This is a genomic window from Gramella sp. AN32 (assembly GCF_023718305.1).
Lineage (GTDB): Bacteria > Bacteroidota > Bacteroidia > Flavobacteriales > Flavobacteriaceae > Christiangramia > Christiangramia antarctica.
Window position 1 is genome coordinate 1 of sequence record NZ_QEYO01000017.1, and the last position, 95,032, is coordinate 95,032.

Genomic DNA, 95,032 nt, shown 5'->3' on the forward strand with positions numbered 1-95,032 from the left:
AAGCCCGTTAGCGCCGATGGTACTGCACCTCGTGGGAGAGTAGGTCGCCGCCTTCTTTTTATAATCAAAACCCCTTCAGTCTAACTCAAGGGGTTTTTTTATGCCGTGAAATGAAGGGTGATCTATCGATAATTAGTTACCTAGATATCTTTCAGAGAAATTCTATTTGCTGAAAACGGGAAATAAAAAAAGCAGCCGATTAGCTGCTTTTTTTATTCAAATTTAGTATTCTAAGCTGAGGGAAGATCTCCTCGTCCTTTAGTGGGTAATTTAGAAGTCCCGCAGAGAAACTTATCTACATGAAAGGCAGCTTCCCTTCCTTCAGAAATCGCCCAAACAATCAACGACTGTCCTCTACGCATATCACCGGCTGTAAAAATGTTTTTTACATTCGTACGGTAATTAAAAGTTTCGGCCTTAATATTACTGCGATGATCTGTCTCCACACCCAATTTTTCACTTAAAGTCTTTTCAGGACCTGTGAAACCCAAAGAAAGTAAAGCCATGTCGCATGGCCAATCTTTTTCTGTACCTGGGATTTCATTCAATTTGGGACGTTGACCTTTAGTATACTCCCAATTAACTTCCGCGGTTCTTAAACCAGTTAAATTTCCATTTTCATCCTTTAGAAATTCTTTGGTAGTAATACTCCAATTTCTTTTTACACCTTCTTCGTGCGATGAAGTGGTTTTCAGTGTAAATGGCCAAAATGGCCATGGATTTTCATTAGTCCTATTTTCAGAAGGCATAGGTAAGATCTCAAAATTTGTAACCGATTTTGCTCCGTGTCGATTAGATGTTCCTACACAATCAGATCCTGTATCTCCTCCACCTATAACGATAATATCTTTTCCTTCTGCGCTTAAATCAGCAGTAAGTTCTTTAAGCCCGTCTACAACTTCATTGTTATTCTTTAAAAATTCCATAGCCGGCATAACTCCTTTTGCTTCAGCTCCAGGTATAGGTAGCATCCTACTTGCTGTTGCGCCACCACAAAGGACAACGGCGTCAAAATCTTTTAATTTTTCAACTTCATAATTAACCCCAACTTCGGTATTTGTTTTAAATATAATTCCCTCTGCTTCCATAATTTCAATACGGCGATCGATAATATATTTTTCCATTTTGAAATCTGGAATACCATAACGAAGCAATCCGCCAACTTTAGCCGCCCTTTCAAAAACGGTGACTTCATGACCTGCTCGATTGAGTTGTTGCGCAGCCGCAAGTCCTGCAGGCCCCGAACCTACTACAGCAACTTTTTTACCAGTCCTGTTTTCAGGTGGCTCCGGTTTAATCCAGCCTTCTTTAAATCCTCTTTCAACAATATATTTTTCAATGGTTTCAATAGCTACAGGACTTTCAATAATCCCCAAAACACAGGCAGATTCGCAGGGTGCGGGACATAATCTTCCCGTAAATTCCGGAAAGTTATTGGTGGCATGTAAAATTTTTAAGGCTTTTTGCCAGTCGTTCTTATAAACGGCATGGTTAAAATCCGGAATTAAATTGCCTAAGGGACAGCCACTGTGACAAAATGGAATTCCGCAATCCATACATCTTCCACCTTGCTTGTTTAACTCTTCAGTTGGAAGTTCCTTATGAAATTCATTATAATTTTTCTTTCTTTCTTCAACTTCGATCGTGCTTTCATCTACACGATCATATTCCATAAATCCTCTTAATTTCCCCATGCTTATGCAGTTTTTAATTCTACCTGTTCGTTTTTCTTTCTTTCCTCTTCCATTTTCTGAAGTGCCTTTTTATACTCAATTGGCATTATCTTAATAAACTGACCTCCTTTTTTAGACCAGTTTTCTAAAATTTCTTTGGCCACATCGCTTTGGGTATACTTATAATGATTTTTTATAAGTTGCTGAAGTTCTTCCAGATTTTCCTCGGTAGGTTGTTCCAGTTCGATCATTTCCATATTAAAATTATGATGGTCCAGATTATTTTCAGGATTATAGATATAGGCAATCCCGCCGCTCATACCTGCCGCAAAGTTTCTGCCAATCTCTCCTAAAATCACGGCGATACCACCAGTCATATACTCACAGCCATGATCCCCAATTCCTTCAATAACAGCCTTTGCTCCGGAATTTCTAACGCAAAAACGTTCACCTCCAATACCATTTATATAAGCTTCACCATTGGTCGCCCCGTATAAGGCAACATTTCCAATAATGATATTTTCATTCGATTTAAATGTAGCAGCTTTTGGTTTTTTTACGGAAAGTATCGCCCCAGAAAGTCCTTTTCCGAGGTAATCGTTAGAATTTCCTTCAATATTTAAAGTCAAGCCTTTGGTTGCAAAGGCTCCGAAACTTTGTCCGGCAGATCCTTTAAAATCAATAGTTAAAGTGTCATCTGGCAAGCCATTGGCACCGTGAATTTTTGAAATTTCGTTGCTTATAATTGCACCGGTTGTCCTATCTGTGTTACTAATAGGGAATTCCAGCTTCATGGGTTCTTTTCTATAGATCGCGGGATGCGCTTTACTAAGAATTTTGAAATCGAGCACTCCTTCAAGGTTATGCAATTGCTTTTCAGTATTAGAAAGAGGTACCTGATTTTCTAAGGTAGGCTTATGTAAAATTGCGGAAAAATCTAATCCGCGAGCTTTAAAGTGCGTAATAGCGCGGTTCATATCAAGTTTCTGACTTTGCCCCACCATTTCATCTATCTTCCTGTAACCAAGCTGTGCCATAATTTCCCTTAGTTCCTGGGCCACGAAGTACATGAAATTGATCACGTTTTCCGGAGTGCCTTTAAAATTTTTCCTGAGTTCAGGATCTTGGGTGGCAATTCCCACCGGACATGTATTTAAATGGCAGGCACGCATCATGATACAGCCTGTAGCAACCAAGGGCGCGGTTGAAAAACCAAATTCTTCAGCTCCCAATAAACAGGCTATAGCGACGTCGCGTCCGGTCTTTAACTGGCCATCACATTCCACCACAATCCTGCTTCGTAAGTTGTTCATTAATAAAGTCTGCTGGACTTCAGCAATTCCCAATTCCCAGGGAAGGCCTGCGTGCCTTAGAGAAGTTAATGGAGAAGCTCCAGTTCCTCCATCATATCCTGAAATGAGAACAACATCAGCTTTCGCTTTTGCAACTCCTGCAGCAATTGTTCCGACACCAACTTTAGACACCAACTTCACATTAATTCGTGCTTCTCTATTAGCGTTCTTAAGATCAAAGATCAACTGGGCTAAATCTTCAATAGAATAAATATCGTGATGTGGAGGAGGAGAGATAAGCCCAACATAAGGTGTGGAATTCCTGGTTCTCGCGATATCAGGATTTACCTTTGCCCCCGGTAATTGTCCGCCTTCTCCTGGCTTGGCACCCTGAGCCATTTTGATTTGAATCTCTTTGGCATTGGTTAAATAATCAATAGAAACCCCAAATCTTCCTGAAGCCACCTGTTTAATTGCTGAATTTCTCCAGTTGCCATCAATATCTTTTTGAAAACGGCCTGAGTCTTCACCACCTTCTCCCGAGTTGCTTTTACCTTTAATACGGTTCATCGCAACGGCAAGGTTTTCATGAGCTTCCTTGCTGATGGAACCAAATGACATGGCTCCCGTTTTAAACCGTTTTACAATTTCTGTCCAAGGTTCAACCTCTTCCAGAGGAATTGGATTCAAATCTTTGTATTTGAACATTCCGCGAATCGTCATTAAATTCTCGGTTTGTTCATTAATAATATTGGAATATTCTTTATAGGTTTCGTAACTATTCTGTTTAACAGATTGCTGAAGTTTGGCTATGCTGGCAGGATTGAACATATGCCGTTCGCCATTTCTTCGCCAGCGATAATCACCGCCCATTTCTAATTCCAAATCGGTATTGGTTTCTGGGGGGTTAAAAGCGTGATCATATCTATTTTGAACTTCTTTCTCAATTTCATACAATCCAATTCCTTCAATTCTGGTAGGAGTATTCGTAAAATATTTATTCACGAATTTTTTATTCAGACCTAAAATTTCAAAAATTTGGGCTCCACGATACGAATGCAATGTGGAAATACCAATCTTGTTCATGATCTTCACGATCCCTTTGCCTATAGCCACATTAAAGTTTTCAACGGCGGCTTCAGCACTTTCTACTTCAATTTCATTTTCTTCAGCTAAGTTGAAAATTATTTCATTGACCATATAAGGATTGATCGCACTTGCACCATAACCAAATAAGGCAGCAAAATGATGCGGTTCCCTAGGTTCCGCAGATTCTATCACAATCCCAAAAGAAGATCTTCTCTTAAAGTCCTTTACCCGGTGATGCACATAGGAACATGCAAGTAAACTTGGAATAGGAGCTTTTTCTGTATTTGTATTTCTGTCTGATAATAAGATCACATTACATCCATCATCTACGGCATCGTTAATTTCAAAAATGATCTCTTCGAGACGATCTTCCAGGCCATTCATACCTTTAGCTACATCATATAGAATAGGAATAGACTTCGTTTTAAAGCCAGGAACGTCGATATATTTTATCTTATCAAGGTCTTCATTGGAAATAACCGGGTTCTGAATTTTCAGTTTTCGGCATTGCTCCGGGACAATGTCAAAAATATTGATGTCTTCGCCAATCGCTAAGCTGATATCTGTAACAATTTCCTCCCGGATTCCATCCAACGGGGGGTTGGTAACCTGGGCAAAGAGTTGTTTGAAATAATTGAACAATAACTGAGGTTTATCTGATAAAACCGCCAGTGGAATATCGATACCCATAGAACCAATCGCCTCTTTTGCCTGAGTGGCCATAGGAGTTATAATCGTTGAAATATCCTCGTGTGTATAGCCAAATAACTTTAAGCGCGTTTTAAAATCGGTTTTTTCGACCGGGGTTTGATTGCCGGTATATTTAACTTTCGCTAATGGAAGTAAATTTTCATTCAACCATTCCCTATAAGGTAAGCGGTTAACCACACTATCTTTAACTTCTTTGTCTTCAATAATTCGGCCTTCATTCATGTCTACCAAAAACATTCTTCCGGGTTCAAGCCGCCCATGTTTTAGAACATTTTCAGGTTTGATCTCCAGAACACCCGTTTCCGAAGACATAATTACGTAACCATCTTTAGTAACAGTGTAACGCGAAGGTCTTAGGCCATTTCGATCCAGAAGTGCTCCAATATAATTACCATCGGTAAAAGGTATGGAGGCCGGGCCATCCCAGGGCTCCATGATACAGGAGTTGTATTCGTAAAACGCTTTTTTCTCATCGCTCATAGATGGGTGTTTCTCCCAGGCTTCCGGAACCATCATCATAATGGCCTCTGGTAAAGAACGCCCTGTTTGAAGTAATAATTCCAGCACCATATCCATCGATGCGGAATCTGATTTTCCTTGGAGCGTAATTGGTAATAATTTCTTTAGATCATCGCCAAACTTGTCGCTTTTAAAAAGTTCTTCCCTGGCCCTCATTCGGCTTAAATTGCCCCGCAACGTATTAATTTCGCCATTGTGGCACATATACCTAAAAGGCTGAGCCAGATCCCAGGTTGGAAATGTATTTGTGGAAAAACGCTGGTGAACCAGTGCTAAACGCGTGATCACTTCAGGATCGTTAAGATCTTTGTAATATTCGTTGATGTCCTGAGGCATCAATAGGCCCTTATATATTATGGTATTTGTCGATAAGCTGGCAAAATAGAAGAATTCGCTTTGTGATAATTCAGAATTGATCACTTTATGTTCGGCAGCTTTTCTTGCGGTGTATAATTTCGCATTGAAGGTTTCCGCATTCATTTCGTCGGGTTTCGCTACAAAAACCTGTTCCACATATGGCTCGGTTTGAGAGGCCATTTTCCCCAGGCATGAATGATTTACGGGAACTTTTCTCCACCCCAATAATGTAAGTTCCTGTGCAGCTACCTCCTTATTGAAAATTTCTTTACAAAGCTCACGCTGATTGTCGTTTTTTGGCAAAAATGTCATTCCTACCGCATAATCCCTATATTCCGGTAATTCAAATGAACAAACTTTCGTGAAGAATTGATGCGGGATTTCGATAAGGATACCTGCACCATCACCCGTTTTCCCATCAGCACTTACAGCACCGCGATGTTCCAGGCGAATTAAGATTTCAAGAGCCTTGTGAATTATCTCGTTAGAACGCTCTCCTTTTAGATTACAAATAAATCCTGCACCACAATTATCATGTTCAAATTCGGGAGAATATAGTCCCTGTTCCTTTAATTTCATAGTCGTTCGTTATTCTATATTCTCATAAAAATAAAGAAAACAAATCTAACTTCTAAAGGATTAAATTCCTTTAATTCAAGTTTTTAGGAGTTCTTAAAAAAAGTAAAAAATTTTGCTGAATTCTTATTTTATTGAAGTTATAATAAGAATTATGTATTGAAATTTTTGGGATTTTTGATTCCAAAAAAGAAAAAGCAACCATATTGGACTGCTTTTAATTAAGGTTATAGTTTTTTTAGTCTTTTAAAAGACTTCTTGAAATAACAATTTTTTGAATTTCTGAAGTTCCCTCGTAGATCTGAGTAATTTTCGCATCACGCATCAATCTTTCTACATGGTATTCTTTTACATAGCCATTTCCTCCATGAACCTGAACTGCTTCTATTGAAACATCCATCGCTGTTTTTGAAGCATATAATTTTGCCATTGCCCCAGAAAGGTCATAATTAAAATTATTATCCTTATCCCAAGCAGCTTTCATCACCATATGCCTAGAAGCTTCAATAGAAACATACATATCAGCTAGTTTGAAAGCGATAGCCTGATGGTTGCAAATTTCAGTTCCAAAAGCTTTACGTTGTTTAGAATAATCCCGGGCAAGTTCAAATGCTCCTGACGCGATTCCCAGGGCCTGGGCAGCAATTCCAATCCTTCCCCCCGCGAGGGTTTTCATGGCAAACTTAAAACCAAAACCATCTTCTCCAATCCTATTTTCCTTAGGTACTTTTACGTCATTAAAATTTAAGGAATGTGTATCACTTCCCCTGATGCCTAATTTTTGCTCTTTAGGGCCAATTTCAAAACCTTCGGAATCTTTTTCAACTATAAAAGCGTTGATGCCTTTATGTTTTTTCTCTTTATCGGTTTGTGCGATGACGATATAATAATCAGCAGAACTACCATTCGTAATCCAATTTTTAGTTCCATTGAGTACGTAATGATCGCCTTTGTCCATCGCCGTGGTCCTTTGAGAAGTGGCATCACTTCCTGCTTCAGGTTCAGAAAGGCAAAATGCACCCAATTTTTCTCCTGTGGTGAGTTGTGACAAATATTTCTTTTTTTGATCTTCGGAACCAAATGTATCCAAGCCCCAGCAAACCAATGAATTGTTAACTGACATGACTACAGAAGCAGAAGCATCGATCTTGGAAATTTCTTCCATCGCCAGTACATAGGAAATAGTGTCCATCCCGCCACCGCCATATTCCGGAGAGGCCATCATTCCAAGAAAACCCAACTCACCCATTTTTCTGATCTGCACAGCGGGAAACTCCTGTTTCTCATCTCTTTCGATAACCCCTGGTAAAAGTTCGGTGTTAGCGAAATCGCGAGCCGCATCACGAATCATCATATGTTCTTCTGTAAGTTTAAAATCCATTATTCAAAAAAGTTTGTGAAAATCTAAATTAAGAAGGCCAAAGATAGCTTTTTGATACTTATTTTTCAATTGATATTGAGTAATTTTACGAATATGGAAAAACAGGAATATTCAATTATTGGGGTAATGTCTGGTACGAGTCTCGATGGAATTGATCTCGTACATTGCACAATTTCAGCCGGTGAAAATTGGGATTTTAAACTACATGCTTCAGAAACTGTAGCTTACCCAAAAGAATGGCAGGAGAAACTCTCCCAGGCTGTAAATTTTCAGAAAGAGGATTTAAAAAGTCTGAATTTAGAATATACCGAATTTCTGGCCGGTGTAATCAATACTTTTATTACTCGTAATAGTATCGAAAATGTTGATGCGGTGTCCAGTCATGGCCATACGGTTAAACATGAACCGGATAAAGGATTTACACTCCAAATTGGAAATCTGGAGAAACTAGCTGCTCTTATTGATCAAACCCTGGTATGTGACTTTAGGGTTCAGGATGTGGCAATGGGAGGCGAAGGTGCGCCTTTAGTGCCTGTTGGTGACGCCCTGTTTTTTAATGGTTATAAATATTGCCTGAATTTAGGAGGTTTTGCCAATATATCCACGGAAGTAAATTCTGAAAGGGTTGCCTATGATATTTCCCCTGTAAATACGGTTTTAAATTACTTTAGTCAGAAGGAAGGGAAAGCCTATGACGAAAATGGAAATATGGCGCGGGATGGAGATATGAATCAGGAATTATTGGAAAAATTAAATGCGCTTGATTTTTACCATAAACAACCACCAAAATCATTGGGAATTGAATGGGTGAACCAAAAAGTAATTCCGCTTATCGAATCATTTGATCTGGAAACCCCAAGCATTCTTAAAACATTCTGTCTTCACATTGCTTTTCAAATTTCAGAAAGCCTGGATAATCAGCCGTCTTCAAAAGTCTTAATTACCGGCGGCGGAGCCTTTAATGATTTTCTTATCGAGACCCTGGAACAGCAGTCGAACTGCTCTTTTACTATTCCGGAGAGGGAAATTGTAGAATTTAAAGAGGCACTGATTTTTGCCCTTTTAGGAGTCCTTAAATTAAGGGGGGAAGTGAATGTATTAAAATCGGTTACCGGAGCTGAAAAAGATCATTCTTCCGGTATGGTTTTTAAGCCTTCTAAAAAATGATGCGATTCACATTCCTGCCTGCTTAGTTTTTTATATTTGCCACAAAATACTCCAAGAATGAAAGAATTACTCAAAGTATATGAAAATAAAGAGCCTGAAATAGTATTTAACTGGAAAGATTCAGAAACTGATGCAGAAGGCTGGACGGTTATAAACTCCCTTCGTGGCGGTGCTGCCGGTGGCGGAACCCGAATGCGAAAAGGGCTGGATCAAAACGAAGTTCTTTCCCTGGCTAAAACGATGGAGGTGAAATTTACCGTTTCCGGACCTGCGATTGGAGGGGCAAAATCCGGAATTAATTTCGATCCAACAGATCCTAGGAAAAAAGGAGTTCTGGAGCGCTGGTATAAAGCGGTGAGCCCGTTATTGAAAAGTTATTACGGTACCGGTGGGGATTTAAACGTTGATGAAATAAATGAAGTAATTCCTATTACTGAAGATTGCGGGGTTTGGCACCCTCAGGAAGGTGTTTTTAACGGCCACTTTAAACCCACCGAAGCTGATAAAATTAACCGAATTGGTCAACTGCGCCAGGGCGTTATCAAAGTTTTGGAAAACACGAATTTTTCCCCAGATGTATCTAGAAAATATACCGTTGCCGATATGATCACCGGCTACGGTGTGGCTGAAGCGGTGAAACATTACTACGAAATTTACGGAGGGACTGCTGCAGGAAAAAGGGCGATCGTTCAGGGATTTGGAAATGTAGGTTCTGCCGCTGCCTATTATCTTTCCCAAATGGGAGTGAAAATCGTTGGTATTATTGACCGGAAAGGAGGGCTAATAAATGAAAATGGTTTTAGTTTCGAAGAGATTAAAGATATGTTCCTGAACAAGGATGGTAATGCCCTGCTTAATAAAGGCCTCCTTCCTTTTGAGGAAGTGAATGATAAAATATGGAGCCTGGAAGCTGAAATTTTCGCTCCATGTGCCTCTTCCAGATTAATTTCCAAAGATCAAATCACTAAATTGATTGATACCAAACTGGAGGTGATCTCATGTGGCGCCAATGTTCCTTTTGCTGATACAGAAATTTTCTTTGGCCCAATTATGGAATATACCGATGAACGGGTAAGCCTTATTCCAGATTTTATTTCAAACTGCGGGATGGCACGGGTTTTCGCTTATTTTATGGAAAGAAGGGTGCAAATGACCGATGAAGCGATTTTCAACGATACCTCAATGACCATTCGAAATGCCATTCAAAATACTTTTGAAAATAACAGCAGCAAAACTAACATTAGTAAAAGTGCTTTTGAAGTTGCTTTAAAACAACTTGTTTAAAAGTTTGTGCAAATGTTATTCAGAAGATGTTCAAACAGGCATTTGGAATATTGTAAATTTGATTTACAATTAAAATCAACTTAGCACGTTACATTAACAAACCTAATCAAACATATGCTATACTTTTTACAGCAGGACGGCCTGGCCGATGCTGCAATCCAATCTGAACCTATAGTAGAGGAAAAAACAATTTCTCTTTGGGATTTAATGTTTAGTGGTGGTCTTGGTGGGACCATAATTATTGTGATACTTCTTATCCTGCTATTTATAGCCCTGTATATTTATTTTGAAAGACTTTTTGCGGTGAAAGCTGCGAGTAAAGTGGATAAAAATTTTATGCTTCAAATTAAAGACAGCGTACTAAATGGAAATATGGAATCTGCAAAGATACGATGCGCACAAAGTGATTCTCCGGTTGCCCGTTTAACCGAAAAGGGTATTTCAAGAATTGGGAGTCCGCTGGAAGATATCAACACAGCCATAGAAAATGCCGGTAGACTGGAAGTATATAAACTGGAAAAGAACGTAAGTATTCTGGCCACGATTGCCGGTGCTGCACCCATGATAGGTTTCCTTGGAACTGTAATTGGTATGGTGCTTGCTTTTCATGAGTTGGCGACAAGTAGCGGCCAGGCCCAAATGGGAGCTTTGGCTGAAGGAATTTACACGGCGATGACCACTACTGTTGCAGGTTTGATCGTTGGTATTATTGCTTATATTGGATACAATCATATTGTGGTAAAGACTGATAAAGTGATACATCAGATGGAAGCCACTGCGGTTGATTTCCTTGACCTGTTAAACGAGCCTGCTTAATATGAATTTAAGAGGAAGAAATAAAGTAAGTCCGGAATTCAGTATGAGTTCGATGACAGATGTGGTTTTCCTTCTGCTTATCTTTTTCATGCTTACTTCTCCGGCAATTACTCCTGAAGCTTTGGATCTTATCCTTCCAAAGGCAAAAGGAAAAACGACCAATAAGCAAACTTTATCGGTGAGTATCACCAAGGATCTTCAAATGTATATAAACAGTGAGCGCATAAGTAACAGCGCACTGGAAGGAGAATTGAAGACCCGTTTGACAGGAGAGGAAGATCCAACGATTATCCTTCGAGTTGAAGAAGGTGTGCCTATTGAAAAAGCCGTTACCGTAATGGATATTGCGAATAGAAATAGTTATAAAATAGTATTGGCGGTGAAACCCGAATAAAAATGGCAATTTTCGAAACAAAACATGAAAAGAAGTCTTTTACCATTACCGTGGTGATCTATACGGTATTGATCCTTCTTTTGATATTTTTCGGATTGACCTATTTAGATCCGCCACCAGAAAGTGGAATTGCTATTAATTTTGGTACTTCTGAAGTGGGTTCCGGTGATGTTCAACCCAAAGAACCGGTAAGATCTTCTCCTAAAAAAGTGGCTGCAACCCCGGTTAAATCTGAACCCGTTATTGAGAAAGAAGTAGTAACTCAGGAGGCGGAGGAAGCTCCGGTCATCGAAAAAAAGAAAAAACCAACACCTGTTGAAACCAAACAGCCCGAACCAAAAAAAACTCCGGAACCGGTAAAGAAACCTGAACCAAAACCCGATAAATCTACCAATGATGCTTTAAGTAGTATCCTAAACGGACCTGAAAGATCCGGAACTGCCAATGGCGGTGAAGGAAATGATACTCAGGCGGGAGATAAAGGTAGCCCGGATGGAGATCCCAATGCCAGTTCATATTACGGACAGGGTGCTGGCCTGGACGGTGACGGTAATTATAGGCTTGGTGGAAGGTCTGCTCTGAATAAAGCCAAGATCCCGCAGGATTGTAATGAATCTGGGATCGTGGTGGTGAAAATTGAAGTAGATCAGCAGGGAAGAGTGGTTAATGCAACCCCCGGAATGAAAGGAACTACCAATAATTCTGCCTGTTTAACAGATCCCGCAAAAAGAGCTGCTTTGGCAACGCGATTTAATTCAGATTCCAATGCACCTTCCAGGCAGGTAGGAACCATTATCTATAACTTTAAACTCAGCGAGTAATTGAAAAATTATTCTAAAACTGTTGAGTGGATGTTTCAGCAGTTGCCTATGTATCAACGCGTGGGTGCTTCGGCTTACAAAAAAGACCTTTCCAATACGCTTAAATTAGCTGCACATCTCCAAAATCCTCATAAAAATTTTAAAACGATTCATGTAGCAGGCACGAACGGAAAGGGTTCAGTGAGCCACATGCTGGCTTCAGTGTTACAGGAAGCCGGATACAAGACGGGATTATATACTTCCCCGCATTTAAAAGATTTTAGAGAGCGTATCCGGATAAATGGAAAGATGATTTCTGAAGATCATGTTGTTGAATTTATTCAGAATAATGAATCCTTCCTGAAAAACAATCAGCTAAGTTTTTTTGAAATGACCGTGGGCATGGCCTTTTGGTATTTTGATTTAGCTGAAGTTGATATTGCGGTTATTGAAGTAGGTTTAGGCGGAAGGCTTGACTCCACCAATATCATCACCCCTGAAGTTTCTATAATCACCAATATAGGGATGGATCATACAGCTCAATTAGGAAATACACTGGCGGAAATTGCCGGAGAAAAGGCAGGCATCATCAAGAAGTCTACGCCCGTAATCATTGGAAAAAAGCAATTGGAAACCACAAAGGTATTCAAAAGGATAGCTTCGGAAAAAGCAGCGAAAATTATCTTTGCTGAAGATATGGAGCCTCCAGGATTAGGTTCAGATTTAAAAGGAGCATATCAAAAAGAAAATATAGCGACAGTTTTAGCTGCAATTTCAGAATTAAATAAATTAGGTTGGAATATTTCCGCTGAAAGCATTCAGAGTGGAATTTCAAAGGTTAAAGATAATACCGGCCTTAGAGGCCGTTGGGAGATTTTACAGGAAAAACCTCTTGTAATTTGTGATACGGCGCATAATGCTGATGGTCTAAAAATTACCATGAAGCAGTTGATTGATTTGAATAAGGAAACTATTCATTTTGTTATTGGGGTTGTGAATGATAAGAACCTGGAGGAGATTTTTCCCATTTTACCGAAAAAAGCCATCTATTATGTTTCAAAACCAGAGGTTCCAAGAGGATTGGATGCAGGAATTTTAAGCCAGAGAATGTTGAAATTTGGTTTTGAGGTAGAAGCATTTAATTCGTTATCAAATGCTTATCAAACTGCACTCAAAAGGGCTTCGGAAAGCGATGTTATCTATGTTGGGGGCAGTACTTTTACGGTAGCAGAAATAATTTAATTTTTCCTGAAATTCCTTTGTGCAATTCAAAATCTAGTCTATATTTGCACCTGCTTGTCGCAAAGGCAGGTCTGCAATCATGTAGGGCAATTAGCTCAGTTGGTTCAGAGCACCTCGTTTACACCGAGGGGGTCGGGGGTTCGAATCCCTCATTGCCCACAAAAAAGGCTTCCTAAATGGAAGCCTTTTTTATTTTGAAAACTTTACTCTTTAATCTATAAAATTCCCCGACGGCTCAGCCTCGGGGTTTCCTCTTCACCTCTCCTTCGGGAGAGGTCAGAACTGCTTTTTCGCAGTTCTGGGTGAGGGGAAATACAAAATTTCGGTTTGACCCGGAGGCCAAAATGAAACCGGCAAAATACCCCTACGGCTTGCCTCGGGGGGATAGTCGGTTTCAAGAAATTTTTTATTAAGTACGGAAAACTTATATTTTCAAAAGTTTGGTGGTCATTGTAAAATTCACAAGTTCACCTACAGTATTTAGATCCAGTTTTTTCTTAATATTTTTTTTGTGTTGCTCTACGGTTCCGACTGAAATAGTAAGAATTTCTGCAATTTCACGGCTCATTTTACCCGTAGCTAACACCACCAGTATTTCTTTTTCTCTTTTTGTCAATAGGTCCAGTTTTGGATTTTCATTCAATGTTTCTTCCAGAAAAATTGAATCTTTCTTTGAATTAAGTATGGCAAGATCTATTGTAGCCTTTAGTTGTTGATTATTGTAAGGCTTGAGTATATAAGCAAATGGTAAGGTCTTCTGTGCTCTTTTAATTATTTCTGAATCAGAATAGGCGGTAAGGTAAACAACAGGAACAATTTTAAATTTTGCTAATTCTGAAATGATTTCAATTCCGTCTTTCTCATCGTTAAGATTAATATCTGCTATGATGATATCATAATCGTTCTCAGTAAAAAGGCGTATGGCATTTTTATAATTCTTAGCTGAATCAATATTTGCATAATTATTTTTTGATAATTGAGTTTCTAAGTCTTTGGTAATTATAAACTCATCTTCAATCAATAAAATATTTAACATTTATAGGTAGATATTTAGGTCTAGCAATATAGCCCTTAAATAGGAATTCTAATAATATTTTCAGTGCCATCAAATGAATTTACCAGTATATTCCCATCAAGTTGTTCGACCATTTCCCTTACCAATTCAACTCCCAGGGTATTATTTTTAGTGATATCATCCTGTTGATACCCCTTTCCATTATCCTTTATAATTAAAATTAAGTAGTTCCCTTCCACAGTTGAGCATATAAGTAGCTCATTAGTTTCCGAAGTTTTTTCGAATGCATATTTTGTGGTATTGGTTATCAATTCATTCAATATTAAACCGATCATGGTTGCATTAAAATTTAATGCGGACAGGTTAGAATTCAAACGAAATACCGTCTTGAATTTTAAATTTTCGTCATCAGAAAGGGACTCAATTATAACTTCACTAATATGTCTTATAAAGTGGTCAATTTCTAAAATTCCATTGTCATGGGGAGTTTTGTTTTCTATTTGCGAAATTGTTAGAATACGATTTTTAGCTACCCTCAAGGCGCTACTGGATTGCTCCTCCTCCATGTTGTTAGCCTGGATATTTAATAAACTTGAAATGATTTGAAGATTATTTTTTACGCGGTGAGTGAGTTCACGCATTAAAAATTCAATATTATTTCGCTGTTTTTCAACATCACTATAGGCCTTTTCCAAATCCTTATTCTTTTGTTTGATCTCTTTGGTCCTGGTATTCACTTGCATTTCAAGTTTAAGGTTGTCTTTTTTAATTTTTCTTGTTTTATAAAGATAAAAGACTCGAGTTGCCAATAAAAAAAGAAGTACAAGTAAGATTTTAAACCATAGGGTATTATACCAGGGCGGGACGATTTTGATAAATATCGTATCAATATTTTCATTCCATTTTCCTTCATCGTTGCTGGATTTTACTTTGAAAGTGTAATTACCGGGATTTAAATTAGTATAAGTAGTGCTCCTATTCTTTGTTGCGGGTCTCCAATTCGCATCGAATCCTTCCATTTTATAGGTGTAAAAGGATTTTTCCGGATTTAAGTAACTAATCCCCGTGAAATTTAAGGTGATTACATTTTCATCACTTCTAAATTCTAAGGTATCGGTATAAACAGCATTTATATCTATTGGCTTATTAAACAATTCAATAGATTCAATATGTGTTCTTGGTATATAAGGATTTTCAATTATCTCTTCAGGTTTAAAAATATTAATTCCTGAAATTCCTCCAAAATAAAAATTACCAAACTCATCCTGATATCCTGCCTTACCATTGAATTCATTATTTTGAAGTCCGTCACTACTTGTAAAATTTTTAAAAGTATTATTTTTTATATCCAATTCAGAAATTCCATAATTAGTGCTTACCCAAATATTATCATCTGGAGCAATTAATATCGAGTAGATAAAATCGTTTGGAAGTCCTTTTTGTTTGAAAAAATGTTCGCTTTCATGAGTTTTTGCATTAAGTTTTGTAAGTCCTGAATTGGTTCCTAACCATATATTACCTTTTCGATCCTCTTTGATAGCAAATATTCGGTTGCCTGAAAGTGGTCCATTTTCACTATCCTTTGAGAAAAATCTTTTAATTTCACTTTCCTTATTTACTTTATATACTCCTTCCTCGGTTCCCAGCCAGATGCTACCTTCGCTATCAATTAAAGAAGTCCTGGCTCTATTGATTCGTTTTTCGTCAATTAGAATTTCGTTGAACTCTTCCTTTTTTATGTTATATTCATAAATCCCACCGGTCCAGGTGCAAACCCATAGTTTCTCTTTTGAAACCGGAATAATATTTATTACATCATTATCCTTTAAATTCCCACTACTTATTTTTTTGAAACTATCTGTTTCAGAGTTATATTTCAATAGGCCAGTAGTAAAACCTCCACTCCAAATTTGACCATTTAGGTCTTTGGCAACAGTGTATATCAAGGCATTATAGGGAATGTTATATAATTTGAAATTGTCATTCTTATGAAAATATTTTACAATTCCCCATTTACTTCCAATCCATAAAGTTGAGTCTCTGCCTTTTAAGAATTGGAATGAGCTTATATTTTCTTTATTAGGATACTCGTCTAATTTTATTTTTATGGTATTAAATTTCTTTTGATAGCTATTATAATGTATCAAGCCGTCTCCTTCAGTACCTAACCATATATTCCCTTTATCATCCCCAATAATGTTGTTAATGTCAAAAGTTTTTAGTGTCCTATTGAATTGATTGGTAAAAACTACTGAAGTAAATTTTTCGGTTTTAAAATTGAATTTATAAAGCCCGATCTCTGTTCCTAGCATTAAAGTTTCAGGATTGAACATGTAAAAACATTTAACTGAAGCTGTTTCAAAAATAAGATCTGGTTTTTTATCCTTGTGAAGTTGAAATAATCCAGATTTTGTGCCCGCCATAATTAGGTCATTAGCTTCAAACAAATAAATATCTTCGGCCTCTTCAAGAATTTTTGTTTCTTCAATTTTATTATTATTTAAATTAAATTTCAAAATCCCCTGGGATGTGGTGCCAAACCAAACTTCATTATCTGATATAGGTAAAACACTGGTAACAGCAATATCCCTGTTATTTTTGGGTAAAGCTATTACGGTATAAGTTTTTTTTGCTCTTTCATATTTGACTATATAATTTTTCAAAGCAAACAATAATGTACTATCATCCAAAAAAAAGACGTCATAGCCTGTATTGAGGTTTGTATTTATTTTTTTTGAGTCAAGGTTAAAATACTCCATTTTTGAAGGTTCAAAACCAACAATACCTTTAGAGTTTGTTGCTATCCAAAGTGTATCGTTGGTGTAGAGTAGACCACGAATATGATCATCGGGAATAGAAGAATTATCTTCTGGATCATGGAGAAGTGCCTTAAATTCATAACTATTGAATTTATGAAGACCATCCTCAGTACCTGCCCATAAAAACCCCTCGTTATCTATAGCCAGATCCTTTACATTTAATTGCAATAATCCCTGATCCTGTCCAATATAATTAGCATAAAGTGTGTCTTGCTCAAAAACAGTTTGCCCAATTGTGGAGAAGCTAAAAAATAGAATTAAAAAACTGAGGAGAAACTTAGGCTTAGAAAAAAGATCATTTTGCGGTTTGATGAATACTAATATTGAAAATTACCAAAATTATTCTTGTTAAATATACCTAGTTATGGGTATTGGCGAAGAGTGTAAATTAAGATATTTTTAACAATACTTAAATATGTAATAGTAAAACAGAACCAAAGGGTATAATAGGATTATCTAAAATCAGCAAAAAATTACTTTTAATTTATTTCGCTTTTATTCCCATAATCAATTATTCCATTTAACTAAAAATCATGAAAAGATTACCTGCACTACTTTTACTAATCATTTTTATGGGATGTTCTAAAGACGATCCTTCTGATTCTATTATTGGAGGAGAAAATTAATATCATCAAAACGAGGAAGTGGTCGAAAATGTAGTCGTACTGCTGGAAGAAAACTCTACTCTTCTATGTTCTGAAACTGATTTATTGAATGGTATTTATATTATTAAAATTAAAATGCTGTTCTTCTTTCTATCAAAATGGTATGGAATTGTATAGGCTGTAACTACCGTTGCTAACACATTGGGATATTAGGCGCTAGAATTTAAAGGTAGTCATTTAATATTTTTTTCGAATTCAAATTAGCCGGTGAAGATGTTGCTTTACTCCTCCTGTAGCCTTAAATTTGAATTTGGTTTTGGGTGATTAGCTCAGTTGGTTCAGAGCACTACCTTGACAGGGTAGGGGTCACTGGTTCGAATCCAGTATCACTCACAATTTAGAATAAGTTAGGTTATTCAGTAATATAATCTTTATTGATGCTTTCTAAAACCCTTTCCAAAGCCATGGCTCTGGAACCTTTTATTAGGAAATAGCAATTTTTGAAATTGATCTCCTCCAGATGTTTTTTTAAATCTTGAATAGTCTTGAATTTGAAAATATAATTATTCGAAAACACTGTAGCATTAAAGTTTTCCCCCAATAAGTAAGTTTCTTTAATATTACCCTCGGAAATTAATTCAACAATCGCCTGGTGTTCTTCCGCCGAGGTTTCTCCCAACTCATACATATCTCCTAAAATGGCAATTTTTTGCTTTTTCGTTTTAAGGTTCTTAAAATTGTGAATAGCGGCAGTCATGCTGGTGGGATTGGCATTATAGGCATCCAGAATGATAGAATTGCTTTGATGATTAATTATCTGTGACCTGTTATTATCTGGGGAATAATTGGCAATAGCGCTTTGGATCTCAAAAAATTCCACTTTAAAGTACAATCCTATGCAAAGTGCTGCAGCAATATTTAAAGCGTTATAACTCCCGGTGAGCTTACTTTTAAAATGGGTTTGGTTGTAGAAAACTTCAGCATATTCACCGCTCTCGGTATATTCCACCTGAACATCGGCCTCGCGCGTTTCACCAAACGTAAAGGTATGGCTGTAGTTATGATGTCTTAACTGCACCTCATCATCCAGATTTAAAAAGATCATTTTTTTATGGTCCTGTAAATGCCGGTATAACTCAGTTTTAGATTTTATCACTCCATCCAGGCTTCCAAAGCCTTCCAGATGTGCTTTTCCAAAATTGGTAATGTAACCATAATCCGGATCTGCAATCCTGCAAAGAAATTCGATCTCGAAGGGATGATTTGCTCCCATTTCTACAATGCCAATTTCTGTGCTTTCATCCATAGACAAAAGGGTGAGTGGAACGCCAATATGGTTGTTTAAATTACCTTTTGTGGCAACAACTTTAAGTTTCCTTGAAAGAACAGCATTGATCAATTCCTTAGTAGTGGTTTTACCATTACTACCCGTTATCGCCAAAATTGGAAGTTTTAAGTACTTTCGATGGAATGTGGCAAGTTGTTGTAAAGTATCCAAAACATCTTTTACCAGAATATAACTTTCATTATCCTTGGCAAGATTTTTCTCATCGACTACAACATAGCGTGCGCCTTTTAAAAGAGCTTCTTCAGCAAATATATTTCCATTAAAGTTTTCACCTTTCAAGGCGAAAAACATGCTTCCTTTTTTAATATTTCGGGTATCTGTATCTACCTTTTTGCAAAGAAGGTAGCGCTGATGTATTCTGGCTATATTCATGAATTAAAACTATAAAAAAAGCCCTAAACATGTTAGGGCTTTAAGTTTAATTTATATAATAACTATTAGTTACGTGCAGTTTTGTTTTCAGACAATGATTTTGAACCTACCCGTGACATGGCATTTCTAAATCCAATATAATCTGTAGCCATATCCTGAGGGAAATATCGCCTTTGTGCAGGATCTAACCAGTAAGCCCGATCTCTCCAGCTACCACCTTTGTAAACACGCACTTCATTACTAATTAAAGTAGTCCTTTTTTCTTTATCATAACCTCTAGCTTCTACACTTTCAGTGCTATCGTCATAGGTGATATTATCATATTTTGGAGAATTATACATTCTTTTGCTGGGATCATCTTCAATTTCCTGAAATGGCTGAAAATACCTACTGGAGCTTTTATCCCCATCACGATAGTCTCTCTGATCACTATCAGTATAATTCGTTCTCATGTATGTATCTTCCTCTGTAACCGGGACCTGCGCAATTTCACCCGGTAGATTTCTTGCCACAACTTTCCCGTTGCTTAAAGTGTCAAATACAATATTGTCAGAAGTCACAACTTCTACAGTGCCATCCTCATTAATAGCGTTCTTGGTATACACGTTTCCACGGTAATAGTTAAAATCGTTAAATTCATCATCTACAATGGGTCTGTAAACATCGGCTACCCATTCAGCAACGTTTCCTGCCATATCATATAAGCCAAAATCATTTGGGTCATAAGATTTTATTTCAGCAGTTATATCAGCTCCATCATCACTCCATCCGGCAATTCCACCATAATCTCCGGCTCCTTGCTTAAAGTTGGCTAACTGGTCACCCATTTTTTTAGCATCGCCATTACGAGTATATTGCCCATCCCATGGGTATTTTTTTCTTCCGCGATAAATGTTATAATTTCTGATACCAACCAGGCCTAAAGCGGCATATTCCCATTCAGCTTCAGTAGGCAGGCGATATTCCGGATAAATTAAGCCGCTTTCCCTACCAGCATAAACTTTTTTGATTGGATTGCCTTCGGCATCAACATCCGCTAAACGATCGGTAACTTTCTTACCCTGGTTCAATTCTGTATTTCCGCCGTATGTCTTTGTAGGGGAGTTAATATAAGTTTCTGTATTAAAAGTGGTTCCGGGTTCAGAATTATATCTGGCATTATCTGCTAAGAAACCTTCCTTTTCCAGTCTTTTCTCATTTACACGATCTGTTCTCCATTTACTGAATTCAACAGCCTGGATCCAGCTAACTCCAACTACAGGATAGTCGGCATAACCCGGATGACGTAAATAATTGGTCACCATGGTTTCGTTATAGCCTAAACGGTTCCTCCAAACTAAAGTATCTGGTACAGCACCATAATATATGTTACGATAATTGTCTTGTGTGGGTGGGAAAACACTTTTCAACCAATCAAGATATTCTAAATACATCTTATTGGTAACCTCTGTCTCATCCATATAAAAGGACTGGACATGTTGTTGGGTTGGAGAGTTGTTCCAGTCGTGCATGGGATCATCCTGTACACGTCCCATTGTGTAGGTTCCTCCTTCAACAAATACAAGGCCTGGAGCAGCATCCTGCTCTTTAAAATCGGTATTATACTGGAAGCCTCCATCTTTGGAGTTTATATCCCAACCAGTGGCGCGGGAAGTATTTTTGTAGTTGTCAGATTTATTACAACTAAGTAAACTAACACCACAAATCACAGCAATAATGGCTTTTGAAGCTACATTGAATTTCATAGTATGTCCTTCTTTATGATAGAAATTTAGGCTTTGCAATATACTAATTAACGCAAAACCAGCAAGATTATTTTGTAAATACTAAATCATTAAAAATCAATCTAACTGTTTGATATGCTTAACAGTAGCTTAAATTTTCATCTTATTTTTTGAAATTACTCCTTCTGAATTTCATTTCAGGCAAATTTAAACGAAATATTGGATGATAAATTGTTGTATCCATGGAAATATTCTGAAAATTAACGCTCCTTCGCTGCCTAAACAATATTTTTCTATTTTTAAGGTTATAAATAAAACCCAAATTAATTTTTCTTTAAATTTTTTTAGAATAATTTGAATTAAGAAGGCATTTTCGCGTGGAGGTTCTTTCTTAACAGGAATATTACTATATATTTGTTTATCATTAACTACTATAATGAAAAAAATTACTTTCTTCTTTTTAGCGGCAGTTTTATTTGTCGATTTTTCAGTGATATCACAAGAGCAAAGGGATAGGGTTATTACCACCGCAGTGCCATTTTTACTAGTAGCTGCCGATGCACGAGCTGCTGGAATTGGTGATCAGGGTGTGGCGACTTCTCCAGATGTTTTTTCCCAACAATGGAATTCAGCAAAATATGCTTTTGCTACCCATGAAAATGGTGTAGCTGTTTCATATACCCCCTATTTAAGTGATATTGTTAATGATATTTTCTTAGGAAGTTTAAATTACTTTCATAAAATTAATGAAAAAAGTGCAGCTGCGGCCAGTCTTCGTTATTTTAGTTTAGGTTCCATTGAAACCCGATTGACCTTTGAAGAAACTCCAATTATTGTAAATCCTAATGAGTTAACCTTCGATATTTCCTACGCATTAAAGTTGAGCGAAACCTTTTCTACGGCGGTGGCCATGAGGTATTTAAGATCAGATCTTGGTCTTCAGGACAATGAAGATCTGGGTGCAGCATCAACTTTTGGAGTAGATGTGAGTGCTTTTTACCAAAGTGAACAGTTAACGCTGAGTAATTTTGACGGTGTATGGAGACTGGGGGCAAATATCCAGAATATTGGCCCAAAAATGAAGTATGATGATGCCGGTCAGGAAAATTTTATTCCAACGAACTTAAAAGCAGGGGCAGGATTTGACTTTATATTTGATGCAGATAATAAATTAGGTACTTACCTTGAAGTAAATAAACTTCTGGTTCCCACACCCCAGGATTTTGATGGGGATGGCGATATTGATGCTGAAGATGATGATGAATATAATAATATTGGTTCTATTTCGGGGATCTTTAAATCATTTGGAGATGCACCTGATGGTTTTTCTGAAGAAATAAAAGAATTTACTTTAGCCTTGGGTGCAGAATACTGGTACCGTGAGCAATTTGCCCTTCGTGCAGGTTATTTTAATGAAAGTGAAGAAAAAGGCTTCAGGAGATTTTTATCTGTTGGTGCTGGATTCGTGTATGAATCTATTATTATCGATGCTTCTTATTTGTTTTCGACTTCTGCCGTAAGTAGTCCCTTAGACGGTACGCTACGTTTTGGATTAAGCTTTAATTTTGGCGATCAATACTAGGTCTTTAAAGTTTAGCTTTTCCGGTTGCCCACAGGGAAACTTTCCCTTATCTTGTATTTCCAATAATTTAGGATGAAGCCATTTACCATTACTTCCAGATTGGAAGTTTACGATTCATTAGATGAACTTGATGCTCATGTTCAGGAGTTAATGCATAAAGCCATTGAAGTTAGAAATAATGCTTATGCCCCTTATTCTCAATTTAAAGTGGGGGCGGCGGTTCAATTGGCAAATGGCGAAATGATTTTAGGGAGTAACCAGGAAAATGCTTCTTATCCTTCGGGGCTCTGTGCCGAGCGAACTGCTGTTTATGCAGCCGGGGCCAATTACCCAAACGAAAAAGTCAAGGCTATAGCTATTTCAGCAAAGTCCATGAAACACCGTATAATTTCGCCGGTTCCGCCCTGTGGCGCATGTAGACAGGCCTTGGTCGAGTATGAAGTAAAGCAGGACGAAGCGATAGAATTATATTTTATGGGGGAAACAGGAAAGGTGATAAAGGCAGATTCAGTGAAGGATTTACTCCCTCTTGTATTCGATAATTCCTGTCTATAAGGTTTTCGTTATTTTTTTGGTATAAAACTGTTTTCGTTTCTTATTGAAAATAGTATTTTTGTTATCCGTTCGGAAAAATCAAAGTGTCCGGCCTTAAAAAACTCTAAATGAAGAAAATTACAAAAGCCACTTATTTGAAGTGGTACGAGGATATGCTTTTTTGGCGCAAATTTGAAGATAAGCTTGCGCAGGTGTACATTCAACAAAAAGTACGGGGATTTTTACATTTATATAATGGCCAGGAAGCCATCCTCGCCGGCGCATTGCACGCGATGGACCTTGAGAAAGATCGTATGATCACTGCTTATAGAAATCACGTGCAACCCATTGGAATGGGCGTGGATCCTAAAAGAGTAATGGCCGAGCTTTATGGGAAGAAAACGGGAACTTCAATGGGTCTGGGTGGCTCTATGCATATATTCGCCAAGGAACATAGATTTTACGGAGGTCATGGGATTGTTGGAGGACAAATTCCTTTAGGTGCCGGACTCGCCTTTGCAGATAAATATCATAAAAGGGATAATGTAACCCTTACATTTATGGGTGACGGTGCGGTTAGACAGGGGTCTCTTCATGAAACCCTAAACATGGCGGTGAATTGGAACCTTCCTGTGGTATTTTGTGTTGAGAATAATGGATATGCTATGGGAACCTCCGTAGCGAGAACTTCCAAAGGAACAGAGATCTGGAAACTGGGGAATGGGTACGAAATGCCCTGTGGACCGGTTGACGCGATGGATCCCGTTAAAGTTGCTGAAGCTTTAGACGAGGCAATTACCAGGGCAAGAAAAGGAGAAGGACCTACTTTCCTTGAGTTAAAAACCTATCGTTACAGAGGTCATTCCATGAGTGACGCTCAAAAGTACCGAACTAAAGATGAAGTTGCCGAGTATCAAAAACTCGATCCCATCACCAAGGTTTTGGATATTATAAAAGAGAAAAAATACGCTTCAGAAAAAGAGATCAAAGAGATCGATAAGCGCATAAAAGATAAAGTTGCTGAATGTGAGAAATTTGCAGACGAATCAGATTTTCCTGATAAATCTGTAATGTATGATGTGGTATATGAACAGGATGATTATCCTTTTTTAGCACATAAATTAGATTAAAAATATGGCAGAAGTAATTAAAATGCCACGTTTGAGCGATACCATGGAAGAAGGTACCGTTGCAAAGTGGCTTAAGCAAAAAGGGGATAAAGTAGAGGAAGGCGATATTTTAGCTGAAATTGAAACCGATAAGGCCACTATGGAATTTGAATCATTCTATGACGGAGTTTTGCTCCATATTGGAATAGAAGAAGGCGGTACTGCGCCGGTAGATCAACTGCTTGCCATAATTGGTGAAGAAGGTGAAGATATTTCTGATCTTATTAGCGGAGGATCTTCAGAAAAGGAAGAGAAAAAGGAAAGTTCAGAAAAAGAGGAAAAATCTGATAAAAAATCTTCTGATGATAATAATAATTCTGAAGATGATTCAGAAGAAAAAGAGTCTTCCGAAGAGGAAGAGTCAGAGGATGAAGATAGTGATGATGAAGGCGGGATTCCCGAAGGTGTTGAGGTAATCAATATGCCACGGCTTAGCGATACTATGGAAGAAGGGACCGTTGCTTCATGGTTAAAGCAGGAGGGGGATAAAGTTGAAGAAGGCGATATTTTAGCTGAAATCGAAACCGATAAGGCTACCATGGAATTTGAATCATTCTATTCCGGGACGCTTTTGAAAATTGGAATTCAGGAAGGGGAATCTGCGAAAGTAGATACGCTTTTGGCAATTATTGGACCGGAGGGAACCGATGTTTCCAAAATTGGTAAATCTGGCGGTGCTAAAAAAGCAAAAAAATCAACATCTTCTGATTCAGATAAGAAAGAGGAAAGTTCCTCTAAAGAATCTTCAAAAGAGAAAGAAGAAACTTCAAAATCAAGTTCTTCAACTTCAGACAAAAGGATTTTTGCTTCTCCTTTGGCCAGGAAAATGGCTGAGGATAAAGGAATTGACCTGGGAAGTGTAGATGGTTCTGGAGAAAATGGACGAATTGTTAAAAAAGATATTGAGAATTATAAAGGTTCCGCAAAATCAGAAGAAAAATCTGCTGCAAGTGAAACTGAAGCCAAGAAAACAACGGTAGCTGCTGCACCTTATACTCCGGCGGGAAAAGAAGAATTCGAAGAGATCAAGAATTCGCAAATGCGTAAAACCATTTCAAAACGTCTGGGGGAATCTAAATTTACCGCACCTCATTATTATCTTACTATTGAAGTAGATATGGCCAACGCCATGGTTTCTAGAAAAAATATCAACGAGATCCCAGATACCAAGGTTTCTTTTAATGATATGGTGATTAAAGCTACGGCTATGGCGCTTAGAAAACATCCAAGAGTGAACAGCCAATGGACAGGTGATCTTACCAGAATTGCCAAGCATATCCATATGGGCGTTGCTGTTGCTGTAGATGAAGGCCTTGTGGTTCCTGTTTTGAAATATGCTGACCAGATGTCGTTAACGCAAATTGGCGCAAATGTGAAGGATCTGGCAGGAAAGGCGAGAAGCAAAAAAATTCAGCCTTCAGATATGGAAGGAAGTACTTTCACGGTTTCTAACTTGGGAATGTTTGGAATCGTTGAGTTTACCAGCATTATCAATCAGCCAAATTCTGCAATTCTTTCCGTGGGAACTATTGTAGAAAAACCAGTGGTGAGAGATGGACAGATCGTGGTTGGGAATACCATGAAGCTTACGCTGGCCTGTGACCATAGAACGGTAGATGGAGCAACGGGGGCAGCCTTTTTACAAACCTTAAAAATATATATGGAGAATCCGGTTACAATGTTAGCTTAATCGATTCTTTAAATAGTTTTAAATCCCGCTTCTCGCGGGATTTTTTATCTTTATAGCTATGAGAAATTATCAAAAATCACTAAAGACATTTATCCTTTTTTCTTTTTTATCTTTATTGATTTCCTGTTCTGCACAGGAACCTATTCCGGTGAAAGCCATCACCGCTCATGAAATTGAAAAAGATCTCACCTTTTTATCTTCTGATGATTTAAATGGGAGAAAAACAGGAACTGAAGGGATTGAAAAAGCTGCTGAATTTATCGAGGAAAGGTTTAAAAAATTAGATTTACCAGCTTATTTTGAAAATTATCGTGATGATTTTAAGATCGATGAGATCGATGGTTTTAACATGGTAGCGGTTTTGGAAGGAAATGATGAAAACCTCAAAAATGAGTTTATTTTGATTGGCGCGCACTATGATCATATTGGAAGCAGTAAACCGGTAGAAGGTGATTCTATTGCAAATGGTGCCAATGATAATGCCGCAGGAACCGTTGGGGTTTTACAATTGGCGGAAGTTCTGGCCAACTCTCAATCCAATAAACGCAGTATTATTTTCGCATTGTTTTCAGGAGAGGAAATGGGATTGAGAGGCTCCCAACATTTAGCGGCAAGGCTTAAGTCTGAAAATTTAGATCTTTATACCATGCTTAATCTGGAAATGATTGGTGTTCCCATGAAAGCGAAAGATTACGAAGCCTATGTTACGGGATTTGAAAATTCAAACCTGGCTGAAAAGTTCAATGAATATTCTAACGATAAAAAGATTTTGGGATTTTTACCCCAGGCAAAACAGTTAAACCTGTTTAAAAGAAGCGATAATTATCCTTTCTATGAGCAGTTGAACATTCCGGCGCAAACTATTTCTACCTTCGATTTTTCAAACTATAATTACTATCATCATGTAGATGATGAAATCCAGTTTATGGATCCTGAACATATGGCCAAACTTTTAAATGATCTGGTTCCCGGAATTCAAAAAATGGCAAATACTTCAGCCAAAGAAATCACATTGAATGAGTAAGAAAAATATCATAATTACCGGAACCAGTAGGGGGATTGGCTATGAAATGGTTTCAATACTAGCTGAAATGGGACATAATATTCTGGCCCTTTCCCGGAATGAGAATCCGGTTTCTGCTCTTAAATTGAAGAATGTCACCAGCTTTCCTTTCGATATCAGTAAAAAAGATCATATTGACAAAGTTGTAGATTTTGTATCTACGGAATGGGAACATGTAGATGTGCTGATCAATAATGCCGGGGCGCTTTTAAATAAACCTTTTTCTGAAAGTACTGTTGAAGATTTCAGAAAAGTGTACGAGGTAAATGTTTTTGGAGTGGCTGAGGTTACCAGAGTATTACTTTCATTCATGGACAAAAATTCTCATGTCCTTAATATTAGTAGTATGGGTGGCATTCAGGGAAGCATGAAATTTCCCGGGCTTGCCGCTTATAGTTCCAGTAAAGGTGCGTTAATCACACTTACGGAATTACTTGCTGAAGAATTTAAAGATAATGGCCCATCGTTTAATGTGTTGGCGTTAGGCGCTGTGCAAACCGAAATGTTAGAAGAAGCTTTTCCGGGATATGAGGCGCCGGTTTCAGCGAAACAAATGGCCGGATATATTGCAGATTTTAGTCTTCACGGTCACAATTTATATAATGGGAAAGTCCTGCAGGTTTCAAACAGTACACCTTAAATGAAAGAAATTCTTGCCAGATATCTTCCTTCAAATGCGGTTCATCCTATAACTGAATTGATTAAATTGAATGGGGTACATTTAAAGATTGTAAACGAAAGAGTGACCCGTCATGGCGATTATCGAAGAATGCCAGATGGTTCCCAACAAATCACCATTAATTCCAATCTTAATCCATACAGATTTTTGATTACAACGGTACACGAAATTGCACATTTAATTGCGTTTGAAAAGTACGGCAGAGGTATTAAACCTCATGGGCAGGAATGGAAATTTTGTTTCAGGAATTTAATGTTACCTTTCATTAGACCGGAAATTTTTCCGGAATCATTGCTGCCGGTGATTGCAAATCATTTTAGAAATCCAAAAGCGAGTAGCGATACCGATGCAAAACTTTCTATAGCGCTAAAAAGTTTTGACCAGGAGAATGATAAAAACTATATTTTTGAAATTCCAACGGGAAGTCTTTTCAGAATATATAATGGTAAAAAATTTAAAAAAGGGCAACGCAGAGTTAAGCGATACGAATGCCTGGAAATAGAATCCGGAAAAATTTATTTATTTCAGCCTAATGCTGAGGTAGAACTTTTAAAAACATAATATGACTGGCACTAAAAGGGATAATTATTTCGCAATAATCATGGCTGGTGGTGTGGGTTCCAGATTTTGGCCGGCCAGTAAGGCATCGCATCCGAAACAATTCCTTGATATTTTGGGAAATGGAGAAACCTTGTTTCAAACAACTTTTAAGCGGCTAAAAAAAATCATTCCTGCAGAAAATATTTATGTACTCACCAATGCTGCATATGTTGAGATGATCAAGGAACAAATGCCCAATATTAAAGATGAGCAAATAGTTCCGGAGCCTGCCATGAGAAATACGGCACCAAGTATCTTGCTGGGTACCTTGAAAATTCATAAAAAAAATCCCCATGCGATTACCCTTGTTGCTCCAAGTGATCATCACATTAAAGACGAAGAAAAATTTACTGTTGCCGTACAACAGGCTTTTGATAATGTTGAAGAGAAAGATCGATTGATTACCCTTGGTATAACACCAAATAGTCCAAATACCGGCTATGGCTATATTAATTTTGATACTACAGATGGAACCTCAATAAAAAAAGTAAAAAAATTCACGGAAAAACCTACACTTAAAAGGGCTGAAAAATTCCTGGAAGATGGCGATTATCTCTGGAATGCCGGAATTTTTGTTTGGTCCACAAAATTTATCCTGAAATGTTTTAGGGAATTCCTGCCTGAAATGGAGAGCTTAATGGCAAAAGGAGAAAAATTTTTCAATGAAAAAAATGAGCAGGAATTTCTCGAGGAGTATTATCCTCAAGCTGAAAACCTTTCCATAGATTTTGGGATCATGGAAAAAGCTCATGAAGTATTCGTGATCCCGGTCGACTTTGGCTGGAGTGATTTGGGTACCTGGACCTCTTTAGATGCCCAATTGCCAAAAGATGAATCGGGGAATTTATTGGTGCATTGTCGTGTCCTTGCCGAGGATTCAGAGAATAATATTATCTCTAGTAAGAATAAAAAAATAATCGTGCTCAAAGGCCTTTCAGATTATATCATCGTGGAAGATGATGAGGTGATTTTGATCGTTCCAAAATCTGAAGAACAATATATCAAAAATCTTAGGGGCAAAGTTATAGACGAATACGGTAAAGAACTTGGTTAGAAATGACAGAATCTGAAAATTTAGAAAATTCACAGGTCAAACCGAAGGAAAAAGAACTTTCTGAAGACGCCAAAAGGATCACCCGGGATACCAGGAATTTTTTACGCCGTCTTTTGGATATTCGTGATGACACTGATAGAGAATCTACGATTGAAGCCGTAAAAAAGGATATTTCCTTTAAAGGACACAATGCCTGGATCCTAATTTTCTCTATTTTCGTCGCTTCTATTGGACTAAATGTTAGTAGTACCGCTGTAGTGATTGGTGCTATGCTTATTTCTCCATTAATGGGTCCTATTGTGGGTATTGGAATGGGGATTGCCATTAATGACGTGGAAACTTTGAGACGATCTTTTTCCAATCTGGGAATCATGGTAATTCTTAGTGTACTCACCGCTACCGTTTATTTTTTCATATCCCCCGTTAAACTCGAAACTCCTGAAATTATTGCCAGGACATACCCTACGATCCTGGATGTTTTGGTAGCTATTTTTGGTGGCCTTGCATTAATTGTGGGGAAAACTAAAAAAGGTACAATTGTGAGTGTAATCTTGGGGGTTGCCATTGCAACAGCCCTGATGCCTCCATTATGTACGGTAGGTTATGGAATAGCCAATGCTAATTGGGAGTACGCAATTGGTGCGCTTTATTTATTTTCCATCAATGCGGTTTTTATCGCGCTTTCCACCTTTGTCGTATCAAAGTTACTGGGATTTCCCTTGGTGCGCTATGCAAATAGCAAGAGAAGAAAAAGGATTGCACAAATAGCTTCCCTGATTGCTTTTATTGTAATGATTCCCAGTATTTTTCTTTTTATAAATCTCCTCAACAAACAAATTTTTGAAACTAAAGCCAGCCAGTTTTTATCCTCTACGGTTAAATTTGCTGGCACAACAACTATTAAATCTGATTTAAATTACGAAGGAAAGCAGCTGGATGTCTATTTATTGGGGAATCGCGTAACTGATGAAACGATTCAAACTTGGGAACAAAGCATGAATGAGATTGAAGCGCTTAAGGAAACCAAATTAATTATCCATCAGGGTGAACATTCAGCGGGCCAGGATATCAATCAAATTTCTTCGGAAGTCCGTAGTGGCATTCTGGAAGATCTTTACATTAAGAATCAGGAGGTTCTGCAAAATAAAGATAAACGCATTGAATTACTTGAAAATGAACTTTCTAAATATAGAGGGGACCAGTTCTCCTTTGTAGAACTGAGCAAGGAAGCTAAGATCAATTATGAAAATATAGAAGAGATAGGGTATTCAAACCTTATTTCAACGAATTTTCAGAAAACCGATACGATACCAACATTTACGGTAACTTGGGACAAGAAGTTGAACAATGTACAGGTGCGAGAGCAGGAGGCTAAGTTTAGAGAATGGATGAAAATAAGACTTAAATTAGATACGCTCGCTATTAAGAACGTAAGGTAATTAGTAACCTTTCAGCTGTGCTTCCCTTACCTTTTTAAATAAATCTGAAGAATAAACAAAATCGGTCACGGTTTCATCGTCTGTTTGAAAGATCTCATCTTTGGTTCCTTTCCAGGCAAGTAAACCTTCTTTTAGAAAAGCAATACGTTCACCAATTTCCAAAACCGAGTTCATATCGTGGGTGATGATTACCGTGGTAATTTGATTTTCGTGAGTAATTTTCTGAATAAGTTTATCGATGACAGTTGCGGTAGTTGGATCCAGCCCGGAGTTGGGTTCATCGCAGAATAGATATTTCGGTTCGTTAACAATGGCACGTGCAATGGCCACCCTTTTTTGCATTCCACCACTAATTTCCGAAGGCATTTTATCTTCTGCACCTTCAAGGTTCACTCGATCCAAAACCTCCCGCACCCTCGCCATGGATTCTTTCTTTTTCTGTTTGGTGAACATTTTAAGCGGAAACATAACATTTTCAGCTACGGTCATAGAATCAAAAAGTGCTCCTCCCTGGAAAAGCATGCCAATATCCTTCCGAAGTTCTCTTTGTTCTTCATCAGAAAAATTAGAATATGGCTTCCCGTCATATTTAATAGTGCCTTCTTCAGGTTTAAAGAGGCCTAACATACATTTCAAGAAAACACTTTTTCCAGATCCTGACTGGCCAATGATCAGGTTTGTTTTTCCTCTTTCAAAAGTATAGTTGATACCTTTTAATATCTGTTCTCCTTTGAACCCTTTTTTTAAATTTTCAACTTCTATCATAATCCTAGCTCAATAATAATTGGGTTACAAAATAATTGGTAACGATTAATACAACACTGGTCCAAACAAAAGAGGTGGTGGCTGCCTGTCCCACTTCCAATGCCCCACCTTTCATATAATATCCATGATAGGCAGGAACTGTAGATAAAATAAAAGCGAACAATAAGGTTTTTACAAAAGCATAGACCAGATGAAAAGGAATAAAATCATCTTGCAGACCAAGAATAAACTGGTCTGACGATACAAATCCACCGAAAACAGCTGCAGAATATGCCCCGGCTATGCCTAAAAACATAGATATTGCGATCACAAATGGATAGGTGAACATGGCAACAATCTTTGGAAAGATGAGGTAGTTTTTTGAATTGATCCCCATTACTTCCAAAGCATCGATTTGCTCGGTAACTCTCATGGACCCGATACTGGATGTAATAAAGGATCCAACTTTTCCAGCCATAATAATGGAAATAAAAGTTGGGGCAAATTCAAGGATTACAGATTGCCTGGCCGCATAGGCTACAAGCGTTTTTGGTATTAGAGGATTGTTTAGGTTTAGTGCAGTTTGAATGGCGACAACCGCACCTATAAAAAAGGAGAGAAAAGCAACAATTCCCATGGATCCTAAAATGAGGTCATTTATTTCTTTAAAAATTAAACTCCTAAGGACTGATCCTTTCGTCATACGTCCAAAAACTCCCTTAAGCATTAAAAAATATTCCCCAATGGAGTATAAATAGGTCATCAATTCATTTTTGAGAAGCTAAAATACTAAAATTTCTTTCTAAAGTATTTAACGACGAATTAAAGTTTGGCCTTTATAGTTTTGTATTTTTGGAGGACTTTAAAATTATTTTTGAGCATGAAAAAGTACATTTTCACTATTCTATTCTTACTTTCTGTAGTTAATATAAAAGCACAATCTAATGAAGAAAGGCCAAAATTGGTAATTGGTATCGTGGTAGACCAAATGCGTTATGATTATTTGACCAGATTTTGGGATCAATATGGCGAGGGAGGTTTTAAAAGAATTGTAAATGATGGATTTAATTTTAAAAACAATCATTTTAATTATGTGCCAACTTACACAGGACCAGGTCATGCATCCGTATTCAGTGGGACGACACCTGCAGGTCATGGGATAATTAGTAATTCATGGTTCGATAAGTTTGAAGGGCAGTATGTGTATTGTGCTTCAGATGATTCGGTCACTCCGGTGGGGACAAAGAGTAATGCCGGAAAAATGTCCCCACACAGAATGCTAACTACCAGTTTTGCTGATGAAAACAGGTTATTTACGCAGCTGAAAGGAAAAACAATTGGAATTGCACTAAAAGACAGGGGGGCGATTTTACCTGCCGGGCATACAGCGAATGCTGCTTACTGGTTTCATGGAAGTGATGAAGCGCGCTGGATCACCAGTAGTTTTTATATGACTGAACTTCCTCAATGGGTACAGGATTTTAATAATTCTGGAAAAGCGAAAGAGTATTTAAAAGTTTGGAATCCCATAAAAGACATAAAATCCTATTCTCAAAGCGGAATTGACGAAAATACTTTTGAAGGTGGTTTTGCCGGTCAGGATAAAGCGGTTTTTCCTTATGATCTCAAAAACCTGGCTAAAGGAAACGGAAATTATGAACTTATAAAAGCCACGCCTTTTGGAAATGATCTTACCGCTGAATTTGCTAAAGCGGCAATTTTAGGCGAACAATTAGGGAAAGACAATATTACCGATGTTCTCACGCTAAGTTTTTCAAGCACCGATTATGTGGGGCATAATTTCGGGGTCAATTCAAAGGAAATTGAGGATACCTATATCCGCTTGGATATGGCTCTGGCAGATTTTCTTTCTTTCCTGGATGAAAATGTGGGAAAAGGAGAGTATACGTTATTTCTCACTGCAGATCATGGTGGAGTGGATGTTCCGGGATATTTAAAGTCTAATAAAATTCCGGCAGGATATTATAACGAAGCAGTTTTGCGCGATTCTTTATATCCTTTTGTAGAAAAGAATTTGGGTAAAGATCTAATTAAGAATATCTCGAACGGACAGATTTTCTTCGATTACGATAAAATGAGCGAGTCAAAAGTTGAGTTGGTTGAAGCTCAAAACAAAATCGCACATTTTCTCCTTCAACAGGACAATATCTATAAGGTTTTCACCCGGGAGCAAATGCAGAATACTGAATTTACCGAAGGTATTGCCAGTAAAATTCAAAATGGTTTTAATCAAAAACGGAGCGGGGATGTGATCTATCTCTTAGATCCCGGGTATATCGTGTATTCCGAAACAGGATCAACCCATGGTAGCGGCTACTCTTATGATACGCATGTGCCTTTGCTTTTCTTTGGAAAAGGGATCAAAAAAGGGAGCAGCACAGAACTTTCTGAAATCCCCGACATCGCACCAACCATATCTGCATTGTTAGGGATCGAATTTCCTAATGGAACAACCGGCCATCCTTTAAAGGCATTATTGGATTAACCTTTAAGTTTATTCTTGATATTTTTCCAGCGGAAATCTCTAATGAATTCTCCTTCTTCTTCGGAAACAAGGAAATTGTCGTTTCTTTTTTTCGCATTAAAATACCCAATGCTATAATGCAAAAAAGCAAACGGATTCATTTTTTTCGCGGCAAGTTTCGCGGAAGCGATTAGACTCAATCCCGTTCCGTAACGAAGTTTATAGAAAGCTTCTCCCTGTTTATGGGCAGCATTCTGGTGATAATTTAAACCGGTAGGGCGAAGATGTTTTACGATGAGGGATTCATCGGTTAGGATTTTCCAGCCATGAAATCTGGCCACCAGTTCATCGGCCGTATCCCAACCCATGGAAGGTTTTAGTTTTCCAATCTGGATAAAACAATTCTTGCGATAGGCTTTTAAAGCACCACGAATATGATCTTTGCCGGTGAGGTTCTCAATTTCCCATACTTTTCCTTTTAAGACGGAGCAAAAACCACCTACCATTCCAATACTTTCATCGCTTTTAAAATGCTGCAGCATTTTCTCCAGATAATTTTCAGGGAAAATGAGATCGGCATCAAATTTACAAATGATGTCATAATCTTCAGGAAGTTCGTAATATCCTTTATAGAAAGCGTCTATAACTTTACTTCCCGGCGCATGTTCCGCAGAACTGCTATTTTCTACCAATTCGATAAAGGGATATTTAGCGGCAAAATCTATGGCAATTTGGGAGGTGTTGTCTATAGAATTATCGTCCACCACAACAACCCTATCTGGCTGTACAGTCTGGTCTACAAGTGATTGAAGGGTTTTAGCAATATATTTTCCTTCGTTATGGGCAGGTATGACGATATAAATTTTCAAGAAATTGAAATTTGTGAAAGACTAATATAGGAATATCCTGAAAATAAAAGCTGCTTAAATCCTTTCGGCGTACACTGCGTAATATCGAGGCGTGAATTTTCTTAAAATGGGACGGATACCTATTTTGTTGACTGGATTGTTCCATTTTATACTTTCCTTAATGTGCCAGCCGCTTTTTTCAAGTAACCAGTCAAACTGCCAGTCTTCAAATTCATGATAATGCCTATCCCACTTATCGGTTTTACTTTGATACGCTGGCGAAAACCATAATTTTAAAGGAACAGTGGTGACCAGCTTCGTAGCCTGAATATCTTTTAAAACGTTGAGAGGGGCCAGTAAATGTTCGAAAATTTCAAAAGCAGTTACAACCTCATATTTTGAAGTTTTTACGGCATCAGTTACCAAATCGAGATCTTCGCCGGTAGTATTTGAAACATGATATCCATTTTTTCGCATAATTTCTGAAAATGGATTTTCTACACCAAGATCCAGAATTTTGGCAGGTGGTTGCACATTGGATAGTAAAAACTGAAGGGTTTTGGAATAACGCTTTTCAGGATAAGTATTCTCGTACATTTCTATACCTGGTAAGTAATGGCATTTACATTCATTCCGGCTCCAACACTGGCGAATAAAATAACATCCCCTTTTTTCAACTCCTGATTTTTAATCTTTCCATTAAGCACAAGATCCAATAAAGTGGGTACGGTGGCCACACTACTATTTCCCAGTTCATGTACAGTCATAGGCATGACATTTTCCGGAGGGGTTTCGTTATGCAATTTATAGAAACGTTTAATGATGGCATCATCCATTTTTTCATTGGCCTGATGTATAAATACTTTTTTAAGATCGCTAATGTCTTTCCCACTGGCTTCAAGACAGGTTTTCATTGCCTTCGGAACATTTACCAGGGCAAATTCATACACTTTTCTTCCCTGCATCTTTATATACCTGATTTCTTCCGGAGCCACGGTATGATTAGATTTTCCGAAGTAGATGTATTCAGATTCCTGATAGGAAAAAGTAGCAGAATTAAAAGACAAAATCCCGCCTTCTTCCTCTGTAGCTTCTAAAATTGCAGCACCCGCACCATCAGAGAAGATCATGGAATCCCGATCATGTTTATCTACCACCCGGGAAAGCGCTTCTGCACCAATAACTAAACACTTTTTAGCCATTCCGCTTTTTATAAAAGCATGCGCCTGGATCATTCCCTGAATCCATCCGGGACAACCAAAAAGAACATCATAGCCCACACATTGTGGATTTTTTATCCTTAATCGTGCTTTTACCCTTGTGGCAAGACTGGGAACCGTATCGCTTTGGTTGGAATTATTCTTTACGTCACCGTAATTATGGGCTACAATGATTGAATCTAAAGTTTCTGGATCTATACCGGAACTTTCAATCGCTTTGATCGCAGCAATCACTGCGATATCCGATGTGGTGAGCTCCTTATCGATATATCTTCTTTCTTCAATCCCCGTAATTGCCTTGAATTTTTTAATCGTAGTTTCGTTATCCCCTGGAAAAACTGAACCATCTAAATTCAAAAATTTGTGCTGGTGAAAATCAGCATTTCTGGTGATCACATTTGGGATGTAACTGCCGGTTCCGGTAATTTTAGAATTCATGATACCTTTTTATTTAGGGTTTTCACAATTTATATAATTCAGACCAAAAAATCCTTCTTCGAAGAATAAATATGTAGAATTTTGACTATTATATGGTTATGCCTCCATATATTCTTCAATAGGAGGGCAGGTACACATTAAATTTCTGTCTCCATACGCTTCATCAACCCTTCGAACACTGGCAAAGAATTTATTTTCATGAAGATAAGCAAGAGGGTATGCTGCTTTTTCTCTGGAATACGGAAAATCCCACGCATCTGCGGTCAACATATGAATGGTATGAGGTGAATTTTTAAGAACGTTATTCGGCTCTTCTGCTGTAACCTCTTCTATTTCTTCTCTAATTGAAATTAGAGCATCACAGAACCGGTCTAATTCCGGTTTGCTTTCGCTTTCTGTAGGTTCAATCATGAGTGTTCCGGCGACCGGAAAAGAAACAGTAGGCGCATGGAAGCCGTAATCTATAAGCCTCTTGGCGATATCTGTAACCTCAATTCCCTTTTCTTTGAAAGGTCTGCAATCCACGATCATTTCATGGGCTGCTCTTCCCCTTTCCCCAGAATATAATGTTTTGTAATGATTTTTCAGTCTTTCCTTAATGTAATTAGCATTTAAGATAGCGTATTCGGTGGCTTTTTGAAGTCCGCCAGTCCCCAGCATTTTTATGTATCCATAAGAGATCAGGCAAACTAAGGCAGATCCCCAGGGCGCTGAAGAAATTGCGCCAATGGCGTTTTCACCTCCGGTTTTTATAACCGGGTTGCCGGGTAAAAAAGGTTTTAATTGTTTAGCAACACAAATAGGCCCAACTCCCGGGCCACCACCCCCATGGGGGATCGAGAAGGTTTTATGAAGGTTGAGGTGACACACATCAGCCCCAATTCTACCAGGATTGGTCAAGCCAACCTGGGCATTCATGTTTGCACCATCCATATACACCTGGCCGCCATTATCATGAATGATCCTGGTGATCTCCCGAATAGCCGATTCAAAAACACCATGCGTGGAGGGATAGGTAACCATCAATGCAGCAAGATGATCTTTATGCTTAAGTGCTTTTTCGCGAAGATCATCGATGTCTATATTGCCATTTTCACTGGCCTTGGTCACAATAACTTTCATTCCTGCCATTGCTGCTGAAGCGGGATTCGTCCCGTGGGCAGATGATGGAATTAAGCAAACATCACGATGGCCTTCACCATTCGCTTCATGGAAGGCTCGAATCACCATTAAGCCTGCATATTCACCCTGTGCGCCTGAATTGGGTTGAAGTGAAGTAGCTGAAAATCCTGTAATTTCGGTAAGATTTGCTTCTAATTCTTTTAGGACTTCCTGGTATCCTGAAGCTTGATCAATGGGCACGAATGGATGTAAATTTCCCCATTGCGGATTACTTAACGGTAACATTTCTGAAGCCGCATTCAATTTCATGGTACAAGAACCAAGAGAAATCATGGAATGATTTAAGGAAAGATCCTTTCGTTCCAGTTTCTTTATGTAACGCATTAATTCAGTTTCAGAATGGAATGAATTAAAGATTTCGTGCGTTAGAAATTTAGTTTTACGTTCCAGTTCTACAGGAATTTTACTTTCTAAACTCAATTCAGAAACTTTGTCGAAATCATTTTTGGAATGTTCAGCAAAAACTGAAATTATCGCGTTCAGATCTGCTTTATTGGTAGTTTCATTTATAGAAATGCAAACGCTATTTTCATTTGGATAATAGAAGTTGATCTCCTTTTTCTCTGCGATCTGCTTAATTTCACTAGCATTGGCTTTAACATGCAACGTCTCAAAATATGCTGGGTTCAGTTGTTTAAAACCGAGATCCTTAAGGCTATTTTCCAGGCTAACCGCAGTTTTGTGAACAGTATCGGCAATATATTCCAGGCCTTTTGGTCCGTGATACACGGCATACATCCCGGCCATCACGGCTAACAGCACCTGGGCGGTACAAATATTAGACGTGGCCTTATCCCTCTTTATATGCTGTTCGCGGGTTTGAAGCGCCATCCTCAGAGCTCTATTACCATCGGTATCTTTGGTGAGGCCGATAATCCTTCCCGGTAATGTCCTTTTATATTCTTCTTTGGTAGCAAAGAAAGCGGCGTGCGGACCTCCATAGCCCAAAGGAATCCCGAAACGTTGTGATGTTCCAACCACAACATCAGCTCCCAGCTCTCCCGGTGCCTGTAATTTTACCAGGCTCAAAATATCTGCAGCAAAAGCGGTTTTTATGCCTGAATTTTTACATTTTTCGACAAATTCAGCATAATTGAAAACCTGTCCGAATTTCCCGGGATATTGCAATAAAACTCCAAAATAATCTTCGGAGAATTCGAATTCTTCATGATCTCCTATGATCAATTCAATGCCTAAAAACCCTGCCCGGGTTTCAATTAAAGAAATGGTTTGAGGCAATACTTGTTGAGATACAAAAAATTTATTAATACCATCTTTTTTCTGTCTACGATCCCTAACCGCAAAAAGTAAAGCCATGGCTTCGGCTGCCGCAGTAGATTCGTCTAATAAACTGGCATTGGCGATCTCCATTCCCGTAAGATCGGTAATCATGGTTTGGAAATTCAGCAGGGCTTCCAATCTTCCCTGGGCAATTTCAGCCTGGTAAGGCGTATAGGCAGTATACCATCCCGGGTTCTCCAAAATATTCCGCTGGATAACTGCAGGTAAGATTGCCTGGTGGTAACCTAGACCAATATAAGTTTTGAAAATTTTATTTTTTTCCGAAAGTTTTTTAATGTGTTCGGCATATTCATTTTCGCTCATGGCAACCGGAAGGTCCAGAGGTTTATCTAACCTAATATCATCTGGAATAGTTTCATAGATCAATGTATCGATAGAATCAACACCAATCACCTCTAACATCTCCTGTACATCGTTTTCTCTGGGACCAATATGGCGCAAAGCAAATGAATCTGTTCTCATCAAAAATAAAGTTGTGTTTTGTGCTGCGAAAATACATAATTTCGATTTAAATTTTCAGGCATAATCAGGATACAGTTGTTAAGATTTTAGATAGGAATATCGGAACTGAAAAATCGTAATTTTAATGAATGAAGTTTATCAAAAATGTATTTGATCTTTATATCACCTGCAGTATCCATGTATCCATTGCGATCATTGCTTTCACTTTTATTACCTATCTACAATTTTCACTTCCTTTAAATAAAAACTTAATCCTATTTATATTTTTTGCATCCATTACAGGTTATAATTTTGTGAAATATGCCGGGGTAGCGAAACTTCATCATATGAGACTGACTAAGAACCTGCGACTTATCCAGCTCTTTTCACTTGGATGCTTTTTAGCAATGTGTTATTTAGCCTTTCAGCTAAATAAGGAAGTGCTAATTTCGACCGCTATCCTGGGTCTTTTTACGCTTTTATATGCCGTCCCATTTTTAGGGAGATCTGGGAATTTGCGTAGTTTGCCCACCATTAAAGTTTTTATAATTGCATTGGTTTGGGCAGGCACAACCTTTCTACTGCCACTTATAGATGCTGGGAACATTTTAGGCACTGAAATTTTAATAGATTTCTTTCAGCGATTCTTATTCGTTCTGGTTTTGATCCTGCCTTTTGAAATAAGGGACCTTCAGTTTGATAAAGAAGATCTGGCAACAATTCCGCAGCTATTAGGCGTTTTACAAACCAAAATTTTTGGGACCTTCCTATTATTTATAATATTTTTTATTGAACTGTTTCAGCGAAGTATTGAAAACCGGGAATTTATAGTGTTGAGTATGGTTCTTTTAATTGCCGGAATTTTTCTCTGGAATGCGAAAAGAGAGCAATCGATTTATTATACTTCTTTTTGGGTTGAAGCGATTCCAATTTTCTATTTAATCCTGGAATTGATATTTAGGGATTTTCTGTAGTATTTTTGGTTTGAATTTGTTCTTTCCAAACTTTTTTCTGATCCTCTGGACAGGATTGTAATTTCGATTCCTTTATTAATTTAGTGAGTTTGGAGTTGCGAAAAGTTCTCTTCCGGCAAATCTTACAATAAATGAGGTGAATTAAGAGTTTAGCTTTTTCAGAAAAACTGGCGTCTTTATATTGCGCCTTATCACAACAAATACCTGCTTCAGAACAATCGATTAAAAAATTCTTTTTCTTAACTCCCATTTTAAAACCAGTTTTTTTCCAAACATGCCGCCAGTGCTGTTCGGGCCCGGTGTATAATAACCCAAAGATTAGACGGCGTGATATCGAATTCATTACAAATCTCTTCAGTATCCAAACCATCAATGGTTTTTCTTTTGAAGATCGCAGCGTGTTTTTCGTTGATTGAATCCAGGCAGTCCAGAATTGCCAGTCCCAACTCATTATTTTCCATAACGTCCTCCGCTGTCATATCTGAACTATCGGCAACCTGTTCTTCCAGCCAGTCGCCCTCATTAGAATCTGTATTATAATTTATGCGGACTTCAGCTTTGCCTTTTCTACTATTGATTTTTCGATAATAATCAATGATCTTGCGTTTAAGGATAGAGATAAGCCAGGTTCTCTCACTGGCTTCACCCTTAAAGTTTTTTGCAGATTTTAACGCAGCCAAAAAAGTTTCAGATATAATATCATTGGCGATCTCACGATCATTTACCCTCACAATTGTATAATTGAAAAGGTAATCGGAATATTTATCTACCCAATTATTTGGATTTAAGCTATTCGCTGCCATTGAAGGAGTAAGTTATCTCATATCAAAAATAGGAAAACAAAATTGTTATGTACGAATTTTAGCTTTACTTATTTGGGAATTAAACCTGCCCGTTTTAAAAGCGCATCTGGTTTTGGAGCAGCACCGCGAAATCTCTTATATAATGTCATTGGATGTTCGGTTCCTCCTTTTGAAAGAATATGCTCCCTAAACTTATTCGCAACCTCTTTGCTGAAAATTCCATTTTCTGTAAAAAACTCGAAAGCATCAGCATCCAAGACCTCTGCCCATTTATATGAATAATACCCTGCAGAATAACCTCCCTGAAAAATATGGGAAAAAGCCGTGCTCATACAATTCGACTCAACTTCAGGATATAATTTTGTCCCCTCAAAAGCTTCCTTCTCATGTTGCTTCACATTCGAGATTTCTGAAGGGTCAATTCCATGCCAACTAAAATCTAATTTTCCAAAACTAAGTTGTCTAAGCGTGGCCATACCTTCCAGGAAGTTAGAAGATTCCTTGATTTTCTCAATGTATTTCTGCGGAATAGGTTCTCCGGTTTCGTAGTGTTTGGCGAATAATTGAAGCGATTCCTTTTCATAACACCAGTTCTCCAGAACCTGACTGGGAAGTTCAACAAAATCCCAATACACATTCGCTCCGGAAAGGCTTGGATATTTAGTGTTGGCAAGCATTCCGTGTAAGGCATGACCAAATTCATGGAATAGTGTGGTCACTTCATTAAAAGTTAATAGGGAAGGTTGCTTGATTGTTGGTTTGGTGAAATTGCAAACGATAGAAATATGAGGCCGCTCATTTTTATCGTTTTGAACATATTGATCTTTATAAATGGTCATCCACGCACCATCTCTTTTTCCTGGACGAGGATGGAAATCGGCGTAAAAAATGGCAATATCATCTCCATTTTCATTCGTCACGGCGTAGGTTTTTACATCAGGATGATAGGTATCAATATTTTGAATTTCCTTAAACTTAAGTCCGTATAATTTTTCTGAAACGGTGAACACGCCTTGGATGACATTTTCAAGTTTAAAAAAAGGTTTTAGGGTTTCATCATCAAGATTAAATAATTTTTGTTTCAGCTTTTCGCTATAAAAAGATGCATCCCATTTTTCTAAATGATCGATGTGGTCAAGACTTTTTGCGAAATTCTCCAGTTCTTTAAATTCCCTTTTTGCGGCCGGTTTCGCTTTTTCCAGTAATTCATCTAAAAATTCCTGAACTTTTTCAGGGGTTTCTGCCATGCGTTCTTCCAAAACAAAATGTGCATGTGTTTTATAACCTAATAACCGCGCCCTTTGAAACCTTAATTTTGAAATTTCAAGAACATTTTCCTGATTGTCCAATGCATCATTATGAAAACCTCTGGACCCAAAGGCTAAAGCCATCTCTTTACGCAATGTGCGATCCTCGGCATATTTCATAAAAGGAATATAACTTGGGTATTCCAGGGTAAAGATCCAACCCTCTTTATCTTTCGATTTGGCAACTTCCCTGGCTTCATCTTTAAAACTTTCAGGCAAACCTTTTAATTTTGATTCATCTAAAACCTGAAGCTCAAATTTATTTCCTTCAGCAAGGATGTTTTCACCAAATTTTAATTTTAAGGCGGACAGTTTTTTATCGATTTCCCTTAATTCCGCTTGCTTGTTGTCTGGTAGATTTGCGCCATTACGGGTAAAAGCTTTGTATTTTTTATCTAATAGAGTTTTTGCTTCCGTATCAAGGTCAAAATTCTCTTTATGATCATACACCGATTTAATTCTGCTGAACAATTCTTTATTCAGAATAATATCATTTTTAAATTCAGATAAAATCGGGGAGATTTCCTGAGCGGTTTTCTGTATTTCATCATTTGTTTCTGCAGAATTGATATTAAAAAAGATGCTGGTAATTCTATCCAGTTTTTGACCGGAAAACTCTAAAGCCTCTATGGTATTTTTAAAGGTAGGCTCATTAGAATTTGCAGTTATTGCATGAATTTCTTGCCGTGCAATCTCCATCGACTTTAATATTGCAGGTTTGTAATCTTCGGTTTTTATTTTTGAAAATGGAGCAAACTTGAAGTTTGTTAAAAGAATATTTTGGGAAGTCATTAGTAATAGTGTCTTGACGTTAATAATTAATTTTTATAACGCTAAACCATGGTATTAAGATAAATTTAATTAAATTGCACCGATAAAAAGTATAAGTTAACCGATATATAGCAAAGTAGTTTTAAGTTCTGGTTTATATTTAGAATGGTTAATAAATAATAATTACAGTACAACTACTCGAAAGGCCGCAATAGCGGCCTTTTACTTTTTAACAGATTTAGCCGCGTCTATAACTTTTTGCTTTAAACCTTCTTTATAGATTAAAATCTTATCTAACATACATTTATCTGACGCTCCAATGATTTGAGCTGCTAATATTCCTGCATTTTTGGCACCATCTAAGGCAACCGTGGCCACAGGAACTCCACTGGGCATTTGTAAAATTGATAGTACAGAATCCCAACCATCTATGGAATTTCGGGATTTCACAGGTACTCCAATAACCGGAAGCGGTGACATTGAAGCCACCATTCCTGGTAAATGTGCTGCGCCACCAGCACCGGCAATAATTACCTGAATATCATTATGATGGGCATTCTTGCTAAATTCGAAAAGTTTTTCCGGAGTACGATGGGCAGAAACAATATCTACTTCTACCTCAATATCAAAACCTTTTAGAATATCTATCGCTTCCTGCATGACCGGCATATCGCTGGTGCTACCCATAATAACTGCTACTTTACCCATTATTTGGAAATTACCTTTATACTTTTCTTTACTTTTTCAGCGATTATTCTGGCTTCATCCAGATTCTCATTTACGATGGTCACATGTCCCATTTTTCGAAACGGCCTAGTGATCTTTTTGCCATAAATATGGGGTGTCACCCCTTTCATTTGCATGATCTGGTCGATGTTTTCATATACCACTTCACCTTCATGACCTTTTTCTCCAACTAAATTAACCATAATTCCGCCAACTTTGCTGGAAGTATCCCCTAAAGGTAAATCTAAAATTGCTCTTATATGTTGTTCAAATTGATTGGTGTAAGAAGCTTCAATACTATAATGTCCGCTATTATGAGGCCTTGGGGCTACTTCATTTACTAAAATTTCGTCGTCCTCCGTCTGAAACATTTCTACGGCCAGCAGGCCTACATGTTTAAAAGAATTAGAAACTTTTTCAGCAATATTTCTGGCATTTTCGGCCACTCTTTTATCAATTCTTGCAGGACAGATCACATATTCCACCTGATTTGCGGTTGGATGAAATTCCATTTCCACAACGGGATATGTTTTTACTTCACCTGATGCACTTCTGGCAACAATAACTGCCAGTTCATTTTTAAAAGCTATCAAATCTTCCGCAATACATTCTCCCATTGATAATTCGTTTAAATCATCAGCCTCCCTGATCACCGAAACACCTTTCCCATCATAACCACCAACGGCACTTTTCCATACAAAAGGGAGTGGGGTATCACCGTTGTTTATTGACGATTTCAATTCCTCAAGATTTTGAAAAACTGCGAATGGTGAAGTAGGAATATTTTCAGACTTATAAAATTCTTTTTGTACCGCTTTATTCTGAATTTTCTCCAGAGTTTCCGCGGTAGGATAGGTTTTAATTCCTTCTGAAGCCAATTGTTTTAAAGCTTCAATATTAACCCCTTCAATTTCAAAGGTCAATACATCTGCTTTTCTTCCAAAGTTAAGAACAGTTTCATAATCCATGAGATCTCCCCGTTCAAAATAATTACATGAAATTTTACACGGAGCCTCTTCGCTGGGATCTAGAACAAGGGTTTGGATGTCATATTTTCGCGTTTCATAAAGCATCATTTTTCCTAACTGTCCGCCTCCCAAAATTCCCAGCTTAAAATCTGAAGAAAAGTAATCAATCATAAATATTTCAGGCTTTTTGCAAAAATAATGTTTTCCAGATTCCTGCACATCATAATCCTATAGAAATCGGGAGGATAAGCAAATTGAGATTCCTTATCTTTGCCACCTAAAATTAAAAAAGGCTTTGATCAAACTGAACGATTTAGAATTCGAACCCTACATTTCAGAGAAGGAGATTATTGCTGCTATCGATAAGATTGGAGAAGATTTAAATCGCGATTATGCGGGTAAAAAACCTGTTTTTCTTGGAGTTTTAAATGGTTCGTTCATGTTCGCTTCAGAAGTGATCAAAAAATTTCAGGGAGATTGTGAAATTAGTTTCGTGAAACTTGAGTCTTATAAAGGGACCGAAAGCACGGGTGACGTAAAAACTTTACTGGGCTTAAATCAGGATCTAAAAGGGAGAACGGTGATTCTTTTGGAAGATATTGTAGATACCGGAACTACCCTGGAAATGGTTGATAAAATTTTAGCTGAGACACAGGTTGCTGAATATAAAGTGGCAACCCTGTTTTTCAAACCAAAAGCATATAAGAAATCGATCCCTGTAAATTATATAGGGATCACTATTCCAAATAAATTTATTGTGGGTTATGGTTTGGATTATAACGGACTAGGCCGCAATCTTACAGCTGTTTATAAACGCAAAGAAAAGAAAATGACAAATTTAGTGCTCTTTGGCCCTCCGGGCGCAGGGAAAGGAACTCAGGCAAGTATTTTAAAGGAAAAGTACAATTTGGTACATATTTCTACCGGTGATATTTTTCGCTTTAATATAAAAAATCAAACCGAACTTGGCTTGCATGCAAAGTCTTTTATGGATCAGGGACAATTGGTCCCTGATGAGGTAACCATAAAAATGTTAAAGGCTGAAGTGGAAAAAAATGAAGGAGTAAACGGTTTTATTTTTGACGGTTTCCCCAGAACTGAAGCTCAGGCAGAAGCATTAGCTTCTTACTTAGAAACAATAGAAACCGAAATAAGTGCCATGATCGCATTAGAAGTGGATGATGAAATTTTGGTGGAAAGACTATTGGAAAGAGGAAAAACTTCAGGTAGGGCAGATGATGCCGATGTGGAAGTTATTCGAAACCGAATTAAGGTCTATTATAATGAAACTGCCATTTTGAAAAATTTCTATCAGAAGCAGGGCAAATATTATGGTGTTGATGGTGTGGGAAGTATTAATGAAATTACGGAGCGATTAAGTTCTGTGATTGATAATTTAATGAAATAGAGAATGACTGAAGGGAATTTTGTTGATTATGTAAAAATTCACATTTTCTCCGGAAAAGGAGGAAAGGGCTCTGCGCATTTACACCGGGAAAAATATATTACCAAAGGTGGGCCTGATGGAGGTGATGGAGGTAGAGGTGGCCATGTGATCATACGGGCAGACAAAAATCTCTGGACCTTGTTCCATTTGAAATTTAAGCGACATGTTAAAGCAGAACATGGAGGCAACGGTAGTAAGTCGCGTAGTAGTGGTGCAGATGGAAGTGATGAATACATAGACGTGCCGTTAGGAACGGTAATACGCGATACGGATACCAATGAAATTATAAAAGAAATTACCGAACACGGCGAAGAATTTATCATTGCTGAAGGTGGTATGGGAGGTCGTGGAAACTGGCATTTTAGATCTTCGACCAATCAAACTCCACGTTATTCCCAACCCGGAATTGACGGGCAGGCTATAGATATTACCTTAGAACTTAAAGTTCTTGCCGATGTTGGGCTGGTTGGTTTTCCAAATGCCGGGAAGTCTACCTTGCTTTCCGTAATAACCGCGGCGAAGCCAAAAATTGCCGATTATGAATTTACCACGCTGAAGCCAAATCTTGGAATTGTAAAATATCGTGATCATCAAACTTTTGTAATTGCCGATATTCCCGGAATTATTGAAGGCGCTGCAGAGGGCAAAGGTTTAGGACATCGTTTCCTGAGACATATAGAAAGGAACTCAACTTTGCTTTTTTTAATTCCGGCTGATGCAAAAGATATTAATGAGCAGTATGAGGTGCTTTTAGATGAGCTTAGGCGATATAATCCAGAATTGATGGATAAGGACCGTCTTATTGCTATCTCTAAAAGCGACCTTCTGGATGCCGAGCTAAAGAAGGAACTTACAGCTGAATTGGACAGGAAACTGGAACTTCCCTATTTATTTATTTCATCGGTTGCCCAAACCGGTTTAACCGAACTTAAGGATAAACTTTGGGAAATGCTCAATAAGGAAGCTGTTTAATTCCTGTTAAACAGCGATTTTCTGGTATTGATTTTGTTTAAATTTAGAAGTTAGCGATATCGTTATTTTGATAGGGCTAAGATTTTAATCTAAATAGAACAACATGAAAATATTTAAATTCCTGGCTGCAGCTGCACTTGTCGCATCCTGTAATTCCCCCAAGGCAGTTTTCGATTACGATGAAACTGTGAATTTCAGTCAATATAAAACGTATCAGATTTTTCCGGATTTTCAATCTGGCTTAAGTCAGTTAGACGAAGCTCGATTACTGGAAAGTTTGAAAGAAAAGATGGGGGAGGAAGGATTCACTCAGGGCGAAAATGCCAATGTATATGTTAATGTTTATACGGAAGAGTATGAGCAGGATAACCGGAGCAGGCTGGGAATTGGTCTTGGAGGCGGCGGCGGAAATGTTGGAGTGGGGGTTTCAGGAGGGGTTCCTGTGGGAACCATGGACAACTATTACAAACTTACTTTTGATTTTATTGATGTGGAAAAGGATGCCCTGGTATGGCAGGCAGTGGTAGAAAGTCCTTTCAATTTAAATGCAACGCCGGAAAAGAGAAAGGCCCAATTTGATGCGATTGTGGAAAAAGCTTTGGCAGGTTATCCCCCGAAAAAATAAACATCCTAAAAATAATTAAATTAAAAAGCCCCGGGAATTCCGGGGCTTTTCTTTGGTTGGTTAGTTAGTATCTGAATAGGAAAACCTAGTTTTCGTTTTCGTCATCTGTGTCACCATCCATATCTTCAGTGTCATCATTCGTATCCTGCATATCAGAAGATGATGCATTATTTCTGGATACTACGAACACACTTCGTCTATTTTTAGCATACTCTGCGGCTGTACAACCAGTTGGTTCAGTACAATCGTTAACAGGTCTACTTTCTCCATAACCCTGAGAAATCAACCTTCCTTTGCTAATTCCTTTCGAAACAAGGTAATCTACAGTAGAAGCAGCCCTTCTTTCAGAAAGTGCCATGTTGTAACTATCAGTTCCTCGGGCATCAGCATGAGATTCAACTTTCACTTTAATATCCGGGTACTGGTTCATATACATTACAACAGAATCAAGAATTGGTTTAGAAACTTCTTTAATTGTTGCTTTATCGAAGTCGAAGTAGATTTTGCTACCATCAACCGGGATCATTCTTTGGCCAGAAGTATTGTCGGTTATCGTTGGAGCTGGAATTCTTTCGTTTTCTTCTCTAATAAATTGATAAATATTATCAGTCCCTCTTCGGTTGGAAGCGAAATAACCTTTTTCTTCACCTTCTTTAATTACAAAGGCAAAATCATCAAATCCACTGTTGATAGTGTTTCCAAGGTTTTCAACTGCTGAAAAATTTCCTTCAGACTTATAAATATCCAGGTTACCAAATCCCTGTTGTCCATCAGAAGAAAAATATAAAATATTTTCATCACTGATGAATGGGAACTGATCTCTATACGGAGTATTAACTCCAGGTCCTAAATTACTAGGAGTTCCATAAGTACCATCTTCATTCACATCTACCACATAAATGTCGAAAGAACCACTACCTCCTGGCATATCACTTGAAAAGTAAAGTTTAGAACCATCAGCGCTTAGGCTTGGGTGCTCAGTTGAATACTCTTCGCTTGTAAACGGAAGAGCTTCAATATTTGTCCAATCCTCACCTTCTTTAACAGCTTTATAAATTCTAATGTGGGCAACACGCTCATCATTTTCATTTTTAAAACGCTTGTCATTGGTTCTGGAAAAGTACATTACTGTTCCATCTGTATTGAAAGTAGCAGAAGCTTCATGACTATCGGTATTTATTTCATCTGAAAATAAAACTACGTTAGAAAGCTCTCCTTCATCATCAACATTGGCACTATAAAGGTCCAAAGTAGGAAGCTTGTTCCATGGATAGATTGGGCGCTCCTGGTTTCTGGTTGAAGCGAAAGCAACCTGGTCTCCATAAAAACCAATTCCGAAGTCTGCTGAAGCAGCATTGTTCATGATTTGATCATACTTAAACTGATGTGCAGCGGAAGTATCTAACTCACTGGAGAACTCTTCATAGTTCCAGTTTTCACCGGTAGCCTTGTTCATGTATTCGTCAGCTTTCACATAATTGCCATTAGCCATCAAAGCATGCCCGTATCTAAAATGATATTCAGGAGCTACGTCACCTTCGTTTCTAAGAAAGAGTAATTCGTAAATTTCGGCTGCATTCTTCATTTGATTCGTATAGAAATAAGAATCACCTAAATTCTGAAGCACTTCCTTAGTCTTATTGTTTACTTTCTCATAAGAATCGGCTGCATCCACATATGCCTTTTGGGCAAAGAAGCGGTCACCTTCACGCACATCAGAACGTTGTCCAAATGCGGTGATACTTATAAGGATTATTAAAAGTGTACTATATATATTTTTCATGTTAGTCTGGTTTTAGAAGAATCTCGGTGATTTATCGTATCCTTTTTTAAGTCCTAGAAGATCAAGATCGAATAATAACATTATTTCGTGAGATCCCGCATTACTAAGCTCATAGGTTGGGTAATCGTAAGCATAACCGATCCTTAAAGATGGGGTTACTCTAAAATTCACCAAACCGGTAATAGTTTCATCGAATCTGTAACCAACACCAGCTTCCAGCCTGTCATAAAGCAAAACATTGGCGTTTACATCTACTGAAAGTGGGGCTCCCTCTACACCTCTAACCATTGTTGAAGGTTTCAGCTTAAAGTTATCGCTAATATTGAAAACATAACCACCGGTAAGGTAGTAATGAACTGCTTCGCCACCACGATTTCGTAAAAGCTGACTGTTATCCAAATGATCTGAGGTTAACAGGTTCGGGGCTGAAACTCCTAAATAGAATTTCTCTCCAAACCAGAATGCCCCCACACCAAAAACAGGGAATATTTCACTTACATTTTCAAATGCCGGATCATTAGGATCATTCACCACCAAACCATTAAGGTTAGCATCGAATGTAGTAAGACCACCTTTTGCGCCAAAGGAAAGATTTGTCGTCTCTCCGGTTGGGATTACATAAGCAAAATCTGCCGTAATATTATTGGACTTTTCAACATTTCCAATTTCATCATGAACTACAGTTAAACCAAGTTCCACCCTCTCACTAACCGGAGTGTGGGCAAAGAAGTTGAGGGTGCGAGGTGCACCGTCAACATCTGTCCATTGCATTCTATAGATAGCTCCTAAATTAAGCATACCTGGATCGTCTGTCGCATAAGCGGGATTTACCATACTCATGTTATACATATACTGAGTAAATAGCGGATCCTGTTGGGACATACCTTTTATTGAGAAAAGGATAATGCCTGCGAATATTAAATATTTTGTGATAAGTTTTTTCATTTCTATCTCTTGTTTATCCTTTATTATCTACTTAAGTATACTGTTCCTCTTCTTGGAGGGGTTGAACCGTCATTGAAGTATATTATATAGAAATATGCTCCAACCGGTAAAAGGTCGTTCCCAAAACCTGACTGGTCTGAATAACCGTCCCAATCTGGTGTATCGTCGTTTCCTTTATATACCATGTCTCCCCAACGATTGTGGATTTCCATAGAGTAATTAGGATATTCTCTTTCAATGTTTTTTATGGTGAATGTGTCGTTCAATCCATCACCATTAGGAGAAAACCCTTCTGGGAAAATTAAAGGACAAGTTTCAACTGTAACGTTTATAGCCAGTCTTGAAGAACTTTCACATCCTGAAGCTGCATCAGTTAAAGAAGCGTAATAGGTTACCCCATTTTGAAGTGCGGTAGCAGGACTTATTGTTGCTCCGCCAGTTGCAGCATCATAGAAAGTAACTCCAGTCTCGTTGATAAGATCGGCAAGTGTTTGAACCGTTGCATCGTCAAATTCGCAGAAAGTCTGACTTGTTGAATCGATAGTTGGAGTTGCTGCGTCATTAACGGTTACATTAATAATCGCTGACATACTCTCACAAGTTCCATCATCAGCTCTTTGCGTTACATAAAATGCGCCTGTTGTAAGAGCAGTAGTTGCATCAACCATAGTCTCTAATGTTTCATCGCTATAGAAAGTTAGGTTTGAACCATCAGCTACTAATTGAGCTCCTGTTGGACCATCAATTGCACAGAAAGTTTGATCTGTAACGGTTGGTGCTTCAGGAGTTTCCTGTACAATTACCGTAAACTCAGAAGTATCATCTCCACAATCGTTAATTGCAGCAACGGTATAGAGAATAGTATAAGTTCCTGCTTCAAAATCAGCCGGATCCATCATCCCATCTGTAACTTCAGTATCATCTAAGCTGAAAGTTCCGTCCATATCAGCATCTACGGATACAAAATCGAACAGGTTCTGTACATCATCGCTCATACAAACTTCAATATCCATGTCCTCACCAGCATTTGCAGCTTTCTGAACACTAAGAGTGATCACCGCAATATCTGAACAATCATTATTCAATAGAATATATCCAATCGTGTAATCACCCGGTTCAAAATCTCCCGGATTGATAATTCCATTTGCTACGGTATTTCCATCGTATTCAAAGGAACCTCCTTCAGTCACATCGTCATCTAATAAAGTGTTTAGATCTAAGCTATCAACATTTGTACAAACGGTATAGGCGAAATCTTCACCTGCATCTGGAGCTTCGTTAACTGTGACTGTAAAAGTCGCAGAATCATTTCCGCAATCATTTTCCGCAGTAACTGTATACATTACAGTATAAGTGCCTGCATCAAAATCTGCCGGGTTCATCATACCGTTTGCAATTTCATCTCCATCAAGTATAAAAGTTCCGTCGGTATCAGTGAAATCCCCTGTAAGTGAATCGAATAAATTCTGAACATCTGAGCTTTGACAAACTGTTAACTCCACATCCTCACCTGCATTTGCAGAATCAAGTACGCTTATGGTAAAAGTGACAGATGCTGAACCAGTCACACAATCAGCTGAATCTTCGCTAAGGGTGTAAGTGATTTCATAATCACCTGCAGCCATCATTGCCGGATTAAAAGTCCCATCATCATAACCTTCAAATACACCTCTGTCTGGATTATCTCCTATGAAATCAGTTAATTGTTGGATTCCTGCATTCTGACAAATTGGATCCGGATCATCAACATCAGTCAAATCTGCTTCAATATTCTCAAGAACACTGATGGTAAGACTTACTGAATCCTTGCAATCATCAGTTCCAATAGTATAGGTAGTTGTGAAATCACCTGTGGTCATTCCATCATTAAAATCATCTACTAAATCACTTATTGCCGGGCTAAAAATTCCGTTAGGAGCATCATCTGGCAATAGGTCAGTAAATTCAGCGGTTAAATTTTCTAAGGTGAAGTAATCATCTTCCAGGTCTGAAGTACATACGGTTGTAGTAACGTCATCTCCAAGTTCGAAAGCAGGCGTTACCACTACAGTAATAATAGCAGCATCTGTACCATCAACACAAGGATTTGTAGTTCCATCTACAGTATAATTTACAGTATAAGTACCTGCACCGGCAGCTGTAGCATCGAAATTTGAACCACCTGTGATCGTTAAATCATCACTGGTAAAAGTTCCTGCGCCAATTTCATCGGCAAGGTCTACCACACCACTTGTGGTACAATAGGAAACCGTACGATCATCACCTGCATCTGCCTCTTCATTTGGATTAATCGTTATAGAATAACTTGCTGAATCTGTACAATCGTCATTACTTACGGTATAAGTAGTAGTGAACGTAGCAGGGAAAGATGTTGTTGCGGAATATTGCGCCAACAACTGAGTAAGTGTGCTATTTGTAAAATCTCCGCCAGGAGTAATTGTTGGGTCGATTTCGTTTAATAATTCGATACCCTCTCCGGCCGGATTAGCGGCAACCAGTGCAGCTAAAGCTTCAAACTCGGACTGGCAGAAACTAAAGTCTCCTCCCGGCCCTGCATTGGGTCCCTGATTCACTGTTATAGTGATCGTTGAAGTACTTGTGCCAGTGACACAAGGATTGGAAGTGCCATCTACTGTATAAGTCACCGTAAATGTACCAGCGCCAGCTGCTGCCGCATCAAACATAGAACCGTCAGTGATTGTTAAATCATCGCTGGTAAAGATTCCGCCAGTTGTGGCTTCTGAATCGATGGAACCTGATAAATCTACAATTCCATCTGAAGTACAGAAAGTATCTGTTTGATCGTCACCTGCATCAGCATCTTCATTTGGATTGATCGTTACTGAATAATCAGCTGAATCTGTACAATCATCATTACTTACTGTATAAGTAGTAGTGAAGGTCGCAGGGAAAGATGTTGTTGCCGAATATTGCGCCAGTAACTGACTCAAAGTGCTGTTAGTAAAATCTCCACCAGGAGTAATGGTAGGATCAAATTCGTTTAATAATTCGATGCCCTCTCCGGCAGGATTAGCAGCAACCTGAGCAGCTAATGCTTCAAACTCTGACTGGCAGAAACTAAAGTCTCCTCCCGGCCCTGCATTGGGTCCCTGATTCACTGTTATAGTGATCGTTGAAGTACTTGTGCCAGTGACACAAGGATTGGAAGTGCCATCTACTGTATAAGTCACCGTAAATGTACCAGCGCCAGCTGCTGCCGCATCAAACATAGAACCGTCAGTGATTGTTAAATCATCGCTGGTAAAGATTCCGCCAGTTGTGGCTTCTGAATCGATGGAACCTGATAAATCTACAATTCCATCTGAAGTACAGAACGTATCTGTTTGGTTATCTCCGGCATCTGCCTCTTCATTTGGATTTATAGTAATCGAATAACTTGCTGAATCTGTACAATCGTTATCATCACTTCCAACAGTATAGGTAGTAGTGAATGTAGCAGGAAAAGTAGTAGTTGCAGCATATTGCGCCAGCAATTGAGCGAGTGTGCTATTTGTAAAATCTCCGCCAGCAGTAATGGTTGGGTCGATTTCGTTTAATAATTCAATACCCTCTCCGGCCGGATTAGCGGCAACCTGTGCAGCTAAAGTTTCAAATTCAGACTGGCAGAAACTAAAGCTTCCACCAGGACCAGCATTAGGAGCCTGATCTACCATAATGGTAAAATCGGCAAAAGATGAACCAGTCACACATGCATCATCTTCACTTATCGTATAAGTAATAGTGAATGTTCCAACACCAGCAGTTGAAGGGTCAAAAGTTCCATCGGCTACATCTACGTCATCACTGGAGAACCTTCCCCCCATAACCGTGGCAGGATCGGTTAAATAATCTGAAAGTGTGATCACCGGATCATTAGAACAAATATCTTCAACATTATCTATTGTTCCGGCCTCGGCAAGAACTGCTTCGTTAATCGTGATACTTGCAGTTGCAGTTGATTCATCACAAACTGCGGTTCCAGCGATCGTATAAGTTGTGGAGAAATCTTCAGCTCCATCTATACCATTATCATAATTGGTAATTAATGTTGATAACAAAGGATCGAAATCGCCTCCGTCATCATCTGTGCCTAAAAAGTCTAATAAGTATGCCTTTAAAGCATCTTCATCAGCAAAAGCAGTCATTACCTCAGCATCAGTTTCACAGAATTCTACTGTGGCACTTGAACCGGCATCTGGTGCATCTTCAACCGTAATCGTAAAGTTAGCAGTAGCTGTATTAGTCACACAGGCAGTCTCCGGCGATACCGTATAAATAATTGAATAGGATCCTTCGCCAACTGATGGGTTAAATGTTCCATCTGCTACATTAGCATCATCGCTACTAAATACTCCATCTGGATTTGCTCCTGTGAGTAAAGTTGCAAGATTAACGACCGGATCATTAGAACAGTATGTCATACTAGTTCCCGTTCCGGCTTCCGCAGGAATTGCGGCAGTAACCGTTAAGGTAGCTGTAGCCATAACTGGTGCACATGCCCCGTTGTCTATGGTATAGGTAGTAGTAAAATCTTCTGATGGTTGCGTAATACCATTATTATAATTGGTAATTAAGTCAGTTAATGATAAGGAATCAAAACTACCGCTATCATCGCTGGTTCCTAAAAGATCGAGTAAATAGGCTTGCAAGCTGGCTTCGTTGGCAAAAATACCAAGTTCAATAACTTCATTTTCGCATAAGGTAGCAGAGCTATCTTCTCCCGCATCGGGATCTGGAAGAATATTTAAAGTTAGTTTTGCCGAGTCGGTACAATCACCTACTGTTACGGTATAGGTAGTTTCAAAAGTTGCAGGGAAGCTATTGTTTTCAACAGCGATGGCAAACTGTGCGGCAAGCTGCTCCAATGTAATAGAGAAAGTCCCCCCCAAATCTACATCAGGGCCTAAGAGATCTGCAAAAGTATCTTCTGCGGTGCTGGGATCTATAGCAATTTGAGAGATAAGGGCCTCTGCATCACTTTGGCAATAAGTAAGAGCTGTATCTACCCCTGGATTTGGGTCTTCTTCTACAGTTACTCCCAGAATTACAGAATCTTCACAGCCATTACCAAAATCGACCGTATAGGTAGTTTGATAGGTACCAACTTTAGTTCCACTATAATTAGTAACAATAGTGGCTAAAATATCCGCAGAAAATGATCCGTTAGTTGGAACATCATTATCAGGGTCACTATCGAAATTATTGCTTAGCAAAGTGAGAAAGAAATCCCTAGCGTTAGCTGTGGTATCGAAAATTCCATCTGCCTGAGATACACATAAAACATTATCGGTATTATCCGGTCCTGCATCAGATGCTAATAGATTTACGGTAATTTTTGCTCTAGCTGTGCTCTCGCATGGAGGCTCAGTAGAATTGGTCCTGTTCACAATCTGGCTCACATAATAATCTTCACCGTCTACAAGTGGTGTTGAAGGATCTAATGGTGGTTGTGATGTACTTGTGCTATAAAATCTAAAAGCCTGAAAATTTGGATTTGATGAGCTCGCCGTTAAGTCTGCAACGGTAGGATCATCGCTTTCGCAAAATTCCTGAATTGGTTCTGCTGTTGGGGCAAATGCTTCAACAGGATTATACTCAATAGCAATCCTACTTGAATAGCGGCAATCTGCATCGGCAGGATCGTCCTGACCTACAAAATAATTTTCACCATCTACCAATACATAGGTATCTAGTAGCTCGTCATTCATATCTCCAAACTCTTCCGCATAAACATTCAGGTCATAATTTGGATTTGAAGGGGTGATAAGGTCTTTTAAATCCCCAACCGTGGTAACATCATCATCTTCATAAACACAAGGCTCATAAAAATTTCCGAAGTTAGAAGTGGGAGCTCCAAGATCATCTACGGTAACATTGATCACCTGTGATTCCGGTCTGGTCCCACCATTAGAAGTTCTACATGAATTATCCTGATTTCCTGCATAATAAGGGCCAGTTTCTAAAAGCTCATCATTTGGAATAGGATTTGTAGAGGTTTGGGTACGATAAAATCGTAAAGTTTTACCGGAAGCAGGTGTTACCAGTGAATTAAGGTCTGAAACAGTAGAAAGATAGCAGAAGGTTTCTTCCGAATCATTTACTGTGGGGCACTGCCCATAAGAGGACATGCTAACCATAAATAAGGCCAAGGCAAAAAGGTAAAATATCTTACCTTTAAACCTTAAAGTAAAATTTTGCATAGGCTAGGTGTTAAATTCAAAATTTGTTTTGGTTAAAAAACTGAGTAAAAGTTGCACAAATATTAAAATAATTTTTAATATGCCGAATTAATGGAGGCACTTCTTTACAATAATCTAAAAAATAGTTGCTTTAAAACTAGTTTCCGGACAAATTGTCGGTGCTAAATTTATAAAAAAAATGTTTATGAAAGTGAAAATTAAGTTATTCATCGGGATTTTTCTGCATTTCACGTGTCTTTTGAATGCGCAGGAGTATTTAAAAGATGGTGAAAATTTGCTACGTCAGGGAAAAATTTCCGAAGCTGAGAAGATATTTTTAGAACACCCTAATAATGAGAAGTCAAGGGAGTTCTTAGGTGATATTGCCAGTTTTAACAAAGAATGGGACAAGGCGATTGAATACTATGAAGAATTGCTTGAGGAACATCCAAATAATGCTACATACAATTTTAAAACCGGTGGTTCCATGGGAATGAAAGCCTATTATGGTTCAAAGTTTCAAGCCATGTTATTAATTGGAGATATTAAAACTTACCTGCGCAGAGCAGCAGAGTTGGATAAGAACCATACCGAAGTGAGGAGGGCGCTGGTTGAACTTTACGTTCAGCTTCCTGGTTTTATTGGAGGGAGCGATGTGCTTGCCGAGAGTTATGCTTCAGATCTTGATAGATTAAATCAAATAGATGCACTTTTAGCAGATGGATATATTTACCGTAAAAAGGATTATCGGGATCTAGCGAAATCAAAATTTCAGGAGGCTTTACAAGTATCCAGAAGAAAGCCGGAATTACTTACCCGCAATTATATGAAGTATGAGTTGGGGGAATTTTCGGCATTATTCGAAGTAGAATTAGACCAGGGAGAGAAAATGCTTAAAGAATATATTGCCGATTATGGCTATAAAGATCTAAAAATTCCGTCCTGGGCTTACCTACGGCTTGCTCAAATTGAACGAGCCAGAAACAATCAGGAAAAAGCAGTTGCATATATCGACAAATCTTTAAATATAGATCCTAAGTTCGATAAAGCACTTGAGGAAAAGACTAAGATTAGTAGAATGTAATTTTTATTTAAGTCGATATTTTTCTCAATTTTACCAAAAAAATTATATGAAACTTCACTTTATCGCGATTGGTGGTAGTGCCATGCATAGTTTAGCTATTGCCCTAAAACAGAAAGGATATGAAATTACAGGAAGTGATGATATTATTTTTGAGCCTTCCAAATCGCGATTAAAAAATAATGGATTATTGCCTGATGAAATTGGTTGGGATGAAACGAACATCCATCAAAATATCGATGCGATAATTTTAGGAATGCATGCGAAGGCAGATAATCCAGAACTTCTTAAAGCCGAAGAATTAGGTCTAAAAATTTTCTCTTATCCGGAATTCATCTTTGAACAGTCTAAGAACAAAACCCGTGTGGTCATTGGCGGTTCCCATGGTAAAACAACGATAACCTCAATGATTTTGCATGTGATGAATTATCACCATAAAAATATAGATTATATGGTGGGTGCCTTGCTGGAGGGTTTAGATAATCCCGTACACCTTACTACGGAAAATGATTTTATAGTGATTGAAGGGGATGAATATCTTTCCTCACCCATCGATCGTCGTCCAAAATTCCATCTATACCAACCAAATATTGCCCTTTTAAGCGGAATAGCCTGGGACCATATTAATGTATTTCCAACTTTTGAAAATTATGTAGAGCAGTTTAAAATTTTTATTGATTCGATCGTAAATGGGGGTATTCTGGTATATAATGAAGAAGATCCCGAGGTAAAAAATCTAGCCGAAAATACTGAAAATCCCATTAGAAAACACCCCTATAAAACCCCGGATTATTTTGTGGATGCAAATCATACGATCCTGGAAACTGAAGAAGGTGATTTGCCTTTAGAGGTCTTCGGGAAGCATAATTTAAATAATCTGGCCGGGGCAAAATGGATTTGCCAGCATATGGGGGTTGATGAAGCCGACTTTTATGAAGCAATTGCAAGTTTTAAAGGTGCCTCTAAAAGAATGGAGAAAATAGCAGAAAATAATGCCACGGTTATTTTTAAAGATTTTGCGCACAGCCCTTCAAAAGTAAAGGCAAGTACTGCTGCCGCCAAGGAACAATATCCTAATAGAAAAGTGATCGCCTGTCTAGAATTGCATACCTATAGCAGTTTGAATACGGAATTTTTAAAGGAGTATAAAGGTACTTTAGATAAAGCTGATGAAGCCCTGGTTTTTTATTCTCCGGAAGCGGTCGAAATTAAAAAACTGGAAGAAGTAAGGGTGGATCAAATTCAAAATGCTTTCGGAAAACCAAACCTTCAGGTGTATAATAAACCCAAAGATTTTAAAAATGCACTATTTCAAAAGGACTTAAATAATTCAGTGTTATTGATGATGAGTAGTGGGAATTATGGGGGATTGGATCTTGAAGAGTTAAAAGGTTTAATTTAAATAAGCGTATTTCAGAATATTAGCTTTCAATGTGTATATTTATTTTACAATGAGCATTGAAAAAGAAAATCTTAGTATTAAGAATTGGGCTGAAGATGACCGGCCCAGAGAAAAACTACTTCAGAAAGGTAAACTTAGTCTTAGCGATTCAGAATTAATTGCCATCCTTATTGGCTCTGGCAGTAAAAATGAAACTGCAGTTGAATTATCTAAAAGAATCCTCGCTTCCACACAAAATAACCTGAATGCGCTTGGTAAATTGTCTACCTCCCAGCTTTGTAACTTTAAAGGCATTGGCCCTGCAAAAGCTGTAGCGATTGTGGCGGCTTTAGAATTGGGAAGGCGCAGAAGGCTGGAGGAAGCAAAAGAACAAAAGAAAATTTCTTCCAGCAGTTCAATTTTTGAATTGATGCAACCCATTCTCGGTGAATTGCCGCATGAGGAGTTTTGGATCATTTATTTAAATAACAGCAATAAGGTTATTGAGCAGTATCAGGTTAGCAAAGGAGGGATCACCGGTACGTTGGTTGATGTTAGGATTACCCTGAAAAAAGCCCTGGAAATTGGTGCAGTTTCATTGATTTTGGTGCACAATCATCCTTCCGGAAATCTATCAGCAAGCGAGGCAGATAAACAACTTACCAAGAAATTGAAAAATGCCGCGGAAAGTCTGGACATCAAAGTGCTGGATCATGTGATTGTAACTGAAAAATCTTACCTTAGCTTTGCCGATGAAGGTATGCTGTAAGCCAGATTTTGAATGCTTTTAATATATACCCAAAAAGTAACTCCAAGGATCACCTATGTTTTTAAACATATTTGTACGCATATCCTGGAGATTCCCATAAAATTCACTTCTAAAATTGAAGAATTTATCGCTCATGAAGGCGCCAAATTATCTTATGGAAAACAGGCCCTGGGACAGGAATTTTTTATTCAGAAAGTAGAATTGCTCATGGAGCAGGGATTTTCAGAATTAGAAATTAAAGTCCAGCCCTGGGAAGAAACTATTTGCTTTTTTCCGGTTGCAGAATCTAGCGACCTTCCATTTGATATTTTTGCAGCTTCTTTTTATTTATTAAGCCGCTACGAAGAATACCTGCCTCATGTAAAAGATGGAGGAGGCAGATTCCCGGCCAGCGAAAGTCTGGGAATTCAGGAGAGTTTTTTACATAAACCTGTGGTAGATATCTGGGCACTTAAATTTAGGGATGTGCTCCGCGAGCGTTTTCCCAAGTTAAAGAAGTCCAGCAGAAAATATAAAGTGGGCACAATTATAACGGTTGAGCATACATTTATTTATAAAAACAAGGGGGTCTTAAGATCTTTTATTGGCTTTAACCTAGATGTTTTAAAGCTGAATTTTACGAAAGCGGCCGATAGGCTGAAGGTTTGGACCAGAATGAAGAAAGATCCACATGATGTCTTTGAAATGCTCATTGAATTAATCAAACAACATAAGCTATATATGTTGTTTATGTTTCAACTCAGTGATTTCTCCATACACGATCGTAATATTAGCCATAATCGTATTCCGCACCGGGCGATTATAAAATCGGTGGCAGATTATGCGCAGGTGGGGCTTTTAATGGGATATTATTCTATGGAAGACATTAAAATGCTGCGCAAGGAAAAGTTGCGGATGGAAGAAATTGTGCATAGTTCCCTGGAAAACTCCATGAATTCGAAATATGATCAAAGATTGCCAGATCATTTTAATAATTTGATAGAATTGGAGATTTTGAACGATTATTCCATGGGATATCAAGACGTTATCGGTTTCAGGGCTGGGACATGCACGCCATTTTTGTTTTATGATATTAATATGGAAGTTACCACCCCATTGAAATTGCATCCCTATGGTTTTAATTCTGAAGTTTTGAAAAACACTTCCAAGACGAAAGTTAAAGAAGATCTTCATCGTATTATCTCTGAAGTAAAAGAGGTAAAGGGTGTTTTAAAAGCCGTTTTTAAAAATCAGGATTTTTCAGTTTACGGCGATCACCAAACCTATTATTCACTTTTAAAGGATTTGAATGAAATTGCATAATATTAAGCATGTATACTTTGACCTTGATCATACTTTATGGGACTTTGAACGTAATTCTGAACTCGCCTTTGCTGAAGTTTTTAAAAAGCAAAATTTAGGATTGCAATTAGCCGATTTTTTAAAAGTGTACCAGCCAATTAATTTCAAATACTGGGAATTATATCGAAACAATGAAGTTTCCTCAGAAGATTTGCGTTATGGGAGATTAAAAGAAAGTTTTGAGTCCCTTGAATTCACTGTTGAAGACGCATTAGTCACTATGATGGCTGAGGATTATATTGAATTTCTCCCAAAGAACAATCATTTGCTCCAGGATACCATAATTGTCCTGGATATTTTGAAAGAGAAATACGATTTGCACATTATTACCAATGGTTTTGAAGAAGTTCAGCATAAAAAAATGAAAGGTGCCGGTATTTCTCATTATTTCAAAACCATTACCACTTCAGAAGAAGCTGGGGTAAAAAAACCGCATTCAGGAATCTTTGAAAAAGCATTAGGAAAAACGACCGCAATTGCTGAAAATTCTGTGATGATAGGAGATAATCTGGAAGCAGATGTTTTGGGAGCGGTAGATTTTGGGATGTTTGCCGTCTATCTTGATCCGGTAATTCAAAAGACTCAAAATCAATACATTCAAATTCAAAAGTTAAAAGAACTTCTAAATTATTTATAATACTAAAGATTAGGTATTTTCGTTTATTAAGTAAGCCTCACACTTTGAAATTGAAAACGCTCCAGATATTCCTTACATTGATAGTGTTTTGCACGCTGTTTTCTTCCTGTTTCAAGGATGTGGATTTCAGTGAAGCAGAAAATATTCAACTCACTCCAGACCTTAAAGTGAGTATTATTGAATATCAATTAAACGAAATTGATTTCACCGATTCTGAAACAGGAATTTTCACGCCTGTAATTCACGACACCATTAGGTTGGAATATCTTGATGACAGTTATGTTCAGGATGGTTTAATGTATGCTGAATTTAGATTTAAGCATGAAAATACCTTCAGTTTTCCCATCGGCAGCAAGATTATTTTTTTGAGTGAAGAAAATAATTCTCAATTCCAGGTAAATTATACAATCCCGGCAGGTAGCGATGTCAATCCCGGAATTATAGATACTTTGCATATTATGGAGGGTGAAGAAATAAAGAAAGTGAGAAGATCTATTAATATGGCGATTGAATTACAAATACTGGAGGAACCAAAGAGTCTCGAAGGAGAATTGGATTTTTCTTCCAGAGGTTTGTACAGGTTTGAATTTTAATATGCGGCGAACTCATCTGCTTCTATTCTTCTTTTTGGGGTTGTTTTGCCATAGTCAAAATAAACCTTTGCTTTATAATGTAGATGATCTATCCCAAAGTTTACTTCAAAATCCAGGAACCAATATTGACTTTGTAAAGCATTTTGGAATTCCTTTCTTTTCCCAAATACATGTTGGAGTAGGATCCACGGGAGTGACCGCATATGATATTTTTAGTGATGATGGCAGGAATATAAATAACAAGGTGAGGGAGGTTATGAATAGCATCACCGCCAATGATTTCGTAGCCGTCAATGAGCAACTGGAAATTTTGACCCTCGGCTGGAAAGTGGGGCAAAGAGGTTATTTTTCCGGAGGGATTTATCAGGAATTTGATGCTTTTGCCTATTTCCCTAAAGATCCGGCTGTTCTTGCATTTGAAGGGAATAACGATTATATAGGCCAGAATTTCGATTTTTCTGATGTTAGTTTTACCGGGGAAATGCTTACCGTTTATCATATTGGGTTTAATTACAAATTTAATGATGAGCTTACGTTAGGAGCCAGACTTAAAGGCTATAGTGGAATTTTTAATGTGGAAAGTATCGATAACACCGGTGTTTTTAGAACAGATCGTACTCCCAACGGGGATAATTTTTTTAGGCATAGCCTGGAAGATTTAAACGTGACGGTGAATACCTCCGGCTATGCTTCGTTGAATGATGATGGCGGAATGACGGTAGATCAGGCAGCAAAGGAACTTTTAAGCAGGTCTTTTTTCGGGCAGAATGTTGGGGTGGGAATAGATTTTGGGTTTAATTATAAAATGACAGATCAATTTTCTGTAAATGGTTCTTTTCAGGATCTTGGTGTTGTTTACCATGTAAAGGACGTAGAGAATTACAGTTATTTTGGAAGTTATGCAACCGACGGACTTGAACCGCTCTTCCCGGAGCTTGATGATGATGAAGAAACAATACCCTATTGGGATGTTTTTGAAGAACAATTAGATGCCAATTTACGGGATGAAACCTATGCTAATAATTATAAATACTGGCGTCCTTTAAAATTCAATGCCGGGTTTGAATTTGGTACCGGAATGGCATTATTGCCCTGTGATCCTCTGGTAGATGTTAAACCCCGTTTTTTGAATTTGTTCGGAATGTTGGTTTCTGGAGTGAAAAGACCGCGCGGATTCACCTATGGAGTTACCGCGTATTGGGATCGTAAATTAAATGATAATTTTCGTTTTCGGCTCGCCTATGGCGCCGATAATTTTACGCAAACAAAAATTGGGGTCATGGGCTCGGTAAGAATGAGCAATTTCAATATTTATATGGCGGCAAATGATCTTATAGGATTTACAAATCTGGCAAAGGCAAACAGTGCATCGCTGCAATTAGGCCTTCAGTTTATATTTAAAGAGCTTTAATTTCACTAAATTCAATATCTATTCAAATTTTTTAGTCCATGAAAAAGATCCTTTTCTTCTTAATTTTATTAAACGCACCTTTTGTATTTGCCCAACAACTAAATGATTATAAATACATCATTATTCCGGAAACTTTCGATTTTACTGATGGGGTTGATCAATATCGTTTGAACTCTATTTCGAAATATATGTTTGAGGAGGCTGGTTTTCAAACTTTAATGAAGGATTCGGTAAAACCGAAAGATTACCAGATGGATAATTGTTTGGGATTGGAATTGAAACCACAGAATAATTCTGGAATGTTCAGTACCAAATTAGTTTTTCAACTAATAGATTGTAATAATAAAGTGGTTTATGAAACCATAGAAGGGAAAAGTAAAGCAAAAGACTACCAGGTTGCATACCAGGAAGCTTTACGAACTTCATTAAGTGAGCTTAAGGATCTGGATTATAAGTATTCCGAAAAAACTGAAATTAGTGATATCGCAGTTAAAACATACGAAGAAAAGTCAGCTTCAGTTGCTATAAAAGATGACGCAGATCAAGAGGAATTGCCGCAGCAGGTGGTAGTATCAAGCTTTCCAAAAGTGGTTTCGGAAGAAGTGAGCAATGAAAATGAAAAATCTGTTGCATCAATTTCTAAAAATTCAACCGGGAAATATTTTCTGGAGGAGATTGAAAATGGAAAGGGATTATTTCAGCAAAACCTTACTGAGCCTTTAGCTATATTATACCCTACAGAAAAAGCAGGCGTATTTATTTATTTTTCGCTGGTACGACAAGGTGTTGCCTATAAACAGGACAGTAATTTAATTATGGAATATTTTGACCGGCAAACGGGTACAGTTAAAAAGTCAGTTTTCGCTTTGCAGGATCAATAGCCGTATTTAGTTTTCCAACGTTTTCGAAGGAATTCACGTTGTGCATTTTCCCTTTGATTATTTCCGGGATTGTATAAGGTTGTGTTCTTGATCTCTTCCGGCATAAATTCTGCTGCCACAAAATTATTTTCATAATTGTGGGCATAACGGTAATTATCACCATAGCCCAGATCTTTCATTAGCTTAGTGGGTGCATTTCTAATGGGAAGTGGAACAGATAGATCCCCGGTTTTTTTTACCAGATCCATAGCCTGATTAATTGCCTGGTAAGCCGCATTGCTTTTTGGCGAGGTGGCAAGGTACGTGACACACTGGCTTAGAATTATTCTCGCTTCGGGATAACCAATAGTAGTAACCGCCTGGAAGCTATTATTGGCAATAACCAGCGCTGTTGGATTCGCATTCCCTATGTCTTCACTCGCTAGAATGAGCAATCTTCGCGCGATGAATTTTATGTCTTCTCCACCTTCAATCATTCGCGCCAGCCAATAGACCGCGGCATTAGGATCGCTCCCTCTTATCGATTTAATAAAAGCCGAAACAATATCGTAGTGCTGTTCGCCAGTTTTGTCATACAAAACTGTGTTTTGCTGAACTTTCGAAAAAACCAGATCGTTGGTGATTTTGGTATTTTTCTTTTCAGAAGTGACCACGAGTTCAAAAATATTCAGGAGTTTACGCGCATCACCACCGCTTAACCTAAGAAGGGCTTCAGTTTCTACTAATTTTACCTCTTTTTCAGCAATGATCCGGTCTTCTTTCATGGCCCTTTTCAGGAGATCAATCAAATCATCTTTACGGAATGGTTTTAAAACATAAACCTGACACCTTGATAGCAAAGCTGAAATTACTTCAAAACTTGGATTTTCAGTAGTAGCGCCAATCAAAGTAATCCAACCCTTTTCCACCGCTCCTAATAGAGAATCCTGCTGACTCTTACTAAACCGATGAATTTCGTCAATAAAAAGGATAGGGTTTTTTGTGGTAAAAAGACCTTCGCTTTTCTTGGCTTTTTCGATGACTTCCCGTACATCTTTTACACCGCTGCTAATGGCGCTCAAAGTAAAGAAGGGTCTGTCAGATTCATTGGCAATAATATTTGCCAGAGTGGTCTTTCCAACGCCTGGAGGGCCCCAAAAGATCATCGACGGAATAATTCCCTGTTTAATTTGATTTCTTAATGCTCCATTCTCACCCACTAAGTGCTGCTGACTTAAATAGTCATCCAGTGTTTTGGGTCTCAATCTTTCCGCGAGGGGTTGGTTCATAATAATAGCTGCCAGTTTTACACCAAATTTAGTTTGGGCGTTTTTTTGTAATATTAGTTAAAATTGAAGAAAATTTGAAAGCTTCCACACCTTTTGTTTTTACCAGCAGCACCATTGGGTTTCCTTTGCTGTTTATATTGCTTATTTGGATCGTTTTCTGGGCGGAAGTGAAATTTGGAATTCGGTTGAGTTCATACGGAGTCCGGCCGGGTGAAATTGTGGGTTTAAGAGGCATCTTATTTTCCCCTTTTATACATTCAGATATCAAACATTTATTTAATAATACCATCCCGCTTTTTATCTTATCACTCGCGCTCTTCTATTTTTATAGACAAATTAGTTGGAAAGTCTTATTAATTGGGATGTTCACCACCGGTTTGCTAACCTGGCTAATTGGGAGGGAGGCAAACCATATTGGGGCCAGTGGAATTATTTATTTACTTGCTTCATTTTTATTCTTTAAAGGCATCTTTTCCAAATACTATCGTCTGGTAGCGCTTTCTTTAATCGTAGTTTTTTTATATGGAGGATTAATCTGGTATGTCACGCCAATGGATCCTGACATTTCCTGGGAAGGCCATCTTTCCGGATTATTAAGTGGTCTGGGATTGGCGTTAGTGTACAGAAATAAATTTTATGTAGCCCCAAAATTTGAATGGGAACAACCGGAATATAATGCGGAAGATGACCTATTTATGAAACACTTTGACGAAAATGGTAATTTTATTGAATCCCCCCAGCCCCCAAAGGGGGAGAAGGAAGCTCTCCTGCCCACTAAGGGCGAGAAGTTGCCCGAACCTGAAGAACGTAGCGATGAGATTGGCTATAACTATATTTATAAGGAGGATAAGGAAAAGTAGAAGGGCTTCTTAGTGGGGGGTGGTCTTAGTTTACAGTTAACAATTCCCAGCAAAGATTGCCTATTATGCTTACTCTTACTGAAATCAGATCCCCGCTTCGGGGGCTAGGGGGACGATTCTCTGCCTCACTACCTCATATAAAAAGGCTCCGCAGGCTACAGAAACATTTAAAGATTCAATACTGCCAAGCAGAGGTAATTTTGCGGTAAAATCTGAAGCTTTTAAAACCGATTTACTTACACCCACTCCTTCATTTCCCATAATAATTCCCAAAGGCTGATCTAATTTTACGTCGTATATAACAGTATCGGTCTTCTCGGTAGCGGCCAGTAATTTTACGCCATAGCTTTGCAGGTAAAAAACCGCATCCTTTATATGGCTTACTTTACAGATTGGAATTTTAAATACAGCTCCTGCTGAAGTTTTTACCGCATCAGCATTGATGGGAGCGGAACCTTTTTCAGGAATAATGATACCGTTTACCCCGCAGCATTCTGCTGTTCTAATGATAGCTCCAAAATTGCGAACATCGGTAAGGCCGTCGAGAAGTAGGAAAAGGGGAGTGCTTTCAGAATTTTCCATAGAATTCATCAAATCTTCCAGACTTACAAATTGTATTGGAGAAATATTTGCGACAACACCCTGATGGTTACCGTTGGCCAGTTTGTTCAACTTTTCAATGGGAACATAGGAAATACTAAAATTTCCTTCCTTAATTTTTCGATTTAGCTCCTGAAACAAAGGACCTGATATTCCTTTTTGCACATAAATTTTCTCAATGGACTCATTACTGTCAATCGCCTCGATTACCGTTCTTATTCCAAAAATTCTGGTTTGCTCATTCATAATGCAAATATAGAATTTGTTCAAAGAGGTTTATAAAATTAGCTGGAATAAAAAAGCCACCTGGAGTGGTGGCTTATGTATCTGGAAATATTCTTTATATACTGTGATAGTAGTCAACAACTTTTGAAAGATCTTCGGCTGTATCAATATCAATATTATTTGAAACCATATATGAAGAAAGTTTAGATTTTTTATCTTTAAAAACTTTAAGGACGCTATTGTTCTTAAGTTTTACTTCTTCATATTTTCCATCTTTGTTCATAACATAATACTCGATATCCATTTTATATTCGGCATTCAGTGTATTATCCTTGCTAGACATCCAACCGCTGGCATTAGGATCATCCAGTTTCTTTTCATACTGGATAATGACGTTCCTGGAAGGAGCTTTTACAATTTGATAGTATTTTTCATCATCTTTTTCTTTATCGAAAGCATTTCCATCAATTTTGGCAAAAAGCATTTCTTCATCACCATTTTTCAAAATAAAACCCTGGAAGGAATTATCCATCAATTTCATCACATTGTCGTTTCCGGCAGTTTTATACACCAGGTTATTTCCATGAATATCATAATTCATTTGTTGTGGTCTGGAAGTAGTCCCATCCTTAAAAATTCCGTAACCAATATACCAGTCTTCACTTAGATATGGAGTTCCTTCAGCACCGCTCCGCATTATTTTGAAACCCTCTGCGAGATTCCCTGAATTAGTGGGGTTTTGTGCGGAAAGCGATGTGATTCCCACAATTGCACAGATTAAGGTGAATAATTTTTTCATAATTTGAATTTAAGTATTAATGAGAACAAGGTAAAAAAAAACCTGCTCTTTACAGAACAGGTTTTCGCAATTATTGTGCCTTAGTCATTTATTCAAACAACCAGATCTTGGTATTCAGTTCATCTGGACCCTGTGCGCTTATAGCTGCATTGTAGCTGGCTTCATTTAAAGAAGAAGCAGTTGCGGCATATGCCTGTCTATCTGGAACATCAGTTGCGTTGCTTAAAAGATCTTCAGGAGCAACCAGCGCTTTTTCATAACCCATTGCTTCCAATCTTCTCCACTCAGCCCAGGCTTCATAACCCTGGAAGTAAAGAGCGACCCATTTTTCGTAACCAATAGAATCAGTTCCGTTATATGCATTCTTAGAAATATAAGAGGTAGCAGCCTCAGAAGATTGTCCCCATTGATCGAAAGAAGCCATAATAGCTTGTTTGTAGAGGTCTTCAGCGTTTTCACTAGTCCATCCCAGCTCAGCAGCTTCCGCTCTGGCGAAAAGAACTTCTGCATAAGTAAACATATAAAGAGGAGCTTCCTGGTTGAAAATGATATCTCCTGTAATAAAAGAATAATCATCTGTTGCAGAATTAACCTGTCCATAAGGAGCACCTACAAAAGTACCAGAAGTAGTTGCCGGTTGAGCCATACCATAAAGTCTGGTATCCTCAGGAGCATCAGCAGATCCTGAACCGATAAGCGCATCAACAAATACATCACTTACTAAATAATCCCTTCTAAAACTAGGTGCTAAGAAACGATCTTCCCATGGGTTGTCATTGTTTTCATCAGCTAAGTAAGGATAGAAGAAATTTTCAGAATTGCTCATGATTTCATTTCCAAGAGCTTCGTTAAATTTTTGCTGACCTAAAGTTGGGTTTGCATTAGACAATCTTAGGCCCATAATAAGCTTCAGCGTTTGTCCAAAAGATTCCCATTTTGTAATGTCCCCACCAAAAATATAATCTCCGGCAACGGCATTCCCACCAGCATCAATCATTCCAAGAGCTGCGTCTAACTCGGCGAAAAGTCCATTATAGATATCTTCCTGAGCATCAAATGCCGGGAATTGATTATCCAATCCCTTAAGAGCCTCAGTATAAGGAAGTTGTCCCCAACGGGTAGTCATTCCCTCAAATAAGTATACTCTAAGAATGGTTCCTGCGGCAATTTGATTTGGATTTTCACTCACTTCGATCATTCTGTCAAGATCAGTCAATACACCGTACCAGTAAGAAGTATCCCAGTTTAAAGTCTGGTATCTGGATTCTTCATCATACTGGCCATTTGAGAGATACTGCACATAAAGATTTGGTGTAGTTGCACCTACGTAATTGTGAACTGCACCTTCGGCACTTGCCAATAAACTTCCTGCAGAGGGTTGGGTTGGTTCGTTGGGATTATCGTTAATCCCACCGAAGTCTACTTTTTCACACCCGGTAAAAACAAGCATCACCGTTGCAAAAAAGAGTGTTAGTTTAATAAAATTTATTTTCATTTTTTATAGCTTTTAATTAGAATGTAATATTCACGTTAAGACCAATAGTTCTTGTGTTAGGAGATTGTCCCCCTTCAGTCCAACCATACCCAGTGATTTGGCTATCTTCTAATTCTGAGATATCAATATCGTCGATAGAACTGTAGATCAACCAAAGGTTACTGGCAAATACACCAACATTTAACTTCTTAATAGGAGTGTTGTTGATTAGATTTCCCTGGACCTCGTAATCCAAACGGGCCTGTCTTAATTTAACGTAAGAGGCATCATATAACCACTCTTCGTGAAGAGCAAATAGTCTGCCATAATAAGTTTGTGCTTCCACATAATAAGAAGCAGGATCTCCAGTAGTTTCATCAACACCTTCAATTAAAATACCCCCGGTATCTGCACCAGCTGCAGAGACTGCAACAGCAGAACCACCTCCAGTAACAGGATCACGTAAAGGGTTTCCAGCAGCATTGTTCCCAACTGTTTGATCTCCTAAACCAGAATAAGCATTAAACATTTTGGTTACAGAGAAGATTTTACCCCCTTTTTGAAAGTCAAAATCCAATCCTAAGCTCATATTTTTATACTGCATAAAAGAGGAAGCACCACCCGTATAATCAGGAAGTACATTTCCTAAATACTGGTTAGAATCGTATCGTGGAGCTCCAGTTGCAGATAATACAATATTTCCGGCGTCATCCCTTCTGTAGGCTCTACCATAGATAGCTCCCCATTCTTCACCAACTCTTTCCTGAAGTTGAATACCTCTCCAGGTAGTTGATAGTACATTTACATCAGTACCAGGTGCAATAGCATCTACAGTTCGTTCCAACGTAGCAAAGTTAGCAGTAAGATCCCAAACGAAATCTTCTGTTCTTACTGGAATAACATTCAGTGCAAATTCCCATCCTTTATAAGTCTGTTTTCCTGAGTTGGTAGAAAAACTGGTAAAACCGGTTGATGGATCCAAAGATACATCTGCAGGAAGCTGATCATCTTGTTTATTGTAATAGGTAACGTCCAAACCAAAACGGCTATCTAAGAACCTAAGTTCCGTACCAATTTCATACTCTCTACGTACACCACCGGTTAAAGTTGGGTTGTTTAAACCGTCCTTAACAGAAAGTTTTCCATAAGAACCATAAGGTGTTCCAATGTTATAGGTTTCTGAAATCTGGAAAGCATCAGGAAATCTTGGAGCTTCAGCAATACTGGCTCTTAACTTACCAAATGTTAGTACCTCGTTTTGAGGAAGTAATTTACTAAAGATCATACTTACAGATCCTCCATAAGTTTCAACCCGGTTATCATTATCGTTTGCTGTTGACTGCCAGTCAAGACGGGCAGAACCATCAAGATAAATGATATTTTTAAAACCTAAAGATGCTTTAGTAAAAGCTGATTGTCTTCCAATTTCCCTATAGTAACTAGATAAATTAGGTCTATCTCTTGACGTATTCAAGCTATAAAATCCTTCTGCGGTTAAACCACCGGCAGTAGAAGCATTGATACTTTTGTAGTTGTTGTCAAAAAATTCGAAACCAACACTTGCGCTAAGATCGAAGTCATCAGAAAGATCTTCCTCGAAGTTTAAAATACCAAACAATTCATCAGTAGTTTCTGTGCTTTCATTTTCAGAATAGAATGGTTGATTAAGACCACCAAATCCAGCTCGGTTAGAACTTTCATAAGTGTTAAGAGTCTTTCTTACCTCCACGCTTGCGTTTAAATTATCATTGAATTCGTAGGTAGCCCCTAATTTTCCGTAAAGCGCATTCTTGTCCTGTGGATTTACATTTTCGTTGGTGACAAAATAAGGCATATCCCAGTATAATGGCTGAGGGTTAGTAGGACTATTAATGTTCCAGGAAACTACCTCTCCATTTCTACGGTAGTCTCTAAGACGATCCATATCCAATTGTCTTTGCCACCACTGGTTAAAGTTGGAAGCAATGTTTCCATATCCATTGGTAGGATAGTTAGAAGTCCTTCTGTCCTGATAATTTAAACTTGCAAAACCCTGTAGCTTTTCAGTAATATCTAAACTTGCACTAAGGGAACCCTGAACCGTACTTCTTTCTGAATTTGGAATAACTCCAGATCTGTCGATTTTCGCTAAACTGGCACGAATAGAATAATCTTCACCCCCTTTAGAGAACGTAAGATTGGTGTTTTGGGTAACCCCTGTTTCGAAGAAGTCTCTAATATTATCAGGATTAGGGGAGAATGGTCTAAGTTGGCCAAATTCAGGAGTATCCTGGATCCAGGAGTCCCAATGTCTAACTAACTGACCGTCCATTTTTGGTCCCCAGCTTTCATCAGCATAGTACTCTACCATTGATTGTCCATCAAAAGAAGCCCAATCTGCAGGGTGAAGAGCAGGATCAAAAGTGAAAACGTTGAATTCCTGAGAATAACCGCCACCATACTCATTTTGGTAGGCAGGTAATTTGTAAACACTTTCAAAAGCCGAACTATGGTTGATCGAAATACTGCTTTGGCCTGCAGCGGCACTTTTAGTAGTAATGATGATTACACCATTAATCCCTTGTGGGCCGTATAGGGCAGTTGCCGCAGCACCTTTAAGTACAGACATGTCTGCAATATCATCAGTAATGATATCAGATGCACCCTGAACTTTAATGTTATCAACAATGTAAAGTACCCCTGTGTTACCTCTAAGACGGATATTGGAATTACCAAAACCAGAACTTGGAGCACCAGTAAACTGTACCCCGGCAACTTTACCGGCAAGTGCATTGTTAATGTTTGTTTCCCTTGATTTCACAAGAGCATCACCTTCTACGGTTTGCTGGGCATACCCAAGACTTTGTTTTTCCCTCTTAATACCAAGGGCGGTTACCACAACTTCTTCCAATTGAGCGGAATCATTTTGAAGGGTAACATTTACCTGTCTGGTATTTCCAACTGTTATTTCAGTAGTTTGAAGTCCCACAAAAGAAAATACCAAAACATCGCCGTTAGCTGCATCGATTGAATAATTTCCATCGAAATCAGTTTGGGTTCCTTCTGAAGTTCCTTTCAGTAAAACGTTTACTCCGGGCAGAGGAAGACCGTCTTCATCTGATACTGTACCCGTAATAGTTTGTTGCTGGGCAAAGCTTATTTGCACAACAAACGCCAGTAATAGCGTTAAAATACTACTTAACTTTGTTTTCATTTTAAAATTTGTTTGAATTAGCCGAGCCAAAAGTGCTAATAAAAGGTTAATAAAACAAGCTTTTATTTTTAAAGTTTATCGTTTTGATGGTGATTTGTTAATTATATTAGGATTTCGGCTAATAAATTATGATAACATAAATTTTAACCGATTTTTTTACAAAAATTAAAGACTGATTAATATCCTCCCCTCATAAAGCTTTTATAATATATAATAAGTATCTAGCTTCTCTTGAAAGTAAACCTTTATATAGTATTATTGAATTTGAGGAATTATAATAATGTATATCCGTTTATTGTTATAGATATTTATCGAGTCACCCTAAAATAAGTTACCATTGACATCTTTTATCCCTTTATGGCATTTTACGGACAATCAATTATAATATTCTGCAGAGATTCATTTTCAAAACTTTTCCTCTTTCTTACTTTTAATTAAAACTAAAATTATAGAGCTACTATGAAATTTAGATGAAAAATTATTTGAATAACATTTTTTTATTTCTACCTTTGCAGACCCTAAAAAAGAGGGGATTTAATATTATTAATAAAGTGTATAGGAAATTATGCCAACAATTTCACAATTAGTACGAAAAGGAAGAAGCAAAATAACCAAGAAGAGTAAATCGGCTGCTTTGGATTCGTGCCCTCAAAGGAGAGGTGTTTGTACACGTGTGTACACTACAACTCCTAAGAAACCAAACTCTGCTATGAGAAAAGTAGCAAGGGTAAGGTTGACTAACGGAAAAGAGGTGAATGCCTACATTCCGGGAGAAGGACACAATTTACAAGAGCACTCGATAGTATTGGTTAGAGGCGGAAGGGTGAAAGATTTGCCAGGTGTTAGATATCACATTGTACGTGGTGCGCTGGATACTGCCGGAGTAGAAGGTAGGACTCAGCGTCGTTCTAAATATGGTGCAAAACGCCCTAAGAAGTAAAATCAGTTAAAAGGTTGAAAGTGAAAAGTTCTAAGGACTCTCCAGGATCAATCTATAACAATTAACTCAAAAAGAAGTAATGAGAAAAAGACAGGCCAAAAAAAGACCTCTTTTACCAGATCCTAAATTTAACGATCAGTTAGTAACACGTTTTGTGAACATGATGATGTGGGACGGTAAAAAATCGGTAGCCTTTAAAATTTTCTATGATGCTATTGATATCGTAGAGCAAAAGAAGCAAGACGAGGAAAAATCTGGATTAGAAATTTGGAAAGATGCCCTTTCTAACGTTATGCCTCACGTTGAAGTGAGAAGTAGACGAGTAGGTGGAGCGACCTTTCAAATTCCTATGCAAATTAGACCAGATCGTAAAGTTTCAACTGCGATGAAATGGTTAATTAGTTTTGCCCGTAAGAGAAACGAAAAATCAATGGCGGGAAAATTATCTGCTGAGATTCTTGCTGCAGCAAAAGAAGAAGGTGCTGCTGTAAAAAGAAGGGTAGATACTCATAAAATGGCAGAAGCTAATAAAGCATTCTCTCACTTTAGATTCTAAGAAAATGGCACAAAGAGATTTAAAATTTACTAGAAATATTGGAATTGCTGCTCATATTGATGCTGGTAAAACTACCACTACAGAGCGTATCCTTTATTATACAGGTATAAGTCATAAAATTGGTGAAGTTCATGATGGTGCCGCCACTATGGACTGGATGGAGCAGGAGCAGGAGCGTGGTATTACTATTACCTCCGCAGCTACTCACTGTAAATGGATGTACCGCGATCAGGAATACACCGTAAACATTATTGATACTCCGGGCCACGTAGATTTTACCGTAGAGGTAGAACGTTCTTTACGTGTTCTTGATGGAGTTGTAGCTTTGTTTTCAGCAGTAGACGGGGTTGAACCTCAGTCTGAAACTGTTTGGAGACAGGCAGATAAATATAAAGTTCCACGTCTTGGGTTCGTGAATAAAATGGACCGCCAGGGATCAGATTTCTTTAATGTGTGTAAGCAGGTTAGGGAAATGTTAGGTGGTAACCCGGTGCCTTTACAGGTTCCAATTGGAGATGAATTGGATTTTAGAGGTGTTGTGGATCTTATTTCCAAGACAGCAATTATCTGGAATGATGATGACATGGGGATGACCTATGATACTATCGATATTCCGGAAGAATTGATGGAAGACGTAAATAGATATCGTGCAGAGTTAGTTGAAGCAGTAGCAGAATATGATGAAGCTTTGATGGAGAAATTCTTCGAAGATGAAAATTCTATTACTGAAGACGAAATTATCGCTGCGCTTAGAGCTGCTACCATAGATATGTCTATCATACCTATGATGTGTGGTTCCGCTTTTAAAAATAAAGGGGTTCAGGCGATGTTAGATGCAGTAATGCGTTATTTGCCTTCTCCTGTAGATGTTGAAGCTATTGATGGAACGAATCCTGATACTGGCGAAGAGGAACATAGAAAGCCAAATGTGGATTCTCCTTTTGCAGCTTTAGCATTTAAAATCGCTACAGATCCTTTCGTGGGTCGTTTAGCATTCTTTAGAGTTTATTCAGGTACGCTGAATGCTGGTTCTTATGTATTGAATGTACGTTCCGGGAAGAAAGAGCGTATCTCAAGAATTTACCAAATGCACTCCAACAAGCAGGAACCTATAGATAGTATTGAAGCTGGGGATATTGGGGCAGCTGTTGGTTTTAAAGATATTAGGACCGGAGACAGTTTAACCGATCTTAACCACCCAATCGCACTGGAATCTATGACTTTTCCTGCACCGGTAATCGGTATTGCAGTAGAGCCTAAGACTAAAGTAGATGTGGAGAAAATGGGGATGGCCCTTGGTAAGTTAGCAGAAGAAGATCCAACATTTACTGTTAGGACTGATGAAGCTTCAGGTCAAACAATTATTTCCGGGATGGGTGAACTTCACCTGGAGATCATTATTGATCGTATGAAACGTGAATTCAAAGTTGAAGTAAACGTAGGTCAGCCTCAGGTTGAGTATAAAGAAACCGTAACCCGTTCCGCAGATCACAGAGAAGTTTATAAAAAGCAATCTGGTGGACGTGGTAAGTTTGCTGATATTGTTTTCAATTTAGGTCCTGTAGATGCAGATTTTGAAGGTGAAGGCCTTCAGTTTGTAGATTCAATCAAAGGTGGTCGTATTCCAAAAGAATTTGTGCCTTCAGTTGAAAAAGGATTTAAGGAAGCCATGAAAAGTGGGCCTCTTGCAGGATTTACCATGGATACCTTAAGAGTTGAATTAAAAGATGGATCTTTCCACCCGGTGGATTCAGATCAACTTTCTTTTGAACTGGCTGCAAAAATGGGATACAAAGATTCTGCTAAAAAAGCAGGAGCGGTAATCCTTGAGCCAATCATGAAAGTAGAAGTAGTTACTCCGGAAGAAAATATGGGTGATATTGTTGGTGACTTGAACCGAAGAAGGGGACAGGTAAATAACATGTCAGACAGATCTGGAGCGAAAGTCATCAAAGCTGAGGTGCCACTTTCTGAAATGTTCGGCTATGTAACGACATTAAGAACACTATCTTCAGGTAGAGCGACTTCAACAATGGAATTTGATCATTATGCTGAAACTCCTTCTAATATTTCTGAAGAAGTTATAAAAGCAGCAAAAGGGGCAGCAAACGAATAATCTTATAGGTAATGAGTCAAAAAATCAGAATAAAATTAAAGTCTTACGATCATAACTTAGTAGATAAGTCTGCTGAAAAAATCGTAAAAACCGTAAAAACTACGGGAGCTGTTGTTACCGGACCAATTCCGTTACCAACAAATAAAAAGATCTTTACAGTTCTTCGTTCTCCACACGTGAACAAGAAATCCAGAGAGCAATTTCAATTAAGTTCTTACAAAAGACTGCTTGATATTTACAGCTCTTCTTCAAAAACGATTGATGCGTTGATGAAGCTTGAATTGCCAAGTGGTGTTGAAGTAGAGATCAAGGTGTGATAAAATAATTCAAAATTTTAAATTCGAAATTTTGAATTATTAAAAACATGTCCTAAGCTGCGTGCGAGGGAAAAACGGTGAAAAATACAATTCAGGGCTGAATTCTATTTTTCAGCCCTAAGTTTTTTAAAAAAGTAAATAATCAATAATTAATAAATATGTCTGGGTTAATAGGTAAAAAGATAGGTATGACCAGCATCTTCGACGAGAACGGGAAAAATGTTCCCTGTACAGTTATCGAAGCTGGGCCATGCGTAGTTACCCAAGTCAGAACCAAAGAGGTTGACGGGTATGAAGCACTTCAACTTGGTTTCGATGACAGAAAGACTGTAAATAAGGCTGCTGAAGGGCATGCGAAAAAAGCAGGAAGCGCTGCAAAGCGTAAAGTCGTTGAATTCCAGGGCTACAATGAAGATTTTAAATTAGGTGACTCTGTTACTGTGGAGCATTTCAAAGAAGGAGAATTTGTGGATATCGCAGGTACTTCTAAAGGAAAAGGTTTCCAGGGTGTTGTGAAGAGACACGGTTTTGGAGGTGTTGGGCAGGCCACTCACGGTCAGCACAACCGTTTAAGAGCTCCTGGTTCTATTGGTGCCGCATCGTATCCTGCAAGAGTTTTTAAAGGAATGAAGATGGCCGGTAGAATGGGTGGCGAAAAAGTTAAAGTTGAAAACCTTAGAGTTTTAAAAGTTGTCGCAGATAAGAATCTTTTAGTAGTAAAAGGTTGTGTTCCTGGGCACAAAAACTCTTACGTAATCATTAGCAAGTAATGGAAGTAGCAATTTTAGATATTAAAGGAAAGGAAACCGGAAGAAAAGCTAAGCTTTCTGACAAGGTTTTCGCTATAGAGCCGAATGAGCATGCAGTTTATCTTGATGTGAAGCAATATTTAGCTAATCAGCGTCAGGGAACTCATAAAGCAAAAGAAAGAGCTGAGATCAAAGGATCTACGCGTAAGATCAAGAAACAAAAAGGTACAGGTACGGCGAGAGCAGGTAGTATCAAGTCTCCAATTTTTAAGGGTGGTGGACGTGTTTTTGGACCAAGACCAAGGAATTATGGTTTTAAACTGAATAAAAACCTTAAGCGTCTTGCCAGAAGATCTGCGCTTTCTATGAAGGCTACTGATAATGCTATTATGGTCATTGAAGATTTCAATTTCGATGCGCCAAGAACAAAAAATATGATTGATGTATTGAAAGCCATTGGTATTCAGGACAAAAAATCATTGATAGTGTTGGGTGACTCAAATAAAAATGTATATTTGTCGTCGCGCAATTTGAAGACCACAGAAGTTATAAGTAGCTCAGAATTAAGTACTTATAAAATATTACATGCGAATAATATCGTATTTATTGAAGGGTCTTTAGAAGGAATTGAATCGAATTTAAGTTAATAATCGTTATGAGCATCTTAATAAAACCTGTTATTACAGAAAAAGCTACTGCTGATAGTGAGCTGAATAACCGCTTCACTTTTGTAGTAAGTAACAAGGCTAATAAGATTCAGATTAGACAAGCAGTCGAGTCTGCTTATGGCGTGAATGTTACTAGCGTTCGAACTATAAACGTCCGTCCAGATCGCAATACCAAATTCACAAAATCTGGTATGATCACTGGTAAAACAAAAGGTTTTAAGAAAGCCATTGTACAGGTGACGGAAGGTGAAACTATTGATTTGTATAGTAATCTTTAAGATTAAAAAATGTCAGTTAGAAAATTAAAACCAATCACTCCTGGTCAGCGTTTTAGAGTAGTAAACGGGTATGACGCCGTAACTACTGATAAGCCGGAAAAAAGCCTTTTGGCTCCGATCAAAAAATCGGGAGGAAGAAACAGTCAGGGAAAAATGACCATCCGCTATAAGGGTGGTGGTCATAAAAGAAGATATCGTGTGATCGATTTCAAACGTAATAAGTTCGGGATTCCTGCAACTGTCGCGTCTATTGAATATGATCCAAACAGAACAGCTTTTATCGCTTTACTGAATTATCAGGATGGTGAGAAAAGGTATATCATAGCTCAAAATGGACTGCAAGTAGATCAGAACCTTGTTTCTGGTGAAGATGCTGTAGCTCCTGAAATTGGAAATGCAATGCCCTTGGCAAATATTCCCTTGGGGACCATTATTTCCTGTATCGAACTAAGACCTGGACAAGGCGCGGTTATGGCACGTAGTGCCGGAGCTTTCGCTCAGTTATTGGCCAGAGAAGGAAAATATGCAACGGTTAAATTACCTTCCGGAGAGATAAGAAGAATTCTTTCTCTTTGTATGGCAACGATCGGGGCAGTATCGAATAGTGACCATCAGTTATTGGTGTCTGGTAAAGCAGGTAGAAGCCGTTGGTTAGGTATTCGTCCAAGAACAAGGCCAGTAGCGATGAACCCTGTAGATCACCCGATGGGTGGTGGTGAAGGTAGAGCTTCCGGAGGTCACCCACGTTCAAGAAAAGGTCTTCCTGCTAAAGGATTTAAGACCCGATCTAAAACGAAATCGAGTAATAAGTATATTGTAGAACGTAGAAAGACTAGAAAGAAATAAGATATGGCACGTTCATTAAAAAAAGGACCTTTCGTTCATTACAAACTGGAACTAAAAGTGGCTCAAAATGTTGAGTCAGGAAAGAAAGCCGTGATCAAAACCTGGTCTAGGGCATCTATGATAACTCCAGATTTCGTAGGACAAACCATCGCTGTTCATAATGGGAAACAATTTGTTCCTGTATATGTTACTGAAAATATGGTAGGTCATAAATTAGGAGAATTTTCACCAACCCGTTCTTTTAGAGGACATGCTGGTGCAAAAAATAAAGGTAAACGATAATTGAAGCTATGGGAGTTCGTAAAAGAGAAAGAGCAGAGCAAATAAAAGAAGCCAAAAAACAGGTAGCTTTTGCAAAGTTAAATAACTGCCCTACTTCGCCTAGAAAAATGCGTCTTATGGCGGATCTAGTAAGAGGTGAAAAAGTAGAGAATGCGCTTCATATTCTAAGATTCAGCAAAAAAGAATCTTCTAACCGTCTGGAGAAGTTATTGCTTTCAGCAATTGCTAACTGGCAGGCTAAGAATGAAGATGCAAATCTTGAAGAAGCTGAGTTATTTGTAAGAGAGATTCGTGTAGATGGAGGAAGTATGTTGAAAAGACTTCGTCCTGCTCCACAGGGTCGTGCACACCGAATTAGAAAGAGATCCAATCACGTTACATTAGTGCTTGGAGAAAACAATAATACACAAAGCTAAGAAGATAGTATGGGACAAAAAACAAATCCAATCGGGAATCGCCTTGGTATCATTAGAGGTTGGGAATCCAACTGGTACGGAGGTAATGACTACGGTGATAAATTAGCCGAAGACGATAAGATTAGAAAGTATATCCATGCTCGTCTTTCTAAAGCGAGTGTATCGAGGGTAATCATTGAGCGTACGCTTAAACTTGTAACCGTTACTATCACTACTGCCAGACCTGGTATCATTATCGGTAAAGGTGGACAAGAGGTAGACAAGTTAAAAGAAGAGCTTAAGAAGATTACAGACAAGGAAGTTCAAATTAACATCTTTGAAATTAAAAGACCAGAACTGGACGCTCACTTAGTTGCATCGAGTGTTGCAAGACAAATTGAGAATCGTATCTCTTACCGTCGTGCAATCAAGATGGCTATCGCAGCTGCCATGAGGATGAATGCTGAAGGTATCAAAATTCAAATCTCTGGTAGATTGAATGGTGCTGAGATGGCTCGTTCTGAAGGTTACAAAGATGGTAGGATTCCATTGTCTACTTTTAGAGCCGACATTGACTATGCTTTAGTTGAGGCACACACTACGTATGGTAGATTGGGTGTTAAAGTATGGATCATGAAAGGTGAGGTTTACGGTAAAAGAGAACTTTCGCCGCTAGTTGGTCTTGCAAAAAACCAAGGTAAAAAATCCGGTGCCGCAGGAGGACGTGGAGGAAACAAATCACGTCGCAGAAAGTAATTTTTTAAAGTAAATAGAAAATGTTACAACCTAAAAGAACAAAATATCGCAAGCAGCAAAAAGGCCGTATGAAAGGTGTATCTCAAAGAGGACATCGTCTTTCAAATGGAACTTTTGGTATAAAATCTACAGATTCCAGCTTCGTTACCGCACGCCAAATTGAAGCAGCGCGTATTGCTGCTACCCGTTTTATGAAAAGAGAAGGATCTATCTGGATCAAAATTTTCCCGGATAAGCCTATCACAAAGAAACCTCTTGAAGTACGTATGGGTAAAGGTAAAGGTGCCGTTGAATATTGGGCAGCTGTAGTAAAACCAGGAAGGATTATGTTTGAAATTGGTGGTGTACCAATGGATGTTGCAAAAGAGGCATTGCGTCTTGCAGCACAGAAACTTCCGGTAAGGACCAAATTTGTTGTAGCGAGAGATTATCAAGAATAATTTTTGAAATTATGAAACAATCAGAAGTAAAAGAATTGTCTGTTGCAGAATTGCAGGAAGAGCTTGGTAAATCTCGAAAAGCTTATTCAGATTTAAAAATGGCTCACGCTGTTTCGCCTTTGGAAAATCCAATCCAATTAAGGGGAGAAAGAAGAAAGATCGCGAGATTAGCGACAGAGTTAACTAAAAGAGAACAACAATAATTGTTATTCTGCTGAAAGATGGAAAAAAGAAACTTAAGAAAAGAACGTGTAGGAGTTGTTACAAGTAATAAAATGCAGAAATCCATTGTGGTTTCTGAGGTTAAGAAAGTAAAACACCCCATGTATGGAAAATTCGTTTTAAAAACGAAAAAGTACGTAGCACACGACGAAAATAACGACTGCAACGAAGGTGATACTGTAAAGATCATGGAAACTAGACCTTTAAGTAAATCTAAATGTTGGAGATTAGTAGAAATCATAGAAAGAGCTAAATAATCATGGTACAACAAGAATCTAGATTAAGAGTAGCAGATAACACCGGGGCAAAAGAAGTTTTGACGATTCGTGTGTTAGGAGGTACAAAGAAAAGGTACGCATCTGTTGGAGATAAAATCGTTGTAAGTGTAAAAGAATCTACTCCTAATGGTAGCATTAAAAAAGGAGCAGTTTCAACAGCGGTTGTTGTACGCACGAAAAAAGAAGTTCGCAGACCTGATGGATCTTATATTCGTTTCGACGATAATGCATGTGTATTGCTAGGACCTCAAGGTGAAATGCGTGGAACCCGTGTTTTTGGGCCCGTTGCGAGAGAACTTCGTGATAAGCAATTCATGAAAATTGTATCATTGGCACCTGAAGTGCTTTAATACATTAAAAAAATGACAAAGCTTAAAATTAAATCAGGAGACCAGGTAAGAGTGAATTCCGGAGACCATAAAGGTCAGGAAGGTAAAGTTCAGAAGGTACTTCGTGATAAGAATAAAGCCATCGTGGAAGGGGTTAATATGATCTCTAAACATGAGAAGCCAAGTGCTTCCAATCCACAAGGTGGAATTAAAGAGAAAGAAGCTCCTATCCATATTTCAAATTTATCTTTGATCGACAAAAATGGTAACACTACCAGAGTTGGACATAGAGAAGAGGATGGGAAGAAAGTAAGATTTTCTAAAAAATCTAATGAAGTAATATAGTTATGGCATACGTACCTAGACTTAAAACAGAATATAACGAAAGAGTGAAAAATGCCCTTTCGGAAGAATTTAGCTACTCCAATATTATGGAAGTGCCTAAACTTGAGAAAATAGTAATTAGCCGTGGAGTTGGTGGAGCAGTAGCCGATAAGAAACTTATCGATCATGCTGTAGATGAACTTACCGCTATTAGTGGTCAAAAGGCTATATCTACTATTTCTAAGAAGGATGTGGCAACATTCAAACTTCGTAAAGGAATGCCAATTGGCGCAAAAGTTACTTTACGCGGATTTAGAATGTATGAATTCTTAGATAGACTTATTACTAGCGCGTTACCGCGAGTAAGAGATTTTAGCGGTATCAAAGCTAATGGATTTGATGGAAGGGGTAATTATAACCTGGGTGTTACCGAGCAAATTATTTTTCCTGAAATCGACATTGATGCAGTGAATAGAATTTCCGGTATGGACATCACTTTTGTGACTTCAGCTCCAACCGATAAAGAGGCTAAAGCTTTATTAACTGAACTGGGTTTACCTTTTAAAAAGAATTAATTATGGCTAAAGAATCAATGAAAGCCCGTGAGGTGAAAAGACAAAAAATGGTGAAAAAGTATGCTGAAAAGCGTGCAGCTCTTAAAGAAGCTGGCGACTATGAAGGTCTACAAAAATTACCAAAAAACTCTTCTCCAGTACGCTTACATAATAGATGTAAACTTACCGGAAGGCCTAAGGGATATATGAGACAATTTGGTCTTTCTCGAGTTATGTTTAGAGAAATGGCTAACCAGGGCCTTATCCCGGGAGTTAGAAAAGCCAGTTGGTAAAATTATAAATTGGATAAAGGTTCTCCCGATGCCATCGGGTTGAAAACCATTTCCGCAAATTAATATAAATGAATACAGATCCTATTGCAGATTACCTTACCAGGATTAGAAATGCGAATGCTGCCAACCATAGAGTTGTAGAGATTCCTGCTTCTAACCTGAAGAAAGAGATGACCAAGATTTTGTTTGATCAGGGGTATATTCTTAGTTACAAATTCGAAGATGATACCGCTCAGGGAACCATCAAAATCGCTCTTAAGTATGATAAACTTACTAAAGACCCGGTAATTAAGAAAATTCAAAGAATTAGTAAACCTGGTTTGCGTAAGTATGCCGGAGCAAATGAATTACCTAGAATCCTTAACGGTTTAGGTATTGCTATTGTTTCTACATCACATGGAGTAATGACAGGAAAGCAAGCTCAGGCCGATAAAGTTGGTGGTGAGGTATTGTGTTACGTATATTAATACTTAAAAAGACTTAAGAAATGTCAAGAATAGGTAAGAATCCAGTAACAATTCCAGAAGGTGTAAATGTAGATTACAAAGAAGGTGTTGTCACGGTAAAAGGAAAATTAGGAGAGCTTAAACAGGAGATCAAAGATATCGACGTGAAAATCGAAGATAATCAGGTTGTTTTTGAAAGATCTTCAGATAAAAGTGCAGATAAAGCAAAACATGGTTTATATCGTGCTTTGGTAAATAATATGGTTGAAGGAGTAACCACTGGTTTTACGAAAGAACTGGAATTGGTTGGTGTTGGTTACCGTGCAAGCAACCAGGGAAATAAGCTGGAGATTGCTGTGGGGTATTCTCATAATATTGTTTTGAACCTTGCTCCTGAAGTAAAAGTAGAAACTGTTTCAGAAAAAGGTAAGAATCCAATCATCAAGCTTTCTTCCCACGACAAGCAACTTGTTGGACAGGTAGCTGCGAAGATTCGTTCTTTCAGAAGTCCGGAACCTTACAAAGGAAAAGGGATCAAGTTTGTTGGTGAGCAATTAAGAAGAAAAGCAGGTAAATCAGCATAATAAAATTTAGTTATGGCAGTGTCAAAACAAGATAGAAGAAATAAAATCAGAAGACGAATCCGCAGGGATATCGTTGGGACTGTAAGTCGCCCTAGATTGTCTGTTTTCAGAAGCAATAAAGAAATTTATGCGCAGATTATCGATGATGTAGAGGGTAAAACCTTAGCATCGGCTTCTTCAAGAGATAAAGGTATTGCAGATGGTGCTGCAGACCGCAAAGAGCAGGCCGCCAAAGTTGGTAAAGCACTAGCTGAAAAGGCAAAAAAGGCCGGGATTGAAACTATTTCCTTTGATAGGGGAGGTTATTTGTATCACGGAAGAGTTAAATCATTAGCAGATGGTGCTCGCGAAGGAGGACTAAAATTCTAAAAATATGTATCAAGATTATAAAAACGTAGAACATGTAAAGCCAAGTGGTCTTGAATTGAAAGATCGTTTAGTAGGTGTACAACGTGTTACTAAAGTTACAAAAGGTGGTAGAGCATTTGGATTCTCTGCAATCGTAGTGGTTGGGGATGAAAATGGTGTTGTAGGTCATGGGCTTGGGAAATCCAAGGAAGTGGCAGATGCAATCTCTAAGGCTGTTGAAGATTCTAAGAAGAATCTGGTACGTATTCCTTTACACAAAGGTACATTACCTCACGAGCAAAAAGGAAAATATGGTGGAGCAAGGGTTTTATTACTACCTGCCGCCACAGGTACCGGGATTATCGCTGGTGGAGCAATTCGTGCCGTATTGGAATCTGTCGGGGTACATGATGTACTTTCAAAGAACCAGGGATCTTCGAATCCACATAACGTGGTAAAGGCTACATTTGATGCCCTATTACAATTAAGAAGTGCTGATACGGTTGCGAAACAGAGAGGTATTTCTTTAGAAAAGGTATTTAAAGGATAAATCAAGGAAAAGATGGGAAAGATAAAAGTAACCAAAGTAAAGAGTGCTATTAATCGTACCAAAAACCAAAAGAGAATTCTTGAGTCTTTAGGACTTAGGAAGATTGGTCAAACGATTGAGCATGATGACACGCCAAACATCCTTGGTATGGTAAATAAAGTTAAACACTTAGTTTCTGTAGAAGAAACCAAATAATAATCTCTCATGGATTTAAGTAATTTAAAACCTGCAGAAGGTTCAGTAAGAAAAAATTGTAAGCGTATTGGGCGTGGAGAAGGTTCCGGAAAAGGAGGAACTTCTACTCGTGGTCACAAAGGTGCCAAGTCACGTTCAGGATACTCTAAAAAGATAGGTTTTGAAGGTGGGCAAATGCCACTTCAAAGACGTGTTCCTAAATTTGGATTCAATAATATAAACCGAAAAGATTATCAGGGGATTAACCTTGATATCCTTCAGGCCAGAGTTGATGAAGGAAGAATTACGGATACGGTAGATATTGACGTGTTGGTTGAAAACGGTCTTGCCGGAAGAAACGAACTGGTTAAGATCTTAGGTAGAGGTGAATTAAAAGCTAAATTGAAAATATCTGCTCATAAATTTACAGCGTCAGCAAAAGAAGCTATTGAGGCTGCTGGTGGTGAAGTTGTTAATTTATAATAGATACACTCATGAAATTCATCAATACGATTCAAAATATCTGGAAAATCGAGGAGCTAAAAAACCGAATTTTAGTTACCCTCGGTTTACTTTTAGTGTACAGGTTTGGTGCGCAGGTAGTGCTTCCGGGAATTGATGCGGCCCAACTTTCTAATTTGGCCAATCAAACCGATAGCGGTCTACTTGGGCTCTTAAATGCCTTTACCGGTGGTGCTTTTTCAAATGCTTCAGTATTCGCATTGGGAATTATGCCATATATTTCTGCTTCTATTGTAGTTCAGTTGATGGGAATTGCGATTCCTTATCTTCAAAAACTTCAAAAAGAAGGTGAAAGTGGAAGAAAGAAAATTAATCAAATTACGCGTTGGTTAACCATCGCAATCACCCTGGTGCAGGGTCCCGGTTATATTTATAACCTTTTTAATACCTTACCAAGTGAGGCATTCCTACTAGGAGACAACCTTACTTTTGTCATTTCATCAGTTATTATCCTTACCACGGGAACTATTTTTGCCATGTGGTTAGGGGAAAAGATTACGGATAAAGGTATTGGGAACGGAATCTCGCTTTTAATTATGGTAGGTATTATTGCCACGTTACCTCAGGCATTTATTCAGGAATTTGCTTCCAGAGTATTTGAATCTAATGGTGGATTGGTAATGATCCTTATCGAACTTGTAATCTGGTTTGCGATAATCCTGGGTTCTGTAATGCTGGTGATGGCAGTTCGCCAAATACCCGTACAGTATGCCCGGAGAACAGCTTCAGGAGGATACGAGAAGAATGTATTTGGATCAAGGCAATATATTCCTTTAAAGTTAAATGCTTCAGGAGTAATGCCAATCATCTTTGCGCAGGCAATTATGTTTATTCCGGTTGCTGTAGCAGGACTTTCGGAGTCTGATGCTGCACAAGGGGTAACGGCAGCCTTTCAGAATATATTTGGGTTCTGGTATAATCTTGTTTTCGCTTTATTGATCATTGTATTTACCTATTTCTATACGGCAATTACGGTACCTACTAATAAGATGGCAGATGACCTGAAGAGAAGTGGTGGTTTTATTCCCGGAATTCGTCCAGGAACTGAAACTTCCGAATATCTGGATAAGATTATGTCACAAATTACGCTACCAGGATCTGTTTTCCTTGCTTTAATTGCGGTGTTTCCAGCATTCGTGGTTAATCTTTTAGGGGTGCAACAAAACTGGGCGCTGTTTTTCGGAGGAACCTCCCTGCTAATTATGGTTGGGGTTGCCATTGATACAATGCAGCAGGTAAATTCATATTTGTTGAACAGGCATTACGATGGCCTGATGAAAACTGGTAAAAACAGAAAAGCAGTAGCGTAATAGATAGTAGTTGTTGCTAAACATGACAGAAATGCATCTCTGTGCACTTGGTATAATAAATGCATCATCTTGACTGCTAATAGTAATAACAAAAACTAAATATTTTAAATGGCAAAACAAGCAGCAATAGAACAGGACGGAACAATCATCGAAGCGTTATCGAACGCGATGTTTCGTGTTGAACTTGAAAATGGTCATGTTGTGACCGCACACATCTCTGGAAAAATGCGTATGCATTACATTAAATTACTTCCTGGGGATAAAGTAAAATTAGAAATGAGTCCTTACGATTTAACGAAGGCAAGAATAACTTATAGATATTAGAAAGTAATTTTCAACCTTTTATAAATTTTTTATACTTTTGCACTCTGAAAAATTTATGAAGACTGAAAAACACAATTTGAGTTAACAGGCTCATAACGTGATTTAAAAAAAATAAGATGAAAGTTAGAGCATCCATAAAAAAGAGAAGTGCCGACTGCAAAATTGTACGCAGAAAAGGGCGCCTTTACGTAATTAACAAAAAGAATCCTAGATTTAAACAAAGACAAGGCTAATTATGGCAAGAATTGCAGGGGTAGATATACCCAAACAAAAGCGAGGAGTTATAGCATTGACCTATATCTTCGGAATTGGTAAAAGCAGATCTCAAAAGATCCTTGCTGAAGCTAAAGTAGACGAAAGCAAAAAAGTTTCTGAATGGGACGATGATGAAATTGGTCGTATTCGTGAGGCTGTTGGTCAGTTTACAATTGAAGGAGAATTACGTACTGAGGTTCAGATAAGCATTAAACGTCTTATGGACATTGGATGTTACAGGGGTATTCGTCATAGAGCTGGTTTGCCACTAAGGGGGCAACGTACTAAGAATAACTCCAGAACCAGAAAAGGAAGAAGAAAAACTGTTGCCAACAAGAAGAAAGCAACTAAATAGTAAGTAGTATGGCAAAGAAAACAGGTCAAAAAGCTCAAAAGACTACAAAGAAACGTAAAGTTATCGTTGAAGCAAATGGAGAAGCACATGTAACAGCTTCTTTCAACAACATCATTATTTCACTTACCAATAAAAAAGGTGATGTGGTTTCATGGTCTTCAGCTGGTAAAATGGGTTTCAGGGGATCTAAGAAAAACACTCCTTATGCTGCACAACTTGCTGCTGAAGATGCTTCTAAAGTAGCTCAGGAAGCAGGATTGCGTAAAGTAAAGGTGTATGTAAAAGGTCCTGGAAACGGTAGGGAATCTGCAATTAGATCTATTCACAACAGTGGGATAGAAGTAACTGAGATCATCGATATCACTCCACTTCCCCACAACGGTTGTCGTCCACCTAAAAGACGTAGAGTTTAATCAAATTTAATCATAGGAGAGGAGTTAGATTATCGAAGGACGAATGCCTTAATTCATAATCCCTTTCTATAACTTTAAAAAGAATGGCAAGATATACAGGACCTAAAACTAAAATAGCCCGAAAATTCGGTGAAGCTATTTTTGGTGAAGACAAGTCTTTTGAGAAAAGAAATTATCCTCCGGGACAACACGGGAATAACCGTCGTCGTGGAAAAAAATCGGAATATGCTATCCAGTTAATGGAAAAGCAAAAAGCGAAATATACCTATGGTATTCTTGAGCGCCAATTCCGTAATATGTTTGAAAAAGCTACCAGGTCACAAGGTATTACCGGTGAGGTACTCCTTCAATTATGTGAATCCCGTTTAGATAATGTTGTTTATAGAATGGGTGTAGCTCCTTCCAGAAGAGCAGCAAGACAATTAGTAGGGCACCGTCACATGACTGTGAATGGTGAACTGGTAAATATTCCTTCTTACCACCTTAAACCTGGAGATGTTGTGGGAGTAAGGGAAAAATCTAAATCGTTAAACACGATTCAGGAATCTCTTTCAAATAATAGTAGTGTTTACGAATGGATCACCTGGAATTCTGAAAAGAAAGAAGGAACTTTTGTTGCAGTACCTGGAAGAGTTCAAATTCCTGAAAACATCAACGAACAATTCATAGTCGAATTATATTCGAAATAATAATTCATACAGAAGTCGAAATATGGCAATATTAAATTTTCAGAAGCCCGATAAAGTTATAATGATTGATTCTACAGATTTCGAAGGGAAATTTGAATTTCGTCCCTTGGAACCTGGTTATGGATTAACCGTTGGTAACGCTTTAAGACGAGTGCTTCTATCTTCTCTGGAGGGTTTCGCGATTACTTCAGTAAGAATTGAAGGTGTAGATCACGAATTCTCAACCATTGCAGGTGTAGTGGAAGATGTAACTGAAATCATCCTTAATCTGAAACAGATCAGGTTCAAAAGACAAATCGATGAGATCGACAATGAGTCGGTTACCATTTCGGTTTCAGGAGAAGAACAATTAACTGCCGGTCACTTCCAAAAGTTTATCTCAGGTTTTCAAATTCTTAACCCAGACCAGGTGGTTTGTAATATGGATAAGAAAGTGAACCTTAATATGGAGATCACTATCGAAAAAGGTAGAGGTTATGTTCCGGCTGAAGAAAATAAGAAAGCTAATGCCCCACTAGGGACTATTTTCACTGACTCTATTTACACTCCAATTAAGAATGTAAAATACAGTATTGAAAACTACCGTGTTGAGCAGAAGACAGATTATGAAAAACTTATTTTTGAAATCATTAGTGACGGTTCTATTCATCCAAAAGATGCATTGACCGAGGCTGCTAAGACACTTATTCACCACTTCATGTTATTCTCAGATGAGAGGATCACTTTAGAGGCTGATGAAATAGCTCAGACGGAAACTTATGATGAAGAATCCCTTCACATGAGACAGTTGCTTAAAACAAAACTGGTAGATCTTGATCTTTCAGTTAGAGCATTAAACTGTTTAAAAGCTGCTGAAGTAGATACTCTTGGAGATCTTGTTTCTTACAATAAGAACGATTTGATGAAATTCAGAAACTTCGGTAAGAAATCTTTAACCGAACTGGAAGAATTGGTAAGCAATAAAGGTTTGAACTTTGGGATGGACCTTTCAAAATATAAACTAGATAAAGACTAAACTTAGAATTTAGAATTTAGAGGTGGGATTTGGGTTAATATTGAATAACCTGCAAATTATCTAACGTCTAAAGTCTAACGTCTAAAATCTAATATAATGAGACACGGAAAGAAAATAAATCATTTAGGAAGACAAACCGCACATCGCAAGGCGATGCTTGCAAACATGGCGTGTTCCCTAATTGAGCATAAAAGGATAAATACTACCGTGGCCAAAGCAAAAGCCTTAAAGGTATTTGTAGAGCCATTGGTTACGAAATGTAAGGAAGATACTACTCACAATAGGCGTCTTGTTTTCAGTAAGCTTAGAAGCAAAGAAGCGGTAACTGAACTTTTCCGCGAGGTTGCCCCTAAAGTTGGAGATCGTCCGGGAGGATATACCAGGGTTATTAAACTGGGAAGCCGTCAGGGTGATGCTGCTGAAATGGCTTTGGTAGAGTTGGTAGATTTCAATGAAACTTACAACGTAGGTGATAAGCCTAAGAAGAAAAAATCTACTCGTCGTGCCGGTAAGAAAACCACCGATGCTGTTGTAACTGAAACTCCGGCAACTGAGCCAAAAGCGCAAGAGGAAAAACCAAAGGAGCAAGAGGAAAAACCAAAGGAGCAAGAGGAAAAACCAAAAACAGAAGCAGAAGCTCCTAAAGCTGAAAATGCGAAACCAGAGCCAAAAGCTGAAGAAAAGAAAGACGATAAAAAAGACGAATAATATGATTCTTTTTAAAATCTAAATATCAAAGGATAAACTTCAATAGTTTATCCTTTTTTTATATCTAATAATTTTATTTAATTATTTTTGCCATCGCGGCAATCACATTACAATTATGAAATATCAGGCTAAGAAAAAGGCAATTATTTTACTTGAGGACGGAACGATTTTCTACGGAAAAGCCATCGGAAATAAAGATGGAAGTGCGGTTGGGGAAGTCTGTTTCAATACGGGTATGACCGGGTATCAGGAAATCTTTACAGATCCTTCATATTATGGACAGTTAATGGTGACCACCAATGCCCATATTGGTAACTACGGAACAAATAAGGACGAGAATGAATCAAACGGCGTAAAAATTGCCGGGCTCATTTGTAAAAATTTCAGTTATAACTATTCGCGTCCCGCTGCAGATCAGGGATTACTGGAATTTCTTGAAGAAAGCGAGCTTTTCGGGATTTCAGATGTAGATACCCGGGCACTTGTCACCTACATTCGCGAAAATGGTGCGATGAATGCGATAATTTCTACCGATGTTGATAATATTGATAAATTAAAAGAAACTTTAGCAGAAGTGCCCAATATGAATGGATTGGAGCTTGCCTCCAAAGTTTCCGTGACGGAGCCTTACTATTTTGGTAATGAAGATGCTACCTATAAAATTGCGGCATTAGATGTGGGGATTAAACAAAATATCCTTCGGAATTTGGCAAAACGGGATGCTTATATAAAAGTGTTCCCTTACAATACTACTTATGAAGATATGAAATCCTGGAATCCTGATGGATATTTTCTTTCCAATGGGCCCGGCGATCCTCAACCTCTGGAAAGCGCTATTAATGTGACCAAAACAATTATCGAGAATGATCATCCTTTGTTCGGTATTTGTCTTGGCCACCAGATCATTGCCCTTGCCAATGGAATTGGAACCTATAAAATGCACCACGGTCACCGCGGAATAAATCATCCTGTTAAGAATATGATTACAGGAAAGGGAGAAATCACCTCGCAAAACCACGGATTTTCAGTAGACCGGGAACAAACTGAAAATCATCCCGATGTGGAAATTACCCATATTTGTTTAAATGATGGGACCGTTGGCGGCCTTGCCATGAAAAGCAAGAATGTATTTTCAGTACAATATCATCCTGAAGCCAGTCCCGGGCCGCATGATGCCAGTTATCTTTTTGATGAATTTATTGAAAGGATTAAATCGGCTAAAGCCTAATAAGCTTATAGTCTGAAACTTAAAAAAGATCGCTCTAAAGCGATCTTTTTTTTATTACGCTTAGATGTAAAAAATATTTGCCATTGTGCAATATTATTATAGATTTGAAATCGAATTCATCAAAAAAATAAAAAATGAAAAAAATCTACTTTTCACTATGCATCCTGTTTTCTCTGAATCTTTCAGCTCAGGAAACCACCAATCAATTTTCCTTAAACTTTCTAATTCCTTCCGCCGAATATGAAGTTGCGCTTTCAGAAAATACGAGTATAGATGCTATAGTTGGAATTGGCGCCGGTTATCATAAATCAGGTTTCGACGATTCATCTGAATTTGGTATTTTTCCCCAGTTTGAAGCCCAGTATCGCTGGTATTATAATTTCGCTAAAAGAGAACGCAAAGGGAAAAAAGTCTCTGAAAATAGTGCAAACTATATAGCAGCAGTTGGGATATTCGCCGGTGGCGATCCTCTTATTGGCGATATGGAACTTAATAATGATTATGTGGGATTCGTGGGGCCTGCCTGGGGATTGCAACGAATTTACAATGGTAATTTTAAACTAAATTTAAATCTTGGGATGGGTCTTGGGTTTAATGATCTTGGAGATCAATATTTATCCCCACTTATTGATATCCAATTAGGTTTCAAATTAGGAAAATAAACATTCAAGATTCTTTTAGTAAAGAACCAAAGCTGACAATTTTGTCGGCTTTTTTAATAGACGGATACGCATACATTTAAATTTATAGTAACTTAGAACGATATGGATTCTATTTACAAATGAAAAAGTTCACCATTTTTTTATTGTTATTTCCTTTATTATCCAAGGGGCAAAGAATTGTTGAGAATCAATTTTCTTTAAATATCCTTATCCCTTCTGCTGAATATGAGCTGGCCGTTTCGCAAAATACTTCATTGGATGCGCTTGTGGGAATTGGTTTTGCCTATAGTAACTCTACATTTGAAGATGCGCAATTCGCGATCACCCCACAGTTCATGACACAGTATCGCTGGTATTATAATTTTGGTAAACGGGAAGGTAAATTATTAAAAACTTCAGAAAATAGTGGGAATTATATCGCTGGCGTTGGAACAATATCAGGCGGGCAAGCCCTAATTGGAAATATCGATTATTTAAATGATTATAGCGCCTTTGTAGGACCGGCCTGGGGATTGCAAAGAGTGTATGATTCAGGATTTAAACTCAACCTCAATCTCGGCGTGGGCTATGAGTTTAATGATATTGGAGATCATGCGATTGCTCCTTTCTTTGGTCTTCAACTGGGATGGAAATTAGGGAAATAATGATTTGTCTTTACAGCTCATATTGTTGTTACCCACAATAATAACAAAATTAGAACTTAAGAAATTAAATAAATTATTTAAATTGATTCTAAATTATATACATATAGTATATAATATTCTAAAATTTGTAAATTTGAATGATCTTAAAAATAAAGAGAGATTGTTCACACCACATAAACAATCTCCCATTTTAAAACATAAAATTAACCGACTAGTTAAAGTTTAAGATCATGAAGATTTTAAATTCCTAAAAAAATCTTCGCTAACTCCCAAGTAATTTCAGCTATAAGAAGTAGCACATGTAAATTGAATCCTTTCCTCCTTGAGGGGTCGGATTCTTAGTGTCTATTTTTAGACATAATCTTTATTAGTTCATTCTATACCATCTGTTTCATAATTGTGGTTTATAATTAATTTTAGTTACTTTTGAATGAAAGTAAAGAGTCTGAACACCATTTTTTTACAAAGAACTTTTCGACTAAAATGTCGACGGGTCTAAATTATAAAAATATAACGGTTAGATATAAAATAGTTTTCAGGAATTATTAACAATTAATCCTAAATTACTGTGGGTAACATCGGTTCATCGCAAATAACGGGTAGTTTGCTGAAAATTGTTATTTTAGAAACCAGGAAAGAAAATGTTTAAGCCGACAAGTCCGCGTCCTTACTCCCGCAACTTGCGATAGTGTGCCGAGCAAGCAATGACCGGCAATAAATAGTCATTGTGAACTATAATTAAGATGGTAGAACCGACCTACCAGTGTCGTCTTATAGGAGAAGGCATTAAACCAC

At 38.1% G+C, this 95,032-nt stretch carries 90 protein-coding genes and 2 tRNA genes; 66 read left to right on the forward strand and 26 right to left on the reverse strand.

Annotation, left to right across the window (positions count from 1 at the left end; translation table 11 throughout):
* Positions 1-230 precede the first annotated feature (230 nt).
* The 3 genes from DHD80_RS15650 to DHD80_RS15660 all read right to left on the reverse strand — a co-directional run bounded on the left by DHD80_RS15650 (position 231) and on the right by DHD80_RS15660 (position 7,598).
* On the reverse strand, positions 231-1,694 hold the full coding sequence (locus tag DHD80_RS15650) for a glutamate synthase subunit beta (protein ID WP_251742404.1): 1,464 nt from the start codon (positions 1,692-1,694) through the stop codon (positions 231-233).
* Between the two features lie 2 nt (positions 1,695-1,696).
* A complete protein-coding gene (gene gltB / locus DHD80_RS15655; protein WP_251742405.1) occupies positions 1,697-6,220 on the reverse strand; it encodes a glutamate synthase large subunit in 4,524 nt (1,507 codons plus the stop codon).
* 235 nt (positions 6,221-6,455) lie between these two features.
* Complete coding sequence (locus DHD80_RS15660; RefSeq protein ID WP_251742406.1) at positions 6,456-7,598, reverse strand: acyl-CoA dehydrogenase; 1,143 nt, start codon at positions 7,596-7,598, stop codon at positions 6,456-6,458.
* 93 nt (positions 7,599-7,691) lie between these two features.
* On the opposite strand from DHD80_RS15660, the gene DHD80_RS15665 reads away from it, so the two are divergent.
* The 7 genes from DHD80_RS15665 (at position 7,692) to DHD80_RS15695 (ending at position 13,460) form a co-directional block, all read left to right on the forward strand.
* Positions 7,692-8,765 (forward strand): anhydro-N-acetylmuramic acid kinase, encoded by a 1,074-nt coding sequence (locus DHD80_RS15665; RefSeq protein ID WP_251742407.1) that lies wholly within the window; start codon positions 7,692-7,694, stop codon positions 8,763-8,765.
* A gap of 57 nt (positions 8,766-8,822) precedes the next feature.
* Positions 8,823-10,049, forward strand: a complete 1,227-nt coding sequence (locus DHD80_RS15670; RefSeq protein ID WP_251742408.1) for a Glu/Leu/Phe/Val dehydrogenase dimerization domain-containing protein — start codon at positions 8,823-8,825, stop codon at positions 10,047-10,049.
* A gap of 114 nt (positions 10,050-10,163) precedes the next feature.
* Complete coding sequence (locus DHD80_RS15675; RefSeq protein ID WP_251742409.1) at positions 10,164-10,865, forward strand: MotA/TolQ/ExbB proton channel family protein; 702 nt, start codon at positions 10,164-10,166, stop codon at positions 10,863-10,865.
* A gap of 1 nt (position 10,866) precedes the next feature.
* Positions 10,867-11,259, forward strand: coding sequence for a biopolymer transporter ExbD (locus tag DHD80_RS15680; RefSeq protein ID WP_251742410.1), 393 nt, complete (start codon positions 10,867-10,869; stop codon positions 11,257-11,259).
* Between the two features lie 2 nt (positions 11,260-11,261).
* Positions 11,262-12,080 (forward strand): energy transducer TonB, encoded by an 819-nt coding sequence (locus tag DHD80_RS15685; RefSeq protein ID WP_251742411.1) that lies wholly within the window; start codon positions 11,262-11,264, stop codon positions 12,078-12,080.
* Positions 12,081-13,301: a folylpolyglutamate synthase/dihydrofolate synthase family protein gene (locus DHD80_RS15690; RefSeq protein WP_251742412.1), complete on the forward strand. Its 1,221-nt coding sequence runs from the start codon at positions 12,081-12,083 to the stop codon at positions 13,299-13,301. It abuts the gene before it with no gap.
* Positions 13,302-13,385: 84 nt separating this feature from the next.
* A tRNA-Val gene (locus tag DHD80_RS15695) sits at positions 13,386-13,460 on the forward strand.
* A gap of 265 nt (positions 13,461-13,725) precedes the next feature.
* Here DHD80_RS15695 and DHD80_RS15700 read toward each other — a convergent pair.
* The gene (locus DHD80_RS15700) at positions 13,726-14,337 is read right to left on the reverse strand and encodes a response regulator (RefSeq protein ID WP_251742413.1); all 612 of its coding nucleotides are present in this window, start codon (positions 14,335-14,337) and stop codon (positions 13,726-13,728) included.
* A 35-nt stretch (positions 14,338-14,372) separates the two neighbouring features.
* Entirely contained in the window at positions 14,373-17,303 is a 2,931-nt protein-coding gene (locus DHD80_RS15705) for a two-component regulator propeller domain-containing protein (RefSeq protein WP_251742414.1), read from the reverse strand.
* 755 nt (positions 17,304-18,058) lie between these two features.
* Here DHD80_RS15705 and DHD80_RS15710 point away from each other — a divergent pair.
* Positions 18,059-18,133 (forward strand) — tRNA-Val (locus DHD80_RS15710).
* A 19-nt stretch (positions 18,134-18,152) separates the two neighbouring features.
* Here DHD80_RS15710 and murF read toward each other — a convergent pair.
* On the reverse strand, positions 18,153-19,460 hold the full coding sequence (gene murF, locus DHD80_RS15715; RefSeq protein WP_251742415.1) for a UDP-N-acetylmuramoyl-tripeptide--D-alanyl-D-alanine ligase: 1,308 nt from the start codon (positions 19,458-19,460) through the stop codon (positions 18,153-18,155).
* 65 nt (positions 19,461-19,525) lie between these two features.
* Positions 19,526-21,205: a gliding motility lipoprotein GldJ gene (gene gldJ / locus DHD80_RS15720; RefSeq protein WP_251742416.1), complete on the reverse strand. Its 1,680-nt coding sequence runs from the start codon at positions 21,203-21,205 to the stop codon at positions 19,526-19,528.
* 415 nt (positions 21,206-21,620) lie between these two features.
* Between gldJ and porV the strand changes: the two genes are divergently transcribed.
* The 9 genes from porV to DHD80_RS15765 all read left to right on the forward strand — a co-directional run bounded on the left by porV (position 21,621) and on the right by DHD80_RS15765 (position 30,994).
* On the forward strand, positions 21,621-22,766 hold the full coding sequence (gene porV / locus DHD80_RS15725) for a type IX secretion system outer membrane channel protein PorV (protein WP_251742417.1): 1,146 nt from the start codon (positions 21,621-21,623) through the stop codon (positions 22,764-22,766).
* A 72-nt stretch (positions 22,767-22,838) separates the two neighbouring features.
* The gene (gene cdd / locus DHD80_RS15730) at positions 22,839-23,321 is read left to right on the forward strand and encodes a cytidine deaminase (RefSeq protein ID WP_251742418.1); all 483 of its coding nucleotides are present in this window, start codon (positions 22,839-22,841) and stop codon (positions 23,319-23,321) included.
* 107 nt (positions 23,322-23,428) lie between these two features.
* On the forward strand, positions 23,429-24,430 hold the full coding sequence (pdhA, locus tag DHD80_RS15735; protein WP_251742419.1) for a pyruvate dehydrogenase (acetyl-transferring) E1 component subunit alpha: 1,002 nt from the start codon (positions 23,429-23,431) through the stop codon (positions 24,428-24,430).
* Between the two features lie 4 nt (positions 24,431-24,434).
* Positions 24,435-26,159: a pyruvate dehydrogenase complex dihydrolipoamide acetyltransferase gene (locus DHD80_RS15740; RefSeq protein ID WP_251742420.1), complete on the forward strand. Its 1,725-nt coding sequence runs from the start codon at positions 24,435-24,437 to the stop codon at positions 26,157-26,159.
* A gap of 58 nt (positions 26,160-26,217) precedes the next feature.
* Complete coding sequence (locus DHD80_RS15745) at positions 26,218-27,183, forward strand: M20/M25/M40 family metallo-hydrolase (protein WP_251742421.1); 966 nt, start codon at positions 26,218-26,220, stop codon at positions 27,181-27,183.
* Entirely contained in the window at positions 27,176-27,862 is a 687-nt protein-coding gene (locus DHD80_RS15750) for an SDR family oxidoreductase (RefSeq protein ID WP_251742422.1), read from the forward strand. The genes DHD80_RS15745 and DHD80_RS15750 overlap by 8 nt, the downstream gene beginning before the upstream one ends.
* Complete coding sequence (locus DHD80_RS15755; protein ID WP_251742423.1) at positions 27,863-28,462, forward strand: SprT-like domain-containing protein; 600 nt, start codon at positions 27,863-27,865, stop codon at positions 28,460-28,462. It begins immediately after the preceding gene.
* A gap of 1 nt (position 28,463) precedes the next feature.
* Complete coding sequence (locus tag DHD80_RS15760; protein ID WP_251742424.1) at positions 28,464-29,555, forward strand: mannose-1-phosphate guanylyltransferase; 1,092 nt, start codon at positions 28,464-28,466, stop codon at positions 29,553-29,555.
* Positions 29,556-29,557: 2 nt separating this feature from the next.
* Entirely contained in the window at positions 29,558-30,994 is a 1,437-nt protein-coding gene (locus DHD80_RS15765; protein ID WP_251742425.1) for a DUF389 domain-containing protein, read from the forward strand.
* On the opposite strand, the gene DHD80_RS15770 is transcribed toward DHD80_RS15765, so the two are convergent.
* Both DHD80_RS15770 and DHD80_RS15775 read right to left on the reverse strand, forming a co-directional pair.
* Positions 30,995-31,759, reverse strand: coding sequence for an ABC transporter ATP-binding protein (locus tag DHD80_RS15770; protein ID WP_251742426.1), 765 nt, complete (start codon positions 31,757-31,759; stop codon positions 30,995-30,997).
* Between the two features lie 4 nt (positions 31,760-31,763).
* A complete protein-coding gene (locus DHD80_RS15775) occupies positions 31,764-32,501 on the reverse strand; it encodes an ABC transporter permease (protein WP_251742427.1) in 738 nt (245 codons plus the stop codon).
* 117 nt (positions 32,502-32,618) lie between these two features.
* On the opposite strand from DHD80_RS15775, the gene pafA reads away from it, so the two are divergent.
* Positions 32,619-34,244: an alkaline phosphatase PafA gene (gene pafA, locus DHD80_RS15780; protein WP_251742428.1), complete on the forward strand. Its 1,626-nt coding sequence runs from the start codon at positions 32,619-32,621 to the stop codon at positions 34,242-34,244.
* Here pafA and DHD80_RS15785 read toward each other — a convergent pair.
* The 4 genes from DHD80_RS15785 to gcvP form a co-directional block, all read right to left on the reverse strand.
* Positions 34,241-35,092 (reverse strand): glycosyltransferase family 2 protein, encoded by an 852-nt coding sequence (locus DHD80_RS15785; RefSeq protein WP_251742429.1) that lies wholly within the window; start codon positions 35,090-35,092, stop codon positions 34,241-34,243. The two genes, pafA and DHD80_RS15785, sit on opposite strands and share 4 nt — an antisense overlap.
* A 54-nt stretch (positions 35,093-35,146) precedes the next feature.
* The gene (locus DHD80_RS15790) at positions 35,147-35,668 is read right to left on the reverse strand and encodes a methyltransferase domain-containing protein (RefSeq protein ID WP_251742430.1); all 522 of its coding nucleotides are present in this window, start codon (positions 35,666-35,668) and stop codon (positions 35,147-35,149) included.
* Positions 35,669-35,670: 2 nt separating this feature from the next.
* A complete protein-coding gene (locus tag DHD80_RS15795; RefSeq protein ID WP_251742431.1) occupies positions 35,671-36,729 on the reverse strand; it encodes a ketoacyl-ACP synthase III in 1,059 nt (352 codons plus the stop codon).
* A gap of 96 nt (positions 36,730-36,825) precedes the next feature.
* Complete coding sequence (gene gcvP, locus DHD80_RS15800) at positions 36,826-39,675, reverse strand: aminomethyl-transferring glycine dehydrogenase (RefSeq protein ID WP_251742432.1); 2,850 nt, start codon at positions 39,673-39,675, stop codon at positions 36,826-36,828.
* Between the two features lie 128 nt (positions 39,676-39,803).
* Here gcvP and DHD80_RS15805 point away from each other — a divergent pair, with 128 nt between their 5' ends.
* Positions 39,804-40,628, forward strand: coding sequence for a hypothetical protein (locus DHD80_RS15805; RefSeq protein WP_251742433.1), 825 nt, complete (start codon positions 39,804-39,806; stop codon positions 40,626-40,628).
* On the opposite strand, the gene DHD80_RS15810 is transcribed toward DHD80_RS15805, so the two are convergent.
* From DHD80_RS15810 to DHD80_RS15830, 5 genes are all read right to left on the reverse strand, one after another.
* On the reverse strand, positions 40,612-40,878 hold the full coding sequence (locus tag DHD80_RS15810; RefSeq protein WP_251742434.1) for a hypothetical protein: 267 nt from the start codon (positions 40,876-40,878) through the stop codon (positions 40,612-40,614). The two genes, DHD80_RS15805 and DHD80_RS15810, sit on opposite strands and share 17 nt — an antisense overlap.
* Before the next feature lies 1 nt (position 40,879).
* On the reverse strand, positions 40,880-41,431 hold the full coding sequence (locus DHD80_RS15815) for a sigma-70 family RNA polymerase sigma factor (protein WP_251742435.1): 552 nt from the start codon (positions 41,429-41,431) through the stop codon (positions 40,880-40,882).
* Positions 41,432-41,499: 68 nt separating this feature from the next.
* Positions 41,500-43,530 (reverse strand): M3 family metallopeptidase, encoded by a 2,031-nt coding sequence (locus DHD80_RS15820; RefSeq protein WP_251742436.1) that lies wholly within the window; start codon positions 43,528-43,530, stop codon positions 41,500-41,502.
* Between the two features lie 201 nt (positions 43,531-43,731).
* Positions 43,732-44,217: a 5-(carboxyamino)imidazole ribonucleotide mutase gene (gene purE / locus DHD80_RS15825; protein WP_251742437.1), complete on the reverse strand. Its 486-nt coding sequence runs from the start codon at positions 44,215-44,217 to the stop codon at positions 43,732-43,734.
* Positions 44,217-45,374, reverse strand: coding sequence for a 5-(carboxyamino)imidazole ribonucleotide synthase (locus tag DHD80_RS15830; RefSeq protein WP_251742438.1), 1,158 nt, complete (start codon positions 45,372-45,374; stop codon positions 44,217-44,219). Before DHD80_RS15830 ends, purE begins: the two co-directional genes overlap by 1 nt.
* A 124-nt stretch (positions 45,375-45,498) precedes the next feature.
* Here DHD80_RS15830 and DHD80_RS15835 point away from each other — a divergent pair, with 124 nt between their 5' ends.
* From DHD80_RS15835 to DHD80_RS15845, 3 genes are all read left to right on the forward strand, one after another.
* Positions 45,499-46,611, forward strand: coding sequence for an adenylate kinase (locus tag DHD80_RS15835; RefSeq protein WP_251742439.1), 1,113 nt, complete (start codon positions 45,499-45,501; stop codon positions 46,609-46,611).
* A gap of 3 nt (positions 46,612-46,614) precedes the next feature.
* Positions 46,615-47,622 (forward strand): GTPase ObgE, encoded by a 1,008-nt coding sequence (gene obgE, locus DHD80_RS15840; RefSeq protein WP_251742440.1) that lies wholly within the window; start codon positions 46,615-46,617, stop codon positions 47,620-47,622.
* Positions 47,623-47,725: 103 nt separating this feature from the next.
* On the forward strand, positions 47,726-48,247 hold the full coding sequence (locus DHD80_RS15845) for a DUF4136 domain-containing protein (RefSeq protein WP_251742441.1): 522 nt from the start codon (positions 47,726-47,728) through the stop codon (positions 48,245-48,247).
* A gap of 85 nt (positions 48,248-48,332) precedes the next feature.
* Here the strand turns inward: DHD80_RS15845 and DHD80_RS15850 are convergent, their stop codons facing one another.
* From DHD80_RS15850 to DHD80_RS15860, 3 genes are read right to left on the reverse strand one after another with little or no spacing between them, the layout of a single operon-like run.
* Positions 48,333-50,030: an OmpA family protein gene (locus DHD80_RS15850; protein WP_251742442.1), complete on the reverse strand. Its 1,698-nt coding sequence runs from the start codon at positions 50,028-50,030 to the stop codon at positions 48,333-48,335.
* Between the two features lie 12 nt (positions 50,031-50,042).
* Positions 50,043-50,975: a type IX secretion system membrane protein PorP/SprF gene (locus DHD80_RS15855; RefSeq protein WP_251742443.1), complete on the reverse strand. Its 933-nt coding sequence runs from the start codon at positions 50,973-50,975 to the stop codon at positions 50,043-50,045.
* Between the two features lie 23 nt (positions 50,976-50,998).
* Complete coding sequence (locus DHD80_RS15860) at positions 50,999-57,175, reverse strand: gliding motility-associated C-terminal domain-containing protein (RefSeq protein ID WP_251742444.1); 6,177 nt, start codon at positions 57,173-57,175, stop codon at positions 50,999-51,001.
* A gap of 184 nt (positions 57,176-57,359) precedes the next feature.
* Here DHD80_RS15860 and DHD80_RS15865 point away from each other — a divergent pair, with 184 nt between their 5' ends.
* The 8 genes from DHD80_RS15865 to DHD80_RS15900 all read left to right on the forward strand — a co-directional run bounded on the left by DHD80_RS15865 (position 57,360) and on the right by DHD80_RS15900 (position 65,248).
* Positions 57,360-58,238, forward strand: coding sequence for a tetratricopeptide repeat protein (locus tag DHD80_RS15865; RefSeq protein ID WP_251742445.1), 879 nt, complete (start codon positions 57,360-57,362; stop codon positions 58,236-58,238).
* Between the two features lie 46 nt (positions 58,239-58,284).
* Positions 58,285-59,637 carry a Mur ligase family protein gene (locus DHD80_RS15870; protein WP_251742446.1) on the forward strand — a complete coding sequence of 451 codons (1,353 nt, stop codon included), beginning with the start codon at positions 58,285-58,287 and terminating at the stop codon, positions 59,635-59,637.
* A 49-nt stretch (positions 59,638-59,686) separates the two neighbouring features.
* A complete protein-coding gene (gene radC, locus DHD80_RS15875) occupies positions 59,687-60,385 on the forward strand; it encodes a DNA repair protein RadC (protein ID WP_251742447.1) in 699 nt (232 codons plus the stop codon).
* A 12-nt stretch (positions 60,386-60,397) separates the two neighbouring features.
* Positions 60,398-61,687, forward strand: a complete 1,290-nt coding sequence (locus DHD80_RS15880) for a polysaccharide deacetylase family protein (protein ID WP_251742448.1) — start codon at positions 60,398-60,400, stop codon at positions 61,685-61,687.
* Positions 61,674-62,363 carry a YjjG family noncanonical pyrimidine nucleotidase gene (locus DHD80_RS15885; RefSeq protein WP_251742449.1) on the forward strand — a complete coding sequence of 230 codons (690 nt, stop codon included), beginning with the start codon at positions 61,674-61,676 and terminating at the stop codon, positions 62,361-62,363. Before DHD80_RS15880 ends, DHD80_RS15885 begins: the two co-directional genes overlap by 14 nt.
* 77 nt (positions 62,364-62,440) lie before the next feature.
* A complete protein-coding gene (locus tag DHD80_RS15890; RefSeq protein ID WP_251742450.1) occupies positions 62,441-62,956 on the forward strand; it encodes a hypothetical protein in 516 nt (171 codons plus the stop codon).
* Positions 62,957-63,023: 67 nt separating this feature from the next.
* Positions 63,024-64,367: a DUF5723 family protein gene (locus DHD80_RS15895; protein ID WP_251742451.1), complete on the forward strand. Its 1,344-nt coding sequence runs from the start codon at positions 63,024-63,026 to the stop codon at positions 64,365-64,367.
* A gap of 38 nt (positions 64,368-64,405) precedes the next feature.
* A complete protein-coding gene (locus DHD80_RS15900) occupies positions 64,406-65,248 on the forward strand; it encodes a hypothetical protein (RefSeq protein WP_251742452.1) in 843 nt (280 codons plus the stop codon).
* Here the strand turns inward: DHD80_RS15900 and DHD80_RS15905 are convergent.
* Positions 65,242-66,516 (reverse strand): replication-associated recombination protein A, encoded by a 1,275-nt coding sequence (locus DHD80_RS15905; RefSeq protein ID WP_251742453.1) that lies wholly within the window; start codon positions 66,514-66,516, stop codon positions 65,242-65,244. The two genes, DHD80_RS15900 and DHD80_RS15905, sit on opposite strands and share 7 nt — an antisense overlap.
* A 74-nt stretch (positions 66,517-66,590) precedes the next feature.
* Between DHD80_RS15905 and DHD80_RS15910 the strand changes: the two genes are divergently transcribed.
* The gene (locus tag DHD80_RS15910; RefSeq protein WP_251742454.1) at positions 66,591-67,376 is read left to right on the forward strand and encodes a rhomboid family intramembrane serine protease; all 786 of its coding nucleotides are present in this window, start codon (positions 66,591-66,593) and stop codon (positions 67,374-67,376) included.
* 84 nt (positions 67,377-67,460) lie between these two features.
* On the opposite strand, the gene rlmB is transcribed toward DHD80_RS15910, so the two are convergent.
* From rlmB to DHD80_RS15930, 4 genes are all read right to left on the reverse strand, one after another.
* The gene (gene rlmB / locus DHD80_RS15915) at positions 67,461-68,222 is read right to left on the reverse strand and encodes a 23S rRNA (guanosine(2251)-2'-O)-methyltransferase RlmB (RefSeq protein WP_251742455.1); all 762 of its coding nucleotides are present in this window, start codon (positions 68,220-68,222) and stop codon (positions 67,461-67,463) included.
* Between the two features lie 94 nt (positions 68,223-68,316).
* Positions 68,317-69,000: a hypothetical protein gene (locus DHD80_RS15920; protein WP_251742456.1), complete on the reverse strand. Its 684-nt coding sequence runs from the start codon at positions 68,998-69,000 to the stop codon at positions 68,317-68,319.
* Between the two features lie 88 nt (positions 69,001-69,088).
* Entirely contained in the window at positions 69,089-70,495 is a 1,407-nt protein-coding gene (locus DHD80_RS15925) for a SusD/RagB family nutrient-binding outer membrane lipoprotein (protein WP_251742457.1), read from the reverse strand.
* Positions 70,496-70,511: 16 nt separating this feature from the next.
* Positions 70,512-73,667 (reverse strand): SusC/RagA family TonB-linked outer membrane protein, encoded by a 3,156-nt coding sequence (locus DHD80_RS15930; protein ID WP_251742458.1) that lies wholly within the window; start codon positions 73,665-73,667, stop codon positions 70,512-70,514.
* A gap of 565 nt (positions 73,668-74,232) precedes the next feature.
* Between DHD80_RS15930 and rpsL the strand changes: the two genes are divergently transcribed.
* From rpsL to DHD80_RS16105, 35 genes are all read left to right on the forward strand, one after another.
* Positions 74,233-74,607 carry a 30S ribosomal protein S12 gene (rpsL, locus tag DHD80_RS15935; RefSeq protein ID WP_114492605.1) on the forward strand — a complete coding sequence of 125 codons (375 nt, stop codon included), beginning with the start codon at positions 74,233-74,235 and terminating at the stop codon, positions 74,605-74,607.
* A 79-nt stretch (positions 74,608-74,686) separates the two neighbouring features.
* Positions 74,687-75,163 carry a 30S ribosomal protein S7 gene (gene rpsG / locus DHD80_RS15940; protein ID WP_251742459.1) on the forward strand — a complete coding sequence of 159 codons (477 nt, stop codon included), beginning with the start codon at positions 74,687-74,689 and terminating at the stop codon, positions 75,161-75,163.
* A gap of 4 nt (positions 75,164-75,167) precedes the next feature.
* Entirely contained in the window at positions 75,168-77,279 is a 2,112-nt protein-coding gene (gene fusA / locus DHD80_RS15945; protein ID WP_251742460.1) for an elongation factor G, read from the forward strand.
* 11 nt (positions 77,280-77,290) lie between these two features.
* On the forward strand, positions 77,291-77,596 hold the full coding sequence (gene rpsJ / locus DHD80_RS15950; RefSeq protein WP_026915146.1) for a 30S ribosomal protein S10: 306 nt from the start codon (positions 77,291-77,293) through the stop codon (positions 77,594-77,596).
* A gap of 158 nt (positions 77,597-77,754) precedes the next feature.
* Positions 77,755-78,366, forward strand: coding sequence for a 50S ribosomal protein L3 (gene rplC, locus DHD80_RS15955; protein WP_251742461.1), 612 nt, complete (start codon positions 77,755-77,757; stop codon positions 78,364-78,366).
* Complete coding sequence (gene rplD, locus DHD80_RS15960; RefSeq protein ID WP_251742462.1) at positions 78,366-78,992, forward strand: 50S ribosomal protein L4; 627 nt, start codon at positions 78,366-78,368, stop codon at positions 78,990-78,992. The genes rplC and rplD overlap by 1 nt, the downstream gene beginning before the upstream one ends.
* An 8-nt stretch (positions 78,993-79,000) precedes the next feature.
* The gene (gene rplW, locus DHD80_RS15965; protein WP_251742463.1) at positions 79,001-79,291 is read left to right on the forward strand and encodes a 50S ribosomal protein L23; all 291 of its coding nucleotides are present in this window, start codon (positions 79,001-79,003) and stop codon (positions 79,289-79,291) included.
* 9 nt (positions 79,292-79,300) lie between these two features.
* Positions 79,301-80,137, forward strand: coding sequence for a 50S ribosomal protein L2 (gene rplB, locus DHD80_RS15970; RefSeq protein ID WP_251742464.1), 837 nt, complete (start codon positions 79,301-79,303; stop codon positions 80,135-80,137).
* Between the two features lie 3 nt (positions 80,138-80,140).
* The gene (rpsS, locus tag DHD80_RS15975) at positions 80,141-80,419 is read left to right on the forward strand and encodes a 30S ribosomal protein S19 (RefSeq protein WP_251742465.1); all 279 of its coding nucleotides are present in this window, start codon (positions 80,141-80,143) and stop codon (positions 80,417-80,419) included.
* An 8-nt stretch (positions 80,420-80,427) separates the two neighbouring features.
* Complete coding sequence (gene rplV, locus DHD80_RS15980) at positions 80,428-80,835, forward strand: 50S ribosomal protein L22 (RefSeq protein ID WP_251742466.1); 408 nt, start codon at positions 80,428-80,430, stop codon at positions 80,833-80,835.
* A 9-nt stretch (positions 80,836-80,844) separates the two neighbouring features.
* Complete coding sequence (rpsC, locus tag DHD80_RS15985; RefSeq protein WP_251742467.1) at positions 80,845-81,570, forward strand: 30S ribosomal protein S3; 726 nt, start codon at positions 80,845-80,847, stop codon at positions 81,568-81,570.
* A gap of 20 nt (positions 81,571-81,590) precedes the next feature.
* Entirely contained in the window at positions 81,591-82,010 is a 420-nt protein-coding gene (gene rplP, locus DHD80_RS15990; RefSeq protein ID WP_251742468.1) for a 50S ribosomal protein L16, read from the forward strand.
* An 11-nt stretch (positions 82,011-82,021) separates the two neighbouring features.
* Positions 82,022-82,213, forward strand: coding sequence for a 50S ribosomal protein L29 (gene rpmC / locus DHD80_RS15995; protein ID WP_251742469.1), 192 nt, complete (start codon positions 82,022-82,024; stop codon positions 82,211-82,213).
* A gap of 18 nt (positions 82,214-82,231) precedes the next feature.
* Positions 82,232-82,489 carry a 30S ribosomal protein S17 gene (rpsQ, locus tag DHD80_RS16000; protein ID WP_251742470.1) on the forward strand — a complete coding sequence of 86 codons (258 nt, stop codon included), beginning with the start codon at positions 82,232-82,234 and terminating at the stop codon, positions 82,487-82,489.
* 2 nt (positions 82,490-82,491) lie between these two features.
* Positions 82,492-82,860 carry a 50S ribosomal protein L14 gene (gene rplN, locus DHD80_RS16005; RefSeq protein ID WP_251742471.1) on the forward strand — a complete coding sequence of 123 codons (369 nt, stop codon included), beginning with the start codon at positions 82,492-82,494 and terminating at the stop codon, positions 82,858-82,860.
* A gap of 12 nt (positions 82,861-82,872) precedes the next feature.
* A complete protein-coding gene (rplX, locus tag DHD80_RS16010) occupies positions 82,873-83,184 on the forward strand; it encodes a 50S ribosomal protein L24 (protein ID WP_251742472.1) in 312 nt (103 codons plus the stop codon).
* A 2-nt stretch (positions 83,185-83,186) separates the two neighbouring features.
* Positions 83,187-83,738 carry a 50S ribosomal protein L5 gene (rplE, locus tag DHD80_RS16015; RefSeq protein WP_251742473.1) on the forward strand — a complete coding sequence of 184 codons (552 nt, stop codon included), beginning with the start codon at positions 83,187-83,189 and terminating at the stop codon, positions 83,736-83,738.
* A gap of 2 nt (positions 83,739-83,740) precedes the next feature.
* Entirely contained in the window at positions 83,741-84,010 is a 270-nt protein-coding gene (rpsN, locus tag DHD80_RS16020; protein WP_251742474.1) for a 30S ribosomal protein S14, read from the forward strand.
* A 68-nt stretch (positions 84,011-84,078) separates the two neighbouring features.
* On the forward strand, positions 84,079-84,477 hold the full coding sequence (gene rpsH, locus DHD80_RS16025; protein ID WP_251742475.1) for a 30S ribosomal protein S8: 399 nt from the start codon (positions 84,079-84,081) through the stop codon (positions 84,475-84,477).
* Positions 84,478-84,497: 20 nt separating this feature from the next.
* Complete coding sequence (rplF, locus tag DHD80_RS16030) at positions 84,498-85,040, forward strand: 50S ribosomal protein L6 (RefSeq protein ID WP_251742476.1); 543 nt, start codon at positions 84,498-84,500, stop codon at positions 85,038-85,040.
* A gap of 12 nt (positions 85,041-85,052) precedes the next feature.
* Positions 85,053-85,409: a 50S ribosomal protein L18 gene (rplR, locus tag DHD80_RS16035; RefSeq protein WP_251742477.1), complete on the forward strand. Its 357-nt coding sequence runs from the start codon at positions 85,053-85,055 to the stop codon at positions 85,407-85,409.
* Positions 85,410-85,413: 4 nt separating this feature from the next.
* Positions 85,414-85,938: a 30S ribosomal protein S5 gene (gene rpsE / locus DHD80_RS16040; protein WP_251742478.1), complete on the forward strand. Its 525-nt coding sequence runs from the start codon at positions 85,414-85,416 to the stop codon at positions 85,936-85,938.
* A gap of 12 nt (positions 85,939-85,950) precedes the next feature.
* Entirely contained in the window at positions 85,951-86,133 is a 183-nt protein-coding gene (rpmD, locus tag DHD80_RS16045; protein ID WP_251742479.1) for a 50S ribosomal protein L30, read from the forward strand.
* Positions 86,134-86,142: 9 nt separating this feature from the next.
* Positions 86,143-86,595: a 50S ribosomal protein L15 gene (gene rplO, locus DHD80_RS16050; protein ID WP_251742480.1), complete on the forward strand. Its 453-nt coding sequence runs from the start codon at positions 86,143-86,145 to the stop codon at positions 86,593-86,595.
* A gap of 11 nt (positions 86,596-86,606) precedes the next feature.
* Complete coding sequence (secY, locus tag DHD80_RS16055; protein ID WP_251742481.1) at positions 86,607-87,944, forward strand: preprotein translocase subunit SecY; 1,338 nt, start codon at positions 86,607-86,609, stop codon at positions 87,942-87,944.
* A gap of 108 nt (positions 87,945-88,052) precedes the next feature.
* Positions 88,053-88,268, forward strand: coding sequence for a translation initiation factor IF-1 (gene infA, locus DHD80_RS16060; RefSeq protein ID WP_011710675.1), 216 nt, complete (start codon positions 88,053-88,055; stop codon positions 88,266-88,268).
* Positions 88,269-88,384: 116 nt separating this feature from the next.
* A complete protein-coding gene (gene ykgO / locus DHD80_RS16065) occupies positions 88,385-88,501 on the forward strand; it encodes a type B 50S ribosomal protein L36 (protein WP_010519235.1) in 117 nt (38 codons plus the stop codon).
* A gap of 2 nt (positions 88,502-88,503) precedes the next feature.
* Positions 88,504-88,878 carry a 30S ribosomal protein S13 gene (rpsM, locus tag DHD80_RS16070; RefSeq protein WP_251742482.1) on the forward strand — a complete coding sequence of 125 codons (375 nt, stop codon included), beginning with the start codon at positions 88,504-88,506 and terminating at the stop codon, positions 88,876-88,878.
* A gap of 8 nt (positions 88,879-88,886) precedes the next feature.
* Positions 88,887-89,291 (forward strand): 30S ribosomal protein S11, encoded by a 405-nt coding sequence (gene rpsK, locus DHD80_RS16075; protein WP_251742483.1) that lies wholly within the window; start codon positions 88,887-88,889, stop codon positions 89,289-89,291.
* Positions 89,292-89,374: 83 nt separating this feature from the next.
* A complete protein-coding gene (gene rpsD / locus DHD80_RS16080; RefSeq protein WP_251742484.1) occupies positions 89,375-89,980 on the forward strand; it encodes a 30S ribosomal protein S4 in 606 nt (201 codons plus the stop codon).
* 22 nt (positions 89,981-90,002) lie between these two features.
* Positions 90,003-90,995 carry a DNA-directed RNA polymerase subunit alpha gene (locus DHD80_RS16085; RefSeq protein ID WP_251742485.1) on the forward strand — a complete coding sequence of 331 codons (993 nt, stop codon included), beginning with the start codon at positions 90,003-90,005 and terminating at the stop codon, positions 90,993-90,995.
* A 96-nt stretch (positions 90,996-91,091) separates the two neighbouring features.
* Positions 91,092-91,703: a 50S ribosomal protein L17 gene (gene rplQ / locus DHD80_RS16090; RefSeq protein WP_251742486.1), complete on the forward strand. Its 612-nt coding sequence runs from the start codon at positions 91,092-91,094 to the stop codon at positions 91,701-91,703.
* Positions 91,704-91,818: 115 nt separating this feature from the next.
* Positions 91,819-92,931 (forward strand): glutamine-hydrolyzing carbamoyl-phosphate synthase small subunit, encoded by a 1,113-nt coding sequence (gene carA, locus DHD80_RS16095; protein ID WP_251742487.1) that lies wholly within the window; start codon positions 91,819-91,821, stop codon positions 92,929-92,931.
* Positions 92,932-93,065: 134 nt separating this feature from the next.
* Complete coding sequence (locus DHD80_RS16100) at positions 93,066-93,593, forward strand: hypothetical protein (RefSeq protein WP_251742488.1); 528 nt, start codon at positions 93,066-93,068, stop codon at positions 93,591-93,593.
* 119 nt (positions 93,594-93,712) lie between these two features.
* Positions 93,713-94,237 carry a hypothetical protein gene (locus tag DHD80_RS16105; RefSeq protein WP_251742489.1) on the forward strand — a complete coding sequence of 175 codons (525 nt, stop codon included), beginning with the start codon at positions 93,713-93,715 and terminating at the stop codon, positions 94,235-94,237.
* Positions 94,238-95,032 lie beyond the last annotated feature (795 nt).

Bases quoted from the DNA above. Each gene is read 5' to 3' on its own strand.
- rplB (WP_251742464.1), top strand. From the start codon at position 79,301: ATGTCAGTTAGAAAATTAAAACCAATCACTCCTGGTCAGCGTTTTAGA.
- rlmB (WP_251742455.1), bottom strand. From the start codon at position 68,222: ATGAATGAGCAAACCAGAATTTTTGGAATAAGAACGGTAATCGAGGCG.
- DHD80_RS15750 (WP_251742422.1), top strand. From the start codon at position 27,176: ATGAGTAAGAAAAATATCATAATTACCGGAACCAGTAGGGGGATTGGC.
- DHD80_RS15760 (WP_251742424.1), top strand. From the start codon at position 28,464: ATGACTGGCACTAAAAGGGATAATTATTTCGCAATAATCATGGCTGGT.
- ykgO (WP_010519235.1), top strand. From the start codon at position 88,385: ATGAAAGTTAGAGCATCCATAAAAAAGAGAAGTGCCGACTGCAAAATT.
- DHD80_RS15755 (WP_251742423.1), top strand. From the start codon at position 27,863: ATGAAAGAAATTCTTGCCAGATATCTTCCTTCAAATGCGGTTCATCCT.
- DHD80_RS15660 (WP_251742406.1), bottom strand. From the start codon at position 7,598: ATGGATTTTAAACTTACAGAAGAACATATGATGATTCGTGATGCGGCT.
- DHD80_RS15820 (WP_251742436.1), bottom strand. From the start codon at position 43,530: ATGACTTCCCAAAATATTCTTTTAACAAACTTCAAGTTTGCTCCATTT.
- DHD80_RS15855 (WP_251742443.1), bottom strand. From the start codon at position 50,975: ATGAAAAAACTTATCACAAAATATTTAATATTCGCAGGCATTATCCTT.
- pdhA (WP_251742419.1), top strand. From the start codon at position 23,429: ATGAAGAAAATTACAAAAGCCACTTATTTGAAGTGGTACGAGGATATG.
- DHD80_RS15850 (WP_251742442.1), bottom strand. From the start codon at position 50,030: ATGAAAAATATATATAGTACACTTTTAATAATCCTTATAAGTATCACC.
- rpsK (WP_251742483.1), top strand. From the start codon at position 88,887: ATGGCAAAGAAAACAGGTCAAAAAGCTCAAAAGACTACAAAGAAACGT.
- rpmD (WP_251742479.1), top strand. From the start codon at position 85,951: ATGGGAAAGATAAAAGTAACCAAAGTAAAGAGTGCTATTAATCGTACC.
- DHD80_RS15675 (WP_251742409.1), top strand. From the start codon at position 10,164: ATGCTATACTTTTTACAGCAGGACGGCCTGGCCGATGCTGCAATCCAA.
- DHD80_RS15880 (WP_251742448.1), top strand. From the start codon at position 60,398: ATGCTTTTAATATATACCCAAAAAGTAACTCCAAGGATCACCTATGTT.
- DHD80_RS15865 (WP_251742445.1), top strand. From the start codon at position 57,360: ATGAAAGTGAAAATTAAGTTATTCATCGGGATTTTTCTGCATTTCACG.
- rplR (WP_251742477.1), top strand. From the start codon at position 85,053: ATGGCAGTGTCAAAACAAGATAGAAGAAATAAAATCAGAAGACGAATC.
- DHD80_RS15765 (WP_251742425.1), top strand. From the start codon at position 29,558: ATGACAGAATCTGAAAATTTAGAAAATTCACAGGTCAAACCGAAGGAA.
- rplD (WP_251742462.1), top strand. From the start codon at position 78,366: ATGGAAGTAGCAATTTTAGATATTAAAGGAAAGGAAACCGGAAGAAAA.
- obgE (WP_251742440.1), top strand. From the start codon at position 46,615: ATGACTGAAGGGAATTTTGTTGATTATGTAAAAATTCACATTTTCTCC.
- DHD80_RS15790 (WP_251742430.1), bottom strand. From the start codon at position 35,668: ATGTACGAGAATACTTATCCTGAAAAGCGTTATTCCAAAACCCTTCAG.
- DHD80_RS15745 (WP_251742421.1), top strand. From the start codon at position 26,218: ATGAGAAATTATCAAAAATCACTAAAGACATTTATCCTTTTTTCTTTT.
- DHD80_RS16085 (WP_251742485.1), top strand. From the start codon at position 90,003: ATGGCAATATTAAATTTTCAGAAGCCCGATAAAGTTATAATGATTGAT.
- gcvP (WP_251742432.1), bottom strand. From the start codon at position 39,675: ATGAGAACAGATTCATTTGCTTTGCGCCATATTGGTCCCAGAGAAAAC.
- secY (WP_251742481.1), top strand. From the start codon at position 86,607: ATGAAATTCATCAATACGATTCAAAATATCTGGAAAATCGAGGAGCTA.
- DHD80_RS15845 (WP_251742441.1), top strand. From the start codon at position 47,726: ATGAAAATATTTAAATTCCTGGCTGCAGCTGCACTTGTCGCATCCTGT.
- rpsD (WP_251742484.1), top strand. From the start codon at position 89,375: ATGGCAAGATATACAGGACCTAAAACTAAAATAGCCCGAAAATTCGGT.
- DHD80_RS15815 (WP_251742435.1), bottom strand. From the start codon at position 41,431: ATGGCAGCGAATAGCTTAAATCCAAATAATTGGGTAGATAAATATTCC.
- rplV (WP_251742466.1), top strand. From the start codon at position 80,428: ATGGGAGTTCGTAAAAGAGAAAGAGCAGAGCAAATAAAAGAAGCCAAA.
- rpsG (WP_251742459.1), top strand. From the start codon at position 74,687: ATGAGAAAAAGACAGGCCAAAAAAAGACCTCTTTTACCAGATCCTAAA.
- DHD80_RS15770 (WP_251742426.1), bottom strand. From the start codon at position 31,759: ATGATAGAAGTTGAAAATTTAAAAAAAGGGTTCAAAGGAGAACAGATA.
- rpsN (WP_251742474.1), top strand. From the start codon at position 83,741: ATGGCTAAAGAATCAATGAAAGCCCGTGAGGTGAAAAGACAAAAAATG.
- rplW (WP_251742463.1), top strand. From the start codon at position 79,001: ATGAGCATCTTAATAAAACCTGTTATTACAGAAAAAGCTACTGCTGAT.
- rpsJ (WP_026915146.1), top strand. From the start codon at position 77,291: ATGAGTCAAAAAATCAGAATAAAATTAAAGTCTTACGATCATAACTTA.
- gldJ (WP_251742416.1), bottom strand. From the start codon at position 21,205: ATGAAATTCAATGTAGCTTCAAAAGCCATTATTGCTGTGATTTGTGGT.
- porV (WP_251742417.1), top strand. From the start codon at position 21,621: ATGAAAAAAATTACTTTCTTCTTTTTAGCGGCAGTTTTATTTGTCGAT.
- DHD80_RS15665 (WP_251742407.1), top strand. From the start codon at position 7,692: ATGGAAAAACAGGAATATTCAATTATTGGGGTAATGTCTGGTACGAGT.
- carA (WP_251742487.1), top strand. From the start codon at position 91,819: ATGAAATATCAGGCTAAGAAAAAGGCAATTATTTTACTTGAGGACGGA.
- infA (WP_011710675.1), top strand. From the start codon at position 88,053: ATGGCAAAACAAGCAGCAATAGAACAGGACGGAACAATCATCGAAGCG.
- DHD80_RS15680 (WP_251742410.1), top strand. From the start codon at position 10,867: ATGAATTTAAGAGGAAGAAATAAAGTAAGTCCGGAATTCAGTATGAGT.
- rplE (WP_251742473.1), top strand. From the start codon at position 83,187: ATGGCATACGTACCTAGACTTAAAACAGAATATAACGAAAGAGTGAAA.
- rpsH (WP_251742475.1), top strand. From the start codon at position 84,079: ATGAATACAGATCCTATTGCAGATTACCTTACCAGGATTAGAAATGCG.
- DHD80_RS15700 (WP_251742413.1), bottom strand. From the start codon at position 14,337: ATGTTAAATATTTTATTGATTGAAGATGAGTTTATAATTACCAAAGAC.
- DHD80_RS15930 (WP_251742458.1), bottom strand. From the start codon at position 73,667: ATGAAAACAAAGTTAAGTAGTATTTTAACGCTATTACTGGCGTTTGTT.
- DHD80_RS15810 (WP_251742434.1), bottom strand. From the start codon at position 40,878: ATGGGAGTTAAGAAAAAGAATTTTTTAATCGATTGTTCTGAAGCAGGT.
- DHD80_RS15905 (WP_251742453.1), bottom strand. From the start codon at position 66,516: ATGAACCAACCCCTCGCGGAAAGATTGAGACCCAAAACACTGGATGAC.
- DHD80_RS15685 (WP_251742411.1), top strand. From the start codon at position 11,262: ATGGCAATTTTCGAAACAAAACATGAAAAGAAGTCTTTTACCATTACC.
- pafA (WP_251742428.1), top strand. From the start codon at position 32,619: ATGAAAAAGTACATTTTCACTATTCTATTCTTACTTTCTGTAGTTAAT.
- cdd (WP_251742418.1), top strand. From the start codon at position 22,839: ATGAAGCCATTTACCATTACTTCCAGATTGGAAGTTTACGATTCATTA.
- DHD80_RS15775 (WP_251742427.1), bottom strand. From the start codon at position 32,501: ATGACCTATTTATACTCCATTGGGGAATATTTTTTAATGCTTAAGGGA.
- murF (WP_251742415.1), bottom strand. From the start codon at position 19,460: ATGAATATAGCCAGAATACATCAGCGCTACCTTCTTTGCAAAAAGGTA.
- rpsQ (WP_251742470.1), top strand. From the start codon at position 82,232: ATGGAAAAAAGAAACTTAAGAAAAGAACGTGTAGGAGTTGTTACAAGT.
- rplN (WP_251742471.1), top strand. From the start codon at position 82,492: ATGGTACAACAAGAATCTAGATTAAGAGTAGCAGATAACACCGGGGCA.
- rpsL (WP_114492605.1), top strand. From the start codon at position 74,233: ATGCCAACAATTTCACAATTAGTACGAAAAGGAAGAAGCAAAATAACC.
- rplC (WP_251742461.1), top strand. From the start codon at position 77,755: ATGTCTGGGTTAATAGGTAAAAAGATAGGTATGACCAGCATCTTCGAC.
- DHD80_RS15920 (WP_251742456.1), bottom strand. From the start codon at position 69,000: ATGAAAAAATTATTCACCTTAATCTGTGCAATTGTGGGAATCACATCG.
- rplQ (WP_251742486.1), top strand. From the start codon at position 91,092: ATGAGACACGGAAAGAAAATAAATCATTTAGGAAGACAAACCGCACAT.
- rplO (WP_251742480.1), top strand. From the start codon at position 86,143: ATGGATTTAAGTAATTTAAAACCTGCAGAAGGTTCAGTAAGAAAAAAT.
- rpsC (WP_251742467.1), top strand. From the start codon at position 80,845: ATGGGACAAAAAACAAATCCAATCGGGAATCGCCTTGGTATCATTAGA.
- DHD80_RS15925 (WP_251742457.1), bottom strand. From the start codon at position 70,495: ATGAAAATAAATTTTATTAAACTAACACTCTTTTTTGCAACGGTGATG.
- DHD80_RS15830 (WP_251742438.1), bottom strand. From the start codon at position 45,374: ATGATTGATTACTTTTCTTCAGATTTTAAGCTGGGAATTTTGGGAGGC.
- rpsE (WP_251742478.1), top strand. From the start codon at position 85,414: ATGTATCAAGATTATAAAAACGTAGAACATGTAAAGCCAAGTGGTCTT.
- rpmC (WP_251742469.1), top strand. From the start codon at position 82,022: ATGAAACAATCAGAAGTAAAAGAATTGTCTGTTGCAGAATTGCAGGAA.
- DHD80_RS15650 (WP_251742404.1), bottom strand. From the start codon at position 1,694: ATGGGGAAATTAAGAGGATTTATGGAATATGATCGTGTAGATGAAAGC.
- DHD80_RS15805 (WP_251742433.1), top strand. From the start codon at position 39,804: ATGAAGTTTATCAAAAATGTATTTGATCTTTATATCACCTGCAGTATC.
- DHD80_RS15900 (WP_251742452.1), top strand. From the start codon at position 64,406: ATGAAAAAGATCCTTTTCTTCTTAATTTTATTAAACGCACCTTTTGTA.
- DHD80_RS16105 (WP_251742489.1), top strand. From the start codon at position 93,713: ATGAAAAAGTTCACCATTTTTTTATTGTTATTTCCTTTATTATCCAAG.
- gltB (WP_251742405.1), bottom strand. From the start codon at position 6,220: ATGAAATTAAAGGAACAGGGACTATATTCTCCCGAATTTGAACATGAT.
- DHD80_RS15860 (WP_251742444.1), bottom strand. From the start codon at position 57,175: ATGCAAAATTTTACTTTAAGGTTTAAAGGTAAGATATTTTACCTTTTT.
- DHD80_RS15670 (WP_251742408.1), top strand. From the start codon at position 8,823: ATGAAAGAATTACTCAAAGTATATGAAAATAAAGAGCCTGAAATAGTA.
- rpsM (WP_251742482.1), top strand. From the start codon at position 88,504: ATGGCAAGAATTGCAGGGGTAGATATACCCAAACAAAAGCGAGGAGTT.
- DHD80_RS15885 (WP_251742449.1), top strand. From the start codon at position 61,674: ATGAAATTGCATAATATTAAGCATGTATACTTTGACCTTGATCATACT.
- rpsS (WP_251742465.1), top strand. From the start codon at position 80,141: ATGGCACGTTCATTAAAAAAAGGACCTTTCGTTCATTACAAACTGGAA.
- radC (WP_251742447.1), top strand. From the start codon at position 59,687: ATGAGCATTGAAAAAGAAAATCTTAGTATTAAGAATTGGGCTGAAGAT.
- rplF (WP_251742476.1), top strand. From the start codon at position 84,498: ATGTCAAGAATAGGTAAGAATCCAGTAACAATTCCAGAAGGTGTAAAT.
- rplP (WP_251742468.1), top strand. From the start codon at position 81,591: ATGTTACAACCTAAAAGAACAAAATATCGCAAGCAGCAAAAAGGCCGT.
- DHD80_RS16100 (WP_251742488.1), top strand. From the start codon at position 93,066: ATGAAAAAAATCTACTTTTCACTATGCATCCTGTTTTCTCTGAATCTT.
- fusA (WP_251742460.1), top strand. From the start codon at position 75,168: ATGGCACAAAGAGATTTAAAATTTACTAGAAATATTGGAATTGCTGCT.
- rplX (WP_251742472.1), top strand. From the start codon at position 82,873: ATGACAAAGCTTAAAATTAAATCAGGAGACCAGGTAAGAGTGAATTCC.
- DHD80_RS15795 (WP_251742431.1), bottom strand. From the start codon at position 36,729: ATGAATTCTAAAATTACCGGAACCGGCAGTTACATCCCAAATGTGATC.
- DHD80_RS15740 (WP_251742420.1), top strand. From the start codon at position 24,435: ATGGCAGAAGTAATTAAAATGCCACGTTTGAGCGATACCATGGAAGAA.
- purE (WP_251742437.1), bottom strand. From the start codon at position 44,217: ATGGGTAAAGTAGCAGTTATTATGGGTAGCACCAGCGATATGCCGGTC.
- DHD80_RS15870 (WP_251742446.1), top strand. From the start codon at position 58,285: ATGAAACTTCACTTTATCGCGATTGGTGGTAGTGCCATGCATAGTTTA.